Here is an 86,931-nt window from a genome sequence, read left to right on the forward strand (position 1 = left end):
GTCGACCAGCGCATGCTGGACATCCTGCGTGGCAAGGCCGGGCTCTTCGACACCTACGCCCGCCGCAGCGACCTGGCCGACTCCACCCCCGACGCGGTCGACATCTCGGAACAGGCACTCGCCCGCCAGATCGTCGAGGAGGAGCAGCGACGCCTCGCGACGACGCGGCCGTCGCAAGACTGAGAAGGGCACTCGCCGCCCTTGGCGGTCGACGCGAGGAGCGGGGAGCCGACCGCGACACGGTGCGGCAGGTTCGCGTTAAATCGCGCAAACCCCCCTGTTGCAAAGCGGTAACTTCTGTGAAACTTTCACAGGCGCGGGCAGGGCGGCGCGACCCGTTTCCGGACGAGCCTCCAGGCAGGGGCAGCCGCCCTGACAACGCCACGTCAGCGAGAGTCGTGACTCGTTGACGCCGGATCGGGTCGTCGGATGTACTTCGCGGCAAAGCACTCACCAAAGGAGTCCGTACAGAATTGCCACGTTAAATGTTAGCGCTAACAATTTCGTAGGGCAGCTCACCGGCTGAAAGTCGGTGGCCGACCGCGGCGATCGCGGCAGGTCACATCCCCCCTTCTCTCAAAGGAGCACCCCCCAATGTCCTTGAGTCGCCGCCAGCTCTTCCAGGCCGCGGGCGCCACCGTCGCGATCTCGGCCGCGAGTCAGGTGGTGGGCACGTCCGCCGCCTGGGCCGCCCTCCCGTGGGCGCGCGCCGACATCGGCGTGTCCGCCTACGAGTTCGACCTCGGCCAGGTCCGCCTGACCTCCGGCCGCTGGCTGGACAACCAGAACCGCACCCTGGCCTACCTGCGCTTCGTCGACGTCGAGCGGTTGCTGTACGTCTTCCGCGCCAACCACCGCCTGTCCACCAACGGCGCGACCGCCAACGGCGGCTGGGACGCTCCCAACTTCCCGTTCCGCTCCCACATGCAGGGCCACTTCCTGACCGCGTGGACCCAGGCGTACATGGTGACCGGTGACACCACCTTCCGGAGCAAGGCCGAGCTCATGGTCGCCGAGCTGGCCAAGTGCCAGGCGAACAACGGCGCGGCCGGGTTCACCGCCGGCTACCTGTCGGGTTTCCCCGAGTCCGACATCACCGCCGTGGAGAACCGCACGCTCAACAACGGCAACGTGCCCTACTACTGCATCCACAAGACCCTCGCCGGGCTGCTGGACGTGTGGCGGCACATCGGCAACACCCAGGCCAGAACGGTGCTGCTCGCCCTGGCCGGCTGGGTGGACACGCGCACCTCCCGGCTCAGCTCCAGCCAGATGCAGTCGATGCTGGGCACCGAGTTCGGCGGCATGAACGCCGTGCTGACCGACATCTACCAGATGACCGGCGACTCACGCTGGCTGACCACGGCCCAGCGATTCGACCACGCCGCGGTGTTCAACCCGCTCGCCTCCAACCAGGACCAGCTCAACGGGCTGCACGCCAACACGCAGGTGCCCAAGTGGATCGGGGCGGCCCGCGAGTACAAGGCCACCGGCACGACCCGCTACCGGGACATCGCGACCAACGCCTGGGCCATCACGGTCGGCGCGCACACGTACGTGAACGGCTCGAACAGCCAGGCCGAACACTTCCGCGCGCCGAACGCCATCGCCGGCTACCTGGCCAGGGACACCGGGGAGGCGTGCAACACGTACAACATGCTGAAGCTGACCCGGGAGCTGTGGACGCTCGCGCCGACCAGGGCCGACTACTTCGACTACTTCGAGAACGCCCTGCTGAACCACCTCCTCGGCCAGCAGAACCCGGCCGACAGCCGCGGGCACGTCACCTACTTCACGCCGCTCAACCCCGGTGGCCGCCGAGGTGTGGGCCCGGCCTGGGGTGGCGGCACCTGGAGCACCGACTACAACAGCATGTGGTGCTGCCAGGGCACCGGCATCGAGATCCACACCAAGCTGATGGACTCGATCTACTTCCACAACGGCAACACACTCTTCGTGAACCTGTTCGCGCCCTCCACCCTGAACTGGTCACAGCGCGGCATCACGGTCACCCAGACCACCTCCTTCCCGGTGAGCGACACCACGTCGCTGCAGGTCACCGGGAACGTGAGCGGGACGTGGTCGATGCGGATCCGCATCCCGGCCTGGACCCAGGGCGCGACGATCAGCGTCAACGGGGTGCAGCAGAACATCGTCACCACCCCCGGCTCCTACGCCGACCTGAACCGGTCGTGGACCTCGGGCGACACGGTGACCGTGCAGCTGCCGATGCGGGTCGTCCTGAAGCCCGCCAACGACAACCCCAACCTCCAGGCCGTCACCTACGGCCCGGTCGTGTTGTCGGGCAACTACGGCAACACCTCCCTGTCGTCGGCGCCGACGCTCACCCCTTCGTCGATCACCCGGACGAGCACCTCGTCGCTCGCCTTCACCGCCACGGCCAACGGGGCATCGGTGAACCTGGGGCCGTTCTACGACGCCCACAACCACAACTACGTCGTCTACTGGAACGCCACCGGCTCCTCCAGCGGCGGCGGTACGGCGAGCTTCCGGCTGATCAACGTGGCCAGCGGGCTGGCGCTGGGCATCCAGAACATGTCGACCGCCGACGGCGGTCTCGCCCTGCAGTGGACCGACAACGGCACCGCCGACCACGACTGGGTGCCGGTGGTGGACGGGGGGAACCTGCGCTTCCGTAACGTCAACAGCGGCAAGGTGCTCGGCGTCGAGAACATGTCGACCGCCGACGGCGCCCGGGTGCTCCAGTGGGGCGACACCGGCACCGCCGACCACCGCTGGGCGATCGTCGACGTCGGCGACGGCTCGGTCAAGATCCGTAACGCCAACAGCTCCAAGCTGCTGGGCATCCAGAACAACTCCACCGCCAACGGCGCCCAGGCGGTGCAGGACTCCGACAACGGCACCGCCGACAACCAGTGGCGCTTCGTGCCCAACGGCGCGCGCCGCATCCAGAACGTGGGCACCGGCATGGTGCTCGGCGTCACCAACATGTCGACCGCCGACGGCGCGCTGGTCGTGCAGTGGGGCGACACCGGCACCGCCGACCACCTGTGGACGGCGGTCGTGGACACCGGCGGCTACCTGCGCCTGCGCAACTCCAACAGCAACAAGGTGCTGGGCGTGGAGAACGCCGCCACCGCCGCCGGATCCCGCGTCCTGCAGTGGGCCGACAACGGCGCCAACGACCACCGCTGGCGGCTGCGCTACGGCTCCAACGCCGCCTTTCGCATCCAGTGTGCCAACGGCGGCCGGGTCCTCGGCCTCTCCGGTACGGCCCAGGGCGCGCAGGTCGTCATCGCCGACGACAACGGCTCGAACAACAACCTCTGGAGGTTCCTGTAAAGCACGTGTTCGACCGGCAAGCGGGAGGTAAGTGAATTCCCGCCGGGCGAAGCCTCGGTGATCGGAACCGAGGCTTCGCCCGATCGCCGCACCGAGGACCGCGCGGGGACTCCGATCACCGAGGACCGCGCGAGGAGGATTCCAATCACCGATGGTCGGGCGAGGACTCCGATCACCGGGGGTCGCGCGAGGTTTTCGGTCACCGGGGGCCGCGCAGGGATTCCAGGACGCGCGTCAACTCCTCGGTGACGGCGGGGAGGTCGTCGGGGTCGGTCGAGCGGGCCAGCCACAGAGCCGCCTCGTTCATCGCGCCGGACAGGAGGTGGGCGAGCGGCTCCACGGGCCTGCGGGCGATGACCCCCGCCTCGATCAGCGTGACGAGCGCCTCGGTGAGGTGCCGCGCCGAGGACGCCTCGTCCATCGCCCGCCACTCGTTCCAGCCGAGCACGGCGGGGCCGTCGACGAGCATGATCCGCTGCACGTCCGGGTCGCGGCTCACCGCGAGGAAGGCCCGGCACCCCGCGACCAGTTGCTCCCAGGGGTCGTCGTACGCGTCGGCCGCCGCGGCGACCCGCTCGCCCACCTCCTGCTGCACCTGCTCGACGACCGCGTGGAAGAGGTCGGCCTTGCTCTCGAAGTGGTGGTAGAGCGCGCCCTTCGTCACGGCCGCCGCCCCGACGATCTGCGCCAGGCTCACCGCGGCGTACCCGTGCCGCGCGAACAGCGCCCTCGCCTCGGTCACCAGCGCCCGCCTGGTCTCCAGCCGTTGCCGTGCCCGGTTCACCGTGGCCTCCCTTGTTGACGTACCGATGGTATGTTAGCTTCACATACCGTTGGTATGTGAAATGGACCGAAGGGAACGGCATGACCCTCACGAGCTTCTACCCGGTCGTCTGCACCGATCGGATCGCCGAGTCCCACGACTTCTACCGGCGGTTTCTCGGCTTCGAGACGACGTTCGAGGCGGACTGGTACGTGAGCATGCGGCGGCCGGAACCGCCGCACTACGAGCTCGCGCTCGTCGACCGCACCCACCCGACGGTGCCGGAGAAATACCGTTCCGCGGTGCGAGGGCTGATCCTCAACTTCGAGGTGACCGACGTCGACGCCGAGCACGACAGGCTCGTACGACAGGCGGGGCTCCCGGTGGAACTGACGCTGCGCACCGAGGAGTTCGGCCAGCGGCACTTCATCGTGGCCGCGCCCGACGGCGTGCTCATCGACGTGATCACCCCGACCGAGCCGTCCGCCGCCTACGCGGAGCAGTACGCCCTTCCCTGATCTAGGACGTGCCCGGTGCGGACTCCCCCGTCGGCTCCCTCGCGGGTTCCCTCGGGGAAGACCTGGCCAACCGCCTGCCGAGACGTTGAGCGGGGGCCTCGATCAGGCGGTGGGTCAGGTAGCAGAGCGGCACCAGGACGAGGAAGAACAGCGGAAGGTTCGGGCTCACCCCCAGCAGGAGCGGGTGCAGCAGATAGAGGGAGAAGCTGATCACCCCGAGGTGGGCGAGCCACCGGGGGAACGACCTGCGCCGCAGCGCGAACGCGGCCGCGAAGAAACCCGCCGCCAGCAGGAGCGCCGGCGCCCAGCCGGGGTCGTCCTTCGCGAGGACCCCGCAGGCCAGCACCGTCAGCACGGTCACGATGGCGGTACGCCACCGGATCGCCCCCTGTTCCGCGCGATGAACGGCCGTACCGGCGAACATCATGGCCGGCACGATCAGGCCCTGCCACGCGCCGATCCGGCTGCCCAGCACCACCAGCACCACCCCGAGGAGACCACCGGCCACCGCGGCGGCCGTACGCACACCGCCCGCCGCCCGCGCCGACACCACGATGACCGCGACCGTCGCGACCCCGAGAACCGCCGCGACCAGGTCGGCGCGGCCACCGATCACCGGGCCAGGCAGCAGCAGCCCCAGGAGGACCGCCGAGATCGCCAAGGCGATCGCGGTCGCGGCCGACCGGTGCGCCCGCCCCGCGCTGAACAGCCCGGCCGCCATCAGGTAGAACGCCATCTCGTACGAGAGCGTCCACATCACGCCGATGACGGCGGGCACGCCGAGCAACTCCTGCAGCATCGTCACGTTCCCGAGGACGACGAGGGGGAGGGGACGCGTGCTCAGCCCTTCGTGCAGGGCGAACGTCCCGGCGTAGGCGAGCAGGAGGGCCAGGCCGAGCGCGACGAGCAGCAGGGGCAGCAGGCGGAAGGCCCTGCCGATCCAGAAGACCCGCAGGTCACCGCGCCGTTCCAGGGAGGCCGGGATGATATAGCCGCTGACCAGGAAGAACACGAAGACGCCCCAGGTGCCGACGTCGATCCTGCTGTCCACCTCGGCCCAGAGGTCCGGGATGAAGGTCCAGCCGGAGTGGTGCAGCGCGACGGCGAGCGCGGCAGGTCCCCGCAGGGCGTCCAACCAGGCCAGCCGTGAGGGGATCGAGGCCATTCACCCGACTGTAGGCGATAGGCGTACTTTCCCCGCTATTGTCCGGGCGGCGTCCTCAGCGGACCGGGTCGGAGGGGTTGACCCGGGGGACGAAGAGAGGGTCGACCGGTGTGGACGGATAGGCAGGCGGGCAGATCGGCAGACGGACAGAATCAAAAGATGACCTTCACGACACCGCCGAGAAGCGCCGCCTGGCGGCATCTCGACGCACGCGACGGCTTCGAGGTCGCCTACTTCCAGCCCTCGGACGACGGCCTGCGCGTCGAGGGCTGCACGACGGCGGTCGAGGACGGCCAGACCTGGATCGTCGGCTACACCATCGACCTCGACGCCGCCTGGACCACGCGAAGCGCACGGATCACGAGCCGGTCAGCCTCGGGAGCCCGGCAGACCGTCCTGGAGGCCGACGGCGCCGGCCACTGGCGCGTCGACGGCGAACCCGCTCCTCACCTGGACGGCTGCCTGGACGTCGACCTGGAGTCCTCGGCGATGACCAACACCTTCCCCGCGCACCGGCTGGGCCTGCGCGTCGGCGCTCGGTCGGCCGCCCCCGCCGCCTACGTACGCGCCATCGACCTCACCGTCGAACGGCTTGAACAGGACTATGTCCGCGTCGCCGACGAGGGCTCCCGACAGCGCTACGACTACAGCGCCCCGGTCTTCGACTTCGCCTGCCGCCTCGTCTACGACGAGTCAGGCCTCGTGCTCGACTACCCCGAGATCGCCGTACGTGCGGCTTCTGACCAGACCCGTACGGCGGACACGACCGCGGACGTACGAGGTCTTCTACCACCACAGCGCGACAAAGGACATTCATGAGCCCCATACCCCCGCAGGCCGTCGTTCTCGTCACCGGGATCCAGGCCGCAGGGAAGTCGACCGTCGCACAGATGCTGGCCGAGCGGTTGCCGCGTTCGGTGCACGTCCGGGGCGACCTGTTCCGCCGCATGGTGGTCAACGGCCGGGCCGACATGACGCCCGACCCGTCCGCCGAGGCGGTGCGGCAACTGCGGTTGCGGTACCGGCTGACGGCGGCCACCTGCGACGCGTACGCCGAGGACGGGTTCACGGTGGTCGCCCAGGATGTCGTCCTCGGCGACCACCTCGCCGAGATGACCGGGCTCATCCGGCGGCGGCCGTTGTTCGTCGTCGTGCTCGCCCCGCGCCCCGAGGCCGTCGCCGCCCGCGAGGCGGCCCGGGGCAAGGACGCCTACGACCGGTGGACCATCGACCTTCTCGACGAGGGCCTGCGTACCGCGACCCCCCGCCTCGGCCTCTGGCTCGACACCTCCGACCAGACCCCCGAGGAGACCGTGGACGAGATCGTTGAGCGGGCGGGGGCCGAGGCCGAGGTTCGGTGATCGGTCAGACGTGCCACCTGCGGTGATCGGGCGGACCCTCCACCCACGGTGGTCGGTCGGACGCTCCACCCGCAAGGTCGCGGCGTGGGGAGGCGTCACGGTTTTCTTCGGGGGCCGTGGAGCGGCTCCCCGGCTTCGAGGCGTTCGACGTAGTCGGCGATCCTGCGTGCCCTGGTCTCGGCCTTCCTCGCTTTCTCGACGGTGAGCAGGATCTGGTAGCCGTTGCTTCTGCTGAGGGCGGCGAAGGCGGCCGCCGCGGCGGGAGAGGCGTCGAGCGCCGCCCGCAGGTCGGGTGGGACCTCGGCCGTGCTCGCCGGGGCGTAGGCCGCGGCCCAGCGGCCGTCGGCCTTGGCGAGCTCGATCTGTTCGAGCCCGGCCGCTCGCATCCGGCCCGCCGCGACGAGCTTCTCGACCTTGGCACAGTTGATCTTCGACCACGAGCTGCGGGCCCTGCGCGGGGAGAAGCGCTGGGCCCACCAGCCGTCCGGCGAGTTTCCGGAGAATGCCTTGCCGTCGATCCAGCCGTAGCACAGGGCCACGTCCAGGGCCTGGGACCTGGTGACCGAGGGCACCGGCGTCCCCTTCTTCGGCAGGGCGACCCAGACCTCGTCCGCGGTCCGGTGGTTCGCCTCCAGCCAGGTGGCGAACTCCTCGACCGAGGCGAAGCGCAGGTTCTCGTCCGTCATCGAACACCCTCGACGTGCAGACCTCCGGCCTTGACCTCGGTGGATCGGCTCAGCTGCTCGGCGGCGGCCTTGACCCGCTCCAGGGTCTTGTGGATGCCGTCGCGCAGCTCTTCGGTGTGCCCCTCGTAGCCGCCGAGCGCCAGGTTGGCGAAGGACGCGGTGCGCTTGCGCTGCCCGGCGCTCTGCCCGGAGACGTCCCACCGCTCGGTGAGAAGGGTGCCGCCGCCGTCCTGCTCCAGCCGGTAGCTCCAGCGCACGCCGTTGGTGGCGGTACGGAACGCGAAGGACTTGCCCGGCTCCGCCTGCTCGACCTCGTTGGTGGTGACCCAGGTGACCCAGCCGCGGCGGTTGATCCCGACGAAGCGTGCGCCGACCCCGCGCCTGCCGCCGATCCAGAAGCATCGGCGGCATTCGGGACTCCACTGTCCCATCCGCGTCACGTCGCTGATGAGGTCCCACACCACGTGCGGATCGGCGTCGATCCAGATCGACACCTCCTCGGGCTCGTAGCCCTCGGGAAGCCCGTTCGCGGCGGCCTTCGCCTTGAGCCTGGCCTCGGCCTTGGCCGCCGCCGGTGCGCGCCGGGCCCCGTCGCGCCGGGCGCGGCGCAGTTCGGCCAGGTAGGGATAGTGGTCCACCTGCATGGTGTGCCGCTTGGACGTCACGTAGCGCTTGGCGAGCCTCTCCTTGTACCGGTCGATCTCCCGGCGCATCCGCTCGGGCGAGGGCAGCGCGGCGCTGCCGTCCAGCAGGTCGGCCACCCAGTGGGACTGCGCCTCGGACAGCACCGTGGTCGCGCCCAGGGGCTGGAAGAGGCCGATGAAGTACAGGCCGGGGTGGTTGGGGTCGACCACGCGGTGGAACAGGGAGACGTCGTTGTCGGTGGGGGCGATCACGCTCTCGTCCAGGAACGGGAAGTTGATCTTGTACCCGGTGCTGTAGATGACCGCGTCGATCACCTCGCTGCTGCCGTCGACGAAGTGCACCGTGTCACCGTCGAAGCGGGCGATGTTCGGCTTCACCGTGATGTCGCCGTGGCCGAGGCGGGGCAGCAGGGACTCGGAGACGGTCGGGTGGGAGTTGAACAGCTTGTGGCCCGGCTCCGGCAGCCCGTAGTCGGTGACCTTGCCGACCGTGAGGCGCAGCAGGCCCGCCATGATCCACCGCTGCATCTCCCTCGGCAGCACCGTGGTGAGGAAGGGGCTGATGAGGTCGTCGCTGGGCTTGCCGAACATGAACTTGGGGAAGACGTACCCCCCGCGGCGCATGGCCATGAAGGTGCGCTCGGAGACGGTGGAGGTCTCCACCGCGATGTCCGACGCCGAGTTGCCGAGGCCGAGCACGAGCACCCGCTTGCCGGCGTACTCGTCGGGGACCTTGTAGTAGTGCGAGTGGGTCTGGATGCCCGTGAAGGTGTCCGCGCCGGGGAAGGCCGGCTCGGGGTAGCGGGGGGTCGAGTGGTGTCCGTTCGCCACCACCACCGCCCGGTAGTGGCGGGTGGTCTCGGCGCCGGTGTCGCGGTTGCGCGCGGTCACGTGCCAGCCGCCGCCCTCGGCCGGTTCGACGCGGGTGACCTCGGTACGGAAGATGATCGCGTCACGGAAGCCGAAGTGGTCGACGAAGTCGTCGAAGTAGCGCGCCATCTGGTAGTGGGTGGGATAGGCCGGATAGTGGTCCGGCATGGGGTAGCTGCGGTACTCCGTCAGGTGTCGGGAGGTGTTGATGTGCAGCGACCGGTAGCCCGAGGACAGGCCGTTGTCGTTGAGATAGCGCCAGTTGCCCCCGATTTCGGAGCCGGCCTCGTAACAGTCGAAGGCGATACCGCGCTCGTGCAGGACCTGACAGGTGGCGATACCTGATGATCCCGCTCCGATAATACAGACGTCCTCCATGATTCCCTTCCTTCTTGGGATCGGTTTCCCGGTCGCACCCACCTCACCGTGCCGCTGCGAAACACGAGGCCATATCCCCTGGTTTCGCGTCACCCTTTCACTCAACCGTCCACGGCGTTTACGTTTACCTGCGATCAGGTTATGCCGGTAACACCTTTCGGACAACGGACACCCCATAAGGGTTGCTTATTGAATAACAGAACAGCCTCTTATTGGACTCGCGACGCCCCTGCTCATCACGGGTGGCGAATTAAGGTCACCACGGAGCCTGATCGATGCGAGAGAGACCCCTTATTGCGACGTCATTGCCCGCCCGCGACCGCGGACGTAGCCTCGTGATCGGAACATCATCCATCACCTATCCGGCACCGGGAAAATCTCCCCTCATCGAGACGGCCCCTGCGTCGCAGAAAGGAAAAACGATGTCCGTCACTTATCCCGAGGCGAAACTGGACGTGCGTTACAGCGAGCCGGGGGTGGAGCCCACGTCGTGGCAGGAGACCCTGGGCGTGCTGGAGACGGCCGAGCTTTTCTGGCTGACGACCGTCCGCGTCGACGGCCGCCCCCACGTGACCCCGGTGGTCGCGGTGTGGCACGACGACGCCATGTACTTCACCACCGCTTCGATCGAGCAGAAGATGCGCAACCTTGAGCACAGCGGAAAGGTCGCGCTGACGACGGGGAACAACCTCTGGACCAAGGGACTCGACATCGTCGTCGAGGGCACGGCCACCGAGATCACCGCCCCCGAGGCCCTGCCGGGGATCGTCGACGCCTTCGACGCGAAGTACGGCGCGCACAACAGCTGGAGCCTGGAGCTCATCGACGATGTCGCCCAGGTCGCGGGCCACCCCGCGATCGTGTTCCGCGTCGAGCCGGCCAAGGTGCTCGCGTTCGGAAAGGAACCGCACGCGCAGACCGGCTACCGCTTCACCGTCTCCCCGGCCTGACGGCGACCGCTACGCGTCCGAACGCCGGCGCCCACGGCGTGATCCCGGCCTCTCACGGAACGCCGGCGAGCCCGATGCCCCGCCGGAGGCCGGCAAGCCCGGCATCTCACGGGAGGCCGACAAGCCCGGCGTCCCACCGGAGGCCGGACGCCCCGCGTCTCACAGGACGTCCGCGAGCGCGGCGTCGAAATCGACGTGCCGGAACGTGAAGCCCGCCTCGCACAGGACCCGCGGAACCGCGCGCAAGCTGATGAGCGCCAGCTCGTCGGCCGACTCCCCGAGCACGGCACGCACCACCGCCTTCGGTATCGGCAGATACACGGGCCGCTGGAGTGCCCGGCCCAGCGCCTTGGTGAACTCGCCGTTGGTGACGGGTTCCGGCGCGCACAGATTCACCGGTCCGGAGATGTCCGGGTTCTCCAGGAGGAAGCGGATGGCGGCGACCTCGTCCGGCAGGCTGATCCACGCCACGTACTGCCTGCCGTCGCCGAGTCGCCCGCCCACTCCGAGCCGGATCGGCGGCCTGAGCAGGCTGAGCAGGCCGCCGTCGGACGACAGTACGAGGCCGGTGCGCAGCAGCACGACCCGGCTGCCCGCGTCGCGCGCCACCGTGGTCGCGGCCTCCCAGTCGACGACCATCTCGGCGAGGAAGCCGCGGCCCAGGCCCGACGTCTCGTCGGCGACGTCGTCTCCGGTGTTGCCGTAGAAGCTCAGGCTGGACGCGTTGAGCAGGGTGGGGATGCCGTACTCGGCGACGGCTTCGGCGAGCGTCCTGGCAGGCTCGATGCGGCTGGCACGGATGCGTCGCTTCCGCTCCGCGTTCCAGCGCCCCTGGACCGACGAGCCACACAGGTTGATCACGGCGTCGACGCCGTCGAACGCGTCTCGCGGAATCGTGCCGGACGGTGGATCCCATCGGTGCTCGTCCTGCGCCGCCGGTTCGCGTCGTACGAGTCTGCGCACCTTGTGGCCCGCTTCGCGAAGCTCGGAAACGATTGCCCTGCCGATAAGACCGGTTGATCCCGCGACGACGATCAGCATATGAACCACATTACTTCGCCCGCATTGTCGCGCGTCAATACGGCACCGAGACCGACAGCGGGGGCGATAACCTGATCCATATGGATGAGCGCGACGGAGTGGAAATCATCGCCTTCCCGGACGCCGAGGCGTTCGAGAGCTGGCTTGCCGAGAATCACACACGCCACGAGGGCCTGTGGGTCAAATTGGCCAAGAAGAAAACGGGTATTCCAACGGTCACTTCCGACGAGCTGGTCGATGTCGGATTGTGCTACGGCTGGATATCGGGGCAGCGACTGTCTCTCGACGAGCGGTACTACCTGCAGAAGTACGTGCCGCGCCGCCCCAGGAGCCTGTGGTCGCAGGTGAACGTCGACAAGGTCGCGATGCTGACCGCCGAGGGACGGATGCGCGAGCCCGGCCTCGCCGAGGTGCGCAAGGCGCAGGAGGACGGGCGGTGGGCGGTGGCGTACGAGTCACAGAAGACCGCGACGGTGCCCCCCGATCTCGCGGCGGCGCTGGACGCGGATCCGGATGCCAGGAAGGCGTTCGAGGCGCTCGACAAGACCGGGCGTTACCTGGTGATCCTGCCGTTGCTCCAGGCGCTCACACCGGAGAACAGGAAGGTCCGTCTCGACAAAATCCTCGAAACTCTCGCAAAGAGCGAAAAAACGCGATAAATAATCGTTATCAACCCTGGTCACCGCCCGAATCCATTCACCTCTCGCCGATATTCGGGTAGCGGGAAATCATCGGATTCGTCCCACCCTTGAGCGACACGCCCCCTCCGGGAGTGACCCCCTCCGTCACTCCCGGACCCCGCGGTGACCCGACCGGATCGCGGTGGCGCTACTCGGACTCCCGCAGGGAGTGGGTCACGTCGCTGTGGTAGTCGGTGTAGGTGTACGGATTGTCGAGGAGGGTGGTCTGGGGGACGTCGGGGTTCATGCCCTGCCGCCACGCCTCCTCTCCCATCGTCGTCCGCAGGTGGTCGACGGTCCGCTCGACCTGCCGGCGGGCGGCGGCCAGGTCGATGCCGAGCAGGCGGTGCTCGTGCTTCACGACGCGGCCGTCGACGAGGACGGTGTGCACGTCGCCGCGCTGCGCCTGGAACGCGACGTGGCCGTAGGGGTTGAGCATCGGGAACGAGACCGGTGAGTGCTCGTTCTTGATCAGGACGATGTCGGCCTTGCGGCCCACCTCCAGGGCACCGAGCTCGTCGTCGCGGCCGAGGGCGCGCGCACCGCCTCGGGTGGCCCAGTCCACGACCTGGTCGGCACGCAGGTTGCAGTGCGTGACGGTGTCCCCCTTGGCGTGGGCCTCCATGTGCTCGCGGGAACGGTCGGCGCCGAGCGTGGTGCGCATCGCGGAGAAGAGATCGCCGCTCCACCAGACGCTGGTGTCCATCGAGAGCGAGACCGGGATGCCGTGCGCCCGGATGGCCCAGGTGGGCGGATAGCCCTGGCCCGCGCTCTGCTCGCTCTCGGTGGAGATCGAGATGGAGCCGCCGGTGGCCGCGATGCGGTGGTAGGAGTCCGCGGAGAGCGAGGCGGCGTGGACGTACACCGTCTCGGCCCCCATGAAGCCGTGGTCGTACATGAGCCGGATGCCGTCGTCGCTGGTGGCGCCCCACACGCCGGCGTGGGTGGTGACCGCGACGCCGAGTTCGCGGGCGACCTCGAAGGCGGGCCGCTCGGGGAAGGACGGGTCGCCGGTGACGTCGAAGGCGAGCTGGAAGCCGAGCATGTCGTCCCCGGTGATCCGCCGCCGGACGAAGTCCCGGAACTCCGGCGCGGCGGTCCATTCGGCCGGCGCCTGCTGGATGTTGCCGTACGCCAGGACGAACCGGCCGGGCACCGAGCGCAGCGCGTCCACGGCGGCGTCGGCGTGGTCCACCGTCTGCAGGCCGTGTGACCAGTCGACGACGGTCGTGACGCCCGCGTCGATCGCCTCGATCGCGGCCAGCACGTTGCCGGCGTGGACGTCCTCGGGCCTGAAGAGTTTGCCGTGTTCGAGGTAGTACCAGATGAAGTACTGGGTCAGGGTCCAGTCGGCGCCGTAGCCGCGCATCGCGGTCTGCCACATGTGCCGGTGGGTGTCGATCATTCCGGGCATCACGATGCCGTCGGTCGCGTCGATCTCGGCGGTGCCCTCGGGAACGGGCAGCTCGGGCCCGACGGCCGCGATCCGGTCGCCGACGACGAGGACGTCGGTGCCGGTGAGAACCCGGCGCCCGTCGTCCATCGGCAGCACCGTGCCTCCGCGCAGCACCACCGGCCGGCCTGGCTCGAACCGAATCCGCTCGCTCATGACCAGAACTCCTTACCGCACATACCAGATCACCTGACCGGACGTGTGTCCGTCTTACGGTCAATATGTTTCTCCGTACTGTCGTGCCTCACGCTGCGGCTGTCAACAGATCGTTTCCGTGCGCGGCTCGCTTGACGGATGACGTAAATTGGCCAGAATCGAGTTAGCGGACATATGTCCATTGAGCGGACCAACGAGAGGGGTTGGGTGTCAGTGAGCGCTGCGTCGCCGGACGAGAGCACCGGCGGGCCGTCGGAGACACCGTCGGCGGCGCCGCCGGGTCCGCTGTCGGGGGTGCTGGTCGCGGACTTCTCACGGGTGCTGGCCGGGCCGTACGCCACCATGCTGCTCGCCGACCTGGGCGCCGAGGTGGTGAAGGTCGAGGGCCCCGGTGGCGACGACACGCGCTCGTGGACGCCACCGGTACGCGGTGACGTGTCCACCTACTACCTGGGCGTGAACCGCGGCAAGCGTTCGATCGCACTGAACCTGCGCGACGAGACCGACGCCGGACTCGCCCGCGAGCTGGCCCGCAGGGCGGACGTGGTGGTGGAGAACTTCAAGCCCGGCGGGCTCGCCAAGTACGGCCTCGACTACGACAGCGTCCGCGCGGCCAACCCGGGCGTGATCTACGGCTCGATCAGCGGCTTCGGCTCCGGCGAGGGACGCCACGTGCCCGGATACGACCTGATGGTGCAGGCGATCTCCGGCCTGATGAGCCTCACCGGGGACCCGGACGGGCCGCCCTACCGCGCGGGGATCTCCGTGTTCGACGTGATGGCCGGCAACCACGCGGTGATCGGCATCCTCGCCGCGCTGCGCCACCGGGACGCGACCGGCCAGGGACAGCACGTCGAGGTGAACCTCCTGTCGTCGGCGCTGACCGGGCTGGTCAACCACAGCTCCGCCTACGTCGCCGGCGGGGAGATCCCCTTCAGGATGGGCAACGCCCACCCCAGCGTGTTCCCGTACGAGCCGCTGCCGACCGCCGACAACGACCTGATCGTCACCGCCGCCAACGACGGCCAGTTCCGCAGACTGTGCGAGGTCCTGGGCATCCCGGAGATCGCCGACGACCCCCGGTTCGCCCGCAACGCCGACCGCACCGAACGCCGTGACGAGCTGCGTCCGATCCTCGTCGAGCGACTCGCCGCGCGGGGCGCGGTCGAGTGGTTCGACCTGCTGGTGGAGGCCGGGGTGCCCAGCGGCCCGATCAACACCATCGACGGCGGGTTCGCGATGGCCGAGCGCTTCGGGCTCGACCCGATCGTGGAGGTCGGCGAGGACGATCGGGCGGTGCCGACGACGCGGCATCCCATCAGGTTCTCGCGGACCCCGGCCGGCTACCGGCTACCACCGCCCGAACTGGACGAGCACGGCGCTGAGCTGCGTGAATGGCTCGCGAAGGATAACGACCGTGACTGAGCCCGACGAGTCGCGCGAGACGTTCCCGACGGAGGACGACCGTGACCGCACCGGACCGGCACAGCGCCGAACCACGCGAGACGCCCGCGACGGAGAACGACCGTGACCGCACCGGACGAGCACGGCACCGAACCACGCGAGACGCCAAGGAGAACGACCGTGACCGAACGGATCGACCGTCCCGAGTACCCGACCGCGCTCGGCGCCTCCAGCCTCAAGAAGATCACCCTGCTCGGCCACGACCTGGCGGCCGACGTCATGGGCGAGGTCGGATTCGGCGAGCTGGCCTTCTGGCTGGCGACCCAGCGGCGGCCGGAGCGCGGCGAGGTGCGGGTGTTCGAGGCCGTCCTGGCCGCACTCGCCGACCACGGCTTCACCCCGACCGCGATCGTCACCCGCCTCACCTACCTGTCCGCACCGGACTCGGTGCAGGGCGCGCTCGCGGCGGGCCTGCTGGGCGGCGGGTCGAGGTTCCTCGGCGTCACCGAGGACACCGGCCGCTTCCTGCACGACGTGCTGACCTCGGTCGACGGCGATCTCCCGGAGGGCGACGACGGCTGGGACGCCCTCGCCCTGAAGACCGTCCAGGAGCGGCGCGCCGCCGGGAAGTTCGTCCCCGGGCTCGGCCATCACGTCCACAAGGAGGGCGACCCGCGCACCCCCCGGCTGATGGAGATCGCCACCGAGGAGGATCTGTTCGGGCCGCACCTGTCGCTGTTCGCCGCGATCGGCCGGGTGCATCCGCAGGTGCTCGGCCGGACGCTGCCGCTGAACGGGGCCGGGGTGTGCGGCGCCGCGCTCGCCGACCTGGGCCTGCCGCTGGAGCTGCTGCGCGGGTTCGCCCTGCTCGCCAGGACCGCCGGGCTGATCGGGCAGCTCGCCGAGGAGATACGCAACCCGGTCGGCAACGACATCTTCCTCTCGGTGGACCTCAACAACCGGCCCGTCGAGCCCGTGCCGTACACCCCGGAAGATCTTTCCTGACCTCCCCCACCCCGCACGACAAGGAGTTCCCATGGCCGAGCTGGTCGCGGTGATCGCGTCCACGCACCACCCGTTCTACTACCGGGCGAGCACCGCGACGGGTGCCGACCGCCCGGAGTTCGCCGACGAGTGGGTACGCAAGGTCGAGGCGTTCCGCGAGACCCTGACCAAGGCGCGTCCCGACGTGCTGGTGATGGTGGGCTCCGACCACTTCCACCAGCTGTGGCTGGACAACATGCCGCAGTTCCTCATCGGCAAGGCGCCGTTCTACGACGCCAACTTCTACAACGAGGAACGCGAGTTCGGGCTGCCGCGCATGCTGCTCAGAGGCCAGGAGGACCTCTCTGCCTACCTGCTGCGCGAGGGCATGGACGCGGGATTCGACCTCGCGTTCTCCAACGAGCTGCGGATCGACCACTCGATCACGTGCCCGATCATCACGCTGCGCCCGCAGAACGACCTGCCGATCGTGCCGATCTACACCAACATCTTCGCCCCTCCGCTCCCGAGGCCCAAGCGCTTCGTACAGCTCGGGAAGACGATCCGCGAGCTGGTGGAGTCCTGGCCGCAGGACATGAGGGTCGCCGTGATCGGCACCGGGCACCTCTCGCTGGAGCTGGGCGGCCCCCGGCAGTTCGGCCCCCACGGCCCCGACCCGGAGTTCGACCGGCGTGCCGTGGAATGGATCTCGACCGGTGACCTTGAGGGCTGCCTGTCGGAGGTGACGCTGGACAGCCTGCACGCGCCGGGCAACGCCACTCACGGCTTCATGGACTTCATGCTGATGATGGGCGTCGCGGGCGAGGGCAAGAAGGCCGACTACGTCGACACCTATGACCTGTTCCACACCATGGAGGCATACTTCACCTGGTACCCGAACGGAGTCGGCCAGTGAGCAAGTACCTGCTGAACAAGTTCCTCTACACCGTCGACCGCGACCCCGAACTCGTCGAACGCTACCGCGAGGACCCCCGGGGCACCGTGGAGTGGTGGGAGAGAGAACAGGCCAACCGCATCCTCAACTGCATCGACGGCGAGTCGAGCACCTGGCTCTCCTTCGACGACACCGAACGCGCCGCGCTCACCGAACACGACTACACCAAGCTGTTCGAACTCGGGGCGCACCCGTTCCTCACCCTCACCCTCTTCATCGCGATGTTCGAACGCGACCACGACGAGCCACTCGGTTTCCAGCTCCAGTACGCCCAACGGCTCGCGCACTTCGCGCTCCCCTATCCCGACATCGCCACCTGAGCCCATGCGCGCCATAGAGATCCAAGAACCCGGCCGGCCCCCGGTGCCGGTCGAGCGGGACGCGCCCGAGGCCGTCCGGGGCGAGACGCTGATCAAGGTGACGGCCGCCCCCGTCACCCCGCTCGACCTGCTGTGCGCGAGCGGCACGTCCTACTTCGGCAGGCCACGGACCCCGTACGTGCCGGGTGTGCAGGGGGTCGGGACCGTCGAGGGCGAACCGGTGTGGTTCGCGACCTCGGCGGGGATGGCCCCCGGGGACGGGAGCATGGCCGAGGTCGCCCGCGTCCCCGAGGGCAGTCTGGTGAGACTTCCCTCGGGAGTCGACCCGGTGGCGATCGCCGCCCTGGGACTGTCGGCCATCGCCGCGCACCAGGCGCTGACCTGGCGCGGTGAGCTGGTCGCCGGAGAACAGGTCCTGGTGCTCGGCGCCGGTGGCGTGGTCGGCCAGGCGGCCGTCCAGCTCGCCCGCCTCGCCGGTGCCCGCAGGGTCGTCGCGGGCGCGCGGTCCGCCGCCGCCAGGGAACGGGCCGAGCTGGCCGGTGCCGACGCCGTCGTCACGCTCGACACCGAGGACGTCGCCGAACTGGCCGCGCGCTTCGCCGCCGTCGCCGACGGACCAATCGACCTGGTGCTCGACCCGCTGTTCGGCGTACCGGCCGCGGCCGCCGCGCGCACGCTGCGTCCCGGCGGCAGGCTGGTCAACCTCGGCAGCTCGGCGAGCGAGACCTGCCCGATCGACTCGGCCACCCTCCGCGGAAAATCACTGCGTCTGCTCGGCTACACCAACAACGAGCTGACCCCGGAGCAGCGCGCCGCCTCGCTCGCGCTCATCTCCGAACAGGCCCTGCTCGGCAACCTGTCCGTCACCCACGAGAGCCTGCCGCTGCGGGACGCGGAGGAGGCGTGGCGGCGCCAACGCGAGGGCACCGCGACCGGCCGCATCGTCCTCATCCCCTGAACGCCCCGGACGGCCCGGACGGCCCGGACGGCCCGGACGGTCAAGACAGCCCGGACGACTCCGGAACGCCCTGATCGACCCGACAACCCCGGACGAACGGTCAGGACACGATCGTCCGGGGCCGAATCCGGGTCCAGGTCCAGGTCCGGGTCCGGGTCACGCGGGGCACCACCGGGTCACCGGGTCACGTGAGGCACCGTCTCCAGCCGGGCGAAGTCCGCGCTGATCTCACCGGCGGTCTGGAGCAGCGGAGGAAGGTGCTCCTCCAGGAGCCGTTCCAGCGAGGTCTCCGCGGCGTGGCTGTTCACGTTGATCCCGGCGATCACGCGTCCTGACCCGTCACGCAGCGGCGCGGCGACCGAACGGATCCCCGGCGCGAGTTGCTCGTCGGTGAACGCCCAACCGCGCGCGCGGACCTCGCGCAGCTCGGCGGCCAGCTCCTCGCGGCCGATCCGCCGCGGTTCGATGCCGGAACGGGACGGCTCGGCCAGCACGCGCTCCACCTCCTCGGGGGTGAGCGCGGCCAGGCAGACCTTGCCCAGCGACGTCGCCTGCGCCGGAAACCGGGTGCCGATCTGCACGGCCAGGCCCACGATCTTGGGAACCGCGACCCGTGCCACGTAGACGATGTCGGAGCCGTCGAGCTGGGCGATCGAGCACGACTCACCCGTACGGGCGACGAGCCTTTCCAGGTGCGGGCGGGCGACGTCCCACAACCCCATCGAACGCACGTAGGCCACCCCCAGGTCCAGCACCCGAGGGGTGAGCGCGAACCCTCCCTCGCACGAACGCACGTAACCCAGCTCCTGGAGGGTGAGCAGGATGCGGCGGGTGGTCGGCCTGGCCAGACCGGTCGCCGTGGCCACCTGGGTCAGTGACATCACCGGCCGGTTGGGCTGGAAGGCGGTGACGACCTCCAACCCCCGGGCCAGTGCCTCGATGAAATCCGGTCCGACGCCTTCCCGCGGCATTGACGGACTCCTCACGATGGGGTGGTTACCGGACGATCCACCTTCAGGGGGACCGGCATACGGACAATTTATGTGAGTGCCTGGCATATTCGCCACCTAGCTTATATGTCCACGTAGCGCGGCACCGCGAAGACGACTTCCCGCCGTATCGTGACCCCGACCCGACCGGCGGTCGACGACCGCATCCCTCTTCGCTCGCTGGGCGGACAAGTAGCCATTCTCCGGCGCGTCCGTCGACCGCGGGACCCGGGGTGACGGCATCGCGCCCGCACCCTTTCACGTCCAATATGCTGGGCTACGAGTGACAGGGAATCAGGGAGACCAGACGTGATAGGCGACGACGACATCTCCGGGTGATACCGGAAGTGATCGGCCACCGGCGGGCGCGTAGGAGCGCCGACGCCGTGGCCACCTCTGTCGTCAGCCCATCGATCCCCGCCGGGCGGCTCCGACGCGCGCCCGCCTCCCATACGAGGTCTCTCGCATGTCCGATGCGTTCATCATCTGCTCGAACCTTTCCTTCTCCTGGCCCGACGACACCCCGGTCTTCCAGGATCTGTCCTTCACCGTGGGTGCCGGCCGTACCGGCCTCGTCGCACCGAACGGCGCGGGGAAGAGCACGCTGCTCAAGCTGATCGCCGGGGAGTACCGGCCCGGCGGCGGAAGTGTGTCCGTCGAGGGCGTGCTCGGCTACCTCCCGCAGACCCTGCCGCTCACCGGCGACCTCACCGTCGCCGAGGTCCTGGAGATCGCTCCGGTGATCAGGGCCCTGGACGCCATCGAGTCCGGAGACACCGACGAGGAGCACTTCACCACGATCGGCGACGACTGGGACATCGAGGAGCGCACCCGTGCCCAGTTGGACCGGCTCGGCCTCGGGGAGATCCCCTTCACCCGGCACCTGCGCACCCTCAGCGGTGGCCAGATCATCTCTCTCGGCCTGGCGGCACAGCTGCTGAAGCGGCCCGACGTCCTTCTGCTGGACGAACCGACCAACAACCTCGACCTGGACGCGCGCCACAAGCTCTACGACGTGCTGGAAGACTGGAACGGCTGCCTGCTGCTCGTCAGTCACGACCGAGCGCTGCTGGACCGCATGGACCGCATCGCCGAACTCGACCGGGGCGAGGTCCGCTCCTACGGCGGTGACTTCACCGCCTACGAGGAGTCCGTCCGGGCCGCCAGGGAGGTCGCGGAGAAGAACGTCCGCAACGCCGAGCAGGAGGTCAAGCGGGAGAAAAGGGAGATGCAGCAGGCCCGCGAGCGGGCGGCACGCCGGGCGAGCAACGCCGCCCGCAACCTCAAGGACGCCGGCCTGCCGAAGATCTTCGCGGGAACGATGAAACGCGACGCCCAGGAGTCGGCGGGAAAGGCGAACGAGACCCACGCGGCGCGGGTCAACGACGCCAAGGCCCGGCTCGACGAGGCCGGCCGGGCACTGCGCGACGAGCAGAAGATCACGCTGGAACTGCCCGGCACCAACGTCCCCGCGGGACGCACGGTCTTCCTCGGGAGAGGGATGCGGGTCCACTACGGTGAGCGGGAGGTGTTCGCGGGAGAGGGAGCCGACCTGACGATCCGGGGACCCGAGCGGATCGCGCTGACCGGCTCCAACGGCACCGGCAAGTCCACCCTGCTGCGTCTGATCAACGGTGACCTCGAACCGGAGGGCGGTCAGGCCAGGCGGGCCGACGGCCGGGTCGCCTACCTGTCCCAACGACTGGACCTGCTCGATCCCGGCCGCACCGTGGCGGAGAACTTCGCCGCGTTCGCCCCCGTGATGCCGCAGGACCAGCGGATGAACCTGCTCGCCCGCTTCCTGTTCCGTGGCGCCCGCGCTCACCTGCCGGTCGGGGTGCTGTCCGGCGGTGAGCGCCTGCGCGCCACCCTGGCCTGCGTGCTGTACGCGGAACCGGCACCGCAGCTACTGCTGCTGGACGAACCGACCAACAACCTCGACCTGGTCAGCGTCGGCCAGCTGGAGAGCGCGCTCAGCGCCTACGAGGGCGCGTTCGTCGTGGTCAGCCACGACGAACGCTTCCTCGCCGAGATCAGGATCGACCGCTGGCTGCGGCTCTCCGAGGGCCGACTGCTGGAGACGGGACCACCGACGGACTGAACGGTCCCTGCCCGCACATGCCCCCACGTCGTCACACCGGCTCCGTCGACCGGACCTTCTCGACCTCGTCGGCGGTGCCGCCCACTCCGGCAGGGACGTCCTTCTGGTCCGAGCCGTCCCCCTTGGCGGAGGTGCCCTCCTGAGCGAAACCGTCCGCGTGGCCGGGACCGTCCGCGTGGCTGTCCTCGTGGCCGTCCGCGTGGGCGGGACCGTCCGCTCGGGCGGGCAGGAGCAGGGCGGTGATGATCACGATCACGGACAGCGCCGCACCGATGATGAAGGCCAACCGCATACCGCCGAGGGTGGCGAGCACCTCCGTGGCTCCCTCAGATCTCAGGGCACCGGCTCGCGCGCTCATCACGGTGATCACAAGCGCGGTACCCATCGCTGCGGCGACCTGCTGCAACGTGCTCAGAATCGAGCTGGCGTGGGAGTAGAGCGGCGGCGGAACGGCCCCGAGCCCGAGGGTGAACACCGGTGTGAAGGCCAGGGCCAGACTCACCATCAGCAGCGCGTGCAGACCGAGGAGCTGCCAGAACGGCATCGTCATCGTGATCTGGGTGAAGCCGGTGAGCGCGAGCGTGATCCCGATCGCGCCGGGAACGACCAGCACCCGACCGCCGAACCGGTCGAACAGACGGCCGACGACCGGACCGAGCAGACCCATCGCGAGACCACCCGGCATCACGAGGAGCCCGGTCTGCAGGGCGCTGAGCCCACGGACGTTCTGGAGGTACAGCGGCAGCAGGATCATCGAGCCGAGCATCGCCATGAAGGACACCGACATCAGGATCAGCGCGACCGTATAGGTGCGGTATCGCAGGGTGCGCAGGTCCAGCAGCGGTATGTCGCGCTTCTGCAGCGACACCTGGCGGAGGACGAAGACGAGAATGGCGAGCAGACCCGCCGCCACGGTCGTGACGGCGACGGCGACGTCACCGCCCTCGAACCTGCTGAGCCCGTAGACCAGGCCGCCGAAACCGGCGGCCGCGGTCACCACGCTCAACCAGTCGATGGTGCTGACCTCGGGCTCCCCGACGTTCTTGAGCTGCCTCAGGCCACCCCACGTGATCAAGGCGGCGATGGGGAGCACCACGGCGAACAGCAGCCGCCAGGACCCGAAATTGAGGATCACTCCCGAGACCGCCGGACCCATGGCCGGCGCGACCGAGATGGCGAGGCTGACGTTGCCCATCACCCGGCCCCGCTCCGACCTGGGCACCACCTGCATCAACGTGGTCATCAGCAGCGGCATCATCACGGCCGTCCCCGACGCCTGGACGATGCGGGCGCCCAGCAGCACCTCGAACGACGGCGCGACGGCGGCCAACGCCGTGCCGAGCAGGAACAGGCCCATCGCGACGGTGTAGGCGCTGCGGGTGGACACCCGCTGCAGGAACCACCCGGTGATCGGGATGACCGCGGCCATGGTCAGCATGAAGGCGGTCGAGAGCCACTGCGCGGTCTGCTCGTTGATGTGCAACGCGTCCATCAACTGCGGGATCGCGTTAATCATGATCGTTTCGTTGAGGATGACCACGAATGTGGCGAGCACCAACAGCCGGATCACGGGCGGGGTGCGACCTGAACCAGCGGTCGCGGACTTGGCTGGTGAATCGAGCTGGAGGCTGGACACGGCTCCTCAATCGGGGTTGTCGAAGATGAGATCGGTGGCGTCGAACACGACGCGGTCATGGGGCTGGCGTCCCAGCCTCAGGTCTCGCAAGACGTTGCGGTCATGCAGAGTTTGACGCACACCACCGACAAAACTCATCGGTCGCCCCCAGCATTCCCGCGAACAGTGCGACATGTCACTCGATTTTCACCGGCGAACAACGCCCCGCAGATGACGTGTCGATCGCGACTGAGATGTGATCTCCTTACGCGAAGCTGGCCCCGTGAGCATGGATGAACTGCGTCTTCGCGTTGAGGAGTTGTCCCAGCGGTTCGGGATCAACCCACCTGACGTGGTCCACGGCGAACCGCCCCAAGGAGCGGACTGCATCCTGAAAAGACGCGGCAAGAACTCCCTGATCGTCATCGGAGCCGGCTTCGACACTCTGCCCAGGCAGGTACAGGACGCAGATCTCGCGTGGGCCGTCGCGGCATCCGACCGCACGCGCGTCCGTAAGGAAGGTGTCTCAGCTGCGACCTCGCTCGGCCTCGGCGCTGTGATCGGCCTCGTTGCAGCCCCGTTGATCTTCCTGTTCAGCTCACCCATCCCCGCCGCCGTGGTGGCGCTGATATTTTTCATCATGATCGGAATGCCGATCATGATGAGACAGCAGATCTACGCACTGGACCGCAGGGTGGCGGAGGTCTGTGGAAAAGAGATGCTCCATCGGGCCCTCACGTACTGGCAGGAGCACCCGCCTCGAATGCGAGGCCTCTACCGGCTCGTGTTGAAGGTGCAACCTTCCATGGCGAAACGAGCTGCCCGGCTGGCTCCTGCGAATATGTGAGGGCGACCGGCGCTCCCCACCGCATGAGCGACACCGTCGGCATCGATCACATCGTCACCGTCACGATCGCCGAAGGGCCTGCCTCACCTCCATCAGGGCGAATCCCAGCAGGTTCAGCCCCGGCCACAGCTCCGGTTTATCGGCTCGTTCGTCGTCGGCCGCCAGTCCGATCCCCCAGACACGATCGACGGGGCTCGCCTCCACCAGCACCCGCTCACCGGTGCCCAGCAGGAACTCCCGCAGATCGGCGTTCTGGCCGAACTTCGCGAAGTTGCCGCGAACCACCAGGTCAAAGCGAGCCGCCGTCCACTTCTCCTCGTCGAAGCCCCGTACACGTCGTCCGAGATCCTTGACCTGCCCGGGGTGATCGGCCGCCACGATCGCCGCCGCGCTCTCCTCGTCACCGAACAGCCGCGCCTTGCCCGCCATCATGAAGTGCTCCGCCGTACGGTAGACCACGCCGTCCACCACGAAGTCCGCCGGCCACCACTGCGATAGGCACCCGGCCCCTACCCCTCCGGAACGCGGCGGCCGATGCCCCCAGAACATCAGATACTTGATCCGCTCACCGCCCCGGGTCGCCTCGGCCAACCCCGCCACATCACGCGCCTCCACCGCCTTCGCCATGCACGCACCCTCCCAAACCCCCCGTGTCCCGCGCCAACCACTTTCCAAAGTGAAGCCCTCCGGTGACCGCGGCAGGGATGCGCGCCGCCCTGATCCGACGCGGCCCATGGGAAGTGATAACGAGTGCTAGCCTGCCCAAATGTCTGCGTACCTGGCGTTGAAACGTCGAGCAGCAGCCTCCGGACGCGCCGGGAAGGCCACGTGTTCGTCATAGGTCGTGCGAGATGACCGAGAGAAAAGAGTTGCGCGGCGGCGTGAACGTGGTGCGCCGGCACGGCGATGTCGTCCACCGACCGGCCTCGGCGGCATCACCGACGATCCACCGGCTGCTGCGGCACGTACGCGCGCAGGGCTTCGACGGCGCCCCCCAGCCGCTGGGCTTCGACGCCGACGGCGCGGAGATGCTGACCTTCCTGCACGGGGAGGTACACGAGGCGCTCCCGCCCGAACTGCGTACCCTCGAACTCCTCGACTCGGCGGCCACGCTGCTGCGCCGCTATCACGACGCCGGCGCCACGTTCGCGACCGCTCCCGGCGACCGGTGGTGGCTCCCCGCCCGCTCTCCCGTCGAGGTCGTCTGCCACGGCGACGTCGCACCCTACAACTGCGTGGTGCGCGACGGCCTGGCCGTGGGCTTCATCGACTTCGACGCCGCGCACCCGGGCCCGCGCCTCTGGGACGTGGCGTACGCGGCCTACCGGTTCGCCCCCCTGCACGCACCGGGCAACCCCGACGGCTACGGCGGCCCCATGGAGCAGGGGCGTCGCGCCGCCCGCTTCTGCCGCGTCTACGGCATTCCCGCCGACACGACACTCCTCGATGCCGTCGCCGACCGGTTGCGCGCCCTCATCGACCTCATGCACGATCAGGCGGAACAAGGCCACGAGGCGTTCCTGTCCCACATCGAAGACGGTCACGCCGACCTGTACGAGGCCGACATCCGCTATCTCGACGTGAACCGCGACACCCTGCTCGGTGCCTTCGACGACGAGTGACGGCGCCGCATGCCCTGCCACCGAACGTCGCGGTTCTGATGTGAATCGGTTCGGTCATGCCGGCATAGATCCACGCCCTGTCCTCGTCCTTGCTTGGTGACATCGCGAGGAGGACAGGTGGATCCAGGATTTGAGGCGGACTTCCGGAAGTTCGTCATCGATCGCTCAGGGGCGCTGTTCCGTACCGCGTATCTGCTGACCGGTGACCGGCACGCCGCCGAGGACCTGGTGCAGTCGGCGCTGGCGAAGACCGCCGCGAAGTGGCGCGGCCTGCGCGACACCGCGGCCATCGAGGGCTACGTCCGTCGCGTCATGTACCACGAGCAGGTGAGCTGGTGGCGGCGCCGTTCCCGTGTCGCGGAAGTGCCCACCGGATGGCTGCCCGACCAGATCGGCGAGGAGCACGCCGAGATGGTGAACCTTCGCCTGGTGATGCGTACGGCTCTCGCCCGGCTGACACCCCGGCAGCGGACCATTCTCGTGCTCCGTTACTTCGAGGACCTGTCCGAGACCGAGATCGCCCGGCTGCTCGGCCTCAGGGTGGGATCGGTCCGCAGCCAGATTTACCGGTCGTTGGAGCGCCTGAAGAAGGCGGCGCCTGAGCTGAGCACCGTAAGGGAGTTCGGATGAACATCGAGGATCTGCTGCGCGAGACTCTTTCCGACATGGCCCGTGAGGAGCAGCCGCCCCCGCCTGGCCGGTTCCTCCACGTCAACGGGAGCCGATCCCGTCGCCGCGGCCTCGTGCCGGCGGCGGCAGCAGCCGTCGCCGTGCTGGCGATCGGATCCACGCTCGCGGTTCAGGGTCTGTCCTCACGGACGGCGACCCCCGGGGTTCTCACCGGGCAGGGCTCCGGCGAGACACGTGCGGAGACCCGGATCACCGTGACGGTGAACGAAGGACAGCGGCTCTCCGGTGTCTTGAAGGATCTGTCGACCGCCACCGGCAAGCCGCTGAAGGAGTTCGAGCGGGCCGCCGAGGACGGTGAGGCGCTCGGCCTTCCCGCCTACGCCAAGGGCAGGCTGGAAGGATTCGCCTTTCCCGCGACCTATGAGATCTCGCCCACGTCGAGCGCCGACGAGATCCTCGCCGCGATGGTGACACGCTTCAATCGCGCCGCCGAGGACGGCGACCTGGTGGACGGTGCCAGACGTGTCGGCCGTACGCCACTGGAGATCCTGACCATCGCCAGCATCGTCCAGGCCGAGTCGGCCGGCAGGCGCGACATGCCCAAGATCGCGCAGGTCATCTACAACCGGCTGAACCACACGCCCGAGATGAATCTGCAGTTGGACAGCACGGTCCTGTACGGCCTGGACAAACTCGGTATCAGGGCCTCGAACGAGGATCTCAAGAGCCGGTCGCCGTACAACACCTACACGCACCGCGGCCTGCCGCCCGGCCCCATCGGCAACCCGGGCGCCGACGCCATCGAAGCCGCCCTGAAGCCGGCCGCCGGCCCCTGGTTGTTCTTCGTGACGACCGACCCGAAGAAGGGCATCACGAAGTTCGCCGCCACCGAATCCGAGTTCTTCGAACTGGTCGAGGAATACGACAGGAACCTCGGGACCGGGTGACGAAGCGCCGCGCCACAGTCCTCGGCTCACCAATCGGGCAAGCCGCCTCTCTTTGTACCTTCATCGGGTCGCGACGACGGAGTCGCTGCTCGGTCTCGTCTCGAGACTTTTGAAGGCACCGAACACGCCGAGTTCTGCCCGAACACCATCGGTTTCCGCGAATCCTGGGACGGCTCTCCGCCTGATCCCATGAAGGCTTCGGGGCTATGATTCCCGGATGTCTTTTAGAGCCGCCCTACCGTTTCTTCTGGCCGCTGGTCTTCTCGTCGGCTGTGGGGTGGTTCAAGAGAGCGGCGCGGGCAGAATTGCCTCTCCGAAACCGGTGACCTCGTCGGCGGAAACGATCCAGGGGCGTTGGTGGACCTGGGCGGCCTCGGAAGGCGAGAGCACGAACCCCGTGATGGACACGACCGGGGAGTTCTGCGACCGGAACCAGCCAGAGGACGTATGGTTCCTCGCCGGAACCTTCGGCGGTACCTCGCAGCGGACATGCAGGGTTCCCGCGGGGCGACCGATGGTGTTCCCGCTGGTGAATCGGCTCTGCTCCGAGGCGAAATGCGAGGAGTTCATGAACATCGCGGAAGGCGGAGCCACCCTCGACGGCGAGCCGGTCACGCTTGAACGGATGGAGGACGACGACGTCATCGTGACCGGGGTGGCGGACAACCCTCTGACGGGCGAGGCGGGAAGGACCAGATCCTACGCTTGCGGCATCTGGGCGCGGCTCCAGCCACTGCGGCCCGGTCGTCACACACTGACCATTCGCGGATCCGCCGGCGACTTCCACACAGGCGTTGATTACACACTCGTCGTCGAGACCGCGCCACAAGCGTGAGTGCATTCTGATATTTCAACGAATGGTCGATGAAGCCCAGCGACCATCACCTCGTCTGCAACCAAGAAAACGCGGTCCGCATTGTGCGGGCTGGAGGGCGATGCCGAATTCTTGGATGAGGCCGCCGACGGAGGGGATGCGTTCTCACTGCCCGCGCCGCAAGATGCGGATCGACTCTTCGACGGTGGCCGGCACTTGAAAAAGTCCCGGCCCGGAGGGCGGTGTCAGCCGATCCACGCGCCGGTGGTGAAGTTCCCGGTGTTGATCGCCATGACCGGGATCATGATGGCCATGCTCACCAGCCACACCCAAGGTCTTCGCACCCCCGCGACGCCGATGGCGATCCACAGGGGGAACCAGGTCAGCGACCCCCGGCCGATCGACATGTAGAACGACGACAGGGTGAGGAAGGACAGCACCTGGGGGGCGATGTACGCGAGCTCCGGCCACCTGCGCCGTACCGCGAGGCAGACGGCCAGCACCAGCAGCACCGCGGCCGAGATGATCTCCTCGTAGTAGGACGTGGTGAGCGAGGCGACGTCGTCGGACATGCTCCAGGTGTTGGCGAGCGCCTCCCACGGCCAGACGGCGTGCCGGCCCCAGAACCGGTCCTGCACCGAGTTGTAGGCCAGCCAGTCGCCGGTGCGGGTCCACTGGTAAAAGCTGTACAGCACGAGCGGCACACCGGGGAGCCCGAGCCAGGGCAGCAGGCGCCACCCGCCCGGGCGTTTGCGGCCGTTCTCCGCCACCAGGAACATGACGAGCAGACCGAAGGCCAGGAACAGGCCGGAGATACGCACCGTGGCCGCTCCGGTGGCCAACAGCGCGGCGTCCTCCCAGCGGCCGTTCCTGGCGAACAGCCACGCCGAGACGGCCAGGGCGAGGAACAGCGCCTCCGAGTAGCCGGAGTACAGGAACACGGCGAACGGGCTGAGGAACAGCGCCGCCACCGTGTACCGGCCGCTGCCTGCCGCGTACGTCTCGGCGAGCCGCGACAGCATCACCGCGAGCACCGCGCTGGCCACCAGCGAGATGATCATCGTGGCCAGCCGGCCGTCCTCGACGACCGGCCGCATCATCCTGATCAGTATCGCCATGCCGGGGAAGAACGCCGGCAGCTTCTCGGCGTCCTGCATGCCCGGGGGGCCGTCGTAGCCGAACTGGGCGATGGCGATGAAGTTCTCGGCGTCCCAGCGGGTGAACCGGTTGAGGAAGGGGTCGGTGGTCCGGCCAGGGCCGGCCAGGTAGGCGTAGATCAGCACACCGACGTGCGACAGCGCCCATAGGAGCAGGGCCAGCCGGTCGCCGGGGTCGGTCAGGAACCTGGGCACCCACCGCCGCCCGGCCACCTCGTCGGTCGACTCGCCGGTCGTCTCGTCGGAAGTCTCGGCGGTCGTCTCACTGGAGGTCTCGGCGATCGTCTCGCCGGGACCTGCGCCGGGTTCCGCGTCAGCCGGTTCCCGCTCCGGCTCCGTGATCTCCACCGGTCCGGCGGGCGCGCGATCAGTCACGCGAGAATCCTTATATAGCCGCAAAATCCGGGCAACCGGTTGCCCACAGCATGATCCTTCCGCGCCGGCCCGTCCCCGCTCGTCTCCTGCGAAAACCACTTCCGCCCGGTGGCGGGACGCCCCACCCCGCCGTGAAACTTCCACGCGGTGCCGGCCGCCGTGCCCGCCGTGAAAGGGGAATGTCACGCCCTCGTACCGCAGATGCAGGGCGTCCCCTGGTCGGCGTGCGCGAGGTTGTGGCAGTGGTTCGTCCACACGCCGCCGTCAACGACCGGCTCACCTGCCTTTGGAACAGGTTCTAGGCCTTGCGGGCCAGGCCGCCGTAGTAGGTGTGGTACAGCAGGGCGTTCTTGACGAAGAAGCTCGGCTCGGCACGCCACTCGGGGAGCGGGACGAGGCCAGGTTCGACCAGTTCGAAGTCGCCGAAGTACTCCGTGATCTCGTCCGGGGTGCGCCAGCGGCCGGTGCCGAGGTTCTCGTTGAAGAGCTTCTCGACCGTCGTGGCCTGCTGGGACGCCGCCGGGTGCGCCTCACCGGGATTGCAGAAGTGCGAGATCGCCACGAAGCTGCCGGACACCAGCGGGGCGCGCAGCGTGGCCGCCACTCCCGCGGGATCGTCGTCGTCGTGCAGATGGTGCAGGATGCTCAGCATCAGCAGCCCCACCGGCTCGCTGAAGTCTATGAACCTCTTGACCTGGTCGTTCTCCAGGATCGACCGTGGGTCGCGAGCGTCCGCCTGGATGACCGTCGTGCTGTCGTCGGCGGCGAGCAGCGCTCGCCCGTGGACCAGCACCATGGGGTCGTTGTCCACGTAGACCACTCGGGCCGCCGGATCGACCTCCTGCGCCACCTGGTGCACGTTGCCCTGGGTGGGCAGGCCGGAGCCGATGTCGATGAACTGCCTGATCCCCCCCTCGGCCACCATGTGGTGCACGACCCGCCGCAGGAAGGCCCGGTTGTCCTGCCCTGCCTGCTGGGCTCCTGGGGAGATCTTCATCGCCGCCTCGGCGACCTGCCGGTCGATGGCGAAGTTGTCCTTGCCGCCCAGGAACCAGTCGTAGACCCTCGCGATGCTGGGCTTCGTCGTGTCGATCTCCGCAGGCAGCTGCCCCTTGTTCAGCGTCGTCTCGTTCCCGTCTTCGCCGCGTTCGGACACCTCGCCACCTTCGCTTCGATCGGGGTCCGCTTGATCGCGGAGGACTTTGCCGATAATAACGCCGAATCCCTCTAAAGGCAGTATGTAGCGACAAGCTCACCCACAAGCGCTGAAATCGTGATGCGCTCATAGCTCTACAAAAACCGCGAATCGCTCAATCAGCCGGCTTTCCCTATACGTATCGTCGGCCTCTGCGCGATCGAGGTCATGGTGTCGCGCACCTGTCCACCACCTCTGTGGACGCGACCCCGCCGTAGGGGCGGATGAGTCCGCGCGACACCCGGCGGTCGCCCCTGACCCCGACGAGCCCGACGAGCCCGACGAGCCCGACGAGAAGGAGCGTGCCCCACCGCGGAAGGTGTCGTGACGGCGCCCAGCGGGTTGTGGGCCATCACAACGAACGTCCTCCCAGTGTTGGTGTGCGGGCCTAAGACACCCGTCGCACGTTCTGGCAGCCTCGATCTCAGCGGTTGAACGGAATTCGTCGAACGATCCGGCCGCGTCTTTTCCGGCCAGGTCAACGGTGATTTCCGGCCGCGTATCCAGAAGGAGGAGATCGTGGGCTTCGACGAGCGGAACGCACCCGGCGGCGGATGGCCTCGCCCCGTGATCCCCCGAATCGGGGCTCGGCTCAGTTACGCCCTCCACCCTTTCCTCGCCGCGAATCCCGTGTACCGGAGGGTCGGTGCCTGGCTCGAACGCAGGCAGCGGGCCTATCGCTGGTTCACCCGCGCGGAGCGGGTGGCGAAGGAACAGCTGTACGGATGCCGCATGTGCGGTCAGTGCGCGTTGCCCGACACCGGCTACACCTGCCCGATGACCTGCCCGAAGCAACTGCGCAACGGCCCATGTGGCGGAGTGTCCGCCTCCGGCCGCTGTGAGGTCCATCCCGATCTGGTCTGCGTCTGGGTGACCGCGATCGAGCGGGCGCAGGGCGGCGGGCACGGCGCCGACCTCGACCTGCTGCAGCGTCCGGTCGATCACCGCGCGTGGGACCGCAGCTCGTGGGTGAACTACTGGCAGGGCCGCGATGACGGGCTGGGGGTGGCGCCCTGCCCGGACGACCCCCGCCCGCTGCTGCGGCGCGAGCTGGGGTTGAGTCCGCGATGAGCGCCGAGCCGGCGGGAGGTGGGCTGCGCGCCGCGTTCGCCGCCGGCAGGTTCGCCGTCACCGCCGAGATCGGCCCGCCCAGAGGGGCCGACGCGGAGGCGGTCACCCGTAAGGCGGAGCTCCTGCGGGGCTGGGTCGACGCCGCGAACGTCACCGACAACCAGGGGGCGAACGCCCGGATGTCGAGCTTGGCGGGCAGCCTGCTCGCCCAGCGCGCCGGGGTCGAGCCGGTGATGCAGCTGACCTGCCGCGACCGCAATCGTCTCGCCCTGCAGTCGGACCTCCTCGCGGCCGGTGCCCTCGGCATCCCGAACGTGTTGCTGCTCACCGGCGACCACCCCCGGTTCGGTGACCATCCCGAGGCCAAGCCGGTCTTCGACCTCGACGGTGTGCAACTCGTCTGGACCGCGCGAACCCTGCGGGACGACGGCGTGCTCATCTCCGGCAGGGCCGTCTCCCCCCGTCCGGCCTGGTCGATCGGCACGGTCGAGAACCCGTTCGCGCCTCCGCTGGGGTTCCGGGCCCGCCGGCTGGCCAAGAAGGTGGCCGCGGGTGCGGAGTTCGTCCAGACGCAGTACGTGTTCGACTTCGACATATTCGAACGGTGGATGGCCGACCTGCGGGATCTCGGCGTCACCGAACGCTGCAAGATCATCGCCGGTGTCGGCCCCATCCGCTCGCTGCGCGCCCTGGAGTACATGCGCACCTCCGTCCCCGGCGTGCATGTTCCCGACCACGTTGACCGGAGGCTGCGCGGGGTACCCGCCGACCGGGTCGCCGAGGAGGGGATCCAGATGTGCGTGGAGACCGTGCAGCGGCTCGCCACGATCCCCGATGTCGCGGGCGTCCATCTCATGGCGCTCGGCTACGAGCACGGCGTGCCCGACATCCTGCGGCGGGCCGGTGTCCCCCGGCCGCCGACCGCGCTTTCCGATCACAACCGCCACCACTCCATGGAGGGCATCGGTCATGCTCGTTGACTTCCGGCCTCACTCCAAACTCAGCGGCACGAGTTCCCTGGACCTGATGACCTCGCTCGCGCCCGTCGTCGAGGCGTTGCGGGAGGGCTCCACGGACCTCGACAAGGTCCGGTTCGTGTGCGACTGGGTCCAGTACAAGTCGAACTTCCGCGAGGTGGTCGACGTCCGGCCGATCCTGCAGTGCCCGCAGCCGAGCGCGAGGCCCGGCCCCGCCATCGTGCCCCTGGGCGCCAGGGACGACGCCGTGGAGATCGCCGTCGACGTACGGCGCAGTGCCGTCATCTCCCTTGAGGAGGTCACCGCGGCGCTGCGGCGGGGGAGCGCGAACGGCCGCGTCCTGCTGGAGGACTGGGGTCCCGGCAGCCGCAGCCGCGTCTGGGAGTTCAACGCCCGCTACTGGAAGGACCTGGACCTGTGGGAGAAGTCCACCGGGCGAGGGTACGAGCAGGCGCTGCCGGGCGGTGAGAGTGACGCGCACAACCGCGACGCCGCACGCGACGTGATCGGTGACCTCTTCGAGGTCTGGGATGCGCTGGCCGACGGCGACGCCCTGCCCGAGGAGCTGTACGTCGTCGAGCTCGGGGTGGGCAACGGCAGCCAGGCGAAGGTCTTCCTGGACGAGTTTCGCGCCCTCGACGCCGAGCACGGACGCGGCTACTACCGGCGCCTGCACTACATGATGTGCGACTACTCCCAGCATGTGCTCGATCTGGCCCGTGAGGCGGTCGATGAGCATCGGGCGCGGATCAGCTCGTTCGTGCTCGACGCGACGACGCCGTGCACCTCGCTCGGCTTCCTGAAGTACAAGGTCTTCCTCGTCTACATCTCCAACGTCTACGACAACCTGCCGACCGACGAGGTCGCCCAGCTGGGCGGCCGAACCTACCGGGTGGAGACCCGCGCCTACCTCGACGACGCCACCGTGACCGAGCTCGCCGAGTCGGTGGGGGCCTCGGTGGGCGAGCTGCCGGCTCTGGTGCACAGGCTGCTGCGGCTGGGGCCGGGGCTGCTGGCCGAGACCGACCCCACCCGCTTCGCCGACGTGGACGCCGCCGTCTCCTTCTGGCGGACGGTGTGGGGCATGGTCAGGCTGGAGGAGCGGTACGTCCCGCTGGCCGGCCTCGACCTCTACTCCCTCGCGCCGTCCATGAGCGGGGAGCTGCTGCGGCCCCTGCTCGAATCCGGCGCCGACATCCGCATGCACGTCAGCAACGGGGCGGTGGCGAGCTTCGCCGACAGCCTGCGGCTCCTGCATCCGTTCGGCAGGCTCGTCTGCCACGACCTGTTCGTCACCGACGTACACGCCTATCGGACCAACTTCCGGGGCCCGGGGAAGTACGAGGGGTCCGTCGTCAACTGGGTGAACGGGCCGCTGCTGGCGCATGTGGGCCGGCGTAACGGCTTCGACGTGCACTACGCGCCCTTCGCCCATCGGGCGGGCGGGAACATCGTCACGATGACGGCGCAGGTGAGGGACTGATGGCCGCGCTCCACCAGGCCGACCTCATGGGCCGCCTGCCCCTGCTTCCCACCAGCGTCGTGGGCTCCTACCCGGTTCCCGAGTGGATGGAGCGGTTGAAGACCGACTACTACCGCGGCCGGATGAGTTACGCGCAGATCCAGGACCTGCACGACATGGCGATCAAGGCGGCGCTCCGGGACCAGGAGATCGCCGGCATCGACATCGTGTCCGACGGCGAGCTGCGCCGCGACAACGACATCGACTACTTCCTCGCCAGGATGCCGGGGATCGACATCCCGCGGACGTCGAAGGACTTCTACTTCGACTACCACGAGGCCAGGGTCGTCGAGCGGCTGCCGCCCGCGGCCACGGCAACGCTGATGCTGGCCGACGACTTCTCCTTCACCACCGAGCAGACCTCCGATCCGGTCAAGTTCTCCTTCACCGGGCCGTTCTCACTCTCTCGGCGGGTGCGGAACGAGGCGTACGACGATCCCGGCGATCTCGTGATGGCGATCGCGCGCGTGCTCAACGCCGAGGCGCGTGCCCTGGCCGAGCGCGGCGCGCGGCTGCTGCAGATCGACGAGCCCTTTCTGGCCGGCTACCCCGGCGAGGTGGAGACGGCGATCAAGGCCGTCAACGTCGTCACCGAGGGCGTCGACGTCACCTGGGCCCTGCACGTCTGTTACGGCAACCGCTACGCGCGCCCCTCGTGGGAGGGCCACTACGACTTCCTGTTCCCCGCCGTGCTCGACGCCGCCGTGGACCAGCTCGTCCTGGAGTTCGCACGCAAGGGGTACGCGGATCTGCCGGTGATCGACAAGTTCGGCTGGGACCGCACCATCGGGCTGGGCGTCATCGACGTCAAGTCCTCCGACGTGGAGACCCCGAAGGCGGTCGCGTCCAGGATCCGGAGCGCGCTCGACCTCGTTCCCGCCGACCGGCTGGTCGTCAACCCCGACTGCGGGCTGCGGAACGTCTCCGCGCCCGTCGCCAGGGCCAAGCTCGCGGCCATGGTCGCCGGCGCCGCCATGGTGCGGACCGAGCTGACCGGCGCCGCCACAGTACGGATCGAACCGACCGGCGCCCCCACGGCGCGAACCGAACCCGCCGGCGCCCCCACGGCGCGGACACCGGGCTGACCGGCGCCCCCGCGATGCGGACAGAACCGACCGGCGCCGCCCACCACCTGAACCCGCTCGAACCATCGCCCGAGGAGCCTGAGCAATGACCCGATTGGGAATCGACGACGACTACGTGTTCACCTCCGAGTCGGTGACCGAGGGACACCCCGACAAGATCGCCGACGCGGTGTCGGACGCCGTGCTGGACGCGGCGCTGACCCTTGACCCCCACTCCCGGGTCGCCTGCGAGACCCTGATCACCACCGGCATGGTCGTCCTGGCGGGAGAGATCACCGCCCCGCGGTCGCTCGACTACACGCAGATCGTCCGGGACACCGTGAACGGGATCGGGTACGACGACGGGGCCTACGGCTTCGACGGCCATTCGTGCGCCGTTCTCGTGGCACTGGACAAGCAGTCACCCGACATCGCGCAGGGCGTCGACCTGGCGCACGAGCATCGCCGGGACCGCTCCGGCGACGAGTTCGACCGAGCCGGCGCCGGTGACCAGGGAATGATGTTCGGCTACGCCACCGACGAGACCTCCGAGTTCATGCCGATGCCGATCGCGCTGGCGCACCGGCTGTCCCGCAGGCTCGCCGCCGTCCGCAAGGACGGGACCCTCGGCTACCTGCGCCCGGACGGCAAGACGCAGGTGTCGGTGCGCTATCAGGGCGACGTCCCGGTCGGCGTGGAGCAGGTGCTGATCTCGACCCAGCATGCCGAGGAGGTCTCCCTGGAGCGGATCCGCGAGGATCTCTGGCGGCACGTCGTCACCCCTGAGCTGCCGGCCGAGCTGTACGACGCCGACGCGCTCCACCGGAGCCTGCTGGTCAACCCCACCGGCAGGTTCGTGATCGGCGGCCCGGTGGGTGACGCGGGACTCACCGGACGCAAGATCATCGTCGATACCTACGGGGGATTCGCCCGGCACGGCGGCGGCGCCTTCTCCGGCAAGGACCCCTCGAAGGTGGACCGGTCCGCCGCCTACGCGGCGCGTCACGTCGCCAAGAACGTGGTCGCCGCCGGGCTCGCCCGCCGGGCGGAGGTGCAGGTGGCGTACGCCATCGGGGTGGCCAGGCCGGTGTCGGTGCTCATCGAGACGTTCGGCACCGAGCGGGTGAGCCGTTCGCTGATCCGGACGCTGGTGGCCGAGCACTTCGACCTGCGGCCCGCCGCCTTCCGTGAATACCTCGGACTGCACAGTCCCATCTACCGCCAGACCGCCGCCTACGGACACTTCGGGCGTACGGACCTCGACCTGCCGTGGGAGCGGACCGATCGGGCCGACGCGCTCCGCCGGGCCGCCGCGCTGTCCGCCGACGCCGTCCCCGCGACGCTGTGAACGGGACGGACCCCGACGTCGGCCGGCTCGTCGTGTCCTGCACCGACCGGCCGGGCGTCGTCGCCTGCGTCTCGTCGTTCCTGTACCGGCGCGGAGCCAACATCGTGCAGTCCGACCAGGACTCCACCGGGCCCGCGGGCGGGCGGTTCTTCCTGCGCGTCGTGTTCCACCTGCCGGGACTGGACAAGGAACTGCCCCGGCTGGAGCGCGAGTTCCGGCAGGAGGTCGCGGCGCGGCTCGACGCGGACTTCCGGTTCCGCGCCGCCTCCGTGCCGACCCGGGTGGCGCTCTTCGTCTCGCGCTACGACCACTGCCTGCTCGACCTGCTGTGGCGGGCCCGCCGGGGCGAGTTGCCCGTCGAGGTGTGCCAGGTGGTCTCCAACCACCCGGACCTCGCCGAGGAGGTGTCCTCGTTCGGGGTGGCGTTCGAGCACATCCCGGTGACCAGGGCGACCAAACCGGAGGCCGAACGGCGCCAGCTCGACCTCCTGAAGGGCAATGTCGATCTGGTGGTCCTCGCCCGCTACATGCAGATCCTCTCGGGTGACTTCCTGGACCGGATCGGCGTACCGGTGATCAACATCCACCATTCCTTCCTGCCCGCCTTCGCCGGCGCCGGGCCGTACGAGCAGGCGAAGGAGCGCGGCGTGAAGATCATCGGAGCGACCGCGCACTACGCCACCGAGGAGCTCGACGAGGGGCCGATCATCGAGCAGGACGTCGTCCGGGTCTCGCACCGCGAAAGCGCGCGTGAGCTGACGCGACGCGGCGCCGACATCGAGCGGACCGTGCTGGCCAGGGCCGTGACCTGGCACTGCGAGGACCGTGTCCTGGTGAACGGCCGTACCACGATCGTCTTCTGACCCCGTCGGCCCGCAACAGAATCCACATCGAGGAGTAACCGTGCCCCCAGGGACGACCGCCGTGGTCGGATCGATCGCCACCGATCATCTGATGCACTTTCCCGGCCGCTTCGCGGACCATCTCGTGGCCGACCGGCTCGACCGGGTGTCGCTGAGCTTCCTGGTCGACGATCTCGTCGTCCGCCGTGGCGGGGTCGGCGCGAACATCGCCTTCGGGATGGGGGTCCTGGGGCAACGGCCGGTGCTGGTGGGGGCGGTGGGCGCCGACTTCGCCGACTACCGGGCGATCCTCGAACGGCACGGCGTCGACTGCGGTGGGGTCCTCACCGTCGAGACGGCCCACACCCCGCGCTTCACCTGCACGACCGACGACGACCAGTGCCAGCTCGCGTCGTTCTATCCGGGGGCGATGACGGAGACGAAGAACATCTCACTCGCCCCGATCGTGGAGCGGTACGGTGTCGGGCTGGTGCTGGTGGGGGCGAGCGATCCGGACGCGATGGTCGCGCAGACCGAGGAGGCGAGGGCGCTGGGCGTGCCGTTCGCCGCCGACCCGTCGCAGCAGCTTCCCCGCCTCGACGGTGACCGGTGCCGGGCCCTGGTCGACGGCGCCCGCTACCTGTTCACCAACGAGTACGAGCTGGAACTGCTGATCCGCAAGACCGGCTGGGACGCCGACGAGATCACCGGCCGGGTCGGCCTGCGGGTGACCACCCTGTCCGACCGGGGTGTGGAGATCGCCGGGCGCGACGGCACCGCGCTGCACGTCGGGGTGGTGCCGGCCAGGACGATCGCCGACCCGACCGGCGTCGGCGACGGGTTCCGTGCCGGTTTCCTCGCCGGTGGGAACGGCGGGCTGGGTCCGGAGCGGGCCGCTCAGCTCGGGGCGCTCGTCGCCACGCTGGTACTGGAGACGAACGGCGCCCAGGAGTGGACGATCGACGCCGACACCGACGTGGCCCGCCTGCGCGAAGCCTACGGCGAGGCGGCGGCGGCGGACATCGAACCGGTGCTGCGCGCCGCCCTGACCTGAGGCGGTGCCGCGTTCTCCCCGCCGCGTAGTCTTGTCGTGGCGCACCCTGTGCGCCACGAAGTGCGAGGAGATGCGGCATGCGAAGCATCGGGTACGTCGGCGTGCGGTCCGCGTCGGCGGCGGACTGGCTGGACTTCGGCCCGCGCGTCTTCGGCTTCGAGACCTACCGGCTTCCCGACGGCACGGTCCGGGTGCGCTGGTGCGACCGCTCGCACCGCCTCGCGATCCACCCGGGTGACTCCGACCGGCTGCTCTACCTCGGCTGGGAGATCGGCGCCGAGGAGTCGCTGGAGGACGTCGCGGCGCACCTGACCGCCGCCGGGTTCGAGGTGACGGCGGGCTCGGCACAACTGGCGGCGGCGCGCTCGGTCGAGCGGCTCGTCTCCTTCGAGGACCCGTTCGGCCTGCGGCACGAGTTCTTCGTCGGCCAGGAGGGGACGGCGGGCTCCTACCGGGGGCACCGGCCGACGTCACGGACGGTCACCGGAGCGCTCGGCCTGGGCTTCGTCGTGCTGCGGTTGCCGGACCTGCAGCGGGGGCTCGACTTCTACGCCGACGTGATGGGCATGAAGGTGTCCGACGCGATCAACCTCGGCGCGCACCTCGGTGAGATGTGGTTCCTGCGGTGCAATCCTCGCCACCACAGCATCGCCCTGCTCAACGGGGGCGAGACCCTCGGCCTGGAGCACCTGATGATCGAGGCGACCACGCTGGAGGAGGTGGAGATCGCCTGGGACCTGGCCAGGAGCGAGATGGACGCCTTCGTCAGCCCCGGACGCCGGCTGTCGGACAACATGTTCCTGTTCCGCGTGCGCACCTCCACCGGCTTCAACCTCTGTTACGGGTGGGGGGCGACCCAGGTCGACGACGAGGAGAGCTGGATCCCGCGTTACATCGACTCGTCGACCGGCGCCGGCATCGTCTATTCGGCCGCCGCCGCCGTGACGGCGGCCGATCCGTCCCCGGAGGTCGGGCGGCGGGAGTCCGGCGGGGACCTCACATGACCTCCCCACCGAGGACCCTGAGGTCCGGCACGGACCTCATATGCCCCCCGGCGAGGACCCGGAGATCCGGCACGGACCTCACATGACCTCCCCACCGAGGACCCGAAGGCCCGGCACGGACCTCACATGATCTCTCCGCCGAGGGCGTCGATGATCTCCAGAGCCACCTGTGCGGCGAGGCGGTCGCGATAGGTGTTCAGGTCCAGGCCGGTGATCTCCTCGATCCGGTGGATCCGGTAGGTGACCGTGTTGGGATGCACGTGCAGCAGTTTCGACGCGCGTTGCGGGCTGTTGTTCTCCCGGAAGTAGCACGTCAGCGTGGAGATGAGCTCCGAGTGGTGCTTCTTCTCGTGGCGCAGCACCTCGCCGAGGATGTCCGCGGCGAACTCGTGCAGCGTCTCGATGTCGGGCACCTGGAGCAGCAGGCGGCTGATGCCGAGCTTGTCGAAGGCGACCACGGCGCCGCGCCGGCCGAGCCGCCGGATCACCTCGTTGGTCCGCCGCGCCTCCTCGTACGAGCGGGCGATGTGCGCCGGTTCGCGGAACGCTCCACCGACGCCGATGGAGACGCCGACGTCGGGAAACAGCGCTCCGAGTCGTTGCACGCACAGGGTGCCGAGTTGCTCCGCCCGGGTGGTCGAGCCCGGCGTGGCGCTCTCGGTCAACACCACGACCACCTCGTCCGTGCGTACCGAGGTGATCGCGCCCGGGGACTGGGCGACGAACAGGCGGGCGGTCGCGCCCGCGGCGCGGTCGGCGATGAGGACGCTGCGCTGGGGGTCGCCCGTGGGCGGTTCGAGGATGACCGACAGGACGCGGTGGTCACGCTCGGTGTCGTAGCCGAGGTGCTGCGCCCAGCGCACGACCTCGTCGTTGTCGCGGCCCGACCCGGACAGCAGCCCTTCTACGAGGTCGTCACGCACCTGGCTGGCCGCCGAGACGATGACGCGCTCGCGGGCCAGGATGACCCCGCAGATCGTCGCGGCGTGCTCGGCGACCAGCAGGTCGATGTCCTCGCCCTGGTCGGGAGCCGCCTCGACGAGCGAGACGAGATAGGCGGGCACGGTGTCGCCGACGAAGATCGGGGCCACGACGCGGGCTCGGCCTCGCGCCGGATCGGGCAGCCGGAGCGGGTGGCGGGACTTGCCGGCGTTGGCGAGCATGTGCGCCAGCCGGGGGTGGATCAGGTGGTCGTGGACGTACTGGATGGCGCTGTCGTCGCTCTGGCCGGGTGAGGCCGCGGCGAGGATGCCCAGCTTCTGGCTGATGATGGCCACCGTCACGTCGGTCCGGTGCGCGACGAGGTGGGCGACCGTGCCGATGTCGGCGTCCTGGAGAACCAGGCCGGACAACTGGCGGTAGATCTCCACCAGGTCACGCAGGGTGCGGTTCTCCTGGCTGATCTCGGTGGACCCGCTGGTGACACTGGTGAGGCCGGTGAACGACGACTCTGCGGCCATGTGCGAATCCTAAGGTCGAACGCCGGGGTTGCCATGTGTGTGAGCACAAAGAGTACGTCGTCATCCTGTGCTGCGGCCCACAGTGCTCCCTCGTCCCGTCGGCTATACGTGGTAACCGGCCCGCGCCCGCGGCCCTCTGACCGTGACGGCGTTTCCGGTGGTCACCGCCTTGCGACGGGCGCCCGGTAACGATGCAGAAACCGCCCATTTACGCAACGGCTCCCTCTTGACGCCCAGGTAACCGCAGGGCAGCATGGCGTTTACAACTATTGCACATTTTGTCCCATTATCGGACAACAGCGCAGTGGATCGATGTTGCACGAACGGAGCCTGCGGGTGTCTCGCCCGGCTCCGCGCACCCTTCGTTCCACGTAGCGCTGGACGGAGGTGGCGGTGAGCGCGGGCATGGTAATTCGCCGGCTCGGCGGCGGTCTGCTGGTCTTGTGGCTTGTTTCGATTCTCACCTTCCTGCTGGTACAGCTGATTCCCGGCGACCCGGCGGAAGTGATCGCCGGTGAGAACGCCACCGTGGCCGAAGTGGTCAGGATCCGCACCGAACTCGGCTTGGACAAACCCGTCCTGGAGCGGTACTTCGCCTGGTTCTCCGGCGTTCTGCAGGGAGACCTCGGCAACTCGTTGTTCACCAACAGGTCCGTCGCGGACACGATCATCGAGGCGGCGCCGCCGACCGTGGTCATCACCCTGGTGGCGATCATGATCGCCGTCGTGCTCGGTGTGACGGCCGGCATCATCGCGGGCCTCACCCAGGGAAGCTGGATCGACCGGGCCGTCTCCGCCCTCGCCACCCTCGGCATCGCGATGCCGAGCTTCTGGCTCGCGATGGTGCTCGTGTCCGTGTTCGCGCTGGCCAACCCCTGGTTACCCGCGACCGGATACGTCGACTTCAGGGAGGGGTTCGGGGAGTGGCTCTCCTACGTGATCCTCCCGTCCACGGCGCTCGGGGTGGCCACGGCGGCGGAGCTCGCCAGGCACACCCGGGGCTGCGTGGCCGACGTGCTCACTCGCCCGTACGTGCGCACGGCACGGGCCAGAGGCGCCTCGGGCATGTGGCTGGTCCGGCGGCACATCCTGCGTAACGCGGCCATCCCGGTGGTGACCGTGCTCGGCCTGCAGGCCGGGCGGCTCCTCGGCGGAGTCATCGTGGTGGAGGCCGTGTTCGGCATCTCCGGACTCGGCTCCCTCGCCATCAACTCGGTGCTGCAACGGAACTATCCGATGATCCAGGGCTACGTCCTGTTCAGCGCCGTCATCGTGGTGGCGATCAACCTCATCGTGGACCTGGCCTACGGCTGGATCAACCCGAAGGTGCGTACGGCATGACCATGGCCACCCGGAGCGCCCGTCCGCGCCATGTCCTCCGCTCGATCCTGCGCCGGCCGTCCAGCGCGGTCGCCGTCGGATTCGTCGTCGTCCTCGTCTTCTTCGCGATCGCCGGGCCGCTCGTCTACCCGCACGACCCGGAGGCCCAGGATCTCGGCAACAGGTTCGCCGACGTCAGCCTCACGCATCTGCTCGGCACCGACGAGTTCGGCCGCGACGTCGCGAGCCGGATCATCCAGGCGTCGCGCATCGCCGTCGTCGCCCCGCTCATCTCGGTGGGCGTCGCGTTGCTCATCGGCCTGCCGCTCGGGCTGTGGGCCGGTGTGCGGCGCGGCGTCGTCGACAGCGTCGCGGGCCGGCTCGCCGACACCATCCTCAGCCTCCCCGCCCTCGTCGGGGCGCTGGCCATCGTCGCCGTGCTCGGCCCGGGGCTGGTCAACGCGATGCTCGCGATCGGCATCATCTTCTCCCCCGGCCTGTTCCGGGTCGTACGCGGGGCGACGATGGCCGTGGCGGAGGAGACCTTCGTGGACTCGGCGGTGGCGATCGGCTCGTCCACCCGGCGAACCCTCTGGGTGCACATCCTGCCCAACATCGCCGCCCCGCTGCTGGTCCAGGTCACGATCCTGATGGGCGTCGCGCTCCTGGTCGAGGCGAGCCTGAGCTTCATCGGTCTCGGAGTACAGCCGCCCGACGCGAGTTGGGGCTCGATGCTCAAGGCCGCGTACACCAACCAGTTCCACTCCCCCTTCTCGGTGGTGCCGCCCGGAATCGCGATGGTGCTGACCGTGCTCGCGTTCAACACGATCGGTGACTCGATCCGTGACGCCGTCGGACTCAGGAGGCGTACATGACAGCAGGACCGGCGCAACGAAGCGACGCCACCGAGCCGCTGCTCTCCGTCGAGGGCCTCACCATCGACCTGCCCGGCGGCTCCAGACAGCCCGGCCTGGTCGAGGACGTCACCTTCGAGGTGCGCAAGGGGCAGGCGGTCGCGCTGATCGGCGAGTCCGGCTGCGGCAAGTCGCTCACCTCCATGGCGATCCTGGGCCTGTTGCCCGCGGCCGTCCGGGTCTCGGCGGGCGCGATCCGCTTCGACGGGGTGGACCTGCTCACCTGCGACCGGCGGCAGCTTCGCCGGATCCGCGGCGGACCGGTCGGCATGGTCTTCCAGGAGCCGATGAGCAGCCTCAACCCCACGATGACCGTCGGCGACCAGATCGCCGAGGTACGACGGCTGCACCTGGGCGAACGGCGGTCGGTCGCGCTCAAGCAGGCCGGACGGCTGCTGAGCCGGGTCGGCATCCCGAACGCAGAGCGCAGGCTCAGGTCCTACCCGCACGAGATGAGCGGCGGCATGCAGCAACGCGTCATGATCGCGGCCGCCATCGCCTGCGACCCGAAGCTGCTGATCGCCGACGAACCGACCACCGCCCTCGACGTCACGATCCAGGCCGAGATCCTGGAGCTGCTGCGCGACCTGCGACGCGACCTCGATCTGGCCGTCCTGCTGGTCACGCACGACCTCGGCGTGGTCGCGGACTTCTGTGACGACGTGGTCGTCATGTACGCCGGTCACGTCGCCGAGCGAACCCCCGTCGACCGGCTCTTCTACGATCCTCGGCACCCGTACTCCGGCGCGCTGCTCGCCGCCGTACCGCAGGCGGGCCGGGCCCGGAGCAGTTTGACGGTCATCCCGGGCCGGGTCCCTTCCGCAGGGCAGTTCCCCGAGGGCTGCCGGTTCGAGCCTCGCTGCGCGCACAGCGTCGAGGACTTCTGCCGGCGACCACAGGCCGACGCGGTCATCGACGACGAACGCCACACGCGATGCGGACGCGTCGCCTCCGGCGACCTGATTCTGAAGGGGGCCGTCCGTGGCTGAGGATCGTGTGGTTCTGCGCGTACGCGGCCTGAGCAAGTCGTTCCCGCTGCGTCGCGGCCTGCTGGGCCGGACGCTGGAGAGCGTCCAGGCCGTCGACGGAGTCGACCTGGAGGTACGGGCCGGCACCACGGTCGGCATCGTGGGCGAGTCCGGCTCTGGCAAGACGACGGTGGGCCGGCTGATGGCCCGGCTGCTCAAGCCCGACCGGGGCACGGTCGAGGTGGAGGGCAAGGACGTCAGCAGGGCGCGCGGCAGCGAGCTCAAGGAGATGCGCGGCAAGCTCCAGGTCATCTTCCAGGACCCGTACGGCGCGCTCGACCCGACCAAGACGATCGGCCACGCCGTCGCCGAACCGCTCCTGGTCCACGGCCGGATCGGCCGGGACCAGATGCGTGAGCACGCCGCCCAGCTGCTCGGCCGGGTCACCCTCGATCCGGCGTTCGTCGACAGGTATCCGGACGAGCTGTCCGGCGGGCAGCGGCAGCGGGTCTGCATCGCCCGCGCGCTGGCGCTCTCGCCGAGCGTTCTCGTCGCCGACGAGCCGACCTCCGCGCTGGACCTGTCCACCCGTTCGGAGATCCTCAACCTGCTGCTGTCCATCCAGCAGGACACCGGGCAGGCGGTGGTCCTCGTGTCCCACGACTTCGCCACGGTCAGGCACCTGTCGCACCGGATCGCGGTGATGTACCTGGGCCGGATCGTCGAGGAGGGGTCCGCGGAGCAGATCGCCACCGACCCGCGGCACCCGTACACCAAGGCGCTGCTGTCGGCGGTGCCGGTGCCCGATCCCGACGTGCAGCGCTCGCGGCGCCGCACCGTGCTGCGCGGCGAGCTTCCCGATCCGGCGAACCCCCCTTCGGGTTGCCGCTTTCGCACCCGCTGCCCGGTCGTCCAGGACGAGTGCGCCCACCTGGACCCGCCGCTGCTGCAGATCGGCGCCGAGCACCGGGTCGCGTGCGTGCTGCACCGGCCGCCGCCGAACGACGCGCTGATCGGCGAGACCCAGGAGACCTCGCGATGAGCGCCTCCCGAGCCTCAGGGACCTCACAGACCTCAAGAGCCCCAGGAGCCTCAGGAGCCCCAGGAGCGCTGCACGGGATCCGCGTCGTCGACTTCGGTCACCACGTCGCAGGACCGCTGGCCGCGCTCATGCTCGCCGACCAGGGGGCCGACGTCGTGCGCGTCGACCGTCCTGGTGTCACTCCCGGTGCCGAAGACGCGTTCTTCAACCGGGGGAAGCGGCGGATCAGCCTCGACCTGAAGGACGCGGCGGACCTGGGCGTCGCCCGCGACCTCGTCCGGCGGGCCGACGTTCTCGTCGAGAACTTCCGGCCGGGGGTGATGGACCGGCTCGGTCTCGGCTGGGAGGAGTCACGCGCGGGCAACCCGCGGCTCGTCTACTGCTCGATGCCCGGCTTCGCGGCCGACGATCCGCGCGCCGGTGTCCCCGGCTGGGAGGGTGTCGTCGCGGCCGCCACCGGCAACTGCCGGATCCGGGCCGGTCACGCGCCGGACGGCTGGGACGACACCCGGCCGACCTACACGGCGGTACCCGTCGCGTCCAACTTCGCGGCGTTCTGCGGCGCCTTCGCGATCGTGGCGAGCCTCACCGCCCGGCACCGCACCGGACGGGGTGACCGCGTCGAGGTGCCGCTGTTCGACGCGATGTTCGAGGCCATCGGGGGGAGCGGCGCCTACCCGGTCGCGCAGGGGCTGCCGCCGGATCGGGCGATCAGTTCCAACGGCAGTGGCACCTACCGCTGCGCGGACGACAGGTATGTGCAGTTCAACCCGATCGGCGCGACACCTCGCTTCCTCACCTGGTTCCTCGACGCGGCCGGGGTGACGGTCTGGACGGGCGAGGGCCTGACCGACCGCACCCGGATGGACCACGACCCCTCGCTGCGCCGGCTGCTGCACGACCGGCTCACCGCGCTGTTCCTGACCCGCCCGGCGGGCGAGTGGGAGGATCTCGCCAACGCGGCGGGCGTGCCGCTCGCCGCGGTCAGGACGCTGGACGAATGGTTGGAGAGCGACCACGCGCTCGCCTCCGGGCAGGCCGTCGTGGTCGACGATCCGGAACTCGGCGCGACGGTGATGCCCGGCTCGGCGGTGTGGCTGTCCGCCACCCCCGCGCTGCCCGGCAGGCCGCGGCACCTGCCCGACGCGGACCGCGCGGAGATCCTCGCCGAACTCACGTCGCCGCCCGCCGGCTCACCGCGCGACGAGCCGACGGCGAACCAGCCGGCGGGGAACCAGCCGGCAGGAAACGAGCCGACGCGCGACGAGCCGGTGGGGAGCGAGGGCGAGCCGGTCCGTCTGCCCTACGAGGGACTGCGGGTCGTCGACCTCACCCAGATCCTGGCCGGGCCGAGCGCGGGACGGATCCTCGTCGAGTTCGGGGCCGACGTCGTCAAGATCAACTCACCGCAGCGGCGTGTCGGCGCGCACGGGTTCGTCAACCGTGGCAAGCGGACGGTCCTCGTGGACGTGAAGTCGAGCCAGGGCCGGCAGGTCCTCTGGCGCCTCATCGACGACGCGGACGTGCTGACCCACAACTTCCCCGAACGGACCGCCGAACGCTACGGCCTCGGCTACGAGCACGTCCGGGCCCGCCGCCCCGACATCGTCTACGTCTCCGTCAGCTGCTACGGCCACGGCGGACCCTGGACCGGCCGCCGGGGGTACGAGACCCAGGGCCAGGCCGCGACCGGGATCATGACCAGGACGGGCGGCGACGGCCGACCGGCCGTGCTGGGCCCGTACAACCTCCTGGACTACGGCACCGGCGCGATGGCCGCCTTCGCGAGCGCGGTGGCTCTCTACCATCGCGAGCTGACCGGAGAAGGCCAGCAGGTGCGCACCTCCCTCACCCAGACCGGCGGCTACCAGCAGGCGAGGTTCGCGGTGCGCCCCGCACCCGGGCTCCCGGCCGCGGCGCACGACCGGTACCGCCGCGCGGCCGAGCCGTGCGGGCCGTCGGCTCTGGGGATCGACCCGTGGCACCGGTTCCACCGGGCGGCCGACCGATGGTTCTTCCTCGGGGCGACCCGGGAGAGCCTGCCGACGCTCCGCGAGGTCCCCGGCCTGGAGGAGGCCCTGTCCGGCCTGGACGGATCCGACGACGACGCGGTGGCGGCGGCCCTGGAGACCGCCTTCCACGCCGGCACCGCCCGCGAGTGGACCGACCGCCTCACCTCGGCGGGGCTGGCCGCGCACCCGGTCACGACCCTCGCGGAGCTGATGACCGACCCGTGGGCCCGATCGAGAGGGCTCACCGTCAGCCAGATCTCCGAGGAGGTCGGCGAGGTGGTGATGCCCGGCATCGCCATCCGGGTGCACGGCAACCCGCCGCGCCTGGGCCACCCGGTACGCCGACCGGGCGCCGACGCGCGCGAGGTGCTGGACCGGATCGGGCTCGCCGACTCGGCCGAGGCACTCGCGGCGGGCTGGGCCGTGCAGATGACCGCGCTGCCCCCTGGCTGGGACCACTTCTGACCGCCGACCGGCAAACCGAACAGCACATCCAGGCCCGCTGAGCGGGACGTGCCGCGATCGCGGCACCGACAGGAGGACTCTGATGAGCGACGACCCGGTCACCCGGTACGACCTTCTTATCAAGGGCGGCCGGGTTCTGGACCCCGGGCGGGAACTCGACGGCGTCATGGACATCGCCGTCACCGGCGGCCGGATCACCAAGGTCGGCGGGAACATCCCCGCCGACTCGGCCCGCCGGGTGATCGACGCGAGCGGCCCCGGACGCTACGTCGTCCCCGGGCTGATCGACATCCACACGCACGTCGCGCACGGCGCGATCACCCCGGGTGTGGGCATGGAGGGCTGCGACCCCGACGCCATCGGCGTGCGTTCCGGAGTCACCACACTGGTCGACGCCGGATCCGTCGGCGTCGCCAACATCGGTGTCTTCTCCGCCTACATCCAGCCGAACGCCAGGACACGGGTCGTCCCGTACCTGAACATCGGCAGCTACGCGCACACCATGCCCACGATGATCGACGTCAACGACCTGGCAGAGATCGACCCGGTCGCCATCGCGAAGTGCGTCGCCGCCAATCCCGGGCTGGTCCAGGGCATCAAGCTGCGGCTGGTCGGGCCGCTCGTCGCCACGCACGGCAAGGACATCGTGTCCGCGACCAAGGCGGTGGCGAGGGAGCACGGGCTCCCGCTCATGGTGCACATCGGCGACCTGTCCGCGCGGCGGCGCCCCGATCCGCACCTGCTCGAACCGGCCACCCGGTTCGCCATCGAGCAGCTCGACGCGGGAGACATCCTCACCCATCTGTGCACGCCGAACCACGGCGGCGTGATGGACGCGGCGGATCGGATGATGCCCGCCCTGCTCGCCGCCCGCGAGCGCGGGATCACCCTCGACTCCGCGCTGGGCAGGGGCAACTTCGGCTACCGGGTCGCGAGCGAGCAGCGCGCGCTCGGGCTGCTCCCCGACACCATCAGCAGCGACCTGACCGCGGCCGGAGAGACCTTCCACTCGCTGCTGGAGTGCATGGCCAAGTTCATGGCCGTGGGCTACAGCCTGTCCGAGGTGGTCCGGATGACCACGGCGAACGCGGCGCGGGCGATCGGCGCGGAGCACGAGCTCGGCGCGATCGCGGCCGGCAGGGAGGCCGACCTCACGGTGCTCGACCTGGTCGAGGGCGACTTCGAGTTCGTCGACACCAAACAGGAGGTCTTCCACGGCGGCTTCGGCCTGCGGCCGGTGCAGACCGTACGGGCCGGCGAGCTGATCGCGCCGGGTTGGGGCACCCACCCGTGGGGTTGGCTGCCGGCGCCGCGTTCCACCTCCGGGGCGGCGTCATGACGGGCGGGCGGAGGTTCGAGGTCGACGCCGACTGGGAGCGGCTGCCCGACGACCTGCGGCACGCGGACGTGGCCGCGGTCGACGTGGACGCGGCCGACCGCGTCTACCTGTTCACCCGCTTCGACGGCCAGGTCATCGTGTACGAGCGGGACGGCACCTTCGTCCGCAGCTGGGGAAAGGGCCTGTTCACCACGCCGCACGGGCTGACCGTCGGGCCGGACGGCGGCGTCTACTGCGTCGACGCGGGCGACCACACGGTCCGCAAGTTCACCCCCGAGGGTGAGTTGCTCATGACGCTGGGCACCGCCGGGACGGCGTCGGACACCGGGTTCGTCTCCGGCCGGCCGGTGCACGTGCACAGCGTCGAGGGCGTTCGGTACCCGGGCGGGCCGTTCAACCGGCCCACCAACCTCGCCGTCGCCCCGAACGGCGACCTCTACGTGACCGACGGGTACGGAAACAGCCGGGTGCACCGGTTCACCTCGTCCGGTGAGCTGATCGGCTCCTGGGGCGAGCCCGGCACCGGTCCCGGCCGGTTCCACCTGCCGCACTGCCTGGACGTCGCGGCGGACGGGCGGGTGTTCGTCGGCGACCGCGAGAACGACCGGATCCAGATCTTCACCCCGGACGGGGAGTTCATCGAGGAGTGGACCGACATCCGGCGCCCGTGCGACCTCACCATCGCCCCGGACGGCTCGGTGTTCGTCGTCGAGCTGTGGCGGCCGGCAGGCAAGAGGTCCTTCGTGCACGGCGAGGCGCTGGAGGACCAGCCCGCCCGGCTCACCGTGCTGGACCGGCACGGCGCCGTGGTCGAGCGGTGGGGGGACTCCACGACGGACCGCACCGCGGCCGGCAACTTCATCGCGCCGCACGGGGTCGCGCTGGACTCCCACGGAGACCTGTACGTCGCGGAGGTGACGTACAGCTTCGCCATCAGACCCGGCTGGGTCGCGCCGTCGAGCGGACGGCACCAACTGCAGAAGTTCCCGCGCGTCGGCGCGGGAGAAGACACCCTGGCTAGGAGACACGCATGAGGCGCGAAAACGGTCGGATTCTCACCACGCACGGCGGCAACCTGCCGCGTCCCAAGGACCTGGACGAGCTGATCGCCCAGGGCGATCAGGAGGCCGTCGACGCGCGGCTGCCGAGCGCGGTGGCCGAGGTCGTCGCCCGTCAGATGGAGTGCGGCCTCGACGTCGTCAACGACGGCGAGTACGTCAAGGCCGCGAACCTGTCCGCCTACAGCGGCTACATCCACGCCCGGGTGACCGGCTGGGAGACCCTGCCCATCGACCCGAACGTCCCGCCCAAGCGCGAGTACGTCGCCGCGCGCGACAAGGCGGACTTCCCCGGCACCTATGCCTCCGGCCTCTGGCTGGCCGGATCCGGAGGGCCGGTGCGGCCCGGCTTCTCCACCCCGGGCGCCGCGCCGAAGCCGCCGACGTCGGGCCGGGTGTGCACCTCCCCGATCACCTACATCGGCCAGGACGCCATCGCGGCCGACATCGCGGCGATGAAGACGGCGGTCGAAGGCAAGGAGGTGGACGGTTTCATCGCCGCGCTGGGGCCGCTCAGCCTGGGCGCGGGTGCGAGGAACGAGCACTACGCGAGCGAGGAGGAGTACATGTTCGCGGTCGCCGAGGCGCTCCGCGAGGAGTACCGGGCGGTCACCGACGCCGGCCTGGTGCTGCAGATCGACGAGCCCGAGTTCGCGACCACCTGGCAGTTCCACCCCACCTGGACGGTCGAGGACCTGCGTCGTTACCTCGAGTTCGCGGTAGAGGTGATCAACCACAGCATCGACGGGCTGCCCTCCGAGCAGATCCGGATGCACACCTGCTGGGGCAGCGGTCACCGGCCGCACACCCAGGACATCGGCCTCGAACACATCGCGGACCTGCTGATCAAGGTCAACACCCAGGCCTACGCCATCGAGTCCGGCAACGTCCGGCACGCGCACGAGTGGCGGGTGTGGGAGGACGTGAAACTGCCCGAGGGCAAGATCCTCGCCCCCGGAGTGGTCAGCCACGCCACCGACCTGGTCGAACACCCCCTCCTCGTCGCCGAACGGCTGACGAACTTCGCCAGTGTGGTGGGCAAGGAGAACCTGCAGGCGGGGACCGACTGCGGGATCGGATCGCGCGTGGGCCACGAGGAGATCGTGTGGGCGAAGCTCGCCGCGCTCGCGGAGGGCGCCGCGATCGCCGGTAGCCGGTTGTAGGCCGGTTCACAGCACAAGTCCAGGACCTGGTGGGGGCGTGATTCAGCGTCACGGCTGAAGACGGGGCACCGAGAACCACGGCACACGCGGACGCGGGCCGGCACGTCGACGACGGAGCCGGAGAGCGCCGCGGGTCGCCAGTCATACCAGTCAAGCTCGCTTCTGAAATATGGAGGCATAAGCCGTGAAACGAGCAGCAGTAAAAACGGCCGGCGCATTTCTCGCCACCGGTCTCGCCCTCTCCGGCTGTGGCGCCGGGACGACCGACCGGCCGACGTCGAACACCTCCGGCGCCTCCGGTGACTCCGGTGCCTTCGACAACGCGGCCATCCTGCGGTGGGCCGTGCCGGGCAACCCGACCTCCTTCGATCCCCGCAAGGCCGCGCCGCTCGACCCGGTGTTCCTCGACGTGGTCTACGAGCACCTGGTCCGCCGGAGTGCGGCCGGTGAGATCGGGCCGGGGCTCGCGACCGAGTGGACGTTCTCCGACGAGAACAAGGTGATCACCCTCAAGCTGCGCGAAGGGGTGAAGTTCCACAACGGCGAGGAGTTCGACGCCGAGGCCGTCAAGGCGTCGCTGGAGGCGTACAAGAAGAGCGGCGCGCTCGTGACGACGCTGTCGGTGCTCGACAAGGTCGAGGTCACCGGCCCGTCCGAGGTGAAGCTCACCTTCTCCGAGCCGGCCGGCTACATGATCAACGTGCTCGCCGGTGAGGCCGGCATCGTGGTCGCGCCCGGTGCGCTCGACGCCGAGGACCTGCCGACCAAGCCGGTCGGCACCGGCCCCTTCGAGATCGACACGCTGCAGGTGGGCAAGGTCACCTTCAAGAAGTTCGAGGGCTACTGGAACGCCGCCGAGACGACCATCGGCGGCCTGGAGATGACGGTCTACTCCGACGAGACGACCCGCCTGCGCGCGGTGAAGTCGGGGCAGGCCGACGGCACCTCGATCACACCCGGCCAGATCAAGGAGGCCGAGGCGGACGGCCTGACCGTGGTCAGGGGCCCCAACACCACCTTCAACGGAATCCTGCTGAACACCTCCGTCAAGGGGCTCGACAACCCCAAGGTGCGGCAGGCCTTGATGTACGCCATCGACCGCGACGCGATCAGCAAGAACCTGTACGAGGGCGCCTGCGTCTCCGCGGTGCAGCCGTACCAGGAGGGCTTCTGGGCCCACGTGCCCGAACTGAGCGACGTGTCCTCCTACTACGACCCGGAGAAGGCCAAGAAGCTCCTCGCCGAGGCCGGCCTGCCGAACGGCATGGACATAACGCTGGAGGTCGGCCCCAACACGTCGTACCAGATCCTCGCCCAGGCCCTGCAGGCACAGCTGCAGAAGGTGGGGATCAAGGCCACGATCAAGGTCCTGGAATTCCAGCAGATGATCACCGCTCGCCGGACCGGCCAGTTCACCGCCACGGTGGCGCTGGTACAGGCCGGCCGGCCCGACCCGAGCCAGTTCGTCGCGGACTTCTACACGAAGGGCGGCGCGTACAACCCCGGCGGCTTCTCCCAGGACGGGATCGGCGAACTGCTGGCGAAGGCACGCGCCAGCGACGACGTCACGGAGCGGGCGGCGCCGATGCACCAGATCATCAAGGATGTCGCGGCGGCCGGGCCCCCGGTGATCCCGGTGTGCGGCGTGACCTACGTGGCGGCCTTCCGCAAGGGGGTGACCGGCCTCGACGTACCGGTGGTCGGTGACTACCACTACAGCTCAGTGAAGATCAGCAAGCAATAGAGAGAGGAAGCCCATGCGGCTCAACGACAAGGTGGCCGTCGTCACCGGATCAGGGCGTGGCCTCGGCCGCGCGTACGCCGAGGCGCTGGGCGCGGCCGGTGCCGCCGTGGTGGTCAACGACATCGACGCAGACGTCGCCAAGGAGACCGTCGAGGCGATCACCGCCGCCGGTGGGCGTGCCGTCGCCGAGGTGTGCGCCGTCGGCACCGCGGAGTCGGCCGACGCCCTGGTCCAGCGGGCCGTCTCGGAGTTCGGCCGCCTGGACGTGATGTGCACCAACGCCGGCGCACTGCGCGACCGTACGCTGGCCAAGGTCACGGACGAGGAGTTCGACCTCGTGGTGGACAGCCACGTCCGCGGCACCTTCACCTGCGGTCGCGCCGCGGTGCGCCGATTCCGCGAGCAGGGCGGCGGTGGCCGGCTGATCCTGGTCGGCTCACCCGCCGGCCAGTACGGCGGCTTCGGGCAGACGGCGTACGCCGCGTCCAAGGCGGCCATCATCGCCATGGTGCGGGTGTGGTCGACCGAGACGGCGAAGCTGGGCGTGACCGTGAACGCGATCGTGCCCACCGCGCTGACCAGGATGGCCGCGACCATCCCGTCGCTGACCGAGGTCGTCGCCGCGGTCGAGGCGGGCGGCCCGGTCCCGGCCGACCTGCGCCGGCGCGGCATCGGCAAGGTCGAGGACGTGGCGCCGCTCGTCGTCTACCTCGCCTCGGACGAGTCGGCCGGCGTCACCGGGCAGTACATCGGCTTCGGCGGCGACAGGTTCGCGATCTGGGCGCATCCGAAGGAGGCGTTCGTCACGCACCGCGACGGCGGGTGGAGCGCGGAGCAACTCGCCGCCGACTTCGCCGGGTTCTCCGAGCACCTGCAGAGCCACCTGCCGCCCCCGAAGTGACCGGCGAGAGCCGTCCCAGCCCGGCTGGGACGGCTCGACGCGCGTGCTCAGCCGAAGTAGAACGCGTGCGAGGCGAGTGAGATCCGTCGACGAAGCGCGGGATCGGGGACGAGCCGCGCGAAGGAGTCGACGGCGTCACGATAGGTGACCGGATGCCGGGCGCCGACGAACGGGGCGTCGCTCCCCCAGAAGACGTGGTCCGGCCCGGCGGTCCCGATCAGGGTCGCCGCGTGACCGGCCAGAGTGTCCTCGCCGACGCCGAAACGGTAGCCCGCGGACAGCTTCACCCACACCCTGCCGGTGTCGAGGGCGCGCAGGAGCGCCGCACCACCGGCACCCGTGTAGCCGGCGACCCGGTCCGGGTCGCCGAAGTGGTCCACGACGACCTTCACCCCCGAGGCGGTCAGCCGCTCCAGCACCGGCGGCAACCGGTCGCCCTCGATGTTCAGCTCGATGTGCCAGTCGAGGTCCGCGACCCGGAACAGCAGCCGCCGGTACGCCGGGTCGGTGAGGTCCGGCAGGTCGGCGAGCCGTCGCCACTGGAACCTGACGCCCACCACACCGTCGGACCTCATCCGGTCCAGGACGTACCGATCGACGGTGGGCTCGACGATGACGGTCCCGCGCAGCCGCTCGTGCGCCCGCAACGCCTCGATCGTGTAGTCGTTCAGGTCGCCGAGCAGGCTCATCGCCGACAGCACACCGTAGCCGACGCCGTGCTCGTCCATCATCGACACGAACGTGTCCGCCGTCAGCTCCCCCTCGGGCCGGGTCCAGGCCCGCGCCGCGAGAGGCAGCGCGCGGGTGAACAGGTGGACATGGGCGTCCACGAGAGGCGCCCCGCTCTCGGACAAGCCGTCACCCGTCACGGCGTCGCGATCCGGTAGAGCGAGGCCGCCGTCCCGCCGAGGACCAGGGCGGCGTCCCTCGCGGACAGGCCGGAGACCGACTCGCGGGCGATCCCGACCATGTCCGCGTAGGCGCCGGCGGTCTGGGTGACGTCCGAACCCCACAGCACCCGCTCCGCGCCGAACCGGGAGACGAGCCATTCGACCACGACCGACGGCGCACCGCCCGCGGCGATGATCCTGGCGAAGTTGAGCGTCGTCACCTTGACGTGGACCTGCGGCAGGTCGGCGAGCGCGAGCAACTCGCCGGCCCCCGGGTAGGGCGCCGGGCGATCCGTCTCGACGCTCGCGATGTGATCGAGCACGACCGGTGTGTCCGGGAACTCGCGGGTCACCGCGGCGAGCGCGCGCAGGCTCTCGTCGCGGTTCCAGCGGTAGATGTGCAGGCACATCGACAGGCCGAGTTCGCTCGCCTGCCGCCACACCTCGCGGGCCCGCTCTCCGGCGAACCACTCCGTTCCCGGTGTGCCGCCGTGCTGGTCTCCGCCCGGCGAGGTGAGGCGGACGGCCGCGGCGCCGCGCTCCGCCCAGTGGCGTACGGTCCGCGCAGCGTCCGGGGCCTGCGCGTCGAGGACGCACATCGCGGCGAGCCGGTCGGGGTGCCGGGCCGCCGAGTCCACCACGTAGCTGTTGTCGTAGCCGAACACGTGGGCGCGCTGGACGGCGACCGCGCCCGACAGCTCGTGGTCGCGCATCGCGGCGAGCAGCCGTTCCGCGGTCATCGGATCGTCGCGTACGGCGTCGCTGACCGAGCCGCGGGGCGGGTTGAACGGGTAGGCCGGGTCGTTGGTCACCAGGTGCGCGTGTGCGTCGATCAGGGCAGGGGTCATCGGATGCGCTCCCAGGTGAGGATGGGGGTGGGCGGCCTGCCGGGGGTTCGCTCGGCGCGCAGGATGAGCCGGTCACCGTCCACGACGGCGAGGCGGACCAGGGTGGCGCCGATCCAGTTGGGATAGATCGCGGTCTCGACCTGGTGGACGACGCGGTCGCCGGACCATTCGTAGCGTCCGGCGTACGCGCCGAAGGTCCGTACGGCGGCGAGCTTCTCCTCGTCGGTGGTCCACCGCCAGTTCTCCGTCCGCAGGAGCGGGCGGTCTCCGGCCATGTACTGCACCGACATGTAGCCGTCGGGGCCGTAGATGAGCAGGCCGAGCGGCTTGTCCCCGAGGGAGCGCGCGCCGTCGTCGGGCTCGCCCTCCATGACGTAGTCGACCAGCCGCCAGGTTCCGACGATCATGAGGTCGCGCCCATCTGCTCCCGGAACGCCCGCGTCATCGAGTGGGCCGTGCGGGCGAGCATGGTGGCGTCGTTGCCCATGATGAGGAACTGGTGGCCGAGGGCGGCGGTCCCGACGGCCGACGACGCGTCCACACACGCCGCGCCGCAGGGCTTGCCCGCCGCGGCGGCCGCGGCCCGCGCCCGGTCGAGCGACTCCTTGACCACGGGATCGTTCATGCGGACCCCGAGCGCGAGGGAGAGGTCACCGGCGCCCAGGAACACCGCGTCGACCCCCGGCACGGCGAGAATGCCGGCGGCGGCGTCGATCGCCGCGGGGCTCTCCAGTTGGGGTACGCAGACGACGTCCTCGTTGCCGACCCGGACGTACTCGTCTCGGGACATCAGTCCCCACCTGCCCGCGCGGCTGGTGCCGCCCGCTCCTCGTTGGCCGAGGGGCGGGAAGCGGGTCGCCGCCACCACCCGTTCGGCGTCGGCGACCGAGTCGACGCGGGGGGCGAGGATGCCCCGGGCGCCGGCGTCGAGGACCCGCTGGATGGTGCCGGCCTGGTGGTCGGGCACGCGTACCAGGGGGTCGACGCCGTACGCCGAGGCGGCGCTGATCATCCGGGCGGCGAGGGTGAGGTCGATGGGAGAGTGTTCGAGGTCGATCACCACGAAGTCGAATCCGGCGTCGGCCATGATGTCGACGCTCTCGACGGTCGCCAGCTTGATCCAGGTACCCAGCCTCGGCGTTTGCGCGGAGGCTGTCGTGAAGAACGTCATGCGGTCGTGATGTGGTCGGGGGCCGGGTACTCGTCGGCGTTGAGCACCCATCCGGCCTTGGCGGAGAAGTCGGCGCGCGGCGGGCTGAAGATGTCGATGAGCATGTGCACGCCGTCGCCGACCGCCTGGCTGGTGTGCACGGTGGGCGGCGGGATGATCGCGACGGCGGGGCTGCCGACGGCCGCGTGCTCGTCGGCGCGCCACTGGGAGCGCTTCGACGTCCAGGGCGTCCGGACATGGTGGATGTAGTCGCCGGCGACGGTGAGCGAGCACTGCTCGAAGTCGTCGTGGTGGTGGGGGGAGAGCCGGTCGGGGTCGCGCGGGCCGTCCTTGGGGTCCCCGAAGTTGACCATGAAGGCGCTGGACCGGAAGATGCGGCCGAACCGGCCGGGTCGCAGCGGGAAGTCGGCGTTGCGGTAGACGCGCAGGCGGTGGCCGGCGGGCGGATCCGGCCACGGCTCCAGCAGGGCGACGCGCGGGTGTGGCTCGGCGTACTCCGAGGCGTTGCCGCAGCGTGCGAGGAGGTCGGCGGTGCGGACGTCGAACAGGCGGACCAGGTCGGCGTCGCCGTGCGCGGTGAGCTCGCTGTCGCCGGGGGGCACGATGACCACGCCGCTCCCGGTCACCGTCCGGCTTTCCGCGCCGGCCGTCACGTCGATCGTGATGTCGTCGTGGGGGAGGACGACGACGTACTCCTCCCGCTGCGCGGCCGCGTCGCGGCGGAGCGCGTCGCCGGGGGCCAGGCGGGTGAAGGCGAGCACGAAGTTCTGGCCGCGGACGTACCAGGTCTTGCTGCCGAGCTCGGTGACCTCGTCGGGCGGCAGCGCGAGGAACTCGTAGGTGGCGAGCGCGGCGATGGGGTCGTTCGGGTTCGTCGTGGCCGGCGCCGTGTTGAGCGCGGCGCGAGGGTCGTTGGGGCCGTACATGTGGTTCGTCCTTACAGTCAGTCGTCCGGGCCGAGCGGGTCGAAGAGGGCGGACCGTCACTCGTCCGGGCCGAGCGGGTGCGAGGGGTGCGGACCGTCAGTCGTCCAGGCCGAGCAGGTACGAGGGGTTGACGCGGACTATCTGCCGCAGGTCCTTCTCCGGCAGTCCGAGGTCGAGCAGCGCGGACCCGACCCGGATGAAGGAGTCGACCGGCATCGGGCGGCCGACCTGGCCGAGGTCGGAGGCGAGCACGGTGTGTTCGGGCCCGACCCGCTCGATCCAGTCCATCAGCACTTCCGGACCCCACCGCACGTTCGCCACCTCGGGGTCGTACATGCTGGTCTCATGCTCGATGTAGGCGCCGAGCATGACGAACTCCCGGCACTGCGCCGGGTCGGAGCCGATCACGAAGTTCGGATGGCTGACCACCAACCGCCGGACTCCGGCGTCGCGCGCGGCGGTGAAGACCTCCCTGATGTCGTCGGGTGCCATGTGCCCGGCGGAGAGCAGCGCGCCGGTCTCGGCGACGACCGAGATGACCTGGCCGACCTCGGGGATGAGCTCGCCGTCCGGGCCGCGTACGTCGACCTGGGTGGTGGTGAGGGGGATCGTCGGTTTGGGGAAGCCGCCGCCGGAGTTGTGGTGGTCGACGTGCGCGGCGGAGGAGATGGTGGGAAACCAGACGCACCGCCCGCCCATCCGCAGGCACATCTCCACCGCGTGCGGGTTGATGCCGCCGACCTGGTTGTTCAGCGCGATGCCGCCGTAGACGGCGGTGCTCACGCCTTTCAGCCGGTCGCCCATCGCGAGGAGGTCCATCACCGTGTTGTGGTGGTGGGACTTCGCCAGGAAGGCGCGCATGCCCAGCCGCGCACCGTCCTCGGCGGCCTGGACGTGGTCGAACCTGCGCGGCAGCGGGTTGGGGCCGGAGTGGCAGTGCAGGTCGACGAGGCCGTGCAGGACTCGCTCGATCGCGGGTCGGGTCATCGTTGTCCCTCCTGCGCGGTAGCCACCGACGAGGGCATGGCGACCCTTGACAGAAACACCACCACGATAGCATTGTTACAAATTACGGACTTACTGTACGATAAATGCGACTCGCTGTTCTGACAAGCACTTGTCCCGGCGAGATGTTCCAGCGCGACGACCTGCGCTGTCGCTCAAACCCGATTGGGGGCCACGTGCCGGAGGCGACCTATACCTGGGCGGAGATGATGGCGATCTCCATTTCGCACGAGATGGCCGACGGTGCCTTCGGCTCCGTGGGCGCCGCATCGCACATTCCCGCCGCCGGGCTGCGCCTGGCGCAGCTCACGCACGCGCCCAACCTGTCCTTCTTCTGCGGCGGCAGCGGCGCGATGAACCCGAAGATCCAGCGGCTGACCGAGTCGTCGGCCGACTACCGAAACCTCGTGACCAGCGAATACCACTTCAGCCTCGACGACGTCGTGGACTTCGAGACGGCGATGCGCTTCGACTTCGCGTTCCTCGGCGGAATGCAGATCGACAAGCACGGAAACCTGAACATGGCCATGATCGGCGACTGGGACAAGCCGAAGGTGCGCGGACCCGGCACCATCGGCCTGATCTTCCTCGGCGGCTTCAAGACCAGCTACATCTACACCCAGCACCACACGCCGAAGATCTTCGTCGACAAGGTCGACTTCGTCAGCGGCGCGGGCTGGCTCGACGGCGGCGACGCCCGCTCCAAGGTCTTCCGCCCGGAGTCCGACGGGCCCCGGCGGGTGTTCACCCCCCTGGGCGTGTTCGACTTCGAGCCGGAGAGCAAGCGGATGCGCCTGATCAAGGTGCACCCGTGGAGCAGCATCGAGAAGATCCAGGCGGCGACCGGATTCGAGTTGCTGATCGCCGACGACGTGCAGACCGTCGGCGCGCCCAGCGACGAGGAGCTCACCCTGCTGCGGACCCAGGTCGACCGCGACGGTGTGCTGCGCCGCTACCCGTCCGTGGCCTGAGCGCCCATGAGCTTCCACGATCGCCACGTCGTCGCCGACGGCTGCACGACCCACTATCTGGAGGCCGGGGACGGTCCCGCGCTGATCCTCCTGCACGGCGGCGAGTACGGCGCCTCCGCACAGCTCACCTGGGAGAACTGCATCCCGGCGTTCGCCGAGCACCGTCGCGTGCTGGCGCTCGACTTCGTCGGCTTCGGGCACAGCGACAAACTTCGCGACTTCGGCGGCCAGCGTCGGCTCATGCGACGGCAGGTCGCCGGCGTGCTGCGCACCCTGCGGATCGACTCCGCGGACTTCATCGGCACGTCCCTCAGCGGACGACTGCTGCTCGACATCGCCAACCGGCCGTCACCCGAGTGGCCGATCCGGTCGATGGTCGTGGTGGGCACCGGTCTGGCCGCCCCCGCGGCCGAGGCCCGCGCCGTGCTCGAGGACTTCGACGGCACGCTCGACGGCCTGCGTCCGTCGATGGACGTCCTCTTCCACGACCCGCGCTGGAGGGACAGCGAAGACTACCTGCGCCGCCGCCACGAGTACTGCATGGTCCCCGGGGCGTGGGAGACCGCCGCGGCGGGCAATCTGCGCGCGCCGGGACGTGACGGCGGCGAGCGACGGCCCCATGTCCGCCCGCCCGCCCGCGACTACGGGGGCATCACCGTGCCCACCTGTCTCGTCCGGGGGCGGCACGACCGGCTGGTGCCGGCGCCGACCTGGCAGGAGCTCGCGGCGCAGATCCCGGACGCGCGGACCGAGACGATCGACGGCAGCGGACACTATCCGCAGATCGAGCGCTCGGCGGAGTTCGTCGAGGTGGCGCTCGGGTTCCTCGCGCGGACGAGGGCGGAGGCACGATGAGCGACCTCCACCTTGAGTCCGGCGGCGACGACGGCCCCGCGGTGCTCTTCCTGCACGGCTCAGGCGCGTCGGGAGCCGTCTGGAAGCCGGTGCTGGAGCGGCTGCGCGAGCGCGGGACCCGATACCGGTGGCTCGTCGCCGACCTGCCGGGGCACGGCCGCTCGGGCCATCGCGACGACTACTCGCCCGAGGGGTACGCCGGCGCGGTGTCCGCCGCGCTCGCCGGCGTACTGGGTGAGAACGCGTCCCTGCACGTCGTCGGTCACTCGCTCGGCGGGCTGGTCGGGATGACCGTCGCGGACGGGACACACGGCGTCACGGTCGAGTCCCTGACGGTGATCGCGATGAAGGTCGCCTGGACCGAGGAGGAGCTGGCCAGGCGGTCCGCGACGGCCGACCGGCCGGTCCGGATCTTTCCCGAGGAGAAAGAGGCCCGCGAGCTGTTCGGGCGGATATCGGGTCTGCGAGGACCCGCGTTCACCGACGAGGACCGCGCCGGTGGGGTGACGGCCCGCGACGGCGGCTACGCGCTCTCCGCCGACCCCGGTATCACCGGGGCCGCCCCGGCCACCGGCCCCGAACTCGCCGCGCGCATGCGCGCGGTGACCTGCCCGGTCGAACTCGCCTGCGGCGACCACGACCCCGGCATCGACCCGGCGGACATGGCCGAGGTGCTCGGCCATCAGGTCACCGTGCTGCCCGGCGCGGGGCACAACGTCCACATCGAGCGCCCCGACCTCATCGCCGACCTGGTCGAGCGGGCACTCGGCCGCTGACGAACGGACACCCATGCGAATCGAGAACCTCCTGCGGCAGAACGCGGTACGACGCGGCCCGCTGCCCGCAGTCATCTGTGACCAGGCCCAGCTGTCCTGGGCCGAGCTGGACATCGAGACCAACCGGCTGGCCAACGCGCTGATCGGGCTCGGATACCGCGCGCAGGAGAGGGTCGCGCTGGTGATGTCCAACTGCCACCACATCGTGACGGCCTTCCACGGCTCGTGGAAGGCGAACCTGATCACCGTGGGGATCAACACCCGGTTCACCGCGCCCGAGATCGCCAGGATCCTCACCCACTCGGGCGCGTCCCTCGTCATCTGCGACACCCCCGCCGCGGTCGAGGCCGCGAGAGGGGTGCCGGGCATCCGCGGCGTCTACACCATCGGCCTGGGCGACGACGACCAGGGGTCGTTCGTGAGCCTCGTCGCCTCCGGTGACCCGGGCGACGTGCCCGAGACCGGCACCGGCGGCGACCTGCGCTCGCTGCGCTACACCAGCGGCACCACCGGCGCGTCCAAGGGCTGCATGGCCACGCACGACCAGCAGCTCGCCAGCACGGCCAACTACCTGTGCGAGGTCAACGTGCCGCGCGGCGGCCCGACCTGGATCTCGGTGCCGCTGACGTTGGGGGTCGGCGCGTCCTTCGTGACGACCACCGCCTACCTCGGCGTCCCGCTGCTGCTGCGCCGGCGCTTCGACCCGGCCGCGTTCGTCGACGACGTCGACAGGTTCGGGGTCGAGCACGCCTTCCTGGTACCGACCATGCTGGTCGACCTGGTCCGGGCGCTGCCCGACCTCGACCTGCACCGCGCGAGCGCGCTCAAGCTGGTGGGGTACGGCGGCGCGTCGGTGTCCTGGAGCCTGATCCGATCCCTGGCGCAGGCGCTGGACCTGGAGTTCTACCACGCGTTCGGGGCGACGGAGGCGGGTGGTTTCGTGGCGTTGCTCACCCCGGACGACCACCGCAACTTCCTGCGCACCGAGGCCGCCTCCATCGTCCCGGTGGGCAGACCGGCCGCGTTCGCCGACGTCAGGATCTTCGACGCGGAGGACCGCGAGGTGGCCGTACGGGAGACCGGCGAGATGCGGATCCGCGCGACCAGCGTGTTCTCCGGCTACTGGAGCCAGCCGGAGGTGACCCGCGCGGTACTCAAGGACGGCTGGCTCCGGCTCGGCGACATGGCCTGGCGGGACGAGCGCGGCTACATCTATCTCGCCGACCGGGCGCAGGGCGTGATCCGGTCGGGGGCGCAGAACGTGTACGCCGGCGAGGTCGAGGCGGTGCTGCAGGCCTGCCCCGGCGTCGCCCGCGCCGCGGTGATCGGGGTGCCGCACGAGCGGTTCGGCGAGTCGGTCAAGGCGCTGGTGCAGCGGGCGCCGGGTGAGGAACTGACGGAGCAGCAGGTCCTCGACTACTGCGCGGAACGGCTCGCCGGCTACAAGCGGCCCCGCGAGGTGGAGTTCGTGACCGACCTGCCGGTCGACGAGGGCGGCAAGATCAGGAGAGCCGAGCTGAAGCGCGTCACCGAGGTGCGCCTGCTCGGCGAGGTGACGACCGGCGGCGACGCCGGTCCGGTTAAGGAGTTCAGGCGATGAGCGCGAACAAGGTGACGACCCCCGAGGAGGCGGTCGCCGGCATCCCCGACGGAGCCACGATCGCGCTGGGCGGCGTGCACTCCCACAACAGCCCGATGGCGCTGGTGAACGCGCTGATCCGGCGCGGGGTCAAGGATCTGGAGCTGATCCCGACGCCGAGCGGCGGCCCGCCGGTGGACATGCTGATCGCCGCCGGTTGCGTCCGGCGGCTGCACGTCTCCTACGTGGGGCTGGAGTTCCTCGGCATGGCGCCGAACTACCGCCGCGCCGCGGAGAGCCGGTCGATCGAGATCGTCGAGGCGGACGAGGCCTACATCGTCTACGGGTTCCGGGCCGGGGCCAGCCGGCTGCCGTTCCTGCCGCTGCCCGCGCTCTACGAGGGGACCGACCTGCCCAAGGTCAACAAGGACATCCGGTCCACGACCGACCCGTACACCGGAAAGACGGTGACCACCATCCCCGCCCTGCGCGCCGACTACGGGCTGTTCCACGCGCAGGTCACCGACCGTAAGGGCAACGCGCAGGTCTTCGGCCAGCGGCGGTTCGAGGACGTGATGGCGAAGGCGTGCGACCACGTCGTCATCAGCTCGGACGAGATTCTGGACGAGTACGCCCCGGCCCCGGATCCGCGCCTGGTGTCCATCCCCGGCGCGATCGTCGACAGCGTCGCGCACGCGCCCTACGGCTCGCACCCGCTGTCCTCGCCGGGGCACTACGCCTACGACCGGGAGCAGCTGGTGGAGTACCGGGACCTCGCCGCCCAGGACCGGACCAAGGAGTATCTGGAGAAGTACGTGTTCTCGGTCGACGACCACCAGGAGTATCTGGACAAGCTGGGCGCCCGGCGCCTCCTGGGTCTCCAGCAGACGTTCCGCTGAACCGGGCCCTGGTCCTCACGTTCCGCTGAACGGGAGGACCTTGAGCCTCCGGCAGACGCTCTGCGGAGCCGGACCGCGAGCCTCCGGCAGACGTTCCGCGGGGCGAGCCCCTGGGCCTCCGGCAGACGTTCCGCTGAACCGGGCCCGCCCGCCCGGGGCCTACCAGGAGTAGGCCTCCGGCGCGGGTCCGGGACCGGGGAAGATGGCGTCGAGGCGCTCGAGCGTCTTGTCGTCCAGGGACACCTCGAAGGCGCGGGTGGCGGCGTCGAGCTGGGCGAGGGTACGCGGCCCGATGATCGGCGCGGTCACGCCGGGCCGCCCCAGCAGCCAGGCCATCGCCACGTCGGCGGGGTTCTCGCCGAGTTCGTCGCACAGGTCCTCGAACGCCTGGATGGCGGCGCGGTGCCGGTCCAGCTTGACCAGTCGCTTGCCCCGGTGGGTCGCCACCTTGGCTCCGGGGAGCGGAGTGCCCATCCGGTTCTCCCGCTCCTTGCGCAGGATCCCGCCGAGCAGGCCGGCGTCGAGCGGCGACCACGGCATCATGCCGACGCCGTAGTGCGCGCAGGCGGGCAGGACCTCCAGCTCGGCGGTGCGTTCGAGCAGGTTGTAGATGGTCTGTTCGCTCACCAGACCGGGGCGGCCGCGCCGGGCGGCGGCTTCCTGCCCGGCGGCGAGGTGCCAGCCGGGCTGGTTGGACGACCCCACGTAGACGATCTTGCCCTGGGTTTTGAGCACGTCCATCGCCTCCCAGATCTCGTCCCACGGAGTCGATCGGTCGATGTGGTGCATCTGGTAGATGTCGATGTAGTCGGTGCGCAGCCGCCGGAGCGACGCCTCGCAGGCGCGCCGGATGTGCAGGGCGGACAGGCCGGCGTGGTTCGGCCACTCGGACATCCGGCCGTACAGCTTGGTGCTGAGCACGGTGCGCTCACGGCGGCCCCCGCCGGTGGACAGCCACCGGCCGATGATCTGCTCGGTGAGTCCTTCGCCGAACCGCCAGCCGTACACGTCGGACGTGTCGATCAGGTTGATCCCCAGCTCGTGGGCGTGATCCATGATCTTGGACGCGTCCTCCTCGGTCGTCTGGGTGCCGAAGTTGTCGGTGCCGAGCACCAGCCGGCTGACCGTCAGACCGCTGCGACCGAGGTTGGTGAACTCCACGAGATCTCCTGATTCCATTTATCGGACGACGAGTCCTATATTTGAATTTTGATGGTAGCGTTCGTGAGCAGATGAGGTAAAGAGCACTGGTCCGGCAGGTAGTCACGCTTCTGACCGCACATGCACCTGGGCCACGCCACGGATCCGCCCAAGGAGTCTCCTCGATGAGCACAAACCTGTCCGAGCACCTCGCCGTCGCGGAGTTACCTGCGGCGCACAGCTTCGTCGGGGGCGCTCTGCGCGGTGGCGGCGGGCCGGTCTTCACGACCTGTCATCCGGGCGACGGCTCGCCGATCGCGGAGGTCGAGGCGGCGACGGCCGGCTTCGTCGACGAGGCCGTGGCCGGCGCGGTCGCGGCCCAGCCCGCCTGGGCGCGCACCTCCCCGCACGAACGCGCGCGGATCCTGCGGATGGCCGCCGACCTGATCGAGTCGCGGGCGCCGCGACTCGCCCACCTGGTCGCGCTGGACAACGGCAAGACGCTGGCGGAGGCGCGCGGCGACGTCTTCGTGGCGGCTGCCCACCTGCGCGGTGCGGCGGGCTGGGCGTCCGGCCTCGAAGGCATCACCCTGCCGGCGGACGGATCCACGCTGCGAATGACCTTCCGGGAGCCGGTGGGGGTGGTGGCGGCGATCATCCCCTTCAACACCACCCTCATGTTCGCGGCGCAGAAGGCCGGCCCGGCCCTCGCGGCGGGGAACGCGATCGTGATCAAGGCACCCGAGCTCAGCCCGCTCGCGGCGCCGGTGTTCGCCAGGATCCTCACCGCCGCCGGACTCCCCGACGGTCTCGTCCAGGTGGTCCAGGGCGCGGGAGAGGTGGGCCGCCGGCTGGTCGAGCATCCCGGGGTGAGCATGGTGTCGTTCACCGGCAGCACCTCGGTCGGCCGGCAGGTGATGGCCTCGGCGGCGGACGGGGTGAAACGGGTGCTGCTGGAGCTCGGCGGGAAGTCCGCGAACATCGTCTACGCCGACGCGGACCTGGACGCCGCCCTGCACGCCACGGTCGGCGGCATCTTCCGCAACGCCGGTCAGCGATGTTTCTCCGGCTCCCGGCTCCTGGTCGAGGACCCGGTCGCGGACGCGTTCGTCGAACGGGTCGCCGACGTGGCGCGCTCGATCAGGGTCGGCGACCCGTTCGCGCCGGACACCCAGCTGGGCGCGCTCATCTCGGAGGGGGAGGCGGCGAGGGTCCTCGCGATGATCGACACGGCCGTGGACCAGGGCGCGCGCGTGCTGGCGGGCGGTGGCCGACCGGCCGGCGTCCATCCCGACGGCGCGTTCGTCGCGCCCACCGTGCTGGAGATCCCCTCGGGACTGCCGCGGGTGCCCGACATCGTGTACGACGAGGTCTTCGGACCGGTCCTCACCGTCCAGCGGTTCAGCGGCGCGGAGCAGGCGGTCGCGCTCGCCAACGACTCCCCGTTCGGCCTGGTGGGCGGTTGCTGGACCCGTGACCTGGACCGGGCGCTCACGACCGCCAGAGCCGTGCGGTCGGGCTATTTCTGGATCAACTCCTACGGGGCGCTGGCGCTGGACGCCCCGATCGGCGGCGTCGGCCTGTCAGGCGTCGGCCGAGAACTCGGCCGGGTGGGGCACGAGGCCTACACGGAGCTCAAGACGGTGATCGTGGACACCGCCGCGGCCGACGCGCCCCGCTGGTACTGACCTTCAGCCACCCCGATCCGAGGAGTGATCCATGCCCGCCCACTACCGAGGCGCCGTCGTCCGAGAGGCGCACGGGCCGTTGAACGTCGAGGACATCCCGCTGCGGGACCCGACCGGCGACGAGGTGCTGATCAGGGTGACCGCCTGCGGGCTGTGCCACAGCGACGTGCACTTCATGCACGGCACGTCGGGGACCGACTTCCCCTACCTGGTCGGCCATGAGGTGGCCGGCGTCGTCGAGGCCCTGGGGCCGGACGCGACGGGCGTCGTGGCGGGTGCCAGTGTCGTCGTCGCGCCGATGGTGGCCTGCGGGACCTGCAAGCACTGCCACGCGGGACGGCTCTCGGCGTGCGCGTCGCGGCTGCCCCGCCGGCCGAAGGTCGGCCTCGGTGACGGCGCCGCCGCGACCCCGGTGCTCGGCATCGGCGGCCTGGCCGAACGGGTCGTCGTACCCGCCAGGCAGGCGATCGCGATCGACCCGAGGGTGCCGCCTCGGATAGCCGCGCTGCTCGGCTGTGGCGTGCCCAGCGGCTTCGGCGCGGCGGTCAACACCGCGGAGACCGGGCCGGCCGACGACGTGGTGGTGATCGGATGCGGCGGCGTGGGGATCGCGGCCGTCGCCGGGGCCGCGTACGCGCGGGCGCGGCGGATCATCGCGATCGACACCAATCCCGGCAAACTCGCCGTCGCCGAGCGGTTCGGCGCCACCCACCTGATCGACGCGTCTCGGGAGGAGCCCGGAGAGCGCGTACGCGAACTCACCGACGGCATGGGCGCGGACGTCGTCCTGGACGCGGTGGGCGGACCCGCCACCTTCGCGACGGCGGACGGCCTGCGGGCTCCCGGCTCACGGCTGGTGATCGTCGGCGCCCCGAAGCAGGGGGACCTGGCCGAGGTGCGGCTGAGGCGGCTGTTCCTCACCGGCGGGTCGATCCGGGTCTCGATCTGGGGAGACTGCGTGGCCTCACGGGATCTGCCCCTGCTCGCGGGCCTCTATCTGGACGGCCGGTTGCCGCTGGACGAGTACGTCTCGGGCACGTTCGGCCTCGCCGACGCGCAGGAGGGTTACGACCGGTTGCTGGCCGGAGAGACGCTGCGCGGCGTGGTGATCCCTTCGGACCGCAGTTGACAAGTTGACATGCACGAACAGACAATCAATTCAAATTCCGGACTACTTGTCCGATAATTGACACACTGAGGATCAGATGATGGCGACAGCCGATCTCCGCGCACCCCGCTCGCTCAACCACATCGCCTATCCGACGTGGGACTCCCAGGCGACGCACGACTTCTACACCGAGGTCCTCAAGTGCGAGCTGCTCACCGCGATCCAGCTGAACGAGGTGCCTTCCAGCGGAGCCCGCACCCCCTACCTGCACACCTTCTTCGGACTCGGCGACGGCAGCGCCATCGCCTTCTTCGAGGTCGACGACATGCCCAACCCCGGCCCCGACTCGGTGCCCTCCTGGGTCCGGCACATCGCACTCAACGTCGACTCCATGGAGGAGCTCCACGAGTGGCAGGCGCACTTCGCGGCCAAGGGCGTGGAGACGGTGGGCATCGTCGACCACGACGGGGTCTGGGAGTCCCTCTACCTCTTCGACCCGAACGGGGTCCGGATCGAGCTGACACTGCAGACCCGCCCCCTCGACGACGCCGACGCGCGCGCGGGCGTCGAGACGCTGCGGAAGTGGACCGCGCGCGGATAGCGCACGGCCACCGACCCCACCCCGCCCCATCCGCGCTGATCAGGAGCCGCCTCGTGCTGTCCCGCGAACTACTCCCCATACCGATGACGCCCGGCGGACGCCTGGACATCAACTCCGGTGTCGCCCGGATGAGCGGGAAGATCTGGGCCACCCTCTGGAAAAACGATCTGCGGCCCCCCACGACCGCCGTACTGATCGTGCATCCGGCGTCCAACTTCATCGGTCACTACGCCCTGGAAGAGCTCGCCCACCGCGGGGTGGCCGCGGTCGGGCTCGCCACCCGCTACGTCGGCAACGACTCCGCGCTCATCATGGAGAACTGCCTCCTGGACATCGGCGCGGCGATCCGGCACCTTCGCGAGCTGGGCTACCAGCGGATCGTCCTGGTCGGAAACTCCGGCGGCGGCGGCCTCGCCGCGCTCTACCAGGCGCAGGCGGAGAACCCGACCATCACCCACACCCCGGCCGGTGACCCCGTCGACCTCGCCGGCGCCGGGCTCATCCCGGCCGACAAGGTCGTCATGGCCATGGCGCACCCCGGCCGGGCGGTCGTCTACACCGAAGGGCTCGACCCGGCCGTCACCGACGAGCAGCGGCCCTTCGACCGGGACGACTCGCTCGACATGTTCAACCCCGCGAACGGGCCGGCCTACGGCGAGGAGTTCGTCGAGCGCTACCGCCGCGCCCAGATCGACCGCAACCGCCGGATCTCCGGCTGGGTCACCGAACAGCTCGAAGCACTGCGCGGACACATCCGCGAGTCGGCGGACGGGGAGAAGGTCGCGCCCGACGACCTGCCCTTCGTCGTGCACGGCACGGCGGCCGACCCGCGCTTCCTCGACCTCGCCCTCGACCCCTCCGACCGGCGGACCGGCACCCTGTGGGGCAGCCCCTGGGCGGCCAACTTCCAGCCGGCGTCGCTGGGCCACCTCACCAGCCTGCGCTCCTGGCTGAGCCAGTGGAGCTACGACCACAGCCGGGCCAACGCCTACGTCGCCCTTCCCCAGGTGCAGGCGCCCGTCATGGTCGTGTACGGATCGGCCGACTGCGCCGCCTTCCCCAGCCACGCCCGCACCATGTACGAGGCCGTCGCGCACGACAGGCGCGAGCTGGTCGAGATCAAGGAGGCGGACCACTACTTCCAGGGCCGCCCCGACCTGGCCAGGGTCATGTGCGACCACATCGCCGAGTGGAGCAACTGATGGGCACCCTCGACGTGGCCGTGGTCGGCGCCGGCCCGGTCGGGCTCACCGCGGCCCTCGCGCTGGCCAGGCGCGGCGCGTCCGTCACCGTCTTCGAGGAGAGCGACCGGCTCAGCACCGAGTGGCGGGCCTCGACCTTCCACCCGCCGACGATCGAGATCGCCCGCGACCTCGGCGTCGTCACGACGATGCTGGAGGCCGGCATCGTCGCGCGGAAGTACCAGGTGCACGACCGCCGCGACGGGCTGATCGCGGAGTTCGACTTCGGCACACTCGCCGACGAGACCGACTATCCCTTCAGACTGCAGCTCGAACAGTACAAGTACACCCAGATCCTCAAGGACGCGATCAGCGAGTGTCCCGCCCCGGTCGACCTGCGGCTGGCCACGGGCGTGACGGACGTGCGTCAGGGCGAGGACGACGCGCTGCTGACCACCGCCTCCGGGGAGCAGGTCGCGGCCCGCTGGGTGCTCGCCGCCGACGGTGCGCGCAGCACCGTCCGCAAGGCGCTCGGCAGCTCGTTCGAGGGGCTCACCTACGAGCATCGCTATCTCGTGCTGAGCATCGACTATCCGGTGGAGACGCTGCTGCCGGGGATCTGTGACGTCAACTACATCGCCGACCCGGTGGAGCACCTGCTGATCCTCCGGGTGCCGGACGTCTGGCGGCTCGTCGTCTCGGTGCCGCCCCACGTCACCGGCGAGGAGGCCGTCTCCGACCGGTACGTCGCCGACCGGCTGCGCGGCGTCTTCGGCGACCGCCCCGAGCTGCCGCTGCGCGAACGGAAGGTCTACTCCGTGCACCAGCGGGTCGCCGACACCTTCCGCCGGGGCCGGGTGTTGCTGCTCGGCGACGCGGCGCACGTCAACAGCCCCATGGGCGGCATGGGGCTCAACGGCGGCATCCACGACGCGTTCGACCTGTCCGTCCAGCTCAGCGCGGTGCTCCGCGGCGAGGCCGCCCCGGACGTGCTGGACGCCTGGGCGCACCGCAGGCGCAAGGCCGCGGTCGAGGCGGTGCAGGAGATCACCCACCGCACGACCACCGCGATGGCCGAGCAGGACGAGTCCGAGCGGCGCAGGTTCCAGCTCCAGATGTCGGAGATCGTGGCGGATCCGCTGCGGGCCCACACCTGGATGATGGACGCCGCGATGATCTCCAACGTACGCGCCCACGACCTGCCGCCTCGGGCCCGATGACCCGCGTACCGAAGGAGACCCGATGGACTTCGAGCTGAGCGACGAACAGCGGGACATCCGCGACACCGTGCGCGCCTTCGTCGCCAAGGAGCTCCTCCCGCTCGAGGAGGACTTCCTCAGGCTGGTGCGCGAGGGCGGCGCCAGGCTGCCGAGGGACGAGGAGCGCCGGCTGCGGGCCAAGGCGCGCGAGTTCGGCTTCTGGGGGCTCAGCACACCCGAGGAGTACGGCGGGATGGCGCTCCCCGCGGTCACCCAGTCGCTGATCCACATCGAGCTCGCGAAGACCTGCGTGCCCTTCCGCTTCGGCGGGGAGGCCGACAACATCCTGTACGGCGCGGACGCCGCCCAGCAGGAGGAGTACCTGAAGCCGACGATCGAGGGCGAGCGCCTCGGCTGCTTCGCGCTGACCGAGCCGGGCGCGGGATCGGACGCCGGGGCGATCAGCACGTACGCGCGGCGGGACGGCGACGACTGGCTGATCAGCGGCGAGAAGACCTTCATCAGCAACGGCCACGACGCCGACTACGCGATCGTCATCGCGCTCACCGACCGGGACAAGGGCGCCCACCACGGGGCGACCGCGTTCCTCGTCGACCGGGAGGCGGGCTGGACCTCCTCGCCCATCAGCACGATGGGCAGCTGGCACCAGCCCGCCTCGCTCTCCTTCGACGACGTACGGGTGCCGGCCGGCAAGGTCCTCGGCGAGGTCGGCGGCGGCTTCCAGCTCGCCATGCGCTGGGTCGGCAAGGGACGCTACGTGATCTCCGCGCACTGCGTCGGCATCGCCGAGCGCTGCCTGACGATGGCGGTGGACTACGCCGGCCTGCGCGAGACCTTCGGCCGCAAGATCGGCAGGAACCAGGCGATCCAGTGGATGATCGCCGACTCGGAGACCGAGCTCGAAGCGGCCCGATGGCTCGCCCTCCGGGCCGCCTGGGACGTCGACCGGGGGGCCGACGCCAGACACGCGTCGGCGATGGCGAAGCTCTTCTGCACCGCGATGGTCGGCCGCGTCGTGGACCGGGCACTGCAGATCCACGGCGGAATGGGCTACACCAAGGAGCTTCCCCTCGAAGGCTGGTATCGCGCCGTCCGGGCGATGCGCATCTTCGAAGGCACCGACGAGGTGCAGCGGCTCATCATCTCGCGCGATCTGCTACGCGGTCACACCCGAATCGGAGGCCACCTTGCCTGATCCCATCCCCACCTCCTCCCCGGCCGACTCCCTCGCCGACTCGCCCGTCGGCTCCCTCACCGGCTCCTTCACCGAGCGGAAGATGAGCATCGCCACGGCTCTGCGCGCCGCGGCGGAGGCCGCGGGGGATCGGCCCGCGATGATCCAGGGCGACCGGTCGATCGGCTACACCGAGCTGGAGGCCCGCGCCGCCCGCCTGGCCGGGGTGCTGTCGGAACGCGGGGTCGGCGTCGGCTCGACCGTCGCGATCTCCCTGTACAACTCGTTCGCGTACCTGGAGACCATCCTCGCCGCGTTCAAGCTGGGCGCGCAGCCGGTCAACATCAACTACCGCTATCTCGCCCCAGAGCTGCACTACGTGCTCGACTACACCGACGCGGTCGCCTTCGTCTACGACACCGGCCTGGCCGACCAGGTCCGGCGGATGGACGACCTTCCCGGGCTGAACCTGCTCATGGAGGTCGGATCGGACGGCGAGCCGCCCGCACCGGCGCTGTCCTTCGAGTGGGCGGCCGAGCACGGCCCGGTCCACCGGGAGACGGACACCGACTCGCCGCACGGCATCATCCTGCTCACCGGCGGCACGACCGGCCGGCCCAAGGGCGTCGTCTGGGACCGTGACGGGCTGCTGGGCATCATCGCGTCGGTCTTCCGCCAGCACGGTATGGACGCGCCGAAGACACCGGACGACGTGCGGGCGCGGGTGCGCGAGCTGCACGAGAGGTTCACCGCCCCCGTCGTGCTGCCGATGTCGCCGCTCATCCACGGCACCGGCCTGCTGCAGACACTGCGCTCCCTGTACGGCGGCGGCACGATCTGCTTCTGCACCTCCAAATCCCTCGACGCGGACGAGGTGTGGCGGACCGTGCAGCAGAACGCGGTCACCGAGATGGTCATCGTCGGCGACGCGTTCGGCCGCCCGCTGGTGGACTCCCTCGCCGCCGCCCAGAGCGCGGGCACGCCGTACGACATCGGCAGCCTGCGCAAGATGACCAGCTCCGGCGTCGTGTGGAGCGTCGGCGTCAAGCGGGAACTGCTGCGGCACGGCGGCGACCTCACCCTGATCGACAACATCTCGGCCTCGGAGGGCGGCCCCTTCGGGATGGCCCTGGCTCGCTCGGAGGCCGACCTGGTGGACGGGCGGTTCACCCTCGCCCCCGTCGCCCGGGTGCTCGACGAGAACGACGAGGACATCACCCCGGGCACCGGACAGATCGGCATCCTGGCCAGCGCCGGACCCCAGCCGGTCGGGTACCTCAAGGACCCGGACCGGACGGCGCGGGTCTGGCGGGTCATCGACGGCGTCCGCTACTCGGCGCCCGGTGACCTCGCCTCGCTGGACGCCGACGGCAGGCTGATCCTGCTCGGCCGGGGCGACGGCGTGATCAACACCGGGGGAGAGAAGGTCTTCCCCGAGGAGGTCGAAGAGGCGCTGCTCACCCACCCGAAGATCACCGACGCCGTCGTCGTCGGCGTTCCCGACCCCCGCTGGGGCCAGATCGTGACCGCCGTCGTCGCCCCGGCGAGCGCGCTCGGCGACATCGAGGACGAGACACTGAGCAGGCACGTGGCCGAGCGGCTCGCCGGTTACAAGCGCCCGCGCCGGATCGTCAGGGTGGACTCGCTCCCCCGGAGCCCGGCCGGAAAGATCAACCGCGCGTCGGCCCGTGACGTGGCGACCCGCCACCTGCAAGCAGAGGAGACAGCCTCGTGACCGGCATACCGTTCCCGATCGAACAGGGCCATGTGCGGGCCTTCGCCCGCGCCCTGGGCGAGGACGCCGACGTGGTCCCGCCCACCTTCCCGATCGCCTTCGCCCAGTTCGATCCGGACTGGGGGCTGCGGATGCGTCCCGACCGGCCCTGGAACGGCTCCGGGTCCGGGCCCGGCGTGTCGTCCGGCGGAGGAGGCGGCCTGCACGCCGAGCAGGAGTTCGAGTACTTCCGCCCGCTCCGGATCGGCGAGACGCTGACGGCCCGCAAGCGGGAGGGAAAGACCTGGCAGAAGACCGGCGGGAAGGGCGTGCTCAACTTCGCCGAGCGGCACGTCGACTTCTTCGACGCCGAGGAAGAGCTGGTCGCCCGCTCGACCACGGTCTCCGTTACGGTCACCCCCAAGACCGACGACACCCCGGAGGCGGGCCGATGACCGTGACCACCGACCAGGAGGTGCGCCGGGTCGTCGTGACGGACCTCAAGCGGACGCAGATCGTGATGTACGCCGGTGCCGGTGGCGACTTCAACCCGCTGCACACCGACGAGCCGTTCGCCACCCGGATCGCCGGCAACCCGACCGTCATGGCGCACGGGATGCTCACCATGGGCCTGGCCGGCCGCGTGCTGACCGACTGGTTCGGGCACGAGAACATCCGGCGCTACCGGGCCCGGTTCAAGGCGCCCGTCTGGCCCGGCGACACGATCACCGCGACGGCGACCGTGACCTCGGTGGACACCGTTGACGGGCAGCGACGCGCCGAGCTCACCGTCTCGGCGGTGAACGCGGCGGGCGTGGAGGTGCTGTCCGGCACCGCCACCGCGATCGTCACCGACGAGGGCGAGGCGACGTGATGAAGACCACCGCGGTCATCTCCGACGAAGGTGAGGCGACGTGACGGACATGTCAGGCATCTCCACCGCGGTCATCTCCGACGAAGGTGAGGTGAGGTGACGTGATGGACATCGCCGCGCTCGACGCGATCGACGTGCACACCCACGTGCAGCTCTCCGTCCACGAGGCGCCGAAGCCGGGAAACGACAACTTCGCGGCGATGGCCGACTACTTCAAGGCCGGTGCGGTCAAGAGGTTCACCGTCCCCATGATCGCCGAGTACTACCGCGAGCGGAACATGGCGGCGATCGTCTTCGGCGTCGACTCGATGCACGTCAGCGGCCGGGAGCAGACGCCCACCAACGAGGAGATCGCCGAGCAGGCGGCACTGCACGGCGACGTGCTCATCCCGTTCGCGAGCGTCGATCCGCATCGGGGCGCGGCGGGCGTGCGGGCCGCCAGGCGGCTGATCGAGGAGTACGGCGTCCGCGGATTCAAGTTCCATCCGACCACGCAGGGCTTCTTCCCGAACGACCGGATGGCCTACCCGCTCTACGAGGTCATCGCCGAGCACCGGCTCACCGCGCTGTTCCACACCGGCCAGACCGGCGCGGGCGCGGGCACCCCGGGCGGCGGCGGGCTGCGGCTGAAGTACTCCAACCCGATGCACGTCGACGACGTGGCCGCCGACTTCCCCGACCTGCAGATCATCCTCGCGCACCCGTCGTTCCCCTGGCAGGACGAGGCGCTCTCGGTCGCCATGCACAAGCCGAAGGTCTACATCGACCTGTCAGGGTGGTCGCCGAAATACTTCCCGCCCCAGCTGGTGCAGTACGCGAACACGCTGCTCAAGGACAAGGTGCTCTTCGGGTCGGACTTCCCGATGATCACTCCGGAGCGCTGGCTGGCCGACTTCGCCAAGATCGACATCCGGGACGAGATCCGCCCGAAGATCCTCAAGGAGAACGCGGCCAAGCTGTTCGGACTCACCGGACAGTCGTGACGACAGCCCCCGGCCAAGGAGGTCGCGATGCAGCACACCGGTCCCTTTGATCGAACCGTCGACGTCGTCGTACTCGGTCTGGGCGACGCCGGCGCGGTCGCCGCGGTGACCGCCCACGACGAGGGCGCGGAAGTGCTCGTCATCGAGAAGCAACCGGCCGACGACCACCGGCCCAACAGCCGCTACGCCGCCGGCTTCTTCCTCGTGCCCGAGGACGTCGACGGCGCGGTCGAATATCTGTCCGCGCTGTACGCGGTCAACGGCGAGCTGGCCACGATCGACCCCGACCTGATCCGCACCTGGGCGGAGGAGACGGCGGCCACCCCGGCCTGGCTCGACCGGCACGGCGGCAAGTACCTCAAACTGGACATCCGCGGCGAGCACCCCACCCTGCCCGGCCACGAGTCGATCCGCGTCTACAAGGCGCAGCCCACGAGCGGGCCCGACGGCTACACCGGCTGCCCGATGCACGGCTTCCTGCGGAGCCTGGTCACCGAGCGCGGGATCGAGGTCCGGTACGCGACGGCGGCCAGGTGGCTGCTCACCGACGCGCGAGGCGCGGTCGTCGGGGTGGAGACCGACGGCGCCGACGGGGTCCGACGGATCGGCGTACGCCGCGGCGTCGTGCTCGCGGTCGGCGGCTACGAGGCCGATGAACGGCTCAAAACGCACTACCTTCCGGTCACTCCGGTGCATTTCTACGGCACCGAGCACAACACCGGGGACGGCATCGTCATGGCGACGGAAATCGGCGCCGAACTGTGGCACATGAATGTTTGGCCAGGGCATTTCGTAGCGAGATTCCCCGGCGACGGATACACCGGGGGAACGGCCGTCGATCTGTGGGGATCAGGCCGGTTCGGACCGGCCGAGGGCGAGCCCGCACCGGGTTCGATCTTCGTCGACGGGTCGGGCCGGCGATTCATCCGCGAACCGGGAAAGCAGCACGCCGCCCATCTGGCGCTTTTGGCGATGGACGCCGATCAGCTCACTTACCCGAGGATTCCGACGTGGTGGATATTCGATCAAGCCCGTTTCGAGCGGGCGACGCTGGTCCCGACCTACTCGGGCCCCGCCGGACCGGTGCGAGACTACGCCTGGAGTGCGGACAACGAGGCGGAACTGCGGCGTGGCTGGATCCATTCGGCCAGGTCAATCCCTGATCTGGCCCGATCCTGCGGGCTTGATCCGGTCGTGCTCGAACAGACGGTCTCCCGCTACAACCAGCACTGCGCGGCGGGCGTCGACGCCGACTTCGGCCGCGACCCCGTCACGCTGACCCCGCTCGGCGGCGACCGCTATTTCGCGGTTCCGCTATGGCCGGGCGGCTCGCATACGGTCGGCGGTCCGCGCCGCGACGCGAAAGCACGCGTGGCCGCGATTCGCGGAGGTTCGATAGACAATCTCTACTCCGCCGGTGAGCTAGGATCAATACACGGACTGCTTTATCCGACAGGTGGCGGCAGTATCGCCGAATGTCTCGCGTTCGGCCGGATAGCCGGACGTAATGCCGCAGCCGATCGGACCGTCATAAGTTGACTCTCATGCGACAAGTGACATCGGCTTTGTTCAATATAGATACAGTGCGCATTAGGAAAACCGACAGCGGTGGAGGTGGCTCGGCGTGAGCGCTGGAGATCGCGCCGGAGACGGCGCCGGTCAGGGCAACGGATCCCAGACCTTGGATCGCGGCCTGAGGCTATTGGAGTTGCTCGCCGCGGAAGATCGCGACATGACCGTCGCGGAGCTGGCCACGGCGCTGGGCATGCACCGGCAGGCCGTCTATCGGCTGCTCACCACGCTCCGCAGTCACCGCCTCGCCGCCGAGGGCAGTTCGGGGCGCTACCGGCTCGGGCTGGGCGTGATCCAGCTCGCCCGGCAGGCCAACCCGCAGCTCCAGCGCGCGGTCATCCCCTACCTGCGCACGCTGGCCGAAGAGCTCGGCGTCACCACGCAGTGCGTCATGTCGGAGGGGGCCGACGCCGTGGTGCTGGCGGTCGTCGAGCCGTCCGACGCGATCTTCCATCTGTCCCAGCGCAGCGGTGCCCGGCACCCGCTCGACCAGGGGGCGAGCGGCCTCGCCATCATGCTCGCCCGGCCGCCCAGGGCCGACGACCCGGCCGCGGTCGTCGAGGCGCGGAAGTGCGGATACGCGATCTCACGCGGAAACCTGACACCGGGCGCGGTCGGCATCGCCGTGCCGCTCTACGACGGCGAGGGACGCTCACTCGAGGCGAGCCTCGGCATCGTGTCGATGGTCGACCTGGACGTCGAGCACACCGCCAAACGCCTCCTCGCCACCGCGAAGGAGATCACCACCCGGGAGTGACGGGCTGTCCCCGAGTCAGGACGCGGTGGCGGCACGCTCGGCGGCGCTGCGCTCGACGCAGAACTCGTTGCCCTCGATGTCGGCGAGGGTGACCCAGCCGGTGCCGTCGGGACGGCGGCGGTCGGCGACCAGGGTGGCACCGAGGGAGAGCAGGCGCTCGACCTCCTCGTCGCGAGTGCGGTCGGTGGGCTGGATGTCGAAGTGGATCCGGTTCTTGACCGTCTTGCCCTCGGGGACGGCGATGAACAGGATCGAGACGCCCTCCGTCTCGACCAGTGCCTCGGGGTCACCGGGGTGGTCGTCTTCGCCGATCTTGGTGTTCAGCACCTCGGCCCAGAAGGTTCCGAGCCGGTAGGTGTCCGCACAGTCGATGCTCACGTGGTGCACAAGAGAAGCCATGGCCGACAGTATGCCCGTCCCACTTCGCCGGCGGACTCCGGTGATCTTGAGGCTGTAACGGCCGCTCGGGCGCCCCGCCGGACTCCGCGATGCGTTCCCAGGCGGTGGTGCCCGAGCTTCGCCGGTCGTGTGGTGGCCGTCCCGACGACGAGGGCCTCCTCGTCGTGAGGGGCCACGGAGATTCCGGCCGCCAGGCACCGAAGAGGGCTGAACAGGCGATATGGCCGCCTCCGGCCCGGAGACCGGCATCGCCACCGCCTCGGAATGTCGACCGTATGGGGACGAATTTCTGATAACGAGATATTGACATCCCACCTTGCGAACCCTGACACTTTGCGGAAATGCAATAGAAACACGAATGCGACCCGATCGTCGGGCCTTCATCGAGGTCCAATCCCCCCACCGCCAAGCCCACAGGGACGAGATGCGCGCAGAGATGTTATCGCTAACAATTCTCCGTGCGTCCGCCGATACGCCCCCTTACCTCTGAGCCCAGCCGTGAGCGCGCAGCTGTGATGTCGCCCCTCTCCGTCTCCTTACTGATTCCCGGGAAGGACACCCGCGGCGTCCCTCCCCCTCCAGTGATTGGACATTCATGGCACTGATCATGGCGTCTGATGGTTACTCGTCAGGATCCTCGCGGCGCATTCGGTCGTTGCGCCGATTACTGATCACCCTCGTGGTGACCGCGCTCACCGCGGCGACCAGCCTCGTCGTCTCCGCACCGTCGGCCAATGCCGCCACCAGCCAGTTCCGAGGCATGAACTGGGCCGTACTGGGTGACAACTTCAGCACCGGCACGCTCGTCGTGCAGGGACTGAGCCAGTCCGACAGCAACGCGACGGTTCGCGCGAAGGCCAACTCGCTCTACGACCACATGGAATACATCATGGGCATCAACACCATCCGGTTGCCCATCAACACTCACACCGTGGCCAACACGACCTGGTGGAACTCCTACCGCGGCGCCATCGACGCCGCCGCCGAACGCGGATTCAAGGTCATCCTCGCCTACTGGGAGGACGGCGCCGCCTCAGGCGGCAGGATCACGAACCTCGCCGCATGGAACACGATGTGGTCCAGCGTGATCAACACGTACGGCTCGAACAGCAACGTCTACTTCGAGCCGATGAACGAGCCGCACGGCTACTCGTCGACGGAGTGGCGCAACGTCGCGGCGAACTGGCTCGGCTATCACACCTCGGCGGTGCCCGGCCGGGTGCTCATCGGCGGCACCGGCTTCAGCCAGGACCTGCGGGACATCTGCAACGACAGCCGCTTCAACTCGACGCTGCTGTCCTTCCACTACTACGCCTTCTTCTACGGCCCGATGACCTACGACGAGTTCCGGAGCCACATCCAGACACGTCTGGGCAACTGCGCCCACCGCGCGGTGGCGACCGAGTTCGGCGCGCCGATGTCCACCGGCCTCAACTACGCCGACCCGACCAGCACCGACAACTTCGTGCGCTACCTCCGCGCCATGGCCCAGGTCATGCGGGACAACCAGATGGGCGGCACCTACTGGCCCGCCCTCGGCGGCAAGCCGGGCACCATCGGCTACGACTGGTACTCGATGTACGTCATGGGCGGCAGCGGCACCAACCTCAGCGTGACCGTCCGCAACGGCCACGGCGCCAACCGGGTCCGGTACGCCTGGGGCGACGCCGTCGGCGACGTCACCCCTCCTCCGACGGTGACCTACAGGATCAACGCGCGCCACAGCGGCAAGGCCATGGACGTCCAAGGAGCGAGCACCAACGACAGTGCGCGCGTCGGCCAGTACACCTACAACGGCAACGCGTGGCAGCAGTGGCAGTTCCAGGACGTCGGCAGCGGCTACTGGCGCATCGTCAGCCGCCACAGCGGAAAGTGTCTTGACGTGGTGGGCGCCTCGACCGCCGACGGCGCCGAGCTCGTCCAGTACACCTGCGGCCTCGGCAACAACCAGCACTTCCAGATGGTCAGCAACGGCACCTACTTCCAGCTCCGGGCACGACACAGCAACAAATGCGTGGACGTGCCCGCCGCATCGACCGCGGACGGCGTGATCCTCAAGCAGTATCCGTGCAACAGCGGCACCAACCAGCAGTGGTCGCGCACGGCCGTCTGACGACGGTCTCGACGTGAAGGTGGCCCCGGCGAACGCCGACCTCAGCAGGTGCGGAGCATGTTGAGCAGGGCCACCTTCTCCTTGCGGGTCACGAAGAGCCGATAGTGGCGCTTCACCGTGATCCACGAGGTCGCGTACTGACACCAGTGGGCGCGACGTTGCGGGCGCCAGCTCTGCGGACCTTTGCCGCCCTTGGCGATGTTGGCGGAGTGGCTGACGGTGAGCAGTTCGGGGCGGACCAGGTCGTTGGCGAACGCGCGCCGCTTGGCCTGACTCCATCGCTTGGCGCCAGAACGCCAGGCGTAGGCGAGCGGCACCAGGTGGTCGACGTCCACGTACTTCTCGCTCTTCAACCACTTGCCGTCGTACGGGCTGTACCAGCGCCCCTTGACCGGGTGGCAGGCCGCGTCGCGGCGCACGTTCCGCCCGTCGCGGGCCAGGACCAGCTCCCGCGTGTTGCACCTGCCCTTGCGGTACGCCGCCGATCGGGAGTGGAACCGCTCGCGGCTGTAGCCCCGGATGGACAGCGGCCTGGCGACCTTGAGCTGAGCCAGCATGCGCCGGGCGAGGGCCGCGGACTCCGCCTGTGATCGTTTACGCGGTTCGGCCGCCGCCTGCGGGGTGGTGAGAACGGCGGTGATCGGAACGAGCACGAAGGTGAGTACGGCGGTGTGCGCTGCACGTCTCAGGTAGATCATGACTTTACCTATACCCGACGACCTCCCCGACCCGGCAATCGGCAGGAACATGTCCGCGTGGGCGAGTGACATGAGGTTGTCGACGCCGACCGTGCCGACCACGCCGCCGTACCTCACCATAGGAGGACACCGGATGACCAGCCACGACTCCCCTGCGGACAGCGAAGTCCGGGATCCCTTCGGCACGTTGCGCCGCGCACTGTGGATCGGCGGTGGCCAATGGGCCGGAAAGTCGACCGTGGCCCGGCTCCTGGCCGTCCGATATCGCATCACCGTCTACCACTACGACCACCAGGACGCCCGCGGTCACAACGATCGCCGGATCGCCCGTCGCGTCGCCCTCGGCGAGCCCACCACCGAGCCCGACCCGGACAAGATGTGGGTCCACACCACCCCGGAGGAGATGGCCGCCATGACCCTGGCCGGTTTCCCCGACCGGTTCGAATGGGCCCTGGACGACCTGCGCGCGCTCGTCTCAGGCCACCCGATCATCGCCGAGGGCTGGGGACTCCGCCCTGAACTCGTCGCCCCCATCATCGACTCACCACGCCGGATGGTCGTCATGGTGCCCACAGCGGAGTTCCGCCGGCACCAGTCCCAGGAACTACCGCGCGCCACCTCGCTCGGGCACCGCGTCAGCGATCCGGCCCGCGCACAGGCCAACCGCCTCACCCGGGACCGCCTCGTCGCGGAGGACGCCGTCCGCACCGCCCACCGGCTCGGCATCCGCGTCATCGAAGTCGACGGTTCCCGCGACGCCGCCACGATCGCGGGGATCGTCGCCGACCATTTCAGCCCCTACCTGCCAGAGCAAGATCGCACCCCCTTCAAGCCGGGGTGTTGCGACGATCACTAGAACGGAGGCACGAAAGAGGGCGTTCCGACTTCACGAATTCGTCCGGGCCGACGCACCGAGTGCGAGCAGCAGCAATCCTGCCGAGGCCCATGCGGCCCAGTCTCCCAGGACGGTGTAGAGGGTGGCCGAACCCTCCTGAGGCAGGGTGGCCATGACCGTGGTCATGCCCGTCGTGCCGGTGTGCCGCTCGGCGAGGATCCGGCCGCGGCCGTCGCTGACCGTGAGCCATCCCCCGCGTGCGGCGCGGGCCACCGCCAGGCCGCTCTCCACACCGCGCAGCACCGCCATGCGGCTGTGCAGCCGCGCGTCCTCGCCGAAGTCCCAGGCCGGCGCGAGCAGGGCGGCGACCCCGGCCTTGCTGTACTCCCTGACCAGGCCGGGGAAGTCCAAATCCTTACAGATGATGAGGCCGAGCCGATTGCCGTCGAGGAAGGCCAGGCCGGTGCCGGGCCGGAATTGGCGCTCCACCCCGGGGATCAGGTGGTGCTTGTCGTAGCGCACGCCGGAGGGGTAGCTCACCGCGCTGTTGGTCTCCATGGCGATCCCCGCGACCACCTCCACGCCCGGACGGGCGAACGGCAGGTCGACGGTCTTGAAAACCTTCTCGGGCAGCACCACGATCTCCGCCCCGCGGGCCACCGCGGCGTCCACGGCCTCGCCGTACCGGCGGACGAGCTGCTCGGAGTCGTCCGTCGCGACCAGCGCGACCTTCCGCCCCCCGGTGTCGGCGGGCGTCGCGAGCCGTACGAGACCGTGGCCGAGCGTGAGCGCGACCAGCACACCCGAGACCATCGCCGCGCGTGGCCGCAGGACCGCGACGGAGGCGGGCACGAACAGCAGGAGGAAGGTGATGCCCCAGACCCCGGTGACCGAGGCGGTCTGCAGCACGGGCAGGACGTCGGCCTGCGTGTACGCCAGGCTCCACCAGGCCCCGTGCGGCGCGGCGAGGCTCATGCCGTACTCGGCGGTGACCCAGACGGCCGGTACGGCCGACGCCGCCAGGAGCGGCCTGCCGCGCACGATCAGGGTGCGGAAGAGCAGCACGCCCAAGCCGTAACAGAGCGCGGGGCCGACGATGAAGGCGGCGGCCAGAGCGGGTGGCATTTCAAGGGGTCCGGTGAAGTACGGCCACATCCGCGCCTGGCCGACGAGCCAGACCAGCGTCCCCGCGACGAAAGCCGTACCCCCGCCCGCCCGGCGCGCCAGGAACAGGACAGGGAGCGGCGCGAGCCAGGTGAGCCACCAGACAGGGTGGAGACCGGTGCCGAAGTGCGTCAGAACGGCGGAGGCGAGGGTGAGCAGGATGCGTTCCATGCCGATGATCGTGCTTTCCCCCACCCCGCGGGCGCGTCACTCGCGGGTGTGATCTCCGTTGTCACTCCTGCCGGCGACCACCAGCCCGGACTCGTAGGCGAGCACCACGGCCTGGACCCGGTCCCGCAGGTCCAGCTTGGTGAGCATGCGGCTGACGTGTGTCTTGACCGTGTGCTCGGTGACCACGAGCGCGGCGGCGATCTCCGCGTTCGACAGGCCGTGCGCGACCAGCCTCAGCGTCTCGCGCTCACGTTCGGTCAGCGCGTCCAGCCTGGCCGTCAGCCGGGGGGCGACGCCGTGGGCGGGTCTGCGCACCAGGTCCTCAAGCAGCCTCCTGGTCGCCGCCGGAGCCAGCAGGGCCTCACCCGAGGCGACGGTACGGACGGCGTGGGCCAGCTCGTCGCGCCGGATGTCCTTCAGCAGGAAACCGCTCGCCCCCGCCCGGACCGCGTCGTAGACGTACTCGTCGAGATCGAACATGGTCAACACGAGCACCTTCGCGGCGGTGGTGGCGCAGATCTCCCTGGTCGCCTCGATGCCGTTCCTACCCGGCATGCGCACGTCCATCAGGACCACGTCCGGCCGGAGCCGCCTGGCCGCGGCGATCGCCTCCTCGCCGTCGGCGGCCTCGCCGACCACCTCCATGTCCGGCTGCGCCCCCAGGATCAGCCCGAACGCCGCGCGGAAGAGGTCCTGGTCGTCGGCGATGAGCACCCGCAACATGCGGGCTATTCAAGCGGAAATTCGGCTCTCACCGTGAACCCCCCGTCCCGCCCAGCCTCGGCCCTGAGCGTCCCGCCGCACGCCGCCGCCCGTTCCCGCATCCCGGCCAGCCCGTACCCGCCGCGCTCGCCCGGCCCTCGCCCGTTGTCGGCGATCTCCACCGTCAGGCGCTCCCCCCAGGTCAGAGCGAGGCGTACGGCACTCGTACCGGCGTGCTTGCGCACGTTGGTGAGCGCCTCCTGAACGATCCGGTAGACGGCCGCCTCAACGCTCTCGGCGACCGGGCGCGGGATACCGGCGGTCGTACTCACCACATCGAGACCGCTGCGGTCGAGCAGCGCCGGGAGGTTGGCCAGACGCGGCTGGAACAGCGCCTCGCTCAGACGCTCGTCGTCATGACCACACACCGGCCCGCCATCGTTGGCATGGCCGCACACCGATCCGCCGTCGCCGTCATGGCCGCACACCGGTCCACCGCCTTCGCCAGGGGTCCGCAGCGTGTTGAGCACCCCCCGGAGCTCGGCCAGCGCACCTCTCCCCATGTCGGCGATCGCGTCGAAAACCGCTTCGGCCCTGTCCGGGTCGCCGCGCACCACCACCGGCCCGGCCTCGGCCTGGACCACCATCAGCCCAACGGAGTGGGTGATGATGTCATGCATGTCGCGCGCGATCCGAGTGCGTTCCTCGGCCGCCGCCGCGATGTGCTCCTGCTCCAGCCGCCGCGCCCGCTCGGTCAGCTCGGCGGCTCGCGAACGGCTCGCCCGGACACTGGTGCCCAGCGCGTAGGCGGCCACGAAGGCGGTCCCCACCAGCCGGAAGGTCTCGTCGTTCTCCCCCGGCAGCACCAACGAGGTCCCCACCGTCGCCACGATCGCCGGAATCGCGGCCAGCCTCTTCCACGTGGGACTCAGGTCGGCGATCGTGTAGACGGCCAGCAGCGGCCCGAAGGGCAGCAACGGCTTCTCCCATGTCACCAACACCGACATCGCCGCCCCGACCACCACCGCCACCACCATCGGCGCCCGCCTGCGCCACACCACCGGCACCGACGCCAGCAGCCCCAGCCCGATGATCCACCACGGATCGGGATCGGGCAGAACAAGCGGCATCACCGTGGCCAGGACCACGCTCGCCGCGAGCGCCCCGTCAACCACCCTGTCGGTCCGGCCCGCCGCAAACATCCGCCCATTATCCGGATCCGTCCGCCCGCTGCCCTCACTCTCAAGAGTGATCATTCCCGCCACGCAGCCGGCAGGGTCCTACCCCTTGGTCCGGGCACCTCTCTTGGGAGGGCTACGCGTCAGATACCAATCGGTGCCGCACGAATTCCGGATGGGCATCGCCGACATCGATGCCGTTCTCATCAAGAGCGTTGGCGATGTGGAAACGACCGGCATCGAAGGCGAACTCCACAGCGAGGGTGCCGTCCGCCAGGTCATGACATGATGACGGCCGCCACTCGAGCAGAGCGACTTCGCGCAGTTCCAGGCCGACGAACGGCTCAAGCCGCTCGTCGGCGCTGGACCACACCGGGGTGAGCTCGAACCACTCCCAGCCACTGATGGCGACCGTCGTGTCGATGCTGTTCCAGCCGATCGAGAGCTCATCGAGCTTCGAGTGGCAGATCTCGACCTGGACACCGTCGAAGTCCAGGACGATCGGGCAATCGGCGTACCAGTCCCCGTCCTCGACAAAACGCACGAGCGCGAATCCCGTCAGACGTCGGCCACCAAGTGTGGCCAGACCTGGCCCGTGTCGCTCACGGACGGCTTCGAGTCCGACGAGAAAGGTCGGCTCGAAGCCGGAAATCCCCATCATGTCAGGCAATTGTCCAGGCTCCTTACCGGCCGGTCGATCCGTCGTGACCAATGGTGAACCGACCGACACACCTGGAACTCCAATAGGCTCGTATCATGATCCGCGCTGTGGTCTTCGACGTCGGCGAGTGCCTGTCACCCGTCGACAGTGCTGATCACACCGTGATCATGTAGGCCGCTCATTGACCGTGGCGCAATCCACGTTCGCGCTCGCGCGCTCGCCGTTCTGGTTCTTGAGCACCCATATGCCCTTGTTGTTGAAGCGAATCCATGCCTCGTCATCATTAAGTCCCCGTATCCAGCCGGCGGACACGCCACCGAATATCCGCACGCCCTTGTCCTGTTCCAAGAACTGGATGTATCCCCTGCCCTCGCCTGCTCCGTTGACTTGGCTGGTGGTCACGCTGTTCACGTCGGCTTTGTCAGCGAACACGGTTCCCCAGGTTTGTCCGGCCCCCTTGCGCACGTTCAGCCCGTCCTTGGGGAAGCTGATCCATCCGTCGTCGGCGCTCCGCCCCTGCACCCACTCGGTGTTGATGCCGTTGAGGTCGGCCTTGTCGGCGTGCACAGTCCCCCACGCCCCACTCCCCTGACGGACATCAAGCCCATCCTTGGGAAAAGTAACCTTCCCATCGTCAGCGCTCCGCCCCTGCACCCACTCAGTGTTGATGCCGTTGAGGTCGGCCCTGTCGGCGTGCACAGTCCCCCACGCCCCACTCCCCTGACGGACATCAAGCCCATCCTTGGGAAAAGTAACCTTCCCATCATCGGCGCTCCGCCCCTGCACCCACTCAGTGTTCACGCCGTTGAGATCGGCCCTGTCGGCGTGCACAGTCCCCCACGCCCCACTCCCCTGACGGACATCAAGCCCATCCTTGGGAAAAGTAACCTTCCCATCATCGGCGCTCC

At 69.6% G+C, this 86,931-nt stretch carries 82 protein-coding genes (1 of these 82 running past the window's edge); 55 read left to right on the top strand and 27 right to left on the bottom strand.

The features are described from left to right. Positions 1 to 183: the 3' portion of a DEAD/DEAH box helicase gene (locus tag AB0B90_RS33140; RefSeq protein ID WP_362926276.1), read on the top strand. The gene continues 2,058 nt to the left of window position 1, outside the view; only the last 183 of its 2,241 coding nucleotides appear in the window; its start codon lies beyond the left edge, outside the window; it ends in the stop codon at positions 181 to 183. Positions 184 to 594: 411 nt separating this feature from the next. Beyond that, positions 595 to 3,324: a beta-L-arabinofuranosidase domain-containing protein gene (locus AB0B90_RS33145; protein ID WP_362926277.1), complete on the top strand. Its 2,730-nt coding sequence runs from the start codon at positions 595 to 597 to the stop codon at positions 3,322 to 3,324. A gap of 199 nt (positions 3,325 to 3,523) precedes the next feature. Here AB0B90_RS33145 and AB0B90_RS33150 read toward each other — a convergent pair whose 3' ends face one another. Then, on the bottom strand, positions 3,524 to 4,108 hold the full coding sequence (locus AB0B90_RS33150) for a TetR/AcrR family transcriptional regulator (protein ID WP_362926278.1): 585 nt from the start codon (positions 4,106 to 4,108) through the stop codon (positions 3,524 to 3,526). 80 nt (positions 4,109 to 4,188) lie between these two features. On the opposite strand from AB0B90_RS33150, the gene AB0B90_RS33155 reads away from it, so the two are divergent. Beyond that, entirely contained in the window at positions 4,189 to 4,605 is a 417-nt protein-coding gene (locus AB0B90_RS33155; RefSeq protein WP_362926341.1) for a VOC family protein, read from the top strand. 1 nt (position 4,606) lies between these two features. Here AB0B90_RS33155 and AB0B90_RS33160 read toward each other — a convergent pair whose 3' ends face one another. After that, a complete protein-coding gene (locus AB0B90_RS33160) occupies positions 4,607 to 5,770 on the bottom strand; it encodes an acyltransferase (protein WP_362926279.1) in 1,164 nt (387 codons plus the stop codon). Positions 5,771 to 5,929: 159 nt separating this feature from the next. Between AB0B90_RS33160 and AB0B90_RS33165 the strand changes: the two genes are divergently transcribed. Together AB0B90_RS33165 and AB0B90_RS33170 are read left to right on the top strand one after the other, a co-directional pair. Then, positions 5,930 to 6,589 carry a putative glycolipid-binding domain-containing protein gene (locus AB0B90_RS33165; RefSeq protein ID WP_362926280.1) on the top strand — a complete coding sequence of 220 codons (660 nt, stop codon included), beginning with the start codon at positions 5,930 to 5,932 and terminating at the stop codon, positions 6,587 to 6,589. Continuing rightward, positions 6,586 to 7,131 (top strand): AAA family ATPase, encoded by a 546-nt coding sequence (locus AB0B90_RS33170; RefSeq protein WP_362926281.1) that lies wholly within the window; start codon positions 6,586 to 6,588, stop codon positions 7,129 to 7,131. Before AB0B90_RS33165 ends, AB0B90_RS33170 begins: the two co-directional genes overlap by 4 nt. Before the next feature lie 95 nt (positions 7,132 to 7,226). Here AB0B90_RS33170 and AB0B90_RS33175 read toward each other — a convergent pair whose 3' ends face one another. After that, positions 7,227 to 7,817 carry a YdeI/OmpD-associated family protein gene (locus AB0B90_RS33175; protein WP_362926282.1) on the bottom strand — a complete coding sequence of 197 codons (591 nt, stop codon included), beginning with the start codon at positions 7,815 to 7,817 and terminating at the stop codon, positions 7,227 to 7,229. Next, positions 7,814 to 9,709, bottom strand: a complete 1,896-nt coding sequence (locus AB0B90_RS33180) for an NAD(P)-binding domain-containing protein (protein WP_362926283.1) — start codon at positions 9,707 to 9,709, stop codon at positions 7,814 to 7,816. The genes AB0B90_RS33175 and AB0B90_RS33180 overlap by 4 nt, the downstream gene beginning before the upstream one ends. 422 nt (positions 9,710 to 10,131) lie before the next feature. On the opposite strand from AB0B90_RS33180, the gene AB0B90_RS33185 reads away from it, so the two are divergent. Then, a complete protein-coding gene (locus AB0B90_RS33185; protein WP_350942276.1) occupies positions 10,132 to 10,659 on the top strand; it encodes a pyridoxamine 5'-phosphate oxidase family protein in 528 nt (175 codons plus the stop codon). Between the two features lie 159 nt (positions 10,660 to 10,818). Here AB0B90_RS33185 and AB0B90_RS33190 read toward each other — a convergent pair whose 3' ends face one another. Continuing rightward, complete coding sequence (locus AB0B90_RS33190; protein ID WP_362926284.1) at positions 10,819 to 11,700, bottom strand: TIGR01777 family oxidoreductase; 882 nt, start codon at positions 11,698 to 11,700, stop codon at positions 10,819 to 10,821. 80 nt (positions 11,701 to 11,780) lie between these two features. On the opposite strand from AB0B90_RS33190, the gene AB0B90_RS33195 reads away from it, so the two are divergent. Beyond that, entirely contained in the window at positions 11,781 to 12,359 is a 579-nt protein-coding gene (locus AB0B90_RS33195) for a YdeI/OmpD-associated family protein (protein WP_362926285.1), read from the top strand. A gap of 169 nt (positions 12,360 to 12,528) precedes the next feature. Here the strand turns inward: AB0B90_RS33195 and AB0B90_RS33200 are convergent, their stop codons facing one another. Continuing rightward, a complete protein-coding gene (locus AB0B90_RS33200) occupies positions 12,529 to 13,989 on the bottom strand; it encodes an amidohydrolase family protein (RefSeq protein WP_362926286.1) in 1,461 nt (486 codons plus the stop codon). A 213-nt stretch (positions 13,990 to 14,202) separates the two neighbouring features. On the opposite strand from AB0B90_RS33200, the gene AB0B90_RS33205 reads away from it, so the two are divergent. The 5 genes from AB0B90_RS33205 to AB0B90_RS33225 all read left to right on the top strand — a co-directional run bounded on the left by AB0B90_RS33205 (position 14,203) and on the right by AB0B90_RS33225 (position 18,610). Beyond that, positions 14,203 to 15,414 carry a CoA transferase gene (locus AB0B90_RS33205; protein ID WP_362926287.1) on the top strand — a complete coding sequence of 404 codons (1,212 nt, stop codon included), beginning with the start codon at positions 14,203 to 14,205 and terminating at the stop codon, positions 15,412 to 15,414. A 159-nt stretch (positions 15,415 to 15,573) separates the two neighbouring features. Beyond that, the gene (locus AB0B90_RS33210) at positions 15,574 to 16,398 is read left to right on the top strand and encodes a citryl-CoA lyase (protein WP_362903488.1); all 825 of its coding nucleotides are present in this window, start codon (positions 15,574 to 15,576) and stop codon (positions 16,396 to 16,398) included. A 31-nt stretch (positions 16,399 to 16,429) separates the two neighbouring features. Next, on the top strand, positions 16,430 to 17,293 hold the full coding sequence (locus AB0B90_RS33215; RefSeq protein ID WP_362926288.1) for an extradiol ring-cleavage dioxygenase: 864 nt from the start codon (positions 16,430 to 16,432) through the stop codon (positions 17,291 to 17,293). After that, positions 17,290 to 17,652 carry a hypothetical protein gene (locus tag AB0B90_RS33220; RefSeq protein ID WP_350942267.1) on the top strand — a complete coding sequence of 121 codons (363 nt, stop codon included), beginning with the start codon at positions 17,290 to 17,292 and terminating at the stop codon, positions 17,650 to 17,652. Before AB0B90_RS33215 ends, AB0B90_RS33220 begins: the two co-directional genes overlap by 4 nt. A 4-nt stretch (positions 17,653 to 17,656) precedes the next feature. Next, complete coding sequence (locus AB0B90_RS33225; RefSeq protein ID WP_362926289.1) at positions 17,657 to 18,610, top strand: zinc-binding dehydrogenase; 954 nt, start codon at positions 17,657 to 17,659, stop codon at positions 18,608 to 18,610. 176 nt (positions 18,611 to 18,786) lie between these two features. On the opposite strand, the gene AB0B90_RS33230 is transcribed toward AB0B90_RS33225, so the two are convergent. Next, the gene (locus AB0B90_RS33230) at positions 18,787 to 19,581 is read right to left on the bottom strand and encodes an IclR family transcriptional regulator C-terminal domain-containing protein (protein ID WP_350942265.1); all 795 of its coding nucleotides are present in this window, start codon (positions 19,579 to 19,581) and stop codon (positions 18,787 to 18,789) included. A 484-nt stretch (positions 19,582 to 20,065) separates the two neighbouring features. Between AB0B90_RS33230 and abc-f the strand changes: the two genes are divergently transcribed. Beyond that, on the top strand, positions 20,066 to 21,700 hold the full coding sequence (abc-f, locus tag AB0B90_RS33235) for a ribosomal protection-like ABC-F family protein (RefSeq protein ID WP_350942263.1): 1,635 nt from the start codon (positions 20,066 to 20,068) through the stop codon (positions 21,698 to 21,700). Positions 21,701 to 21,731: 31 nt separating this feature from the next. Here abc-f and AB0B90_RS33240 read toward each other — a convergent pair whose 3' ends face one another. Beyond that, positions 21,732 to 23,270 (bottom strand): MDR family MFS transporter, encoded by a 1,539-nt coding sequence (locus AB0B90_RS33240; protein WP_350942262.1) that lies wholly within the window; start codon positions 23,268 to 23,270, stop codon positions 21,732 to 21,734. 72 nt (positions 23,271 to 23,342) lie between these two features. Further along, on the bottom strand, positions 23,343 to 23,474 hold the full coding sequence (locus AB0B90_RS33245; protein ID WP_350942260.1) for a hypothetical protein: 132 nt from the start codon (positions 23,472 to 23,474) through the stop codon (positions 23,343 to 23,345). A gap of 124 nt (positions 23,475 to 23,598) precedes the next feature. Between AB0B90_RS33245 and AB0B90_RS33250 the strand changes: the two genes are divergently transcribed. Continuing rightward, the gene (locus AB0B90_RS33250) at positions 23,599 to 24,162 is read left to right on the top strand and encodes a hypothetical protein (protein ID WP_362926290.1); all 564 of its coding nucleotides are present in this window, start codon (positions 23,599 to 23,601) and stop codon (positions 24,160 to 24,162) included. A 60-nt stretch (positions 24,163 to 24,222) separates the two neighbouring features. Here the strand turns inward: AB0B90_RS33250 and AB0B90_RS33255 are convergent, their stop codons facing one another. Beyond that, positions 24,223 to 24,711: an NADAR family protein gene (locus AB0B90_RS33255; protein ID WP_350943534.1), complete on the bottom strand. Its 489-nt coding sequence runs from the start codon at positions 24,709 to 24,711 to the stop codon at positions 24,223 to 24,225. A 302-nt stretch (positions 24,712 to 25,013) separates the two neighbouring features. On the opposite strand from AB0B90_RS33255, the gene AB0B90_RS33260 reads away from it, so the two are divergent. The 4 genes from AB0B90_RS33260 (at position 25,014) to AB0B90_RS33275 (ending at position 28,196) form a co-directional block, all read left to right on the top strand. Further along, positions 25,014 to 25,784 (top strand): phosphotransferase, encoded by a 771-nt coding sequence (locus AB0B90_RS33260; RefSeq protein ID WP_362926291.1) that lies wholly within the window; start codon positions 25,014 to 25,016, stop codon positions 25,782 to 25,784. A 117-nt stretch (positions 25,785 to 25,901) separates the two neighbouring features. Then, positions 25,902 to 26,414, top strand: coding sequence for a SigE family RNA polymerase sigma factor (locus AB0B90_RS33265; protein WP_350942257.1), 513 nt, complete (start codon positions 25,902 to 25,904; stop codon positions 26,412 to 26,414). Then, positions 26,411 to 27,361, top strand: coding sequence for an endolytic transglycosylase MltG (gene mltG, locus AB0B90_RS33270; protein WP_362926292.1), 951 nt, complete (start codon positions 26,411 to 26,413; stop codon positions 27,359 to 27,361). The genes AB0B90_RS33265 and mltG overlap by 4 nt, the downstream gene beginning before the upstream one ends. A 217-nt stretch (positions 27,362 to 27,578) precedes the next feature. Beyond that, positions 27,579 to 28,196 carry a signal protein gene (locus AB0B90_RS33275; protein ID WP_362926293.1) on the top strand — a complete coding sequence of 206 codons (618 nt, stop codon included), beginning with the start codon at positions 27,579 to 27,581 and terminating at the stop codon, positions 28,194 to 28,196. Positions 28,197 to 28,420: 224 nt separating this feature from the next. On the opposite strand, the gene AB0B90_RS33280 is transcribed toward AB0B90_RS33275, so the two are convergent. Further along, complete coding sequence (locus tag AB0B90_RS33280; RefSeq protein WP_362926294.1) at positions 28,421 to 29,707, bottom strand: mannosyltransferase family protein; 1,287 nt, start codon at positions 29,705 to 29,707, stop codon at positions 28,421 to 28,423. Between the two features lie 298 nt (positions 29,708 to 30,005). Further along, on the bottom strand, positions 30,006 to 30,863 hold the full coding sequence (locus AB0B90_RS33285; RefSeq protein ID WP_350942253.1) for an SAM-dependent methyltransferase: 858 nt from the start codon (positions 30,861 to 30,863) through the stop codon (positions 30,006 to 30,008). Positions 30,864 to 31,532: 669 nt separating this feature from the next. Between AB0B90_RS33285 and AB0B90_RS33290 the strand changes: the two genes are divergently transcribed. The 8 genes from AB0B90_RS33290 (at position 31,533) to AB0B90_RS33325 (ending at position 39,784) form a co-directional block, all read left to right on the top strand. Next, a complete protein-coding gene (locus AB0B90_RS33290) occupies positions 31,533 to 31,973 on the top strand; it encodes a methylenetetrahydrofolate reductase C-terminal domain-containing protein (protein ID WP_362926295.1) in 441 nt (146 codons plus the stop codon). Further along, a complete protein-coding gene (locus AB0B90_RS33295) occupies positions 31,970 to 32,953 on the top strand; it encodes a methylenetetrahydrofolate reductase (RefSeq protein WP_350942250.1) in 984 nt (327 codons plus the stop codon). The genes AB0B90_RS33290 and AB0B90_RS33295 overlap by 4 nt, the downstream gene beginning before the upstream one ends. Continuing rightward, the gene (locus tag AB0B90_RS33300; RefSeq protein ID WP_350942248.1) at positions 32,943 to 34,433 is read left to right on the top strand and encodes a hypothetical protein; all 1,491 of its coding nucleotides are present in this window, start codon (positions 32,943 to 32,945) and stop codon (positions 34,431 to 34,433) included. Before AB0B90_RS33295 ends, AB0B90_RS33300 begins: the two co-directional genes overlap by 11 nt. After that, on the top strand, positions 34,433 to 35,557 hold the full coding sequence (locus AB0B90_RS33305) for a hypothetical protein (RefSeq protein WP_362926296.1): 1,125 nt from the start codon (positions 34,433 to 34,435) through the stop codon (positions 35,555 to 35,557). Before AB0B90_RS33300 ends, AB0B90_RS33305 begins: the two co-directional genes overlap by 1 nt. Positions 35,558 to 35,642: 85 nt before the next feature. Then, positions 35,643 to 36,884 (top strand): methionine adenosyltransferase, encoded by a 1,242-nt coding sequence (gene metK, locus AB0B90_RS33310; protein ID WP_350942246.1) that lies wholly within the window; start codon positions 35,643 to 35,645, stop codon positions 36,882 to 36,884. Next, positions 36,881 to 37,747, top strand: a complete 867-nt coding sequence (purU, locus tag AB0B90_RS33315) for a formyltetrahydrofolate deformylase (RefSeq protein ID WP_350942244.1) — start codon at positions 36,881 to 36,883, stop codon at positions 37,745 to 37,747. The genes metK and purU overlap by 4 nt, the downstream gene beginning before the upstream one ends. Before the next feature lie 91 nt (positions 37,748 to 37,838). Beyond that, positions 37,839 to 38,780 carry a carbohydrate kinase family protein gene (locus AB0B90_RS33320; RefSeq protein WP_362926342.1) on the top strand — a complete coding sequence of 314 codons (942 nt, stop codon included), beginning with the start codon at positions 37,839 to 37,841 and terminating at the stop codon, positions 38,778 to 38,780. A gap of 77 nt (positions 38,781 to 38,857) precedes the next feature. After that, complete coding sequence (locus tag AB0B90_RS33325) at positions 38,858 to 39,784, top strand: VOC family protein (protein WP_362926297.1); 927 nt, start codon at positions 38,858 to 38,860, stop codon at positions 39,782 to 39,784. 122 nt (positions 39,785 to 39,906) lie between these two features. Here AB0B90_RS33325 and AB0B90_RS33330 read toward each other — a convergent pair whose 3' ends face one another. After that, a complete protein-coding gene (locus AB0B90_RS33330) occupies positions 39,907 to 41,244 on the bottom strand; it encodes a helix-turn-helix domain-containing protein (protein WP_350942242.1) in 1,338 nt (445 codons plus the stop codon). A 393-nt stretch (positions 41,245 to 41,637) separates the two neighbouring features. On the opposite strand from AB0B90_RS33330, the gene AB0B90_RS33335 reads away from it, so the two are divergent. The 10 genes from AB0B90_RS33335 (at position 41,638) to AB0B90_RS33380 (ending at position 54,170) form a co-directional block, all read left to right on the top strand. Next, entirely contained in the window at positions 41,638 to 42,585 is a 948-nt protein-coding gene (locus AB0B90_RS33335; protein WP_350942240.1) for an ABC transporter permease, read from the top strand. Then, positions 42,582 to 43,439, top strand: a complete 858-nt coding sequence (locus AB0B90_RS33340) for an ABC transporter permease (protein ID WP_350942239.1) — start codon at positions 42,582 to 42,584, stop codon at positions 43,437 to 43,439. Before AB0B90_RS33335 ends, AB0B90_RS33340 begins: the two co-directional genes overlap by 4 nt. After that, on the top strand, positions 43,436 to 44,467 hold the full coding sequence (locus AB0B90_RS33345) for an ABC transporter ATP-binding protein (protein WP_362926298.1): 1,032 nt from the start codon (positions 43,436 to 43,438) through the stop codon (positions 44,465 to 44,467). The genes AB0B90_RS33340 and AB0B90_RS33345 overlap by 4 nt, the downstream gene beginning before the upstream one ends. Then, on the top strand, positions 44,460 to 45,488 hold the full coding sequence (locus AB0B90_RS33350; protein WP_350942237.1) for an oligopeptide/dipeptide ABC transporter ATP-binding protein: 1,029 nt from the start codon (positions 44,460 to 44,462) through the stop codon (positions 45,486 to 45,488). The genes AB0B90_RS33345 and AB0B90_RS33350 overlap by 8 nt, the downstream gene beginning before the upstream one ends. Further along, positions 45,485 to 47,965, top strand: a complete 2,481-nt coding sequence (locus AB0B90_RS33355; protein ID WP_362926299.1) for a CoA transferase — start codon at positions 45,485 to 45,487, stop codon at positions 47,963 to 47,965. The genes AB0B90_RS33350 and AB0B90_RS33355 overlap by 4 nt, the downstream gene beginning before the upstream one ends. An 82-nt stretch (positions 47,966 to 48,047) precedes the next feature. Continuing rightward, positions 48,048 to 49,304, top strand: coding sequence for an amidohydrolase family protein (locus AB0B90_RS33360; RefSeq protein ID WP_350942234.1), 1,257 nt, complete (start codon positions 48,048 to 48,050; stop codon positions 49,302 to 49,304). Next, positions 49,301 to 50,338: a peptidyl-alpha-hydroxyglycine alpha-amidating lyase family protein gene (locus AB0B90_RS33365; protein WP_362926300.1), complete on the top strand. Its 1,038-nt coding sequence runs from the start codon at positions 49,301 to 49,303 to the stop codon at positions 50,336 to 50,338. The genes AB0B90_RS33360 and AB0B90_RS33365 overlap by 4 nt, the downstream gene beginning before the upstream one ends. After that, entirely contained in the window at positions 50,335 to 51,525 is a 1,191-nt protein-coding gene (locus AB0B90_RS33370; protein WP_350942230.1) for an epoxyalkane--coenzyme M transferase, read from the top strand. The genes AB0B90_RS33365 and AB0B90_RS33370 overlap by 4 nt, the downstream gene beginning before the upstream one ends. A gap of 184 nt (positions 51,526 to 51,709) precedes the next feature. Next, positions 51,710 to 53,269, top strand: coding sequence for an ABC transporter substrate-binding protein (locus tag AB0B90_RS33375; protein ID WP_362926301.1), 1,560 nt, complete (start codon positions 51,710 to 51,712; stop codon positions 53,267 to 53,269). A 13-nt stretch (positions 53,270 to 53,282) separates the two neighbouring features. Continuing rightward, complete coding sequence (locus AB0B90_RS33380) at positions 53,283 to 54,170, top strand: SDR family oxidoreductase (RefSeq protein ID WP_350942227.1); 888 nt, start codon at positions 53,283 to 53,285, stop codon at positions 54,168 to 54,170. Between the two features lie 47 nt (positions 54,171 to 54,217). Here the strand turns inward: AB0B90_RS33380 and AB0B90_RS33385 are convergent, their stop codons facing one another. The 6 genes from AB0B90_RS33385 to AB0B90_RS33410 all read right to left on the bottom strand — a co-directional run bounded on the left by AB0B90_RS33385 (position 54,218) and on the right by AB0B90_RS33410 (position 58,992). Then, complete coding sequence (locus tag AB0B90_RS33385) at positions 54,218 to 55,000, bottom strand: amidohydrolase family protein (protein ID WP_362926302.1); 783 nt, start codon at positions 54,998 to 55,000, stop codon at positions 54,218 to 54,220. A 35-nt stretch (positions 55,001 to 55,035) separates the two neighbouring features. Further along, on the bottom strand, positions 55,036 to 55,908 hold the full coding sequence (locus AB0B90_RS33390; RefSeq protein ID WP_362926303.1) for an amidohydrolase family protein: 873 nt from the start codon (positions 55,906 to 55,908) through the stop codon (positions 55,036 to 55,038). Beyond that, positions 55,905 to 56,315: a lipocalin-like domain-containing protein gene (locus tag AB0B90_RS33395; protein ID WP_362926304.1), complete on the bottom strand. Its 411-nt coding sequence runs from the start codon at positions 56,313 to 56,315 to the stop codon at positions 55,905 to 55,907. Before AB0B90_RS33395 ends, AB0B90_RS33390 begins: the two co-directional genes overlap by 4 nt. Further along, on the bottom strand, positions 56,312 to 57,079 hold the full coding sequence (locus AB0B90_RS33400) for an aldolase/citrate lyase family protein (protein WP_362926305.1): 768 nt from the start codon (positions 57,077 to 57,079) through the stop codon (positions 56,312 to 56,314). The genes AB0B90_RS33395 and AB0B90_RS33400 overlap by 4 nt, the downstream gene beginning before the upstream one ends. Then, the gene (locus tag AB0B90_RS33405) at positions 57,076 to 58,005 is read right to left on the bottom strand and encodes a hypothetical protein (protein WP_350942218.1); all 930 of its coding nucleotides are present in this window, start codon (positions 58,003 to 58,005) and stop codon (positions 57,076 to 57,078) included. Before AB0B90_RS33405 ends, AB0B90_RS33400 begins: the two co-directional genes overlap by 4 nt. 96 nt (positions 58,006 to 58,101) lie before the next feature. Beyond that, positions 58,102 to 58,992 carry a DUF6282 family protein gene (locus tag AB0B90_RS33410; protein WP_362903424.1) on the bottom strand — a complete coding sequence of 297 codons (891 nt, stop codon included), beginning with the start codon at positions 58,990 to 58,992 and terminating at the stop codon, positions 58,102 to 58,104. Positions 58,993 to 59,219: 227 nt separating this feature from the next. Here AB0B90_RS33410 and AB0B90_RS33415 point away from each other — a divergent pair, with 227 nt between their 5' ends. The 5 genes from AB0B90_RS33415 to AB0B90_RS33435 are packed head-to-tail and all read left to right on the top strand — an operon-like array spanning position 59,220 to position 64,090. Continuing rightward, on the top strand, positions 59,220 to 59,981 hold the full coding sequence (locus tag AB0B90_RS33415) for a CoA-transferase (protein WP_362903422.1): 762 nt from the start codon (positions 59,220 to 59,222) through the stop codon (positions 59,979 to 59,981). Positions 59,982 to 59,987: 6 nt separating this feature from the next. Next, positions 59,988 to 60,836, top strand: coding sequence for an alpha/beta hydrolase (locus AB0B90_RS33420; RefSeq protein ID WP_362926306.1), 849 nt, complete (start codon positions 59,988 to 59,990; stop codon positions 60,834 to 60,836). Beyond that, positions 60,833 to 61,612 carry an alpha/beta hydrolase gene (locus tag AB0B90_RS33425; protein ID WP_362926307.1) on the top strand — a complete coding sequence of 260 codons (780 nt, stop codon included), beginning with the start codon at positions 60,833 to 60,835 and terminating at the stop codon, positions 61,610 to 61,612. The genes AB0B90_RS33420 and AB0B90_RS33425 overlap by 4 nt, the downstream gene beginning before the upstream one ends. 13 nt (positions 61,613 to 61,625) lie before the next feature. Further along, positions 61,626 to 63,212: an AMP-binding protein gene (locus AB0B90_RS33430; RefSeq protein WP_362926308.1), complete on the top strand. Its 1,587-nt coding sequence runs from the start codon at positions 61,626 to 61,628 to the stop codon at positions 63,210 to 63,212. After that, positions 63,209 to 64,090 carry a CoA-transferase gene (locus AB0B90_RS33435; protein WP_350942209.1) on the top strand — a complete coding sequence of 294 codons (882 nt, stop codon included), beginning with the start codon at positions 63,209 to 63,211 and terminating at the stop codon, positions 64,088 to 64,090. Before AB0B90_RS33430 ends, AB0B90_RS33435 begins: the two co-directional genes overlap by 4 nt. Before the next feature lie 159 nt (positions 64,091 to 64,249). On the opposite strand, the gene AB0B90_RS33440 is transcribed toward AB0B90_RS33435, so the two are convergent. Then, entirely contained in the window at positions 64,250 to 65,251 is a 1,002-nt protein-coding gene (locus AB0B90_RS33440; RefSeq protein ID WP_362926309.1) for an aldo/keto reductase, read from the bottom strand. 164 nt (positions 65,252 to 65,415) lie between these two features. Here AB0B90_RS33440 and AB0B90_RS33445 point away from each other — a divergent pair, with 164 nt between their 5' ends. The 12 genes from AB0B90_RS33445 to AB0B90_RS33500 all read left to right on the top strand — a co-directional run bounded on the left by AB0B90_RS33445 (position 65,416) and on the right by AB0B90_RS33500 (position 78,102). After that, positions 65,416 to 66,918, top strand: a complete 1,503-nt coding sequence (locus AB0B90_RS33445) for an aldehyde dehydrogenase family protein (RefSeq protein ID WP_350942205.1) — start codon at positions 65,416 to 65,418, stop codon at positions 66,916 to 66,918. 31 nt (positions 66,919 to 66,949) lie between these two features. Continuing rightward, complete coding sequence (locus AB0B90_RS33450; protein WP_362926310.1) at positions 66,950 to 68,047, top strand: zinc-binding dehydrogenase; 1,098 nt, start codon at positions 66,950 to 66,952, stop codon at positions 68,045 to 68,047. 79 nt (positions 68,048 to 68,126) lie between these two features. After that, positions 68,127 to 68,627, top strand: coding sequence for a VOC family protein (locus tag AB0B90_RS33455; protein ID WP_362903408.1), 501 nt, complete (start codon positions 68,127 to 68,129; stop codon positions 68,625 to 68,627). Positions 68,628 to 68,710: 83 nt separating this feature from the next. Next, a complete protein-coding gene (locus AB0B90_RS33460) occupies positions 68,711 to 69,829 on the top strand; it encodes an alpha/beta hydrolase (protein ID WP_362926311.1) in 1,119 nt (372 codons plus the stop codon). Then, a complete protein-coding gene (locus AB0B90_RS33465) occupies positions 69,829 to 71,028 on the top strand; it encodes an FAD-dependent oxidoreductase (protein WP_350942199.1) in 1,200 nt (399 codons plus the stop codon). Before AB0B90_RS33460 ends, AB0B90_RS33465 begins: the two co-directional genes overlap by 1 nt. 22 nt (positions 71,029 to 71,050) lie before the next feature. Beyond that, positions 71,051 to 72,223: an acyl-CoA dehydrogenase family protein gene (locus AB0B90_RS33470; protein WP_350942197.1), complete on the top strand. Its 1,173-nt coding sequence runs from the start codon at positions 71,051 to 71,053 to the stop codon at positions 72,221 to 72,223. Then, positions 72,216 to 73,937, top strand: coding sequence for an AMP-binding protein (locus AB0B90_RS33475; protein ID WP_362926312.1), 1,722 nt, complete (start codon positions 72,216 to 72,218; stop codon positions 73,935 to 73,937). Before AB0B90_RS33470 ends, AB0B90_RS33475 begins: the two co-directional genes overlap by 8 nt. After that, positions 73,934 to 74,371, top strand: coding sequence for a MaoC family dehydratase N-terminal domain-containing protein (locus AB0B90_RS33480; RefSeq protein ID WP_350942194.1), 438 nt, complete (start codon positions 73,934 to 73,936; stop codon positions 74,369 to 74,371). Before AB0B90_RS33475 ends, AB0B90_RS33480 begins: the two co-directional genes overlap by 4 nt. Continuing rightward, entirely contained in the window at positions 74,368 to 74,790 is a 423-nt protein-coding gene (locus AB0B90_RS33485; protein WP_350942193.1) for a MaoC/PaaZ C-terminal domain-containing protein, read from the top strand. Before AB0B90_RS33480 ends, AB0B90_RS33485 begins: the two co-directional genes overlap by 4 nt. Before the next feature lie 104 nt (positions 74,791 to 74,894). Further along, positions 74,895 to 75,773, top strand: coding sequence for an amidohydrolase family protein (locus AB0B90_RS33490; protein WP_350943532.1), 879 nt, complete (start codon positions 74,895 to 74,897; stop codon positions 75,771 to 75,773). Positions 75,774 to 75,800: 27 nt separating this feature from the next. Beyond that, entirely contained in the window at positions 75,801 to 77,312 is a 1,512-nt protein-coding gene (locus AB0B90_RS33495; RefSeq protein WP_350942191.1) for an FAD-binding protein, read from the top strand. A gap of 85 nt (positions 77,313 to 77,397) precedes the next feature. Then, positions 77,398 to 78,102, top strand: coding sequence for a helix-turn-helix domain-containing protein (locus AB0B90_RS33500; protein WP_350942190.1), 705 nt, complete (start codon positions 77,398 to 77,400; stop codon positions 78,100 to 78,102). A gap of 15 nt (positions 78,103 to 78,117) precedes the next feature. On the opposite strand, the gene AB0B90_RS33505 is transcribed toward AB0B90_RS33500, so the two are convergent. Next, positions 78,118 to 78,501, bottom strand: a complete 384-nt coding sequence (locus AB0B90_RS33505; RefSeq protein ID WP_350942188.1) for a VOC family protein — start codon at positions 78,499 to 78,501, stop codon at positions 78,118 to 78,120. Positions 78,502 to 79,156: 655 nt separating this feature from the next. Between AB0B90_RS33505 and AB0B90_RS33510 the strand changes: the two genes are divergently transcribed. Continuing rightward, positions 79,157 to 80,614 (top strand): RICIN domain-containing protein, encoded by a 1,458-nt coding sequence (locus AB0B90_RS33510; RefSeq protein ID WP_362926313.1) that lies wholly within the window; start codon positions 79,157 to 79,159, stop codon positions 80,612 to 80,614. Between the two features lie 41 nt (positions 80,615 to 80,655). On the opposite strand, the gene AB0B90_RS33515 is transcribed toward AB0B90_RS33510, so the two are convergent. Further along, positions 80,656 to 81,432 (bottom strand): HNH endonuclease family protein, encoded by a 777-nt coding sequence (locus AB0B90_RS33515; protein ID WP_362926314.1) that lies wholly within the window; start codon positions 81,430 to 81,432, stop codon positions 80,656 to 80,658. A gap of 13 nt (positions 81,433 to 81,445) precedes the next feature. On the opposite strand from AB0B90_RS33515, the gene AB0B90_RS33520 reads away from it, so the two are divergent. Beyond that, positions 81,446 to 82,168 (top strand): hypothetical protein, encoded by a 723-nt coding sequence (locus AB0B90_RS33520; protein WP_362926315.1) that lies wholly within the window; start codon positions 81,446 to 81,448, stop codon positions 82,166 to 82,168. A 30-nt stretch (positions 82,169 to 82,198) separates the two neighbouring features. Here the strand turns inward: AB0B90_RS33520 and AB0B90_RS33525 are convergent, their stop codons facing one another. The 5 genes from AB0B90_RS33525 to AB0B90_RS33545 all read right to left on the bottom strand — a co-directional run. After that, complete coding sequence (locus tag AB0B90_RS33525; protein ID WP_362926316.1) at positions 82,199 to 83,482, bottom strand: hypothetical protein; 1,284 nt, start codon at positions 83,480 to 83,482, stop codon at positions 82,199 to 82,201. A 36-nt stretch (positions 83,483 to 83,518) separates the two neighbouring features. After that, positions 83,519 to 84,205 (bottom strand): response regulator transcription factor, encoded by a 687-nt coding sequence (locus AB0B90_RS33530; protein WP_362926317.1) that lies wholly within the window; start codon positions 84,203 to 84,205, stop codon positions 83,519 to 83,521. 5 nt (positions 84,206 to 84,210) lie between these two features. Further along, a complete protein-coding gene (locus tag AB0B90_RS33535) occupies positions 84,211 to 85,386 on the bottom strand; it encodes a sensor histidine kinase (protein ID WP_362926318.1) in 1,176 nt (391 codons plus the stop codon). A 112-nt stretch (positions 85,387 to 85,498) separates the two neighbouring features. Next, entirely contained in the window at positions 85,499 to 86,032 is a 534-nt protein-coding gene (locus AB0B90_RS33540; RefSeq protein WP_362926319.1) for a hypothetical protein, read from the bottom strand. 156 nt (positions 86,033 to 86,188) lie between these two features. Beyond that, the coding region (locus tag AB0B90_RS33545) for a hypothetical protein (protein ID WP_362926320.1) at positions 86,189 to 86,931 on the bottom strand (743 nt) is incomplete at its 5' end.

It is taken from the genome of Streptosporangium sp. NPDC049078 (assembly GCF_040648855.1).
In the GTDB taxonomy this organism is placed as follows: domain Bacteria; phylum Actinomycetota; class Actinomycetes; order Streptosporangiales; family Streptosporangiaceae; genus Streptosporangium.

What these genes read in the sequence shown, in the direction of transcription:
- AB0B90_RS33145 (WP_362926277.1), top strand. Translation starts at nt 595, where the DNA reads ATGTCCTTGAGTCGCCGCCAGCTCTTCCAGGCCGCGGGCGCCACCGTC.
- AB0B90_RS33155 (WP_362926341.1), top strand. Translation starts at nt 4,189, where the DNA reads ATGACCCTCACGAGCTTCTACCCGGTCGTCTGCACCGATCGGATCGCC.
- AB0B90_RS33160 (WP_362926279.1), bottom strand. Translation starts at nt 5,770, where the DNA reads ATGGCCTCGATCCCCTCACGGCTGGCCTGGTTGGACGCCCTGCGGGGA.
- AB0B90_RS33165 (WP_362926280.1), top strand. Translation starts at nt 5,930, where the DNA reads ATGACCTTCACGACACCGCCGAGAAGCGCCGCCTGGCGGCATCTCGAC.
- AB0B90_RS33170 (WP_362926281.1), top strand. Translation starts at nt 6,586, where the DNA reads ATGAGCCCCATACCCCCGCAGGCCGTCGTTCTCGTCACCGGGATCCAG.
- AB0B90_RS33175 (WP_362926282.1), bottom strand. Translation starts at nt 7,817, where the DNA reads ATGACGGACGAGAACCTGCGCTTCGCCTCGGTCGAGGAGTTCGCCACC.
- AB0B90_RS33180 (WP_362926283.1), bottom strand. Translation starts at nt 9,709, where the DNA reads ATGGAGGACGTCTGTATTATCGGAGCGGGATCATCAGGTATCGCCACC.
- AB0B90_RS33185 (WP_350942276.1), top strand. Translation starts at nt 10,132, where the DNA reads ATGTCCGTCACTTATCCCGAGGCGAAACTGGACGTGCGTTACAGCGAG.
- AB0B90_RS33190 (WP_362926284.1), bottom strand. Translation starts at nt 11,700, where the DNA reads ATGCTGATCGTCGTCGCGGGATCAACCGGTCTTATCGGCAGGGCAATC.
- AB0B90_RS33195 (WP_362926285.1), top strand. Translation starts at nt 11,781, where the DNA reads ATGGATGAGCGCGACGGAGTGGAAATCATCGCCTTCCCGGACGCCGAG.
- AB0B90_RS33200 (WP_362926286.1), bottom strand. Translation starts at nt 13,989, where the DNA reads ATGAGCGAGCGGATTCGGTTCGAGCCAGGCCGGCCGGTGGTGCTGCGC.
- AB0B90_RS33215 (WP_362926288.1), top strand. Translation starts at nt 16,430, where the DNA reads ATGGCCGAGCTGGTCGCGGTGATCGCGTCCACGCACCACCCGTTCTAC.
- AB0B90_RS33225 (WP_362926289.1), top strand. Translation starts at nt 17,657, where the DNA reads ATGCGCGCCATAGAGATCCAAGAACCCGGCCGGCCCCCGGTGCCGGTC.
- AB0B90_RS33230 (WP_350942265.1), bottom strand. Translation starts at nt 19,581, where the DNA reads ATGCCGCGGGAAGGCGTCGGACCGGATTTCATCGAGGCACTGGCCCGG.
- abc-f (WP_350942263.1), top strand. Translation starts at nt 20,066, where the DNA reads ATGTCCGATGCGTTCATCATCTGCTCGAACCTTTCCTTCTCCTGGCCC.
- AB0B90_RS33245 (WP_350942260.1), bottom strand. Translation starts at nt 23,474, where the DNA reads ATGAGTTTTGTCGGTGGTGTGCGTCAAACTCTGCATGACCGCAACGTC.
- AB0B90_RS33255 (WP_350943534.1), bottom strand. Translation starts at nt 24,711, where the DNA reads ATGTTCTGGGGGCATCGGCCGCCGCGTTCCGGAGGGGTAGGGGCCGGG.
- AB0B90_RS33260 (WP_362926291.1), top strand. Translation starts at nt 25,014, where the DNA reads ATGACCGAGAGAAAAGAGTTGCGCGGCGGCGTGAACGTGGTGCGCCGG.
- mltG (WP_362926292.1), top strand. Translation starts at nt 26,411, where the DNA reads ATGAACATCGAGGATCTGCTGCGCGAGACTCTTTCCGACATGGCCCGT.
- AB0B90_RS33275 (WP_362926293.1), top strand. Translation starts at nt 27,579, where the DNA reads ATGTCTTTTAGAGCCGCCCTACCGTTTCTTCTGGCCGCTGGTCTTCTC.
- AB0B90_RS33295 (WP_350942250.1), top strand. Translation starts at nt 31,970, where the DNA reads ATGAGCGCCGAGCCGGCGGGAGGTGGGCTGCGCGCCGCGTTCGCCGCC.
- AB0B90_RS33300 (WP_350942248.1), top strand. Translation starts at nt 32,943, where the DNA reads ATGCTCGTTGACTTCCGGCCTCACTCCAAACTCAGCGGCACGAGTTCC.
- AB0B90_RS33305 (WP_362926296.1), top strand. Translation starts at nt 34,433, where the DNA reads ATGGCCGCGCTCCACCAGGCCGACCTCATGGGCCGCCTGCCCCTGCTT.
- metK (WP_350942246.1), top strand. Translation starts at nt 35,643, where the DNA reads ATGACCCGATTGGGAATCGACGACGACTACGTGTTCACCTCCGAGTCG.
- AB0B90_RS33320 (WP_362926342.1), top strand. Translation starts at nt 37,839, where the DNA reads ATGCACTTTCCCGGCCGCTTCGCGGACCATCTCGTGGCCGACCGGCTC.
- AB0B90_RS33325 (WP_362926297.1), top strand. Translation starts at nt 38,858, where the DNA reads ATGCGAAGCATCGGGTACGTCGGCGTGCGGTCCGCGTCGGCGGCGGAC.
- AB0B90_RS33330 (WP_350942242.1), bottom strand. Translation starts at nt 41,244, where the DNA reads ATGGCCGCAGAGTCGTCGTTCACCGGCCTCACCAGTGTCACCAGCGGG.
- AB0B90_RS33340 (WP_350942239.1), top strand. Translation starts at nt 42,582, where the DNA reads ATGACCATGGCCACCCGGAGCGCCCGTCCGCGCCATGTCCTCCGCTCG.
- AB0B90_RS33345 (WP_362926298.1), top strand. Translation starts at nt 43,436, where the DNA reads ATGACAGCAGGACCGGCGCAACGAAGCGACGCCACCGAGCCGCTGCTC.
- AB0B90_RS33355 (WP_362926299.1), top strand. Translation starts at nt 45,485, where the DNA reads ATGAGCGCCTCCCGAGCCTCAGGGACCTCACAGACCTCAAGAGCCCCA.
- AB0B90_RS33360 (WP_350942234.1), top strand. Translation starts at nt 48,048, where the DNA reads ATGAGCGACGACCCGGTCACCCGGTACGACCTTCTTATCAAGGGCGGC.
- AB0B90_RS33365 (WP_362926300.1), top strand. Translation starts at nt 49,301, where the DNA reads ATGACGGGCGGGCGGAGGTTCGAGGTCGACGCCGACTGGGAGCGGCTG.
- AB0B90_RS33370 (WP_350942230.1), top strand. Translation starts at nt 50,335, where the DNA reads ATGAGGCGCGAAAACGGTCGGATTCTCACCACGCACGGCGGCAACCTG.
- AB0B90_RS33380 (WP_350942227.1), top strand. Translation starts at nt 53,283, where the DNA reads ATGCGGCTCAACGACAAGGTGGCCGTCGTCACCGGATCAGGGCGTGGC.
- AB0B90_RS33390 (WP_362926303.1), bottom strand. Translation starts at nt 55,908, where the DNA reads ATGACCCCTGCCCTGATCGACGCACACGCGCACCTGGTGACCAACGAC.
- AB0B90_RS33395 (WP_362926304.1), bottom strand. Translation starts at nt 56,315, where the DNA reads ATGATCGTCGGAACCTGGCGGCTGGTCGACTACGTCATGGAGGGCGAG.
- AB0B90_RS33400 (WP_362926305.1), bottom strand. Translation starts at nt 57,079, where the DNA reads ATGACGTTCTTCACGACAGCCTCCGCGCAAACGCCGAGGCTGGGTACC.
- AB0B90_RS33405 (WP_350942218.1), bottom strand. Translation starts at nt 58,005, where the DNA reads ATGTACGGCCCCAACGACCCTCGCGCCGCGCTCAACACGGCGCCGGCC.
- AB0B90_RS33410 (WP_362903424.1), bottom strand. Translation starts at nt 58,992, where the DNA reads ATGACCCGACCCGCGATCGAGCGAGTCCTGCACGGCCTCGTCGACCTG.
- AB0B90_RS33415 (WP_362903422.1), top strand. Translation starts at nt 59,220, where the DNA reads ATGGCGATCTCCATTTCGCACGAGATGGCCGACGGTGCCTTCGGCTCC.
- AB0B90_RS33420 (WP_362926306.1), top strand. Translation starts at nt 59,988, where the DNA reads ATGAGCTTCCACGATCGCCACGTCGTCGCCGACGGCTGCACGACCCAC.
- AB0B90_RS33425 (WP_362926307.1), top strand. Translation starts at nt 60,833, where the DNA reads ATGAGCGACCTCCACCTTGAGTCCGGCGGCGACGACGGCCCCGCGGTG.
- AB0B90_RS33430 (WP_362926308.1), top strand. Translation starts at nt 61,626, where the DNA reads ATGCGAATCGAGAACCTCCTGCGGCAGAACGCGGTACGACGCGGCCCG.
- AB0B90_RS33435 (WP_350942209.1), top strand. Translation starts at nt 63,209, where the DNA reads ATGAGCGCGAACAAGGTGACGACCCCCGAGGAGGCGGTCGCCGGCATC.
- AB0B90_RS33445 (WP_350942205.1), top strand. Translation starts at nt 65,416, where the DNA reads ATGAGCACAAACCTGTCCGAGCACCTCGCCGTCGCGGAGTTACCTGCG.
- AB0B90_RS33450 (WP_362926310.1), top strand. Translation starts at nt 66,950, where the DNA reads ATGCCCGCCCACTACCGAGGCGCCGTCGTCCGAGAGGCGCACGGGCCG.
- AB0B90_RS33455 (WP_362903408.1), top strand. Translation starts at nt 68,127, where the DNA reads ATGGCGACAGCCGATCTCCGCGCACCCCGCTCGCTCAACCACATCGCC.
- AB0B90_RS33460 (WP_362926311.1), top strand. Translation starts at nt 68,711, where the DNA reads ATGACGCCCGGCGGACGCCTGGACATCAACTCCGGTGTCGCCCGGATG.
- AB0B90_RS33465 (WP_350942199.1), top strand. Translation starts at nt 69,829, where the DNA reads ATGGGCACCCTCGACGTGGCCGTGGTCGGCGCCGGCCCGGTCGGGCTC.
- AB0B90_RS33470 (WP_350942197.1), top strand. Translation starts at nt 71,051, where the DNA reads ATGGACTTCGAGCTGAGCGACGAACAGCGGGACATCCGCGACACCGTG.
- AB0B90_RS33485 (WP_350942193.1), top strand. Translation starts at nt 74,368, where the DNA reads ATGACCGTGACCACCGACCAGGAGGTGCGCCGGGTCGTCGTGACGGAC.
- AB0B90_RS33490 (WP_350943532.1), top strand. Translation starts at nt 74,895, where the DNA reads ATGGACATCGCCGCGCTCGACGCGATCGACGTGCACACCCACGTGCAG.
- AB0B90_RS33495 (WP_350942191.1), top strand. Translation starts at nt 75,801, where the DNA reads ATGCAGCACACCGGTCCCTTTGATCGAACCGTCGACGTCGTCGTACTC.
- AB0B90_RS33505 (WP_350942188.1), bottom strand. Translation starts at nt 78,501, where the DNA reads ATGGCTTCTCTTGTGCACCACGTGAGCATCGACTGTGCGGACACCTAC.
- AB0B90_RS33515 (WP_362926314.1), bottom strand. Translation starts at nt 81,432, where the DNA reads ATGGTGAGGTACGGCGGCGTGGTCGGCACGGTCGGCGTCGACAACCTC.
- AB0B90_RS33520 (WP_362926315.1), top strand. Translation starts at nt 81,446, where the DNA reads ATGACCAGCCACGACTCCCCTGCGGACAGCGAAGTCCGGGATCCCTTC.
- AB0B90_RS33525 (WP_362926316.1), bottom strand. Translation starts at nt 83,482, where the DNA reads ATGGAACGCATCCTGCTCACCCTCGCCTCCGCCGTTCTGACGCACTTC.
- AB0B90_RS33530 (WP_362926317.1), bottom strand. Translation starts at nt 84,205, where the DNA reads ATGTTGCGGGTGCTCATCGCCGACGACCAGGACCTCTTCCGCGCGGCG.
- AB0B90_RS33535 (WP_362926318.1), bottom strand. Translation starts at nt 85,386, where the DNA reads ATGTTTGCGGCGGGCCGGACCGACAGGGTGGTTGACGGGGCGCTCGCG.